General features: G+C 62.1%; 105 protein-coding genes, 1 other RNA gene and 5 pseudogenes (1 of these 111 only partly in view). 54 read left to right on the top strand and 57 right to left on the bottom strand.

The window, feature by feature from the left end; genetic code table 11:
• Positions 1–237: 237 nt before the first annotated feature.
• Together LRS53_RS06005 and LRS53_RS06000 are read right to left on the bottom strand one after the other, a co-directional pair.
• Positions 238–1002, bottom strand: a complete 765-nt coding sequence (locus LRS53_RS06005; protein ID WP_231355290.1) for an SDR family NAD(P)-dependent oxidoreductase — start codon at positions 1000–1002, stop codon at positions 238–240.
• 432 nt (positions 1003–1434) lie between these two features.
• Positions 1435–2349, bottom strand: coding sequence for a pirin family protein (locus tag LRS53_RS06000; protein ID WP_231355289.1), 915 nt, complete (start codon positions 2347–2349; stop codon positions 1435–1437).
• Positions 2350–2448: 99 nt separating this feature from the next.
• Between LRS53_RS06000 and LRS53_RS05995 the strand changes: the two genes are divergently transcribed.
• From LRS53_RS05995 to LRS53_RS05980, 4 genes are all read left to right on the top strand, one after another.
• Positions 2449–3354, top strand: a complete 906-nt coding sequence (locus tag LRS53_RS05995) for a LysR family transcriptional regulator (RefSeq protein ID WP_231355288.1) — start codon at positions 2449–2451, stop codon at positions 3352–3354.
• Between the two features lie 120 nt (positions 3355–3474).
• Positions 3475–4074: an NAD(P)H:quinone oxidoreductase gene (gene wrbA, locus LRS53_RS05990; protein WP_231355287.1), complete on the top strand. Its 600-nt coding sequence runs from the start codon at positions 3475–3477 to the stop codon at positions 4072–4074.
• 54 nt (positions 4075–4128) lie between these two features.
• Complete coding sequence (locus LRS53_RS05985; RefSeq protein ID WP_231355286.1) at positions 4129–4548, top strand: nuclear transport factor 2 family protein; 420 nt, start codon at positions 4129–4131, stop codon at positions 4546–4548.
• 158 nt (positions 4549–4706) lie between these two features.
• On the top strand, positions 4707–5585 hold the full coding sequence (locus LRS53_RS05980; protein WP_231355411.1) for a helix-turn-helix domain-containing protein: 879 nt from the start codon (positions 4707–4709) through the stop codon (positions 5583–5585).
• Here LRS53_RS05980 and LRS53_RS05975 read toward each other — a convergent pair.
• The 6 genes and pseudogenes from LRS53_RS05975 to LRS53_RS05950 form a co-directional block, all read right to left on the bottom strand.
• Positions 5582–5854 carry a flavin reductase family protein gene (locus LRS53_RS05975; protein WP_231355285.1) on the bottom strand — a complete coding sequence of 91 codons (273 nt, stop codon included), beginning with the start codon at positions 5852–5854 and terminating at the stop codon, positions 5582–5584. The two genes, LRS53_RS05980 and LRS53_RS05975, sit on opposite strands and share 4 nt — an antisense overlap.
• Positions 5855–5867: 13 nt before the next feature.
• Positions 5868–6011 (bottom strand): hypothetical protein, encoded by a 144-nt coding sequence (locus LRS53_RS05970; RefSeq protein WP_231355284.1) that lies wholly within the window; start codon positions 6009–6011, stop codon positions 5868–5870.
• Positions 6012–6152: 141 nt separating this feature from the next.
• Positions 6153–7076, bottom strand: a complete 924-nt coding sequence (locus LRS53_RS05965) for an NADP-dependent oxidoreductase (protein WP_231355283.1) — start codon at positions 7074–7076, stop codon at positions 6153–6155.
• Positions 7077–7101: 25 nt separating this feature from the next.
• Positions 7102–7530, bottom strand: coding sequence for a DoxX family protein (locus LRS53_RS05960; protein WP_231355282.1), 429 nt, complete (start codon positions 7528–7530; stop codon positions 7102–7104).
• A gap of 280 nt (positions 7531–7810) precedes the next feature.
• A pseudogene (locus LRS53_RS05955) lies at positions 7811–7894 on the bottom strand (oxidoreductase); the annotation flags it as partial.
• 168 nt (positions 7895–8062) lie between these two features.
• Entirely contained in the window at positions 8063–8533 is a 471-nt protein-coding gene (locus tag LRS53_RS05950) for an Lrp/AsnC family transcriptional regulator (protein ID WP_231355281.1), read from the bottom strand.
• Between the two features lie 165 nt (positions 8534–8698).
• On the opposite strand from LRS53_RS05950, the gene LRS53_RS05945 reads away from it, so the two are divergent.
• Positions 8699–9706 carry a 1-aminocyclopropane-1-carboxylate deaminase gene (locus LRS53_RS05945; protein ID WP_197480268.1) on the top strand — a complete coding sequence of 336 codons (1008 nt, stop codon included), beginning with the start codon at positions 8699–8701 and terminating at the stop codon, positions 9704–9706.
• A gap of 34 nt (positions 9707–9740) precedes the next feature.
• Entirely contained in the window at positions 9741–10139 is a 399-nt protein-coding gene (locus LRS53_RS05940; protein ID WP_231355280.1) for a hypothetical protein, read from the top strand.
• 9 nt (positions 10140–10148) lie between these two features.
• Here the strand turns inward: LRS53_RS05940 and LRS53_RS05935 are convergent, their stop codons facing one another.
• The 3 genes from LRS53_RS05935 to LRS53_RS05925 all read right to left on the bottom strand — a co-directional run bounded on the left by LRS53_RS05935 (position 10149) and on the right by LRS53_RS05925 (position 12738).
• Positions 10149–11435 carry a HipA domain-containing protein gene (locus LRS53_RS05935; protein WP_231355279.1) on the bottom strand — a complete coding sequence of 429 codons (1287 nt, stop codon included), beginning with the start codon at positions 11433–11435 and terminating at the stop codon, positions 10149–10151.
• Positions 11432–11683, bottom strand: coding sequence for a helix-turn-helix domain-containing protein (locus LRS53_RS05930; RefSeq protein ID WP_231355278.1), 252 nt, complete (start codon positions 11681–11683; stop codon positions 11432–11434). Before LRS53_RS05930 ends, LRS53_RS05935 begins: the two co-directional genes overlap by 4 nt.
• 137 nt (positions 11684–11820) lie before the next feature.
• Positions 11821–12738: a LysR family transcriptional regulator gene (locus LRS53_RS05925; protein ID WP_231355277.1), complete on the bottom strand. Its 918-nt coding sequence runs from the start codon at positions 12736–12738 to the stop codon at positions 11821–11823.
• 119 nt (positions 12739–12857) lie between these two features.
• Here LRS53_RS05925 and LRS53_RS05920 point away from each other — a divergent pair, with 119 nt between their 5' ends.
• The 6 genes from LRS53_RS05920 to mgrA all read left to right on the top strand — a co-directional run bounded on the left by LRS53_RS05920 (position 12858) and on the right by mgrA (position 18907).
• On the top strand, positions 12858–13622 hold the full coding sequence (locus LRS53_RS05920; protein ID WP_231355276.1) for a 5-oxoprolinase subunit PxpA: 765 nt from the start codon (positions 12858–12860) through the stop codon (positions 13620–13622).
• Between the two features lie 93 nt (positions 13623–13715).
• Positions 13716–13967, top strand: coding sequence for an acetyl-CoA carboxylase (locus tag LRS53_RS05915; RefSeq protein WP_231355275.1), 252 nt, complete (start codon positions 13716–13718; stop codon positions 13965–13967).
• Positions 13964–15337 (top strand): acetyl-CoA carboxylase biotin carboxylase subunit, encoded by a 1374-nt coding sequence (locus LRS53_RS05910; RefSeq protein WP_231355274.1) that lies wholly within the window; start codon positions 13964–13966, stop codon positions 15335–15337. Before LRS53_RS05915 ends, LRS53_RS05910 begins: the two co-directional genes overlap by 4 nt.
• Complete coding sequence (locus LRS53_RS05905) at positions 15334–16206, top strand: 5-oxoprolinase subunit B family protein (protein WP_231355273.1); 873 nt, start codon at positions 15334–15336, stop codon at positions 16204–16206. Before LRS53_RS05910 ends, LRS53_RS05905 begins: the two co-directional genes overlap by 4 nt.
• Positions 16203–17177, top strand: a complete 975-nt coding sequence (locus LRS53_RS05900) for a biotin-dependent carboxyltransferase family protein (protein ID WP_231355272.1) — start codon at positions 16203–16205, stop codon at positions 17175–17177. The genes LRS53_RS05905 and LRS53_RS05900 overlap by 4 nt, the downstream gene beginning before the upstream one ends.
• Positions 17178–17869: 692 nt before the next feature.
• Positions 17870–18907, top strand: a complete 1038-nt coding sequence (mgrA, locus tag LRS53_RS05895; protein WP_231355271.1) for an L-glyceraldehyde 3-phosphate reductase — start codon at positions 17870–17872, stop codon at positions 18905–18907.
• 87 nt (positions 18908–18994) lie between these two features.
• Here mgrA and LRS53_RS05890 read toward each other — a convergent pair whose 3' ends face one another.
• Positions 18995–19909: an AraC family transcriptional regulator gene (locus LRS53_RS05890; protein WP_231355270.1), complete on the bottom strand. Its 915-nt coding sequence runs from the start codon at positions 19907–19909 to the stop codon at positions 18995–18997.
• A gap of 248 nt (positions 19910–20157) precedes the next feature.
• Between LRS53_RS05890 and LRS53_RS05885 the strand changes: the two genes are divergently transcribed.
• Together LRS53_RS05885 and LRS53_RS05880 are read left to right on the top strand one after the other, a co-directional pair.
• Positions 20158–21465 carry an ABC transporter substrate-binding protein gene (locus LRS53_RS05885; RefSeq protein ID WP_231355269.1) on the top strand — a complete coding sequence of 436 codons (1308 nt, stop codon included), beginning with the start codon at positions 20158–20160 and terminating at the stop codon, positions 21463–21465.
• A gap of 68 nt (positions 21466–21533) precedes the next feature.
• Positions 21534–22307, top strand: coding sequence for an L-iditol 2-dehydrogenase (locus tag LRS53_RS05880; RefSeq protein WP_184288175.1), 774 nt, complete (start codon positions 21534–21536; stop codon positions 22305–22307).
• An 11-nt stretch (positions 22308–22318) separates the two neighbouring features.
• Here the strand turns inward: LRS53_RS05880 and LRS53_RS05875 are convergent, their stop codons facing one another.
• The 3 genes and pseudogenes from LRS53_RS05875 to LRS53_RS05865 form a co-directional block, all read right to left on the bottom strand.
• Complete coding sequence (locus tag LRS53_RS05875; protein ID WP_231355268.1) at positions 22319–22912, bottom strand: DUF1349 domain-containing protein; 594 nt, start codon at positions 22910–22912, stop codon at positions 22319–22321.
• A gap of 553 nt (positions 22913–23465) precedes the next feature.
• On the bottom strand, positions 23466–24410 hold the full coding sequence (locus tag LRS53_RS05870; RefSeq protein WP_231355267.1) for a DNA replication terminus site-binding protein: 945 nt from the start codon (positions 24408–24410) through the stop codon (positions 23466–23468).
• A 94-nt stretch (positions 24411–24504) separates the two neighbouring features.
• Positions 24505–25344 (bottom strand): annotated as a pseudogene (locus tag LRS53_RS05865) (alkaline phosphatase D family protein); the annotation flags it as partial.
• Positions 25345–25384: 40 nt separating this feature from the next.
• Between LRS53_RS05865 and LRS53_RS05860 the strand changes: the two are divergent.
• The gene (locus tag LRS53_RS05860) at positions 25385–27031 is read left to right on the top strand and encodes a recombinase family protein (protein ID WP_231355266.1); all 1647 of its coding nucleotides are present in this window, start codon (positions 25385–25387) and stop codon (positions 27029–27031) included.
• A gap of 476 nt (positions 27032–27507) precedes the next feature.
• Here LRS53_RS05860 and LRS53_RS05855 read toward each other — a convergent pair whose 3' ends face one another.
• Positions 27508–28056 (bottom strand): recombinase family protein, encoded by a 549-nt coding sequence (locus tag LRS53_RS05855; RefSeq protein WP_231355265.1) that lies wholly within the window; start codon positions 28054–28056, stop codon positions 27508–27510.
• A gap of 247 nt (positions 28057–28303) precedes the next feature.
• Complete coding sequence (locus LRS53_RS05850; RefSeq protein WP_231355264.1) at positions 28304–28639, bottom strand: hypothetical protein; 336 nt, start codon at positions 28637–28639, stop codon at positions 28304–28306.
• Between the two features lie 1051 nt (positions 28640–29690).
• On the opposite strand from LRS53_RS05850, the gene LRS53_RS05845 reads away from it, so the two are divergent.
• The 8 genes from LRS53_RS05845 (at position 29691) to LRS53_RS05810 (ending at position 36267) form a co-directional block, all read left to right on the top strand.
• Entirely contained in the window at positions 29691–29879 is a 189-nt protein-coding gene (locus LRS53_RS05845; RefSeq protein ID WP_231355263.1) for a hypothetical protein, read from the top strand.
• Between the two features lie 2 nt (positions 29880–29881).
• Positions 29882–30064 (top strand): hypothetical protein, encoded by a 183-nt coding sequence (locus LRS53_RS05840; protein WP_231355262.1) that lies wholly within the window; start codon positions 29882–29884, stop codon positions 30062–30064.
• Between the two features lie 245 nt (positions 30065–30309).
• Entirely contained in the window at positions 30310–31416 is a 1107-nt protein-coding gene (locus LRS53_RS05835; protein ID WP_231355261.1) for a hypothetical protein, read from the top strand.
• Between the two features lie 162 nt (positions 31417–31578).
• Entirely contained in the window at positions 31579–32097 is a 519-nt protein-coding gene (locus tag LRS53_RS05830) for a hypothetical protein (RefSeq protein ID WP_231355260.1), read from the top strand.
• A 2-nt stretch (positions 32098–32099) separates the two neighbouring features.
• A complete protein-coding gene (locus LRS53_RS05825) occupies positions 32100–32564 on the top strand; it encodes a hypothetical protein (RefSeq protein WP_231355259.1) in 465 nt (154 codons plus the stop codon).
• 398 nt (positions 32565–32962) lie between these two features.
• Positions 32963–34819, top strand: coding sequence for a tape measure protein (locus tag LRS53_RS05820; protein ID WP_231355258.1), 1857 nt, complete (start codon positions 32963–32965; stop codon positions 34817–34819).
• Positions 34820–35622: 803 nt separating this feature from the next.
• Positions 35623–35970, top strand: a complete 348-nt coding sequence (locus tag LRS53_RS05815; protein ID WP_231355257.1) for a hypothetical protein — start codon at positions 35623–35625, stop codon at positions 35968–35970.
• Between the two features lie 93 nt (positions 35971–36063).
• On the top strand, positions 36064–36267 hold the full coding sequence (locus LRS53_RS05810) for a hypothetical protein (RefSeq protein WP_231355256.1): 204 nt from the start codon (positions 36064–36066) through the stop codon (positions 36265–36267).
• Between the two features lie 32 nt (positions 36268–36299).
• Here LRS53_RS05810 and LRS53_RS05805 read toward each other — a convergent pair whose 3' ends face one another.
• Positions 36300–36506, bottom strand: a complete 207-nt coding sequence (locus LRS53_RS05805; RefSeq protein WP_231355255.1) for a hypothetical protein — start codon at positions 36504–36506, stop codon at positions 36300–36302.
• Positions 36507–36576: 70 nt separating this feature from the next.
• Positions 36577–37332, bottom strand: a pseudogene (locus LRS53_RS05800) (alkaline phosphatase D family protein); the annotation flags it as partial.
• A 204-nt stretch (positions 37333–37536) separates the two neighbouring features.
• Between LRS53_RS05800 and aroA the strand changes: the two are divergent.
• Positions 37537–38805: a 3-phosphoshikimate 1-carboxyvinyltransferase gene (aroA, locus tag LRS53_RS05795; RefSeq protein ID WP_064308704.1), complete on the top strand. Its 1269-nt coding sequence runs from the start codon at positions 37537–37539 to the stop codon at positions 38803–38805.
• Positions 38806–38896: 91 nt separating this feature from the next.
• Positions 38897–41968 (top strand): hybrid sensor histidine kinase/response regulator, encoded by a 3072-nt coding sequence (locus LRS53_RS05790; protein WP_231355254.1) that lies wholly within the window; start codon positions 38897–38899, stop codon positions 41966–41968.
• Here LRS53_RS05790 and LRS53_RS05785 read toward each other — a convergent pair.
• Positions 41931–42845, bottom strand: coding sequence for a helix-turn-helix domain-containing protein (locus LRS53_RS05785; protein WP_231355253.1), 915 nt, complete (start codon positions 42843–42845; stop codon positions 41931–41933). The genes LRS53_RS05790 and LRS53_RS05785 overlap by 38 nt on opposite strands.
• Positions 42846–42959: 114 nt before the next feature.
• Between LRS53_RS05785 and pobA the strand changes: the two genes are divergently transcribed.
• Positions 42960–44144, top strand: coding sequence for a 4-hydroxybenzoate 3-monooxygenase (gene pobA, locus LRS53_RS05780; protein ID WP_231355252.1), 1185 nt, complete (start codon positions 42960–42962; stop codon positions 44142–44144).
• Between the two features lie 78 nt (positions 44145–44222).
• Positions 44223–44999: a TSUP family transporter gene (locus tag LRS53_RS05775; RefSeq protein WP_017640224.1), complete on the top strand. Its 777-nt coding sequence runs from the start codon at positions 44223–44225 to the stop codon at positions 44997–44999.
• Here the strand turns inward: LRS53_RS05775 and nudC are convergent.
• From nudC to LRS53_RS05750, 5 genes are all read right to left on the bottom strand, one after another.
• Positions 44967–45794: an NAD(+) diphosphatase gene (gene nudC, locus LRS53_RS05770; RefSeq protein WP_231355251.1), complete on the bottom strand. Its 828-nt coding sequence runs from the start codon at positions 45792–45794 to the stop codon at positions 44967–44969. The two genes, LRS53_RS05775 and nudC, sit on opposite strands and share 33 nt — an antisense overlap.
• A complete protein-coding gene (locus tag LRS53_RS05765) occupies positions 45791–47491 on the bottom strand; it encodes a ferrous iron transporter B (protein WP_173147487.1) in 1701 nt (566 codons plus the stop codon). Before LRS53_RS05765 ends, nudC begins: the two co-directional genes overlap by 4 nt.
• A 413-nt stretch (positions 47492–47904) precedes the next feature.
• Entirely contained in the window at positions 47905–48639 is a 735-nt protein-coding gene (gene dnaQ, locus LRS53_RS05760; RefSeq protein ID WP_231355250.1) for a DNA polymerase III subunit epsilon, read from the bottom strand.
• Positions 48640–48657: 18 nt separating this feature from the next.
• On the bottom strand, positions 48658–49122 hold the full coding sequence (gene rnhA, locus LRS53_RS05755; RefSeq protein ID WP_017640229.1) for a ribonuclease HI: 465 nt from the start codon (positions 49120–49122) through the stop codon (positions 48658–48660).
• A complete protein-coding gene (locus LRS53_RS05750) occupies positions 49115–49891 on the bottom strand; it encodes a methyltransferase domain-containing protein (protein ID WP_017640230.1) in 777 nt (258 codons plus the stop codon). Before LRS53_RS05750 ends, rnhA begins: the two co-directional genes overlap by 8 nt.
• Before the next feature lie 83 nt (positions 49892–49974).
• Here LRS53_RS05750 and gloB point away from each other — a divergent pair, with 83 nt between their 5' ends.
• From gloB to fabI, 3 genes are all read left to right on the top strand, one after another.
• Positions 49975–50754 (top strand): hydroxyacylglutathione hydrolase, encoded by a 780-nt coding sequence (gene gloB, locus LRS53_RS05745; RefSeq protein WP_231355249.1) that lies wholly within the window; start codon positions 49975–49977, stop codon positions 50752–50754.
• A gap of 145 nt (positions 50755–50899) precedes the next feature.
• Entirely contained in the window at positions 50900–52534 is a 1635-nt protein-coding gene (locus tag LRS53_RS05740; protein WP_231355248.1) for a lytic transglycosylase domain-containing protein, read from the top strand.
• Positions 52535–52727: 193 nt separating this feature from the next.
• Positions 52728–53528 (top strand): enoyl-ACP reductase FabI, encoded by an 801-nt coding sequence (gene fabI / locus LRS53_RS05735; RefSeq protein ID WP_017640233.1) that lies wholly within the window; start codon positions 52728–52730, stop codon positions 53526–53528.
• A 55-nt stretch (positions 53529–53583) separates the two neighbouring features.
• Here the strand turns inward: fabI and LRS53_RS05730 are convergent, their stop codons facing one another.
• The 13 genes and pseudogenes from LRS53_RS05730 to LRS53_RS05670 all read right to left on the bottom strand — a co-directional run bounded on the left by LRS53_RS05730 (position 53584) and on the right by LRS53_RS05670 (position 66557).
• Complete coding sequence (locus LRS53_RS05730) at positions 53584–54447, bottom strand: formate/nitrite transporter family protein (protein ID WP_231355247.1); 864 nt, start codon at positions 54445–54447, stop codon at positions 53584–53586.
• Positions 54447–54692: a hypothetical protein gene (locus tag LRS53_RS05725; RefSeq protein WP_017640235.1), complete on the bottom strand. Its 246-nt coding sequence runs from the start codon at positions 54690–54692 to the stop codon at positions 54447–54449. The genes LRS53_RS05730 and LRS53_RS05725 overlap by 1 nt, the downstream gene beginning before the upstream one ends.
• 95 nt (positions 54693–54787) lie before the next feature.
• Complete coding sequence (locus LRS53_RS05720; RefSeq protein WP_017640236.1) at positions 54788–55171, bottom strand: response regulator; 384 nt, start codon at positions 55169–55171, stop codon at positions 54788–54790.
• A gap of 107 nt (positions 55172–55278) precedes the next feature.
• Positions 55279–55491 (bottom strand): hypothetical protein, encoded by a 213-nt coding sequence (locus LRS53_RS05715; protein ID WP_160922462.1) that lies wholly within the window; start codon positions 55489–55491, stop codon positions 55279–55281.
• A 201-nt stretch (positions 55492–55692) separates the two neighbouring features.
• Positions 55693–57279 carry a methyl-accepting chemotaxis protein gene (locus tag LRS53_RS05710; protein WP_231355246.1) on the bottom strand — a complete coding sequence of 529 codons (1587 nt, stop codon included), beginning with the start codon at positions 57277–57279 and terminating at the stop codon, positions 55693–55695.
• Between the two features lie 232 nt (positions 57280–57511).
• Positions 57512–58816, bottom strand: a complete 1305-nt coding sequence (locus tag LRS53_RS05705) for an OprD family porin (protein WP_442968484.1) — start codon at positions 58814–58816, stop codon at positions 57512–57514.
• A 172-nt stretch (positions 58817–58988) separates the two neighbouring features.
• Entirely contained in the window at positions 58989–60455 is a 1467-nt protein-coding gene (locus LRS53_RS05700) for an ABC transporter ATP-binding protein (protein ID WP_231355244.1), read from the bottom strand.
• Positions 60452–61273, bottom strand: coding sequence for an ABC transporter permease (locus LRS53_RS05695; protein WP_231355243.1), 822 nt, complete (start codon positions 61271–61273; stop codon positions 60452–60454). The genes LRS53_RS05700 and LRS53_RS05695 overlap by 4 nt, the downstream gene beginning before the upstream one ends.
• Entirely contained in the window at positions 61270–62205 is a 936-nt protein-coding gene (locus tag LRS53_RS05690; RefSeq protein ID WP_231355242.1) for an ABC transporter permease, read from the bottom strand. Before LRS53_RS05690 ends, LRS53_RS05695 begins: the two co-directional genes overlap by 4 nt.
• Positions 62202–63743, bottom strand: a complete 1542-nt coding sequence (locus LRS53_RS05685) for an ABC transporter substrate-binding protein (protein ID WP_231355241.1) — start codon at positions 63741–63743, stop codon at positions 62202–62204. Before LRS53_RS05685 ends, LRS53_RS05690 begins: the two co-directional genes overlap by 4 nt.
• Positions 63744–64054: 311 nt before the next feature.
• Positions 64055–64654, bottom strand: a complete 600-nt coding sequence (locus LRS53_RS05680; protein WP_231355240.1) for an EF-hand domain-containing protein — start codon at positions 64652–64654, stop codon at positions 64055–64057.
• A gap of 101 nt (positions 64655–64755) precedes the next feature.
• Positions 64756–65814, bottom strand: coding sequence for a sensor histidine kinase (locus LRS53_RS05675; protein ID WP_231355239.1), 1059 nt, complete (start codon positions 65812–65814; stop codon positions 64756–64758).
• A 2-nt stretch (positions 65815–65816) separates the two neighbouring features.
• Positions 65817–66557: pseudogene (locus tag LRS53_RS05670) on the bottom strand (response regulator).
• A gap of 610 nt (positions 66558–67167) precedes the next feature.
• Between LRS53_RS05670 and LRS53_RS05665 the strand changes: the two are divergent.
• The 3 genes from LRS53_RS05665 to LRS53_RS05655 all read left to right on the top strand — a co-directional run bounded on the left by LRS53_RS05665 (position 67168) and on the right by LRS53_RS05655 (position 71348).
• The gene (locus LRS53_RS05665) at positions 67168–68151 is read left to right on the top strand and encodes a DUF1852 domain-containing protein (RefSeq protein WP_231355238.1); all 984 of its coding nucleotides are present in this window, start codon (positions 67168–67170) and stop codon (positions 68149–68151) included.
• 23 nt (positions 68152–68174) lie between these two features.
• Positions 68175–69203 (top strand): methionine synthase, encoded by a 1029-nt coding sequence (locus tag LRS53_RS05660; protein WP_231355237.1) that lies wholly within the window; start codon positions 68175–68177, stop codon positions 69201–69203.
• Positions 69204–70484: 1281 nt separating this feature from the next.
• Positions 70485–71348 (top strand): hypothetical protein, encoded by an 864-nt coding sequence (locus tag LRS53_RS05655; RefSeq protein WP_231355236.1) that lies wholly within the window; start codon positions 70485–70487, stop codon positions 71346–71348.
• Between the two features lie 14 nt (positions 71349–71362).
• On the opposite strand, the pseudogene LRS53_RS05650 reads toward LRS53_RS05655, so the two are convergent.
• Positions 71363–71995: pseudogene (locus LRS53_RS05650) on the bottom strand (phage portal protein); the annotation flags it as partial.
• A gap of 93 nt (positions 71996–72088) precedes the next feature.
• Here LRS53_RS05650 and LRS53_RS05645 point away from each other — a divergent pair.
• The 5 genes from LRS53_RS05645 (at position 72089) to tal (ending at position 75509) form a co-directional block, all read left to right on the top strand.
• Entirely contained in the window at positions 72089–72481 is a 393-nt protein-coding gene (locus LRS53_RS05645; RefSeq protein WP_331275295.1) for a phage virion morphogenesis protein, read from the top strand.
• 74 nt (positions 72482–72555) lie between these two features.
• Positions 72556–72852, top strand: coding sequence for a cupin domain-containing protein (locus tag LRS53_RS05640; RefSeq protein ID WP_160922476.1), 297 nt, complete (start codon positions 72556–72558; stop codon positions 72850–72852).
• A gap of 75 nt (positions 72853–72927) precedes the next feature.
• Entirely contained in the window at positions 72928–73095 is a 168-nt protein-coding gene (locus LRS53_RS23705; protein ID WP_331275291.1) for a hypothetical protein, read from the top strand.
• Between the two features lie 429 nt (positions 73096–73524).
• Positions 73525–74535, top strand: a complete 1011-nt coding sequence (dusA, locus tag LRS53_RS05630) for a tRNA dihydrouridine(20/20a) synthase DusA (protein ID WP_231355235.1) — start codon at positions 73525–73527, stop codon at positions 74533–74535.
• A gap of 47 nt (positions 74536–74582) precedes the next feature.
• Positions 74583–75509, top strand: coding sequence for a transaldolase (tal, locus tag LRS53_RS05625; RefSeq protein ID WP_064308684.1), 927 nt, complete (start codon positions 74583–74585; stop codon positions 75507–75509).
• 12 nt (positions 75510–75521) lie between these two features.
• Here tal and rssC read toward each other — a convergent pair whose 3' ends face one another.
• The gene (rssC, locus tag LRS53_RS05620; protein ID WP_007158388.1) at positions 75522–76004 is read right to left on the bottom strand and encodes an anti-sigma factor antagonist RssC; all 483 of its coding nucleotides are present in this window, start codon (positions 76002–76004) and stop codon (positions 75522–75524) included.
• On the bottom strand, positions 76001–77185 hold the full coding sequence (rssB, locus tag LRS53_RS05615) for a two-component system response regulator RssB (protein WP_064308683.1): 1185 nt from the start codon (positions 77183–77185) through the stop codon (positions 76001–76003). Before rssB ends, rssC begins: the two co-directional genes overlap by 4 nt.
• Before the next feature lie 204 nt (positions 77186–77389).
• Here rssB and LRS53_RS05610 point away from each other — a divergent pair, with 204 nt between their 5' ends.
• Entirely contained in the window at positions 77390–77689 is a 300-nt protein-coding gene (locus LRS53_RS05610; RefSeq protein ID WP_093251151.1) for a PilZ domain-containing protein, read from the top strand.
• Between the two features lie 57 nt (positions 77690–77746).
• Here the strand turns inward: LRS53_RS05610 and LRS53_RS05605 are convergent, their stop codons facing one another.
• The gene (locus LRS53_RS05605; protein ID WP_157225825.1) at positions 77747–78373 is read right to left on the bottom strand and encodes an MlaA family lipoprotein; all 627 of its coding nucleotides are present in this window, start codon (positions 78371–78373) and stop codon (positions 77747–77749) included.
• 218 nt (positions 78374–78591) lie between these two features.
• Between LRS53_RS05605 and LRS53_RS05600 the strand changes: the two genes are divergently transcribed.
• Positions 78592–78855 carry a DUF4404 family protein gene (locus LRS53_RS05600; protein ID WP_017640583.1) on the top strand — a complete coding sequence of 88 codons (264 nt, stop codon included), beginning with the start codon at positions 78592–78594 and terminating at the stop codon, positions 78853–78855.
• On the opposite strand, the gene queF is transcribed toward LRS53_RS05600, so the two are convergent.
• Genes queF through LRS53_RS05585 form a run of 3 tightly spaced genes read right to left on the bottom strand, consistent with a single transcriptional unit; the run spans position 78856 to position 81405 of the window.
• Positions 78856–79683 carry an NADPH-dependent 7-cyano-7-deazaguanine reductase QueF gene (queF, locus tag LRS53_RS05595; RefSeq protein WP_231355234.1) on the bottom strand — a complete coding sequence of 276 codons (828 nt, stop codon included), beginning with the start codon at positions 79681–79683 and terminating at the stop codon, positions 78856–78858.
• A gap of 13 nt (positions 79684–79696) precedes the next feature.
• A complete protein-coding gene (locus LRS53_RS05590; protein WP_064308680.1) occupies positions 79697–80476 on the bottom strand; it encodes an ABC transporter permease in 780 nt (259 codons plus the stop codon).
• Positions 80473–81405: an ABC transporter ATP-binding protein gene (locus LRS53_RS05585; RefSeq protein WP_231355233.1), complete on the bottom strand. Its 933-nt coding sequence runs from the start codon at positions 81403–81405 to the stop codon at positions 80473–80475. The genes LRS53_RS05590 and LRS53_RS05585 overlap by 4 nt, the downstream gene beginning before the upstream one ends.
• 142 nt (positions 81406–81547) lie before the next feature.
• Here LRS53_RS05585 and LRS53_RS05580 point away from each other — a divergent pair, with 142 nt between their 5' ends.
• On the top strand, positions 81548–81958 hold the full coding sequence (locus LRS53_RS05580) for a PA2817 family protein (protein ID WP_017640579.1): 411 nt from the start codon (positions 81548–81550) through the stop codon (positions 81956–81958).
• A gap of 61 nt (positions 81959–82019) precedes the next feature.
• On the opposite strand, the gene nfuA is transcribed toward LRS53_RS05580, so the two are convergent.
• The 3 genes from nfuA to LRS53_RS05565 form a co-directional block, all read right to left on the bottom strand.
• Positions 82020–82604, bottom strand: coding sequence for a Fe-S biogenesis protein NfuA (nfuA, locus tag LRS53_RS05575; RefSeq protein WP_007158397.1), 585 nt, complete (start codon positions 82602–82604; stop codon positions 82020–82022).
• 81 nt (positions 82605–82685) lie between these two features.
• The gene (locus LRS53_RS05570) at positions 82686–83651 is read right to left on the bottom strand and encodes a sensor domain-containing diguanylate cyclase (protein ID WP_231355232.1); all 966 of its coding nucleotides are present in this window, start codon (positions 83649–83651) and stop codon (positions 82686–82688) included.
• Between the two features lie 2 nt (positions 83652–83653).
• A complete protein-coding gene (locus LRS53_RS05565; protein ID WP_231355231.1) occupies positions 83654–84616 on the bottom strand; it encodes a response regulator in 963 nt (320 codons plus the stop codon).
• 266 nt (positions 84617–84882) lie between these two features.
• On the opposite strand from LRS53_RS05565, the gene metH reads away from it, so the two are divergent.
• Positions 84883–88599: a methionine synthase gene (metH, locus tag LRS53_RS05560; protein WP_231355230.1), complete on the top strand. Its 3717-nt coding sequence runs from the start codon at positions 84883–84885 to the stop codon at positions 88597–88599.
• A 93-nt stretch (positions 88600–88692) separates the two neighbouring features.
• Entirely contained in the window at positions 88693–89820 is a 1128-nt protein-coding gene (locus tag LRS53_RS05555; protein WP_231355229.1) for a PQQ-dependent sugar dehydrogenase, read from the top strand.
• A gap of 35 nt (positions 89821–89855) precedes the next feature.
• On the opposite strand, the gene LRS53_RS05550 is transcribed toward LRS53_RS05555, so the two are convergent.
• On the bottom strand, positions 89856–90158 hold the full coding sequence (locus LRS53_RS05550; protein ID WP_017640573.1) for a DUF1883 domain-containing protein: 303 nt from the start codon (positions 90156–90158) through the stop codon (positions 89856–89858).
• Positions 90159–90243: 85 nt separating this feature from the next.
• Here LRS53_RS05550 and LRS53_RS05545 point away from each other — a divergent pair, with 85 nt between their 5' ends.
• From LRS53_RS05545 to LRS53_RS05500, 10 genes are all read left to right on the top strand, one after another.
• Entirely contained in the window at positions 90244–91272 is a 1029-nt protein-coding gene (locus tag LRS53_RS05545) for an RNA methyltransferase (protein ID WP_231355228.1), read from the top strand.
• A gap of 101 nt (positions 91273–91373) precedes the next feature.
• Positions 91374–91778, top strand: coding sequence for a hypothetical protein (locus LRS53_RS05540; RefSeq protein WP_059314926.1), 405 nt, complete (start codon positions 91374–91376; stop codon positions 91776–91778).
• 51 nt (positions 91779–91829) lie between these two features.
• Entirely contained in the window at positions 91830–92852 is a 1023-nt protein-coding gene (locus LRS53_RS05535) for a YncE family protein (protein WP_231355227.1), read from the top strand.
• 150 nt (positions 92853–93002) lie between these two features.
• Positions 93003–93857, top strand: a complete 855-nt coding sequence (gene efeU, locus LRS53_RS05530; protein ID WP_231355226.1) for an iron uptake transporter permease EfeU — start codon at positions 93003–93005, stop codon at positions 93855–93857.
• A 41-nt stretch (positions 93858–93898) separates the two neighbouring features.
• The gene (efeO, locus tag LRS53_RS05525; RefSeq protein ID WP_231355410.1) at positions 93899–95053 is read left to right on the top strand and encodes an iron uptake system protein EfeO; all 1155 of its coding nucleotides are present in this window, start codon (positions 93899–93901) and stop codon (positions 95051–95053) included.
• Complete coding sequence (gene efeB / locus LRS53_RS05520; RefSeq protein ID WP_231355225.1) at positions 95050–96342, top strand: iron uptake transporter deferrochelatase/peroxidase subunit; 1293 nt, start codon at positions 95050–95052, stop codon at positions 96340–96342. Before efeO (LRS53_RS05525) ends, efeB begins: the two co-directional genes overlap by 4 nt.
• Before the next feature lie 21 nt (positions 96343–96363).
• Positions 96364–97179 (top strand): iron uptake system protein EfeO, encoded by an 816-nt coding sequence (gene efeO, locus LRS53_RS05515; protein ID WP_231355224.1) that lies wholly within the window; start codon positions 96364–96366, stop codon positions 97177–97179.
• Positions 97180–97240: 61 nt separating this feature from the next.
• Positions 97241–97316, top strand: a non-coding RNA gene (locus tag LRS53_RS05510) — sX9 sRNA.
• Positions 97317–97519: 203 nt separating this feature from the next.
• Entirely contained in the window at positions 97520–99178 is a 1659-nt protein-coding gene (locus tag LRS53_RS05505) for a nitrite/sulfite reductase (protein ID WP_017640565.1), read from the top strand.
• Complete coding sequence (locus LRS53_RS05500; RefSeq protein WP_231355223.1) at positions 99162–99662, top strand: DUF934 domain-containing protein; 501 nt, start codon at positions 99162–99164, stop codon at positions 99660–99662. Before LRS53_RS05505 ends, LRS53_RS05500 begins: the two co-directional genes overlap by 17 nt.
• A gap of 58 nt (positions 99663–99720) precedes the next feature.
• On the opposite strand, the gene LRS53_RS05495 is transcribed toward LRS53_RS05500, so the two are convergent.
• Positions 99721–100713, bottom strand: coding sequence for a YhdH/YhfP family quinone oxidoreductase (locus tag LRS53_RS05495; RefSeq protein WP_231355222.1), 993 nt, complete (start codon positions 100711–100713; stop codon positions 99721–99723).
• A 50-nt stretch (positions 100714–100763) separates the two neighbouring features.
• Entirely contained in the window at positions 100764–101789 is a 1026-nt protein-coding gene (sohB, locus tag LRS53_RS05490; RefSeq protein WP_184287960.1) for a protease SohB, read from the bottom strand.
• A 259-nt stretch (positions 101790–102048) separates the two neighbouring features.
• Between sohB and LRS53_RS05485 the strand changes: the two genes are divergently transcribed.
• On the top strand, positions 102049–102360 hold the full coding sequence (locus LRS53_RS05485; protein ID WP_058765123.1) for an SCP2 sterol-binding domain-containing protein: 312 nt from the start codon (positions 102049–102051) through the stop codon (positions 102358–102360).
• A gap of 49 nt (positions 102361–102409) precedes the next feature.
• On the opposite strand, the gene LRS53_RS05480 is transcribed toward LRS53_RS05485, so the two are convergent.
• The 6 genes from LRS53_RS05480 to LRS53_RS05455 all read right to left on the bottom strand — a co-directional run.
• Positions 102410–103891: an efflux transporter outer membrane subunit gene (locus tag LRS53_RS05480; RefSeq protein ID WP_231355221.1), complete on the bottom strand. Its 1482-nt coding sequence runs from the start codon at positions 103889–103891 to the stop codon at positions 102410–102412.
• On the bottom strand, positions 103888–106998 hold the full coding sequence (locus LRS53_RS05475) for an efflux RND transporter permease subunit (RefSeq protein ID WP_231355220.1): 3111 nt from the start codon (positions 106996–106998) through the stop codon (positions 103888–103890). Before LRS53_RS05475 ends, LRS53_RS05480 begins: the two co-directional genes overlap by 4 nt.
• Position 106999: 1 nt before the next feature.
• Positions 107000–110131 carry a multidrug efflux RND transporter permease subunit gene (locus LRS53_RS05470; RefSeq protein WP_231355219.1) on the bottom strand — a complete coding sequence of 1044 codons (3132 nt, stop codon included), beginning with the start codon at positions 110129–110131 and terminating at the stop codon, positions 107000–107002.
• A gap of 9 nt (positions 110132–110140) precedes the next feature.
• Complete coding sequence (locus tag LRS53_RS05465; protein WP_231355218.1) at positions 110141–111376, bottom strand: MdtA/MuxA family multidrug efflux RND transporter periplasmic adaptor subunit; 1236 nt, start codon at positions 111374–111376, stop codon at positions 110141–110143.
• 159 nt (positions 111377–111535) lie between these two features.
• Positions 111536–112036 (bottom strand): thiol peroxidase, encoded by a 501-nt coding sequence (gene tpx, locus LRS53_RS05460; RefSeq protein ID WP_231355217.1) that lies wholly within the window; start codon positions 112034–112036, stop codon positions 111536–111538.
• A 79-nt stretch (positions 112037–112115) separates the two neighbouring features.
• Positions 112116–112472: the 3' portion of a translocation/assembly module TamB domain-containing protein gene (locus LRS53_RS05455; RefSeq protein WP_231355216.1), read on the bottom strand. It continues 3336 nt past the right edge of the window; only the last 357 of its 3693 coding nucleotides appear in the window; its start codon lies off the right edge, out of view; its stop codon occupies positions 112116–112118.

Below are 112472 nucleotides of genomic sequence, written 5' to 3'. Positions count from 1 at the left end.
TCGACAAGCGACCCCAAGCTGCCGCCTGCGAACACCCTGCATATTTTAGGGTACGGATGGCCTGCCTTGGCCGTTTGGTGTCATCCGTTTCGTGAGTCCAGATTAGAAAAAGATGCCGATTGGCAGTTATGCCGAACGTGCCGAGGGTTTGCCTGATCCTGTCTGGCATTTCCTACGTTCGTGTACCCCCGCCATAACCTATGCTGCCAGCCGAGAACTAACGCTTTTGCACATCGATCACCCTGCGGTAACGGTCATCCCACCGTCTGCCATGACCACCGAGCCGACCATGAAGCTCGCGCGTTCCGAGGCTAGAAACGCGACGATTTCGGCAATTTCTTCGGGCTGTGCGGCCCGGCCGATCGGTGCGGCCTCGCCATGTTGGGCCAGAAAGCCAGGGCCATCATCCACGACGTCATTGAGGATGTTGGTGACCACATCACCCACGCCGACGGCATTCACGCGAATCCCATGCTCAATGGCTTCGAGCGCCAGGGTGCGGGTTAGCTGAGCCAGCGCGCCCTTCGATGCCGTGTATGCCGCGATGGTTGGAAACGCGAAGTAAGAGGCGTAAGACGCGATGTTGATTATGGCGCCAGACTTGTTTGGCATCATTGCCTTTACCGCCTCGCGGCAGTGTAGGAATGCCGCTGTGGCATTGACCGCCTGGATACGCTCCCAATCCTGACGTGTCATGTCCACGACCAGCTTGTTGATGATGATCCCAGCGTTATTGACCAAGATGTCGAGTCGACCGAACTTCTCAACGGCCAGCCCGACAGCACGTTCAGCTGCACCGTCTTCGCTGATATCAGCTACTAGCGGTACCAGGCCTGGCCGAGCCAGCTCTTCTACTGCGGGGTTGAGATCCTCGGCAATGACCTTGGCACCGCGTGCAAGCAGCAATAACGCAATGGCTTTACCGATTCCACTGGCAGCGCCGGTGACCAACGCAACCTTGCCTTTAACTTCTTGCGGGACAGTGTTTTGGATATCAGTCATGGTGTTTCCTCCAGAGTCGGAGCCAGCGAAACATTCGCCGGCTTGCACCCTGCGGGGTGCCGTCGTTGATGACGGCTCTACTGTCTCGCAGACGGAAGGGCAGGACTCTCGGGCGTTTGTCTTGACTGTCGGGGTTTTGCGCCAAGCTGATTCAACGCAACTGCTACGAGACTCACTGCCGGTGGTGTGTTCGATATAGGCATCTCGCCGTCAAGCTCAATTGCCGAGATGATTTCCGAGCTTCGGCTAAGGCAACTTTTACACTCCAGCGCCCGAGCGACGCCGCCTGCAGACTCATCAGCAAAGCCAAGCAGTGACATGCCATTGGTGAGTAATGCCGCAACGGCGATAGCGTAGAAACGATACGAATTGATCATGATGGGAGCTCTAGAAGCTAAACCTGCAAACGCTGCATCTGCTATCGAACCAGGATCACTTGAAGCGCCAGCGCGCTCCGGAATCGGGCAACGGTATGTAGTCGTCATCGCCCGGCACATCCGCAAACCGGCGCGCACGCCAATCGTTAGCCGCTTGCAGAATGCGGTCCTGCCGACTGGAAACGAAGTTCCAATAGATATGGCGGGGGCCGTCCAGCGGCTCCCCACCAAGCAGCATCAGGCGAGCGCCGCCCAGTGCGCGGATAACAACATCGCTGCCGGGCCGCAGGACGACCAATTGATCCGCGCCGAAACGCCCAGCTTGACCCACCACCTCGACCTCCCCGCTAACCACATAAAGCGCACGCTCGATGTGCTCGGCCGAGAGGTGATAGCGGGAACCACCGTCCAGTTGCAGATCGGCATAGAACAGGTCGGAGAAAGTCCGAGTCGATGCACGCTGGCCTTCGAGAGAGCCCGCCAGCAGCTTAAGCGTTACGCCCTCGCCCTCGACGGTCGGGAGCGCAGGTGCGGTCAGGTGCTGGAAGCCTGGCTCGGTTTCTTCATGTGCCTGGGGCAACGCTACCCACGCCTGCAACCCCATGAGCGTGCCGCCGCTGGCTCGCACCGGATCACTGGAGCGCTCGGAATGGACGATACCGCGACCGGCAATCATCAGGTTGAGCTCGCCCGCTTGCAGCTGTTGGGTATGACCGGCACTGTCGCGGTGCAGCATTTCACCCTCGAGCAGGTAGCTGATGGTGGCCAAGCCAATGTGTGGATGCGGGCGAGCATCGACGCCCTCGCCTGCACCAAATACGACAGGTCCGAAGCTATCAAGAAACACGAAGGGGCCGACCATGCGCCGCTGCGCCGAAGGCAGCGCACGGCGTACGTCGAATCCGCCGATATCACGCACGTTGGGCAGGATGATCTGTTCGATCGGAGCGTTTGCGGCTTGGAGGGTCATGATGAGTCTCGCTTAGCAGATTTGATGAGCGGACTGTAGACCCACCTGCTTTTCAGCAATAGCTAGGTAATATGCATCGAAACGTTCGAGGAATTAGAAATGATCTCAGACCCCGGCACCCCTACGCTCGACCAGCTGCGTGTATTCCTCACCGTTGTGGAGGTTGGCAGTTTCGCTGGGGCTGCACGCAAGCTGCATCGCGCTACCTCCGTGGTGAGCTATTCGATCGCCAATCTGGAGATGCAACTGGGTGTCAGCTTGTTCGACCGAAAGACCACACGCAAACCACAACTGACCGATGCGGGCCGCACCGTGCTGGCCGAGGCCAGGACGATCTACAACGGTATCGACGGCCTGCGAGCCAAGATTCGCGGGCTGCTTCATGGCTTAGAAGCCGAGGTGCATCTGGTGCTCGACGTCATGTTACCGAGCGAGCGAATCGTCGATGCACTCAAGACATTCCGAGAGGAGTTTCCTACCGTGTCGCTGCATCTCCATATGGAGGCACTCGGCGCGGTGACACAGCGCGTGCTCAACGGTAGCGCCACCTTGGGCGTCAGCGGCCCGCTGACAACGAGCATTGATGGCGTTGAGCGCATTGGCATCGGTAAGGTTGCTTTGATCCCGGTGGCTGCACCGACCCATCCACTGGCCACCGACGGCCCTCACCTGCCCGGCGCTGGCCGCGAACATGTTCAATTGGTATTGAGCGACCGCTCAGCGCTGACGGCGGACCAAGAGTTCGCTGTTGTCGGCACACGAACCTGGCGATTGGCGGATCTGGGCGCCAAGCACATGCTGCTTCGCGAGGGCATCGGTTGGGGCAACATGCCAGAACCAATGGTGCGCGATGACATGGCCGTCAACCGGCTGGTACCGCTAAAGCTACCCGACTGCCCTGGCGGCGACTATCAGTTCGACGTCATTTACCGCACCGATACGCCGCCTGGGCCGGCAGCGAAGTGGCTAATCGAGCGATTTCGCGAGCAGGCACACGCTTATTAACTTTCTAAAAAATCGAACGTAACGGTCGAAATTAGGCGGCTATTTCCGAACGATCCTCCATGAGAAAGTGCTCTACATCGCGGCGGCACATCGTCAGCCACTACGTTGAGGAGACATCACATGGCAAAGGTTCTGGTTTTGTACTATTCCTCCTACGGTCACCTGGAACCGATGGCCCACGCCGTGGCCGAAGGCGCGCGTGCCGCCGGCGCACAGGTGGACGTCAAGCGTGTGCCGGAAACGGTGCCCGAAGAAATTGCCCGTAACGCCTACTTCAAACTCGACCAGTCCGCACCGGTGGCAACCGTCGCCGAGCTCGAACATTACGACGCGATCATCGTCGGCACCGGTACCCGCTTCGGACGGATCAGCAGCCAGTTGGCTGCATTCCTCGATCAGGCCGGTGGTCTGTGGGCCCGTGGTGCGTTGAATGGCAAGGTCGGAGGTGCCTTTACCTCGTCCGCCACTCAGCACGGCGGCCAAGAGACCACCCTGTTCTCCATCATCACCAACCTGATGCACTTCGGCATGACCATCGTCGGCTTGCCCTATAGCCACCAGGGCCAGATGGGCGTAGCCGAAGTGGTCGGTGGCGCACCTTACGGCGCTACCACCATCACTGGCGGCGACGGTTCACGCCAGCCCAGCGAAACGGAACTGGCCGGCGCGCGTCATCAGGGTGAACTGATCGCCCGAACCGCCACCAAGCTATTCGGCTGATCTGCAAGAGGCTCGCACATTGCGGGCGCCTAACCCTATATAGGAGCGCACACCATGGCGACCGCCTCAGAACTGCTGCAACTGCATTTCGATACCTTCGTTAATGATCCCGAGCGTTGGAAGACGCTGATCGCTGACGACCTGGTCTGGGAACTGCCTTTCGCGCCAACGCTAGGACATCCAGCCCGCCTAGTCGGACGCGATGCGGTGTTAGCGCATGTGGGTTGGTTCGTAGGAGCAGTTGAAAATTTTCGTTTCTTCGATTTGAAGATCTATCCTGGCGCCAATCCGTCCGAGGCCAGCGCAGAGATAAAGGCCAAAGGCCTGATCAAAACGACCGGCCGCGTCTACCAACAGGACTACGTGCTGTTTGTGCGAGTCGAAAATGACAATCTCGCTTTCATCCGCGAGTACTTCGACCCAGTTCGTGCGGCCATTGCGCTAGACGCGCCAATCCCAGCATTGGCAGGCTGAGCCACGTAGTTGCATAGGGCCGCGGACACGCTACCCTATCGAACGCCGCCCTCGATTGAGGGCATCGTCGTTGGTTGACCTTTGTGAATCCACTCGAAGCCACCCATTCCAACGCACAGGCTGAGCGTCTTTCACCTGAGCGCGTTCCAGCGGAATCGATGCTGCATTACATGCCCAGCGATCACATCGCGCTGCCGCAGCGGCCCGGCCTGCAAGACGTAGTGGTGCAGTTCTTCAGGCACCACAGTATCACTGAGCCCGTCCTAGTCCCCGCGGTTGCCGAACCGCTGTTGGTTATAGTGCTGGCAGGATCAGCCATCGTCGAAGAACGAACGTTGGGCGGAGAATGGGAATCGGCCCTCGTGCACGTCGGTGATTTTTATCTCACCAACACCGCAGAGCCCTATGAGATGCGCTGGCAAACCCAAGGCTGCGACAGCTTCGAGGTCTTGCACTTGTATCTCGCCTACACGCTGGTCGAACAGGCAGCCCACGATCTGCTGGGCTCCTCTGCAGCATCAGTTATCTTTCGCGACGTTTCTGGTGCGCGCGACGAGCTGGTGCAGATGCTGGCAGAGCATTTGCGCCTGGAACTGGTGGACCGGCACGAGCCTAGCCCTCTTTTCGTCCGCAGCCTCGCCCAAGCGCTGACAATCCATCTCGTACGTACCTACCGCGACGCGAACGCGACGACAAAACCTGGCAACGCCCTCCAAGCCTACAAACTGCGCCGCGTCATAGATCTGATGAATCAGCACTTGGCCGAGGTTTTCTCCCTCGACGTCCTTGCTGAAGCAGTGCAATTGAGCGAGTACCACTTCAGTCGCCTGTTCAAGCGGGCCACCGGCTTGTCGCCTTCTCAGTACTTCATTCGCCTGCGCATTGCGCGGGCGCGACAGCTGTTGCTCGATACCGACCGCAGCGTGATCGACATCGGGTTGGAGGTTGGCTACTCCAGCCCCAGCCACTTTTCCCAAGTCTTCCGTCGCGAGGTGGGCGTGACGCCTAGTGCGTACCGCGATCCAGCACAGCGTTAGAGGTTTTGCGGTTTGAACCGATCGTTAAAATCAAGTACAGGCCCGGCGACTCGGAACTCCCCGTGTCCGCGGTAGTGCAGCGTTTCCGGCTCAATCATGTTCGATGCAACATGTCCCTTCACGATTTCCCAGATGAACAGACCGTACTCGTCTATCTGCCTGTCATCAGCCAGCTGGCATTCGAAATTGGCATAGCATTCACCGATCAGCGGAGCCCGTACGTGTACGGCTGGCACGGCAGCTAACCCGAATGCCTTGAACTTATCCAACTCTGAACCCGAGCTATTGCCAATACTGACTCATGTGCCAGCCCATCGTCATGATGTTTGTCTCGCCTTTCCAGGCAGAGCTCACCAGTACGATAGGGCCAGTTTCAAGATGACGGCGGGCTTCATGCACGGGGAAAGCGGTTTTACGGTAGTCCATAAGTGCGACTCCTATTTTCGTTGGATGCACTCAGATTGAACTGCTCAAGTCGGCGGTGCTGTCGGGCCCTTGTGCGGACTGTCTGGAAATTGCGCACAAAGAAAAGCCGGGCTACGCCCGGCTTTATGTTGGGTCAAACAATCATCGACTCGCATCGAGCACCAGCTTGCCGCGAATGTGCCGTCCCCAGCTCTTGCGCAACGCACCTTCAGCCTGGGACAGGGGCAACACCTCCACATCAATCATCAGGTCGCCACCTTCGAACAAGGTAGCGATCTGGGCTAGCTGAGCGCCGTCGGAGCGCGTCGCGAAATGCTTGCCCGTCGCATCGACCTCCGCCGCCCGCGCTGCATCGGGAGGGCTCACTGGTGAAACCAGAACCCCGCCTGCCTTCAAGACATCCCAAGAACGCGATTGAGTGTCCCCGCCTACCAGATCCAGCACTACATCGACTTCATCGATCACGGCTTCGAAGCGGTTTTGGGTGTAGTCGATGACCTGATCGGCACCCAGCGATTTCAGATAATCGTGGTTGCGCGCCGATGCCGTGGCAAACACCGTCGCGCCGACGACTTTAGCCATCTGTACGGCCATGCTGCCAACGCCGCCAGCTGCCCCGTGGATCAGTATCGTCTGTCCAGCCTTGATCTGCGCATGCTCATGCAACGCCTGCCAGGCTGTGAGAGCCGCTGCGGGGACGCCGCTCGCTTCCAGGGGGGACAACCGACCAGGGCGGTGCGCCAGTCGGTCGGCACTGGCGATAACCTGCGTGGCATAGCCGCCAACGATCCCGATAAAGCCAAATACTTCGTCACCTATTGCAAAACTGTCGACGCCCTCGCCTACCGCGGCGACCCTTCCAGCCACCTCTACGCCTGGCGTGTAGGGCAACTCCAGCGGAATGAAGGCCTGCATGGCCCCAGACAGAATTTTCCAGTCGATCGGATTTACCCCGCTTCCAGCCACATCGATCAAGACTTCGCCCTTCTTCGGTGCAAGGGCCGGGCGCTCTTGTAGAGTGAGCCCTTCGGCCTGACCGTATTGCGCTACGCGAATCGCTTTCATGACTTTTTCCTTAGATATCCAGAGATCAGGCGCGACGCGCGTCAAGGCTGAACCGACCAGCGCCAAACGCCACAACCTGCAACAACCCACCTGCCATGGCGATGTTCTTGAAGAAGTGGATGAACTGGTTCTGGTCACCCAGTTGGTTATGGAAGGCAAGCGCCGTGGCCACGCTGAAGACGGCTAAAGCAGCGGCAACGAGACGAGTGCGGTAGCCCAAAATCAGTGCAATGCCACCAAGCAGCTCAACAAGCACGGCTATCAAAAAAGCAACGGTTGGAAATGGCAGGCCAACCGACTCGATATAGCTGATCATTCCGGCCGGTGCGCCAACCTTCGATATCCCCGAGAGGATGAATATGGCGCTGAGCGCCACACGCCCGGCGAGCGAGGCCGAAGCAGATAGAGAAACAGAGCTGGCAGTGGCGTTAGAGAGAGCAATGGACTGAGTCATAGTGAGTTCCTCTGTATGGGCCACCACCCTTGGTGAGCCGCAGTGAGGACATCATGCCTCCAGATCGCTTTACCAAATAGCTGGCTAATATAGAACGAAACATTCGACAAAATCGAACGTCTTTTGGAGTTAGAGTAATCGCAGCACCATCAGCGGGCCGTTGCGGCACTAAGCCTGCCTTCGCTGCACCTCACTATCTTTCGCGTGCGCTCAACTCATGATCAGCCACCTTAGCCGGATTGCTCATGTTGTCCGCAGTAAGCCAGCTTCGGCTGTACGTTTATAAGGGGCTGGCAGTGGATCGAACGATCAATTCGCTCACATCCACCTTTGCTGGCTGCTCCATCGCATAAGCCACGGTCCGCTCTTTGCCGTTAGCTGCCCTACGGAAACGGCAGCCATGGACCGATTTCTGTCATTGGCTGATTTCGGTTTAGGTATTTCCAAAATGTCGCAACAATTTCGGAAACCGACGGCTCTCCTGAACGCGCGCCGCTCGGCACCCGTCCCTGCCTAGGCGCCACCCGCCGAATCAGATAGGCAACAACCCCTCGGTCTTGACTTCGTTCAGCACGAAAAAGGTGCGCACCTGGCGCACGCCGGGCAGGGCGATCAGTCGTTCGCTGTGCAGGCGATTGAAGGCCGCGATGTCCTTGACCCTGAGCTTGATGAAGTAGTCCACGTCGCCGGCCACCAGGTAGCACTCCAACACCGGGGGCAGGGCGCGGGCGGCCGCTTCGAAGGCCTGGAAGGATTCCGGGGTCGATCGGTCCAGCACCACCCCCACCAGTACCGCGGTTTCCCGCTGCACGGCCTTGGGGTCCACATGGGCCCTGACGCTGGTGATGACGCCGCTGTCGAACAGCTTGCGTGTGTGATTCCAGCAGGCGCTGGGGCTCAGGGACACCTGGCGGGCCAGCTCGGCATTGCTCAGGCGGCCGTCCTGTTGCAGGGCTCTCAGGATCTTACGTTCGACCGGAGTGAGTTCCGCGCTTTCGCTCATCGAAAGATTCTCCTTTGGAAGAGGATTCTGGCTGAAGGGTCTTGTTGTTCAAACACCTCATCCAGAAGGAAAGCAGCTTTTGTGCCGGTCATTCGAAAGCACCTTTTCTAAAGCTTTGCCTAGCATGGAAGGCGTTCTCTCATCACTGGAGTCGCTGCTATGTCCCTGGACCTCGAAAAGCGTTTTTCCCGCGTCAAGCTCGGTTATTTCCCGTCGCCCCTGCACAAGCTGGAGCGCATGTCGAAGGACCTCGGTATCGAACTCTGGGCCAAGCGTGACGACGTTTCCTCCGGTCTCGCCTATGGCGGCAACAAGGTGCGCAAGCTGGAATGGCTGGCCGCCGATGCCCTGGCGCAGGGCTGCGACACCCTGGTCTCCATCGGCAACATCCAGTCCAACCACACGCGCCAGGTGGCCGCCGTCGCCGCGGTGCTGGGCATGAAGTGCCGGCTGGTCCAGGAGGAGTGGACCAAGTGGGAAGACCCGGTCTACGACAAGGTCGGCAACATCCTGCTGTCGCGGCTGATGGGTGCCCAGACGCTGCTGGAAGGTGAGGGCTATTCCACCGCGGTGAAGGCGACCTGGGAGCGCGCGCTGGACGAGGTACGGCGTGAAGGCGGCAAGCCCTACGCCATTCCCGCCGGCGCCTCGGACCATCCCCTAGGTGGCCTCGGCTATGCCCATTTTGCCGATGAACTGGCGGCGCAAGAGCGCGACCAGGGCCTCTTCTTCGATACCGTGGTCACGGCCACCTGTACCGGTTCTACCCAGGGCGGCATGGTGGTGGGCTTTCGCGCCCAGGAGCGGGAACGCCGCCTGATCGGCATCGACACGGCGGCGGACGCCGAGATGACCCGCGCCGCGGTGACCAAGATCGCGCGCAACACCGCCGAGATGATCGGCCTGAAGCAGGAGATCCGCGACGAGGACGTCATCATCGAGCCACGGTTCTGCGGACCGGACTACGGCCTGCCGGATGGCCCCACCGTCGAGGCCATCCGCTACACCGCGCAGATGGAAGGGATGCTCACCGACCCGGTCTACGAGGGCAAATCCATGGCCGGGCTGATCGCCATGGCGCGCAGTGGCGAGATCGCCAAGGGCAGCCGGGTGCTCTATGTTCACCTCGGGGGCGCCCCGGCGCTCAACGCCTACCACAACGCCTTCGCCTGAGCCCAGGCCACGACCGGTCACGAGGAGGCCCCACATGACGAGCCAACCCTGGATAGCGGTAGACGACCTCCGACCGGCCGTGGCGCTGGTCATCCTGCATGGCGGTCTCGACCCCACGGTAACGGGGGAATTGCGCAGCGGCTTGCCCGGCTGCAGCGATCTCCCGGTGTTGCAGCTGGAGGACGTCGGCGGGCTGCACGAGGAGTGGCTCACCCAGGGTCCGCAGAGCCGGATCGTACGGCTGTTGTCCCTGCTGGGCGGTGACTGCCTGCTGCTGGCGGTCGAGCCGGAAGGCTTTAACGAGCTGGAGTGGCTGGGATCGGTCGCCGGTCAGCGCCTGCAACAGTTCACGAGCGGCACGCCCACGGGTGAGCTGATCGCTCGCCTGCAACAGCTCAGACGCGAGCGGCTGCTGGCGGTGTTGCCACTTTGAGCGTAGCCGTCAGGCCAGCCGCTCGACCTGTTCGGCGATCAGCGCCCTGATCGCGCGCAGACAGCGCAACTCGCCGGCGAAGACCGCCCGCAGCTCCGGTCGCGCGCCGGCCAGGGCCTGGTTTTCTCGCTCGGTCTGTTCCAGCAGCTGCTGAGCCTGGGAGGGCAGGCGCTGGCGCAGGCGTTGCAACTGGGCAGCAGCCGGCGAGCGCTTGATACCCAGCGCTTCGGCTGCATCCAGCAATCGCTCGCGGTCGATGGCCGCCAGCCGGTTTTCACCGAGGATCGGCCAGGCGAGGGTGGTTGCGTCCGGCCAGCGCTGCTGGTCGAAGGCGCGGCTCTCGTATACCGCCGTGCAGAGCAGGTCATAGCAGGGTGCGAGGGCCAGCCCCCGCGGTGAGACCAGAAAGCCCAGGTTCTTTAGATGAGCATCGGTATTGCCCACCAGCACGTTGAACGCCAGCCAGTTGAACAGCCGCGTCCGGGTCACGGCGGGCGCCTCGCACAGCCGGGCCAGCTCGGCCAGCCGCTCGACGCTGCCCGCCTGGTACTTGAAATGACGGTCCAGCCCCAGCACCTGGCAGGCGTCGATGCCATGGCGCCGTTGCCAGCCGTCCGGGGTGCGGACGCGGTCGAAGCGCTCGATCAGATAGACCGGCTCGGGCACGTAGCGGCGCTCGACGGCGGGAACCATCAGCCCGGCCAGACCCGCCAGGCGCATGGTGAACCACTCGTTGATCACCGAATGGGCGAAGGCCTCGTGGGGATGGTCCGGCTTGAGGATATGGGTGGAGGGCAGGGCGCCCACGGGTTCCTGCAGCCCCTGCTCATCGAGGATCACCGCCAGCTTGTGCTGGGCGCCGGCCAGCGACATGCGCTTGTGTGCCTCGTGAGTCAGCGGCAGCTGCGGCATGGCCTTGATCCGCCGGGAGAGGTCGGCGTCGCTCAGGGGCCGGCGATCTCCCGGCGGCAGGCGCTGACCTTCGGTGAGCAGGGTCAGGGAGCCGGCGGATTCGGCGCCGTACCAGCTCAGCAGGGCGAAGGCATCGGCGGCATCCAGGCGCGCATCCTGGGCGAGCAGTTGCCGCTGACCTTCTTCGGGCAGCAGGTTGTCGAAGTACCACTGCACCGGTCGCTGCGAACTGCCATCGATCAGCGTCGCTCGCTGCAAGGGCAATTGCGGACAGAGCCCGAAGGCCTGCCAACCCGGCTCGTACTGGAACGACCAGATACCGTTCTCGTCAGCCAGCCGACCCACCAACTGGTCGTCGATCCAGGCCAGGAGTTCACGCCTCATGGTGTCCGAGTATCCGGCTGGACTTCCACTTCAGGGGGCAAATCCACGATCAGGCGCACGCCCAGGCCTTCCAGTACCTGGAACAACTTGCCCCATTGGACGGTTTCGCCACCGCGCTCGACCTTGCCGAGAAAGTTTTCACTGACGCCGAGACTGCCGGCGGCATCGTCCTGGCGCAGGGCCTGGGCCTTGCGGGCCTGACGGACGAGGGCACCAAGGTCGGCGGCATTCTTGAGTAGCACCTGCATGATTTATCCTCACGAGCGTGAGGATCAGGCTAACGCCAAAGGGATGGCCGATACAATCCTCAAGATCGTGAGGATTTTAGCTATCCAAGCTGTTATTCAGATCGAATCCTTTCGATCGTGAGGATTTATATCTACAGTCACCGTCGCGCGCCCAGCTGCTGGGGCGCCAGAAAAGCGCTGTGGAAGTAGCTGCGAAAGGCCTGCATGGCCGGCGTCAGTGGATGCTCCCTGTGCCAGGCCAGCCCCACGCTCATGGGGGTGATGGGCTCCACCAGGGTGCGCGTTTCCAGGCGCTTGCCCTCCAAGGACCAGGGCCGATAGACCAGATCGGAAAGGATGGCCACGCCGCTGCCGTTGGCCACCATGCTGCGTACGGCCTCCACCGAGCTGGTGCGCACGCGCACCTGGGGTTCAAGGCCCGACTGGCGCCAATAGCGCATGGCGCTCTGTTCGGCCTCGTCGACGGTGAGCAGTACGTAGGGCTCGCGGGCGACATCGGCCAGGCTGACGTTGGGTTGATCGCGCAAGGGATGGCCACTGGGCAGCCAGAGGCGGCGCTCGGAATTGAAGAGCGTTTCGGAGACGATGTCCTCGTGGGTCAGGTTGGCGGTCAGCACCACCGCCATGTCTATGCGCTTGTCCAGCAGCGCTTCCTCGATGGCCTGGCGCTCCTGCTCGTGCACCGCCACCGTCACCTCTGGATAGAGCTGTGCCAGGCGTTGCAGGTGGTGGGGGAGGAAATAGCCGATCACCGTGTAGCTGGCGGCAATGCGCAGCTCGCCGCTGGCGCGGTGGTCGGGCAGGGCGCTGCTCAGGGCGTCGTCGACCCCGCGCAGGATGCCGTAGGCATGGTTGAGGAAATGCCGACCGGCGTCGGTCAAGGCCATCCCCTGGGCCGAACGGACGAACAGGCTGGCACCCAGCAGGCCCTCCAGTTCCTGGATGGCGCTGGTCACCGCCGACTGGGAGATGTTCAGGTGGATGGCGGCCTGGGAGATCTGACCCAGTTCGGCGGTCGCGGCAAAGTAGCGCAGTTGACGCAGGGTTAGGGCCATGGGGATCGTCCTGAGGTATCGATTTTTCCGAACGCTGAACCTTGGATAATAAATCTTCCCAAGGGGGGCAGGGCAGTCATAAGGTCGAGGACAACGCACCGCTGCCAGGGAATACCGCAATGATCGAGGTGGACTTCAATTCCGACATGGGCGAGGGCCTGGGCGCCTGGACCCTGGGTGACGGCGTGGACGACCAGCTGCTCGACCTGGTCAGCTCGGCCAATATCGCCACTGGCTTCCATGCGGGCGATCCCAGCCTCATGCAGCGCACCGTGCTGCAGGCCAAGGCGCGCAATGTCGCCATCGGCGCCCATCCGGGCTATCGCGATCTGGTGGGCTTCGGGCGCCGCCCGCTGCAGATGCCCGCCGAAGAACTGGTGGCCGATATCGTCTACCAGCTCGGCGCCTTGCGTGAATTCGCCCGCTTGCACGGCTTGCGCCTGCAACACCTCAAGCCCCATGGCGCGCTGTTCATGCACCTGGCACGGGACGAGGCGGCGGCCCGCCTGCTGGTGGAGACCCTGCAGCGGCTCGAACCCGAGCTGCTGCTCTATTGCCTGCCCAACTCCGCCACCTGGCGCATCGGTCGCGAGCTGGGTCAGCCCCTGGTACGCGAGTTCTATGCCGACCGGGACTACGACGCCAGCGGCTCCATCGTGCTGGTCCGGCGTGTGGGCGCCCTGGATCCCCAGGCGGTGGCCGAGCGAGTGCTAAGAGCCTGCCAACAGGGGCGGGTCGCCACGGTGGAGGGAGGCGAGGTCGAGGTGACCTTCGAATCCATCTGCCTGCACAGCGATACCCCCGGTGCGCTGGGCCTGGCGCAGGCCATTCGCCAGCGCCTGGACGCCGCCGGCATCGCCGTGCGCGCACCCCGCGCCGACTAGTTCCGCGTTCGATACTGGCGCCCGAGACGCCGGATCCTCCATCTATTAGCTACGCCTGCCTTTCCGACAACATCGCCTAGAAGAGGAATCGTCATGGCCGAACATTCGGTGCTCTCGCCCTTGCCCGGAACGTTCTATCGCAAACCCACGCCTGATGCGGCGCCCTATGTGGATGTCGGGGAAACCGTCACCGCCGGTACCGTGATCGGCTTGGTCGAGGTGATGAAGCAATTCTCGGAGATCCACGCCGAGGTCGCCGGGACCCTGACGGCCTTCGTGGTCGAAGACGGCGATCCGGTCGAGCCGGGTCAGTTGCTGGCCACCCTGAGCGGAGCCGACTCGTGAGCACGACAGGGGGCGGCATCCGCCGTCTGCTGGTCGCCAATCGTGGTGAAATCGCTGTCCGTATTCTGCGCGCCGCTAAGGCCTTGAACATCGAGACGGTGCTGGCCTGCAGCGAGGCGGACCAGGATTCCCTGGCGGCGCGGCAGACCGATGCCGTGGTGGTGATCGGCCCGGCGCGGGCGGATCGCAGCTACCTCAACATCGACGCACTGCTCAAGGCCCTGGGTGACAGCGGCGCCGATGCGGTCCATCCCGGCTATGGCTTCCTGGCCGAGAGCGCGGCCTTCGCCGATGCAGTGGAGGAGGCCGGTGCCATCTTCGTCGGCCCCTCGGGTGACATCATTCGCCGCATGGGCGACAAGGCCGAGGCGCGGCGTACCGCCCTGGCGGCCGGCGTGCCGGTGGTGCCTGGCTCCGCCGGCGAACCGGCCGATATAGAAGCGGCCATAGCGGCAGCCGAGACGGTGGGCTATCCGCTGCTGATCAAGGCGTCGGCGGGCGGAGGAGGCCGGGGCATCCGCCTGGCCCGCGATGCCGCCGAACTGGCGCGGGAATTTCCCCTCGCTCAACGTGAAGCCCAGGCCGCCTTTGGCAACGGTGCCCTCTATCTGGAGCGCTTCATCGAGCACGCTCGCCATATAGAGGTACAGATCCTGGGTGATGGCCAGCGCGTGGTGCATCTGTTCGAACGCGAATGTTCGTTGCAGCGTCGCCGTCAGAAGCTCTTGGAAGAAGCACCATCACCGGTGCTGAGCACTGCTCAGCGCGAGACCCTCTGCGCCAGCGCGGTCCGTCTGGCCGAAAGTCTCGGCTATCGCGGCGCGGGCACCCTGGAATACCTGTTCGACGAAGCCCGGGGCGAGTTCTTCTTCATCGAGATGAATACCCGCATCCAGGTCGAGCATCCGGTCAGCGAGATGGTCACCGGCATCGACCTGGTCCAGGCCATGCTGTGCATCGCCGGTGGCGAACCCCTGCGGCTGCGCCAGGAAGACATCCATCTGCTGGGCGCGGCCATCGAGCTGAGGCTCAACGCCGAGGACCCGGCGTGCAATTTCTTCCCCAGTCCCGGAACGGTCGAGCAGCTCGCCTGGCCGCGTGGCGCGGGCATCCGCGTCGACAGTCATCTCTATGCGGGCTATCGGGTGCCGCCTTACTACGACTCGCTGCTGGCCAAGCTCATCGCCCATGGCGCCGACCGCACCGAGGCGCTGGCCCGTGCGCGTCAGGCGCTGGACGAGTTGCGCCTTACCGGCATGGCCACCACCGCATCCCTGCATCGACGGCTGCTGGACGAACCCTGGGTGATCGAAGCCCGCTTCGACACCGGTACCCTGGAACACTGGCTGGCCGAGGAGATCCCCGCATGACGACCGCGATCCGTTATAGCTTCGGCGGCGACGAACACCTGTTCGTCGAATTGTCCGAGAGCATGTCCCTGGAGGCCTTTTTCCGCGGCCTGGCCATGACCCGCGCGGTGCAGGCGTTGCAATTGCCCGGCATCCACGACATCTGCCTGGCCAATGCCTCCTTCCAGATCCGTTTCGATCCCGACGTGCTGCCGCCCGACCGGCTCCTGGCAGCCGTCCAGGGCGTGGAAGACCAGGCGGTGGCCGAGCGTCAACTGGCCACACGGATGATCGAAATCCCGGTGCTCTACAACGATCCCTGGACCCACGAGACGCTGATGCGCTTTCGCGATCGCCACCAGGATCCGTCCGCCACCGATCTGGAATACGCTGCGCGCATCAACGGCCTGGCCGACGTCGAAGCCTTTATCGCCGCCCACAGCGGCGCGCCCTGGTTCGTGTCCATGGTGGGCTTCGTGGCCGGACTGCCGTTCATGTTCCAGATGGTGGAGCCGGAGCGGCAGCTGCAGGTGCCGAAGTACCTGCGGCCCCGCACCGACACGCCTAAACAGACCCTGGGTCACGGCGGCTGCTTCGGCTGCATCTATTCGGTCCGCGGCGCCGGTGGCTACCAGATGTTCGGGGTGACGCCAGCACCCATCTACGATCCGGCGCAGCGCCTCGACTATCTGCAGGAGCACATGGTGTTCTTCCGGCCCGGTGACATCGTCCGCTTCCGCGCCATCGACCGGGTCGAATACGATCGCATGCTGGCCGAGGTAGAGGAGGGTAGCTTCACCCTGAACATACGCCCTGTGGACTTTTCCCTGGACGCCTTTCTCGACCATCCCCGTGGCTATCCGCGCACCCTGATGGAGGAGCCGGCATGATCAAGGTACTCAAACCCGGCCTGGCCACCGCGATCCAGGACCTCGGTCGCGAAGGCTACTATCACCTGGGCATTCCGCCGTCCGGCGCCATGGACAGCTATGCCTTGCGCGCGGCCAATCTGCTGGTGGGCAATGCACCCGGAGCCGCCGCGCTGGAATGCACCTTGCTCGGGCCGGAGCTGCAGTTCGCCGAAGACGCCCTGGTCGCCCTGAGCGGCGCGCGCATGACGCCACGCCTGGACGGCGCCGAGATGCCGCTGGACCAGGCCTTTGTCGTGCGGGCCGGCCAGGTGCTCAAGTTCGATTACCTCAAGGCCGGTGCCCGCGGCTATCTGGCGGTGGCCGGAGGCTTCGATGTGCCCGAGGTGCTGGGCAGTCGTTCGACCTATACGCTGGGTGGCCTCGGTGGCTTCCAGGGTCGACGTCTTGCCGCGGGAGACGAATTGCCGATCGGAACGCCAGCGGCAGCTGCCAAGCCTGGAATTCGGTTATCGAGCGATCTGGTACCGGCCTGCGGCGGCGAAGTGACCTTGCGTGTCGTACCCGGGCTCTATCATCACCGCCTGACCGCGGACGCGGCCGAAGCCTTTTTCGCCGATACCTGGACAGTAGGCTCCGAAGCCGACCGTATCGGTTATCGCTTCAAGGGCGGCCGACCGCTGGCATTCACGCCGCGCGAACAACCCTTTGGTGCCGGCTCGGATCCATCCAATATCGTCGACAGCTGTTATCCCATCGGCTCGATCCAGGTACCGGCGGGCCTCGAACCCATCGTCTTGCACCGAGACGCGGTGTCGGGAGGCGGTTACGCCATGATCGGCACGGTCATCAGCAGTGACCTGGATCTGATCGGCCAACTGCAGCCGAATCAGAAAGCGCGGTTCGTCGTCGTAACGCTGGAAGATGCATTAGCGGCACGCCGGATCTACCAGGAACGCTTGCAGCGCCTGCAGCAGGCCTTGGCTGGATGACTGGCGACAATCAGCCAGAACGTTCAACGGTGAGCTGATAGATCCTGAAGGCGCGGCCGGTAACAGGCGCGTCTTCAGGATCGTCGCTGAACGACCTTTAGCAGAAACGCTGAGCAGCGATGCGTGCGGGTGACACTGGATGCCGGCGAGAAATTGTTCTGCAGCTGTGTAGAGGTCCAGCGGTGCAAGCCAAAGACGGTTTTGTTCGCGCAGCGAAGATTCGTCACAAGCAGCAATTGCTGCAATTGAAAACAAGCTGGTCGACGATGCCAGGGTAGGGAAGTCGAAGCCGAGCCTGGTCTGGCAGTAAGGGAGAAAGGCAGTGGGCTAATTGGATGGCAGAGGGCAATGACCAGCTCCCGTCCATATCAAATTTAACATAATATACATTATGCGAAGTTATGGTTATGGAGCGCTGCATCGAGTGCCTGCCTTTTCACGTTGGCTGCTTTCTTCCATTTCCTGCGATCTAGTCATTTTGCCTGACATTACGGCTTCAAGGATTCAGATCGCCGCTTACCGTACACCTGCACCGCAAATTCCGCAGCGCCCGTTTGTACAAGACGCCGTCGACAGCTTTAATCGGATGGCGTCCTTTCCCGGAGCTCTTTCTGGTTGTCGCGCCTCTGCCTGTGTCACCACGCGCGAATGTCCTGGGTTTCCAAAAAGTATTTCATCCCGAGGAGTTTTGCATGGCTTATCAAGCCGCTTCCGATCGTTATGACCGTATTCCTTACCGCCGCGTGGGTCGCAGCGGTCTCGTGCTGCCGGCGCTGTCGCTGGGCCTGTGGCACAACTTCGGCGACACCACGCCGCTGGATCGTCAACGCGCCTTGCTGCGCACTGCCTTCGATCTGGGCATCAATCACTTCGACCTGGCCAACAACTACGGGCCGCCCTATGGCAGCGCCGAGATCAATTTCGGTCGGCTGCTGCGCGAAGACTTCGCGGCCTACCGCGACGAACTCATCATCTCCAGCAAGGCCGGCTGGGACATGTGGCCCGGACCCTATGGCCAAGGTGGCGGCTCGCGCAAATACGTCCTGGCCAGCCTGGATCAGAGCCTCAAGCGTCTTGGTCTGGATTACGTCGACATCTTCTATTCGCACCGTTTCGACGAGCACACGCCGCTGGAAGAAACCGCCAGTGCCCTGGCCACGGCGGTCCAGCAAGGCAAGTCACTCTATATCGGCATCAGCTCCTATTCGGGCACCAAGACCCGGGAAATGGCCAAGTTGCTGGCCGACTGGAAGATCCCGCTGCTGATCCACCAGCCGGCCTACAACCTGCTCAATCGTTGGATCGAAAAGGATCTGCTGGATGCGACCGAGGACATCGGCAGTGGCGTGATCGCCTTTACGCCGCTGGCCCAGGGGTTGCTGACCGACAAGTACCTCAATGGCGTTCCGGCCGAGGCCCGGGTCAATCAGCCCGGTGGCCAGTCGCTGCAGCAAGGCCATCTGTCCGACGAGAACCTGGCCCGAGTACGCGCTCTGGATGCCATCGCCAAGCGCCGCGGCCAGAGCCTGGCGCAGCTGGCCCTGGCCTGGACCCTGCGCGATCCGCGCATCACCAGCGCCCTGATCGGCGCCAGTCGACCCGAGCAGATCGTGGAAAACGTGGCAGCCCTGGACAACCTGACCTTTACCGCCGAGGAACTGGCCGAGATCGATACCCATGCGGTCGAAGGCGACATCAATCTCTGGGCCAAGCCGTCCAGCGCGGAATAAAGCCCCGTTTGGCGTAGCTGGCGCTCCAGCGTTAGCTACGCCTACCTTTATAGGATCCTCCCAGGGCATAACCGCCCTCACCCGCCCTCACCCAGGCGGCTGCTGACGCCGCGTCCCGATCTGCTCCTGGCGATACTGGCTGGGCGTCTGTCCGGTCTCGTTGCGAAAATGCCGGTTGAAATTGGACAGATTGGAATAGCCCACCTCGAAGCAGATGGTCGCTATGGACAGCTCCGCCTGCCGCAGCAGACGACAGGCCCGCTGGAGGCGTAGCTTGCGCGCCAATTCGATGAAGCCGTGGCCGGTAACCTTCTTGAAGAAGCGGGAAAAGCCGGCCTCGCTCATGCCGACGCGTCTGGCGATCACCGGCAGCCGGATATCTTCGGTGAGCTCGCTCAGCAGATAGTCGAAGGCCTGGTGCACCCGGGCGGCGCTACGGGCGTCCAGCGCCGGCGCATAACAGGCACTGGCCAGGACGATTCTTTCGCTTTCCGGCGCCCGAGACAGCAGGCCCAGTAAAGCGAACAGCTTGAGCAGGCGCTCGGCGCCCTGGGCCTGGCCCATCGCTTCGATCAATTCAGCCGCCTGCCGGGCCGTGTCGGCCCTGAACTCCAGGCCGCGCCTGGCCTGTTCCAGCAAAGGTAGATAGTCGCCCAGCTCGGGAGCCACGGTGCTCAGCGAGCGCAACAGCTCGCCATTGAACTGGATGACCACATCGCGCCCGGCGAGCACCTCGCCGGGTGGCAGATCGCCGATCCAGTCGTGCGGCAGGTCCGGCCCGATCATGGCCACGTGGCCAGCCGCGAACGGCCCGACATAGTCACCGGCCAGTAGCCGTCCGCTACCCTGGCGGATCAGATGGATCTCGTACTCGGGATGGTGATTCCAACGCGCCAAGGCATAGGGATAGTCGTGCTCGTACCAGCGAAAGCTCTGGTCGGGCGCGGCAAGGATCACTTCCAGCTCTGCCGGCCGCGCCTCGAGGAAGGCGGTCGCCTTCATGATGTACCTCTACTTGTTCTTGTAGGCCCACACCGGCCGGCCTGGCTATCGATGCTTTTTTGACCTGGTTGCGCTCGGCGATCAAGGTCAAAAATGTATCGGCAACTGGTCAATGCCAGGTTAGCCAGCGGCTTGGCCCTGCTGTTGTAATCCTCTCCAGCTGCTCTGTCGAGATCAGATTCATATCGGCGGCCAGCCATTCATAACAACAACAAGCTGCCCGCCGTGGCAGTCACGGAGAGAAGAAGATGAAGCGCCCTATCGCGTTGCTGCTGTTGGCCGGTCTCGGACTGACCGGTGTTGCCCAGGCCGTCGAATCGGTCACCGTTGCCACCGTCAACAACAGCGACATGGTGCGCATGCAGCGTCTGTCCCAGGTCTTCGAAAAACAGCACCCCAACATCAAGCTCAACTGGGTGGTGCTCGAAGAAAACGTGCTGCGGCAGCGGCTGACCACCGACATCACCACCGGCGGCGGCCAGTTCGACGTGCTGACCATCGGCACCTACGAAACACCGCTGTGGGGCGCCAAGAACTGGCTGGAGCCGCTCGACAACCTGCCTGCCAGCTATGACGTCGAAGACATCTTCCCGGCGGTCCGCCAGGGGCTGTCGGTCAACAACCATCTCTATGCCCTGCCGTTCTACGGCGAAAGCACCGTTACCTACTACCGCAAGGACCTGTTCAAGGCTGCCGGCCTGCAGATGCCCGACCAGCCGACCTGGACGCAACTCGCCGACTTTGCCAGCAAGCTCAACCGGCCGGACAAGGACCAGTACGGACTCTGCCTGAGAGGCAAGGCCGGCTGGGGGGAAAACGTCGCGTTGCTCAGCCTGATGGGCAACGCCTTCGGCGCGCGCTGGTTCGACGAACAATGGCAGCCCGAACTGACCAGTCCCGAGTGGACGGCCGCCGCCAAGTTCTACGTCGACAATATGAAGAAGTATGGCCCGCCCGGGGCCTCCAGCAACGGCTTCAACGAGAACCTGGCTCTGTTCAACAGCGGCAAATGTGCGCTCTGGGTGGATGCCAGCGTCGCCGGCTCCTTCACCACCGACAAGAGCCAGAGCAAGGTGGCCGACCAGGTCGGCTTCGCCGCTTCGCCTCATGAGGTCACCGACAAGGGCTCGTCTTGGCTGTATGGCTGGTCGCTGGCGATTCCGGCGAGTGCCAAGCACAAGGAGGCTGCCAAGACCTTCATCACCTGGGCGACTTCCAAGGAATACATCCAGCTGGTGGCCGATCAGGACGGCATCGCCAACGTACCACCGGGCACGCGCCAGTCCACCTACAGCCCGGCCTACCTGAGCGCGGCGCCCTTCGCCAAGATCACCTTGGAGATGATGCAGCATGCCGACCCGGCTCATCCCTCGGCCAAGCCGGTGCCCTATGTCGGCATCCAGTATGTGACCATTCCCGAGTTCCAGGCCATCGGCACCTCGGTCGGCAAGCTGTTCTCCGCCGCCCTCACCGGCCAGATGAGCGTCGAGCAGGCCCTCAACGCGGCCCAGACCTCGACGACCCGGGAAATGAAACGCGCGGGCTATCTCAAGTAACGATCCTTTACCCAAGACCTGACCGCGCGCTGCACCGCGCGGTCAGTCTCTCGATTGGAGCCAAGACCATGAACAGACTGGAAGGAAAAAGCGCCCTGATCACCGGCGCCGCCCGCGGTATCGGCAGGGCTTTCGCCCAGGCCTACCTCAAGGAAGGCGCGACGGTGGCCATCGCCGACATCAATATCGAACGAGCACGCGAGACCGCCGAGGAGCTGGGCGAGCGCGCCTATGCCCTGGCCATGGACGTCACCGACCAGGCGTCCATCGACACGGCCATCACCCAGGTGATCGCCACCGCCGGCAAGCTCGACATCCTGGTCAACAATGCCGCCCTGTTCGACCTGGCACCCATCGTCGAGATCTCCCGGGAAAGTTATGACCGGCTGTTCGCCATCAACGTGGCCGGCCCCCTGTTCACCCTGCAGGCCGCCGCGCGACAGATGATCGCCCAGGGGCATGGGGGCAAGATCATCAATATGGCCAGCCAGGCCGGGCGCCGCGGCGAAGCCTTGGTTGCCGTCTATTGCGCGACCAAGGCCGCGGTCATCAGCCTGACCCAGTCGGCCGGCCTCGACCTCATCAAGCACCGCATCAACGTCAATGCCATCGCCCCCGGCGTGGTCGACGGTGAGCATTGGGAGGGTGTGGACGCCCTTTTCGCCCATTACGAGCAACGGCCGCTGGGCGAGAAGAAGCGCCTGGTCGGTGAAGCCGTACCCTACGGTCGCATGGGAACCGCCGAGGATCTGGTCGGCATGGCGCTGTTCCTGGCGTCCAGCGACAGCGATTTCGTGGTCGCCCAGACCTACAACGTCGACGGCGGCAACTGGATGAGCTGAGCGCCGTACGGTCAACTCAGGTCGTGCAAATCCTTGACGATCGCCGGCCCGATCTGGAGGTCGGCAAAGCTGACCTCCAGGCCTTCGCGCTGCGGCGAGCAGCAATAGGGGCCAACCCGCAGGTCCGCACCCTCTTCGCTGGCGAATCGACACAGCCGCAACAGCGGCCAACTCAGGCCATCCAGGGAATACTGCAGGCGCAGCACCTCGCCATGCAGCGTCATGCGCAGCCAGAAGCCGCGGACGGCATCGGGCATCGGCCCCAGGGCCCAGTCGGAATGCCCCAAGGTGAGGACACTGCCCAGATGGGCGATACCATCGTTGATCTCGAGCCCCGTCTTGCACCAGCGCGCGCTACCCTGCCGCACCATCAGGCCAGCCTGATCGTACAGCTCGGTGAAGGTCCCGGTGATCCGTACCTGCACGGTGAAATCCGCACCGGCCGCATAACCGCGGAAATGCCCGCTGTCACGCTCGAAGCCGTATTGGGTCTTCTGCCAAAAGTCGGTTCCGCTATCGGTACTGATGTGCAGCAGGCCATCCGTATCGGACCAGCGCGTCGGTTCGTTCAGCCACTGGGCAGGCAAGGTCTTCGCAAGGCTCATGGACAGGTATCCGCGGCTGATGGGCTGCGCACACGATAGATCAAGGACGCAGGATGCGCCAAAGCCAGACGGTAAATCGTGCTGCGAGGATTGCGAACAAAAAGCTGAGCGCTGAGCCAGGTGCCATTCCCTGCCCTCTAGCCGCGTTCTTGCAGACATGAAAAAAGGGAGCCCTAAGGCTCCCCTGTTCAAGTACGTCTGCTGCCCTCTTGTTCTTGTTGTCGGACGTCAACGTCATCGATCTTTGGTACGCCCCACCAAGGAGGTGGGAAGTGAACAGATTACTTTGGTCGCTCTGGCGAGTTCCAAAATGATCGGTTCGCGAGCCTTGGCCGTCTTGTTCTTATTGTGGGCGGTTAGCGGCGCATCTTGTTGTTCTTGTGCCAGTAATAAAGCACTCGCCGTGCCAACATTTATAAGCCATTGAAATTGCTAGTTTTAATGGATTCGGGCTCGGCGTTCGCGCAGTTGTTGCGGAGGATTTCGTTACCTTTTCACTCGGCGGCGAAGGATCTGGTTACGACATTCATCTCCTCGGTAACGCCACTGACCCTCAACGACTGTAGGTCGAGCGCTTGAGGGTCGCCTCGTTGTTGCGCTGGGCGGCGGGACGTTCCGGATTGTCGGTGGGCAGGTATAGCAGCCGCGTGGCCAGGACCTCGCGACGCGGCTTGATGTCGGGTCGCAACGCGCTGCGCTGGGTGCGGTCGAAATCGCGCAGGTCGACGACCTGCATGCCGTCCTCGGCCGGTACCACGAAGACCGGCAGGTTCGCGTGGATCATGGCGTCGTAGCGGCTTTCCTCACCGAACCAGAGCATCGCCCGTGGATGCGGGGCGATCTTCTTGTGCCGGACCAGGATGTCGTCATCCGCCATGCGATTGAGCGCCTGGTGCTCCTGCCATTCCGGGGTGCGATCCAGGGCGATTCGCTCGCGGTCGGCGCGCGCCATAGCCAGGGTTTTCAGTTGTTCCCGTACCTTGGACACCTTTACCCGCTCTCCTCCGGCGGTATGACCGGCCCAGGTGAAGGTCAGCTGGCGGACCGGATCGGGAAAGCCGTGCACCTTGCGGATCAGCTGCTTGGTATTGAAGGCCCCTCCCAGCGCCTTGCGCATGATGCGCGGTCGCGCCTCGGGCGCCAGTTCCAGCTCCAGACGCGTCTGCTCGATGGCGGCACTGAAGGCCGCCTTGCAACTATTGATGGCCAGGATCTCCTCCATCAACGGCTCGGCCAGCGCGATATAGCCTGGCAAGCGACTGACGGTGCCTGGTGCCTGCCCTGGCTGCAGGTGGAAAGCCAGCAAGGCGTCGCGGGTGAGCTCCACCGCGGCGCTGCCCTCGAAAGCCTCTGCGGCGATGTGATCCGGCACTCGCTGCTGCGCCAACAAAGGCAGCCGCCAGACCCGGGCAGCCACCACCTTGCCTGGCCAGCGCTCGTTGAAGGTCGCGATGCTTAGCTTGAGGTCTTCGAACGCGCTCTTAATGTCTTCGTGCATGGCCAACTCCAACCTGATAACGACCAGATTGTAGCATTTACAAGAACTTGGGCCTCTTCTTGATAGATGTGCAGAGGGTTATCATGAAACTCTTCTACGCTATAGGGGTGGTATTACTATTCAGGGGATGCAGTTTCTGGGTAAATTGCGAACGACCATCCTGATCCCTGAGGGTGACCTGCAATTCCGCGGTCGTGCCGTCGATCTCGACCTCGCCGAAGAACTGAAAGCCACTAAGGGGTGACGTATCGGCCTGGGGGGGCGCCTTGTGGAACACCACCTCGGGGCCGAAGGTGGCATCCAGCGGGTTGGGACCGAAGCTGCCGGCGTTCAGCGGCCCCGCCACAAATTCCCAGAAGGGTTCGAAATCCTGGAAGGCCGCCCTGTCCGGGTGATAGTGGTGCGCGGCGCAGTAATGCACGTCTGCGGTAAGCCAGACGGTATTGCGAATCCCCTGCCGCGCGATGAAGCGTAACAGGTCGGCCGTTTCCAGCTCGCGCCCCTTGGGGGCTCCGGGATCGCCATTGGCGATGGCCTCCCAGCGCGCCTGGCCCTGCGCATCCTTGCCGTCCGGGACCTGCAGCCCGATGGGCATATCGGCCGCGATGACCTTCCAGGTCGCCCTGGACGCCTGCAGCTTCTTCTTCAGCCAGTCGAGTTGCTCCTGACCGAGGAAGGCACCCTGACCGCCCTCCTCGTCACCCAGGTTGCTGTCATTGCCGGCACGATAGCTGCGCATGTCCAGCACGAAGACATCCAGCAAGGGGCCGTAGGCGATGCGGCGGTAGATGCGCCCTGCCCCGTCGGCCGAGACGCCGCGCATGGGTGCGTACTCCAGAAAGGCCTGGCGCGCCCTACCACTCAGGACAGTGATGTCCTTGACCTGGTAGCGCTCGTCCAGCGTCTTGCTCGGCGACCAGTTGTTGGTAATGTCCTGTAGGATTACACCCCTACCCTCTACTCTCGTGATTCCCATGGCCCAAGCCTTCAGCTACGTCAGATTCTCCAATGCCCAACAGGCTCAAGGGAACAGCTACCAGCGGCAGACAGACAAGGCCCAGCGCTACGCCCAAGCTCACGGCCTCACCCTCGCCACAGCAGCAGAACATCAGTTCTTCGATCAAGGGAAATCCGCCTACAAGGCTAAGCATCTTGACGATGAAGGTCAGCTAAGACGATTCCTGTCTTTGGTGGAGGATGGAAGCATTCCCAGTGGTTCATTCCTGCTGATCGAGTCTCTTGACCGTCTCAGTCGTGAAAAGGTACGGGATGCCTTGCCAAGATTCCTCGATCTGCTCCAACGTGGGATCAAGATTGTAACGCTCTCAGATAACAGAGTTTATGATCAGGATTACAATGATATTGATTTGATTGTTTCCATTATATCAATGTCCAGGGCTCACGAAGAATCAGCAATGAAGTCCCAGCGTCTTAAGGCGGTATGGGATTCTAAACACAAGGCTGCTATATCCTCCAAGAAACCAATAGGTGGCAATTGCCCAGCTTGGTTGGAATACAAGGATGGTGAGTATAAGATAATTGAAGAGAAAGCTGAGATAGTAAGAAGGATTTATTCTCTTTGCATCCAAGGGTACGGATACACCAACATCATCAAGCTTCTGAATCAGGAGGGCATTCCTCTCCTCGATGATAGTAACAGAAACAAAGCTGGTGCTTGGGGAGTGAGTGGAATATGGAGAATCCTGAGCAACAAGGCAGTGATAGGAACGTTCATCTTCAAGGGTGATGAAATCCCTAACTACTTTCCGACCGTAATTGATGAGGGGACATTCTACGATGCCAGAGCGGCTATCGAGCAACGTAAGCGTTCAGGCTCAAGCAACCCAGGCAAGGGGATGAACGTGTGGCAGAGGATCGCCTACTGCGCCTCCTGCAAGGCTCCAATGCACTACGTCAAGAAGCGAGAGAATAACGAGTACCTTCGTTGCAGTGCGTATGCCAAGGGCAACTGTACCCAACAGCCAATCTCTACAAAATCAACAGAAGTGGTGTTCAAGGAACTACTCCCTAAGCTTGATTCCCTTTCCCTGGTACAAACCAACACCAATGCCCTCACGAAAGAACTAACGATTAACCGTGGTAAGCAAGGAGAGATTAAAGCCCGTATAGAGGCTATACAAGCGCAGATGATGGACATCAGCACTACCCTACCCCCTACAGTGTTGAAGATGCTCACAACGCTTGATACGGAGCTACAGACCTATGCTCAAAGGGAGAGTGAGATAGTAAATAGTCTGTCAATGGAAAAGCTGATTGATAAGGACGAATTCTTCAAACGTCTTGATTTAGTTTCCTTTGCAGGTAGATCAAAGGCTAACAGTCTTCTCAAGAGCCTAAACATAAAAGTGTTTATGTCTCGAAATAAGATGTTTGTAGTGTACGACGTAGTGAGAGATGAGATTCCTATCCTCTCGGTCTTTGAACACAAAGGAGAGATTGTATGGTGGGATAAGACAGAAGAGATAAAACTGATCGCTGAGGGGCAAGGTGATGGTAGTGCTGAGTCCTTGGTAAGAACCTTGATGAAGGTGTCGAGCTTTGATGAGGAAAAAGTGGTTGAGCTGCTAATAAATTACCTGGAGGAAATTAGAGAGAAATGAGATTTAACTGTTACATTATAACACTTATGTTGCCTCACTAATCACTGCCTAGGCAGCAATCATGCGCCTCTCAGAGATTCAAAGGGTACATTTCCGGTCCTCCCCCTCCACTTCTCTCTATTGGCTAAGCATTGGTAGCTCGATTTCTGCAACAGGATTACGAATATCAATTTCATTTATAGATAATTTATATAATATCTACAATGCTGATAGATAATATTAACTTCAACATTCCTGAGCTTGTGGTAGTATTGCACTCAAGCTACAGGGGCTGATGCTGCCCGAGACAATCACCCTTCCTGCTCCGCTATTACCTATCGTAGAGAAACCCAGGCAACGGCAAATGCCGCCCAGGGGCGGATTACCTTCAGTGCTAAAGGAACGCAGGTAGCCTCAGATTGTTGGTTCTGGTTTAGGTGGTGTACATGTCATCCCTACCCTCTTGATCGGATAGGGACATTCTACAACATTTAATATCATATGCAAGCTCTTTTAACACTTGCAGGTGAAATATTGAAGTGACTGGCAGTGACTGCGATAGAGGCGTTGTTCTCCTTCCTCCACGTCTTCACGGCCTGAGAGTCGATAGTAGTCGGCCGACCCATCACCTTGCCTTCTGATCGTACACGCTCGATACCTGCCATCTGGCGAGCTTTGATGTTGGAACGTTCCAGTTCTGCGACTGCCGCAAGCATGGTGAGCATTGCCTTCCCCATGGGAGTAGAGAGGTCGAACCCTTCCCTCTTGCTGATGATGGCAACACTCTTAGCTGTCAGAGCTTCTACAGTGGTCAGTACATCAATCGTGTCACGTCCCAGGCGATCTACAGCGCTCACTACAAGCGTGTCCCCTTCCCTGAGGTATTGGTACATGGAAAGGAAGCCAGGACGCTCCAAGGCCTTCACAGCCCCGCTAACACCCTCATCCGAATACCACTTATCAACCTTGTAGCTGTCGAGCGCGTGGCGCTGGCTGTCTACAGACTGCTCACCAGTGCTGACCCTAACGTACCCAATCGTTGCCATGACTGCCTCCTATAGCTCAAATGTCATGGATCAATTGTACATCAGGATCAAATGTCATTCAACACTTTTGAGCCAAGGTTTAAGTGAAGGATTGCAGATGGCTCACAGAGTGTACCTTTTGAGCCAACCTGAAGGACATTGCACCTATACTGTTCAATTTTTAAAGTCAATAGAAGCAAGGCTTATGCCAGTACCATTGATATTTGAGATTAAGCTAGATGCGATCAATTCTCAAAAGCACATAGGCTTAATGGTCTTCCGAGTTCTCCATAAATTGAGTCAATTCCCCTTCCAGGAACTTCACCCGATCTTCAAGCCAGCGGATGTACAGGTCTTTCTCATTGTCAGGTAGGAGCTGGCTGCGGAACTGCTCTCTAAGGCTCCCAGCACGCTCTACACGCTGCGATTGGGGGGTAGGCGCTACGTCGGTACTGATGCCCTCCACCTCGTCTATAAAGCGCTTCAGGGTGACGTATGAGACGCCATTGGCTTTGGCAAAGACAGTCAGGGGTGGATTGCCTTCCATTCTGTACTTAGCTACCAGGGCTTGCCGTTCTTCATCACTGTAACGTTTGATTCTCATGGTAAGTATATTTCTCCAATGTGTGACTTTGAGCTTTCTGAAAAGCGTCCTACTGAAATTCCAGGGAGTTTAGTGGTGTCTGGTGCCTTGGTATGCAAGGTAAGATATTTCCATTTGTAACATACTAAAAGCTTCACCACATGCCATTCGTCGGAATATAGAGTGTTGGTATGCAGGTGTTATTGGTGTCTAAGGTGCATGGTTATTGGATTCTTAGTTAAATCTCAGTTTAGTGGTATGTAGAAAGTTGTTGACAGATTTAAGTTTATCATGCTAAACTGTTATTAGGAACTGGGGAATTTTATAGCGATTTTTGAAAGCAAGCTATGTAATATTTATGTTGACATATAGCAACTTTCATGGCAACATTAACTTATCGGATGGAAGATATATTTATATTCAAGTCTGTCTCATATATATAATAAAATGTCCGATATGTAGATGCAGTAATAGCACCTCGTTGATATAATGGTAAATACAAGCACGAATACACACGATTAATTTCGTGTTTTGTCGTTTCCGCTATTCCGGCTTGGATGTTGCCCTTGTAAACATCTCGTGGTGAGGCTCTGCCCTCCCCGCTCGCTTGCTTCTACGATGTTCTCTGACTTGTCCTCGCCTTTAACCGGGTTCTTCAGCAAGCTCATCCAGCGGAATGAAGTAAAGAGTCGTGTGAGCGGCTGACTACGTTGCCAAACATCAGCGGAAGTCAGCACCTATTTACTCCAGCACTCTCCTCCTGTGCACCTCGGCAGTTAGTGAAATCTTCCTACTGCCTTTTTTATTTCCACCCCGTCGTGCTTACTTCAGGCGATGGGGTTTCTATGGTCTTCATTTAAGTATTTAGAAAATAAGAGGCTTTTACCAATGGCTCAGAAAGTTATTAAACAGTGTTTACAGTGCGGTAAAGATTACACCAGTCTTAGCGCTAAAGCTTGGTGCTGCGGTGATCCTAATTGTTACAAGCGCTGGCATTCAAAAAGACAGAAGCTGCACCTATCCATCCAAGAATATAAAGTTATCTGCTTACAAAAACAAAAGGAGTCATCAAATGCGAATGCTGCCTAAGACAAACAAAGAACATAAACAGGAAATGAAAGCTGCCCTTACGAAAGGCCATATTGATTTTATCCTCTCTGTGGCTGCTGAACGCAAGCTGAGTTTTTCAGCGGCTTTGAATTGGATTGTTGATCAAGAAATGAATCGTGAGTTGTACCAACTACTAAACAGGAGTGCTTAAGAATGCAAAATGAAAAGATGACTTTCTCTGACGATATGAAGGCTAAGGGTTTTCGTCGCTCTGCCATCTGGATGAAACATAATGATTGGCGAGACCTGGAGAATCTTATGGAAGAGATGGGTTACAAGCATGCTGGTTCTCTGATCGCAAAATTGATTGCTGAGAAGCTACAAAAGCAGCACTAAACAATAACAAGCCACAAGGCAGGTAGAAAATGGTATTACGAGTTTACAAATGCGAGGAGTGCTTTAACGACTTCACTACTCATCGACACGGCCAGCGGTTCTGCAACTCAACTTGCAAATCAACGTTTACCAAGCGTGAGAATAAAAGAAATCGTCAGAAAGCTACAATCCAACGACGTAAAGAAAAGCTGCCTCATAGTGGGTTTGGCAACTACCTGTTAAGAGAGGTTCGCAGGGCTGGTACGGTGCAAATCCTATCAGGGCTGACGAGTGCTAAGGATATTGAAGACCTTCAGCGTCTGCGCTCAAGCTGCACCCTGGCTAACGGGTTCGACAATGGCAAGATTCGCAAGGACTATGAACTATCGCATATCGCTCCTGTGTCGTCAAAAGCTTCAATGGGCCTTCTGTGTGCAAAGAATCTGGTGATCACCACTCGGTCTTACAACAGGAAACGGGGTAAATCCTACAGCGGTGGCGGTGCCTTCATTCTTCGTTCTGACCTACTCACCAAGTGGCAAGTCAACGAGAAGCATAGTGATGCCCAGGTGTACACGAAGATTGAGAAGTTCTTAGGTGCTGTACTGGATGACTATCTGGCTCTTCACGCTCCAAGCTACACGGTCCGCAATCAGCTAATCACTCGTATAGCAAAGAAAGAGATTGAGAGCCGAAAGCTCACGGACAAGAAAGAGATTGAACGTCAGACAGCCGCCATCAAAAACATTCTTCAGTTCTTTACTACGGAAGAGTTGGAAGACAAAGCGGGTAGACTTGACGTTGTAGTCTTTGGAATGACTAAGGATGGTTGGTCAGAGCTAACAGTGGCACTCAAGGAAGCTCATCGGTTTGCTGAATATGGCAAGGTTGTTAACCCTACCCTGCTAATGTATGGAGACTATCTGGATTTACGGAAGGCAAACAGCAATCCCTGCTGCTATTTCTTGCAGGTGATTGGTAGCCGTGGTCGGTACGGTACTGTTTTGGATGAGCTAAGCATTGAGGACCACGTATCCGAGCAGCTTACCAAAGAACTACACTGCGAGCAGATCAATTGGATTTACGACGGTCGCCCGCTTAGTGACTGCTTTATTGTACCAGAGCAGACCGTTAGGGAAGTCGAAGTGACACATCGGCTTGAGGAGTATCTGGTTGGTAAGTATGGTCTGCCCAATGCTATCTACAAGGTAATGTCACCAGAGCAGCAGCTGATTGAACACCGGATTCTGGAGCAACAGAAAGCCAAAGAAGAACAGGTAGCTCAGGATTGGTATGAGGAAAATGGAGATATTGACCCTCCGCTGTACCTTCAGGACGCCTTGATACGTATGGGGCTCTGGCTTCCATTCTAAGACGGCCCGCTTATATTAAATATAGTTCACTATATCGTTCTATCCCGCGTCATATCTACGTTTCAACCCTAACTAAAACCCTAATTCAGTCTAAAAGACTAAATGGTCTGAGGGCACCTTACGCCCTCAATAACCTAAAATTAAATATGGAGTTAAAATTAAATGACCTATACCACTAACGATCAGTTTGCAGCCACCTTCAAATACACTGTGAAAACTGACAGCTACAAATTCAATGACAAAGAGCTTTCCAGCATCACTGAGCAGGCTTACGTCCTTTATGCCCAACCCGGTCTTAACTTTGATAAGACTCTCATTTCTGCTGGCAACTTTGAAAATGCAATGGTTGCCATTATTGAGATGAGCAGGCAGGGCTATACGCCTGCTGAGGGACGCCGCCCACTTCATAGCGGTCCTAACTACGCTTTCTATATGCTCAAGCCTCATAGCCTACAGAACGAGGACAAGGAGGCCATTAAGAGGCTCGTGATGGATAACTATCTCTCTGCTGTCGAACACAACGAGAAGGCTTATAAGGCAAAACTCAAGCAAGACCTAATCAACGCTGAACGTCAGAAGGAAGCTGAGAAGGCTGCTAAGGCACAAGCAGATAAAGAGGCCAAGCTACAGGCGCAAGCTGAGAAGCAGTTTGAAGAACTACTAAAAGAAGAAGGTATTTAATAATGCTAAAGTCCGAGCTATTCCCAGAAGAAACCACTATCACTCCCGCCAATGCTCCTAAACGTATCCGAGGGTCTTCACTAAAAGATAAAATTCTCTCGCAAAAGCCTAAAGAGCATTTAGTTAAATTAACTAATCCAACTCAAGGCTTGGAGCTTAAATCCAATCCAGAGACTCTTGCCAAAACTAAGAAGCTGATGGAGCAAGCCGGGATGCTCAAGAAGGCAAAGGAATATTCAGCTCCTATTGATGCCTTCCTTGTATCGGCTGACGGTCGTATTACCACTACTAAAATTAGTATGGATACTGCTCCTATCCTTAAATCTTACGGAGTTGTTGTAGTGCCCGCCTGTGGCATCAGTATGTTGAGCTACAAGCTTAGCCAGCAATTTAATGGTAAAGATGTTTCTCTTGCTCAGATGCTGAAATGTTCTGAATTCAAAGATCAGTATAACAAGCTCAAGTAAAATATTGACAATGCCAAGGAAGGCGTTTCCACAAGGATAAAAACAATAATGTGGTATCAATGGCTTGTTCTTTCAATTCCCGATAACACTGACCTATCCGCTCTCCTCGATAACACCTTCTCACACTACGTCGTAGATGATTGGGGGTATGACGGGTTGGTGCACGGTAGCAAGACAATTTCAATCCAAGCTATTCAAGACACGAAGGAACCGAGACTGGATGACTTTCAAAAGTCGTTCACTTGGTATCGGTGGTTGTGGGTTAACTGCGCTGTTCGAGTAGGGAGCAGTTATAGCGGTAGTAACTCAAGTTTGGAATCTTTCAATAAATTAAAAGCAATTCACGGCTTCCGGTATGCCAGAGGCCGTACAGTTTCTAATCTAATAGGATAAAAATAATGGACCACAAGGTAGCGAGCTTTTTTGCGGAGATGGGCCTAAAGCTGAACAGGAGCCAATTCAAGGCTGCTGAAGATCAGCTAAACCGTCTCCGAGCACTGATGCAAAAAATTAAGTCAGATTTTGATAAAAGCTTTCAGGTTTCACCAAAGATCAAGTTTAACTCATTAGCCTTTCAACGAGACATTCAGAAGAGTCTAAACCAGATCAGCCGACTTACTGAATTCAAGATGAGTCGCTTCAAGATTGACGATGTTCAACTCAATCGAAGTCTTCAATCTGCTATTAGCCGTGCTCAGTACAGTGCTAACAGTATCAAGCTGAAGGCGGTAATAGATCGTTCAAGCGTTAGCCAGTCTGCAAGGGCTGTAGCGCGTCAGGCAGCAACAGGTGAGGCCGGTGGCGGCACTGGTGGTGTTGCGGGCCTTGTAGGGGCTTCCAGAGCCGGTGTAGCGGGTGTCGCAGGTTACGTCGGCTACGAAGCTGTCCAGGGCCTCCAGAATCAGATGGATGAGATTCAACGGCGTGTAGGTACCTTCCAGATGCAGCGCTTGCAATTGGGCGCAGCGGTGGGTGGTGAGGCTGAACGTCGTTGGAACAACGTTGTAGCTCTACGGCAAATCAGTGATTACACGGGCACCAAGGCAGAGGATCAGGTAGCGGGCTACACGAAGTTTGAGAAGCAGGCGCAACAATCGGGAATGAACGCACGTCAGGCCATCGGCCTGTACAAGAACATGGCGGTGTCCACTCGTGGCAACGGGGGTGATCAGCAGTCAGTCGAAAGACAAGCTTACGCACTGCAACAGGTGTTAGGCCTGGGCTACCTCCGAGGGGAAGAGCTTAACCAACAACTCGCAGATTCGAATCCCGCAATCAAGAAGTACATCCAGCAGGCTTACCTCCAGCGGGTAGGCTTCAAAGGTAACTCCTCCGAGGGCACCGCCAAGTTTATGTCTGATCTGGGCAAGCGCTTGGTGCTGGTGCAGGACGTACTCAAGGGTTATGACCTCTCCGCCCGCAATGCTGCCCCTCGTGTTGAGGAGCTTGCGAACAGTATTGAAGGTGCTGCTGCTCGCTTGGATAACGTCAAATGGATGGAAAATCTTGAGCGGTCTGAAGGGCCTCTCAGTGATGCCATCCGAGACAGGATTGAGGCTGAGAAGAACCTGTACAACGCAACCATTCCGCTTCAGGAGCAGTTCATTAAGCTGGTAGAAATCCCGTTCGTTCAGAAGATGACGGAATTCACCAACTCTCTGACTGGCCTTGCAGATTGGTACAACAAGTATCAGAAGCTACCGGAAGATAAGAAAACCGACGCTGCTATTGATGCTGGAGAGAATGTAGCGTGGTGGGCTGGTAAGCGTCTTGCTAAGAACAACCTGATTGGTACTGCTGTTGATAATAACTGGCTTGGTATGGGTGATGGCGCCGATTGGCTGAAACGCTTTGTTCTTGGACCAGAGCAAGGAGAAGCGGGACGCCGTATTGTCCCAGACTTTAAGCCCTATCAGGTCCCCAAGCTAAATTACCAAATGCCGTTCTCTGACTTCCAGATGCCTTCAGCACTGCCAATGGCGTCGGCTCCTCAATTCGGTGTCAATCCAGTGGTTAACACTCCTGATGCCCAGCAAATGATGCAGCAGATGACTCAGAGCTACAGCAGCACCGACAGTCGTACTTACGATAATCGGATTACCTTTGAGCCAGGAGCATTCCAAATTGATGCTACATCGATGGATGTTAACCAGCTTGGTAGTGAGCTTGAAAGTCGAATGATGGACGCCGCTCGCAGAGTTCAAGATAACACTCTATCTGATGCTCGAATCCAGTATCCAAGCGTAGGCCGTTAAGCGTTCACCAATACCTATTACCACAACAATCATATAGGCCCTCTCTTCGAGGGCTTTTTCATTTCTGAGATATAAAACAATGAACTACTTTATTCTTCATCGAGGGTCAAACCTCGTTGCCGGTATCTTATCGGCTTCAGTTCCACCAGCACGCAGTAGTGAGTATAAATTTATCGCTGCATCAGACAAGACTCTAAGCGTTTACCTAAAGTGGATACAGAAACACAAAGATGTTTGCCCAGACTTCGGAGAGTTGATTGCAAAGTCAAACCATCTGAAAGACAAGCTAAACCCTCAAGGTCATACCTTACTCCCTACGATCCCGCGTGAGGTAAAGGAAGTTACCACCACCAGTCGTGAGGCTGTTATCTGTAGCTGGCTCACCCTTCATCCCACTGCCACAGAGCACGATCTACACGAGCAATTTGGATGTGGTGTGGTGGTTGCCAGGGCTTACCTAAGCAAGTGGCTATAACGCCTCACAATGCGGTTTCCAGCCTCTAAAAAGGTGCAGGTAATACCTATGTACAGGGTAGCACTTTTTGCACCTCTACAGCCCTTATAAACACTGTATTTAAATCATCAAATTAACGTTATCCGAGGTATCAAATGCGCGTATTCGCAAACTATCAATTCAAAGGTCATCGTTCCAGTATCGAACTGCCTATCAAGCTTGTTCAACTCTTCAATGAGAAGTATCCCAATCAGAGTATTGGTCCATTCATCAGCAAACTACTGAAGGATGAGAAATGTAATCGTGTCGGCTCATCCTTGGTTGTTACTCGTCTTGTGGAGGCTCTGCTATGAATATGGATAAATTCAACCGCCTACTTGCCGTTCCGCAACTGATTCTTGCTGGTCTTGTATGCGTACAGCTTTATCAGAATCAAAGCCTACGCAGCGACATTCTTCAGCAGCTTGAAACGTTTCAGATGAAGACAGAACGCAGCCTGTTCAGCATTCAAAGCCAGCTTGAAAGTAAATTCAACCAGCTTCGCCAGGAGCAGGATACCAATCAGACAAATAACGAACGTGCGTTTCGTATCTTGAACGAGCGTGTTAAGAACTTGGAGTCAAAGCCTGTGGTCATCTTCAACGGCCAGCAGGGCTTCCGTACTCAGCAACAATCACAACAGAACACCAATCAATAGCACGACCCACTTATATAAATAATATAACAGTATCATGCTCTAACGTAGATATACCAAGGCTTCCAGCCAATAATCATATAGGAAAACAATAAAATGTTAGATGAATTAAAAGCTAATCTCGGTAATGTAATGCGTGCTTACCAGGACGAAGGCAAACAGATTCCAGATGACCTCTGGTATCAAGGCTGCCTAATCTTCAAGATGGAAGAATTCGTAAAAGCAGGGGATGAAGAGGGATTCTTGTTCCTAATGAATGAGCTTTGTGGAGGGGATATAGTTACAACGTTCACTGCTTGAAGAAAAGGGAGGCTCATCACCTCCCTTTTCAACTATAGGAGCTGCTTTAGAAAGCTAACTGTTGTTTTCTTACCAGCTGCATCGGCTTGCCTTAGACACTCATTGATGGTCTTGTCAAAGCTTGTAGCGTCAAATCCTGGCTGCTGCTTTAGGGCGAGAACAGCGATTATCACACCCTCTCCCAACTCGCCGATGACGCCGCCGATGCCCTCTCCAATTGCCTTTGCGTATTGGTCCATCGTTCAACCTCCTGTTGTGGAGCTATGAGCGTAGGTCTGGTCAGTGGATAGTGCAAAGGGGTGTACCCTTCCAAGACTCTGTGGTCTCGTGGTCGTCCCACTGCCATACCTGGGGCACCTCGGCATTGAATCTCTTCAGGTGAGTGTCCATCAGGTTGTAGCGATAGTTGCCGCGGAATTCGTCCAGGGTTTCCGCGACCTTGCTCTTGGCCTCGGTGGTGAGGTTGCGCCAGATGCGTCCCTCTTCCACCGTCAATTGCGCCGGAACGGGGCCGTCCGCATAGATGGTGTCGCCGCTGTGCAGAAAGAAATCCGGACGCCGCTCGCGCATGGCGTTGTAGATGCGCATGCCGCCGATGTCGGGGTTGATGCCAAAGCCCTGGCCAACGGTGTCACCACCCCAGACGAAGCGGATGTCGCCGCGCTGGCTGGGAGCCGAGCGCAGGTGGCCGATGATGGGCTCGCTGAGCGCACCGCTGTCCAGGTCCTCGAAGCGCACCCGGTAGAAGATATGTTGATCGGCGGGAAGCCCTGCCAGATCGATACGGGCGGTGTAGTCCTGGGCGGCCGTGGTGATCGGCCCCGCCGCTTTGCGTAGCGTGCGAAAGCTTTCCTGGGTATCCCACTCCACCAGTAGCCGCGCCGGGCGATCCGTACGACTCCAGATCAGTGCCCGGCCCTCGGTGACATCACCCGCCTGGACACCATCGGGTATGCCCGGGCGCCCTGCCGGTGCGGCCCAGGTCCGCTGGCCCAGGGCCGGTAACAGCAGCGTGGCTCCCAGGCCTTGCAGAACACGACGACGATCGGGACGAATAAGGGACATGGTGGCGGCCTCTGGCGGAAAACCGTTAGCACTACCCCGCCTTGATGACTTGTTCGTGACATAAGAGGTATCAGGCAAGCCGGATCAGCCCTATAGGGGTGGTATTAATAAATGGACACTTTGGTCTGGGAGGCCTGAAATGGCATCATGGCGGCCTTGTTACGATCCGCCGTTTCGGCCGTTGCGAAGTTGCTTGGAGCCCTCATGTCCGCCAGACCCTACATCACCGTCACCCCGCCCAACGTCGCGCTGCATGGTCGGATCGCCCCACCCGGCTCCAAGTCCATCACCAACCGCGCCTTGCTGCTGGCGGCACTGGCCAAGGGCACCAGTCGCCTGACCGGCGCGCTCAAGAGCGACGACACCCGCCACATGTCCGAGGCCCTGCGGCAGATGGGTGTCACCGTGGACGAGCCCGATGCCACCACCTTCGTGGTGACCAGCTCTGGACGCCTGCAGCAACCGGCCGCGCCGCTGTTTCTCGGCAATGCCGGCACTGCGGTGCGCTTTCTGACTGCCGCGGTCGCCACCGTCGATGGCGCCGTCACCCTCACCGGCGATGCCTATATGCAGAAGCGGCCTATCGGTCCCCTGCTGGAAACCCTGAGCGCCAACGGCATCCAGGTCGAGGCTCCTAGCGGCTGCCCGCCCGTGACCGTCATGGGTCAGGGACGTCTCACCGCTCGCCGCTTCGAGGTGGATGCCGGGCTTTCCAGCCAATACGTTTCGGCGCTGCTGATGCTGGCAGCGCTGGGCAGCGAACCGGTGGATGTCGCCTTGCGCGGCAGCGACATCGGTGCCCGCGGTTATGTGGACCTGACCGTCGAGGCGATGCGCGCCTTCGGTGCCCAGGTCGAGCAACTGGACGCCGCCACCTGGCGGGTGGCCCCGACCGGCTATGTCGCCCGCGATTACTTCATCGAGCCGGACGCTTCCGCCGCCACCTATCTCTGGGCGGCCCAGGCCCTGACCGGGGGCGCCATCGACCTGGGTGTGGCCGATGACGCCTTTACCCAGCCCGATGCCAAGGCCCATGACCATATCGCCGCCTTCCCCCGGCTGCCGGCGGTCATCGACGGTTCGCAGATGCAGGACGCCATCCCTACCCTCGCGGTCCTGGCCGCCTTCAACGAGACGCCCGTGCGCTTCGTAGGCCTGGCCAACCTGCGGGTCAAGGAATGCGACCGGGTCGCGGCGTTGCACGATGGCCTGAACGCCATTCGTGCCGGGCTCGCCAGCGTCGAGGGCGATGACCTGCTGGTGGCGGCGGATCCCGCCCTGGCCGGCACCCGGACCGATGCCGTGATCGAGACCCATGCCGACCACCGGATCGCCATGTGCTTCGCCCTCGCAGGCCTGAAAATAGCCGGTATCCGCATCCTGGACCCCGAATGCGTCGGCAAGACCTATCCTGAGTACTGGAATGCCCTGCGTAGTTTGAACGTCCAGTTGAGCGAGGGTATCGAAGCCTAGGCTTTGTCTGAAAAGTGCCTGCGCTCGGCGACTTTTCAGCAAGCCCCAGGAAACGCTCGCCACACGCCCGCTCGCTGAATGGAATCCCCGCATGCCGATCTCTCTGCTCGAACAGCAGGCGCTCCTGCAGTTGACCTCCCATGCCCTGGTCATCACCGACCGCCAGGGCTGCATCGAGCGCTGGAATCGGGGGGCCGAACTGCTTTGTGGCTGGTCAGCCGGCGAAGCCCAGGGTCAGCGCTTCATCGAGCTGCTGACGGCGGGCCGCGATGCCGCCTTCCTGACCACCACTCAGCACCAGGCCCTGGCTGACGAGCATGGCCAGGGCGCGGGTTGGATCGCGGTTCACGGCGGCACGCCGCGCTGGGTGGAAATCGCCACCACGGCGCTGAAGGACGCCGAAGACACGCTCGGCTTCGTGCACGTCCTGCAGGATCGCACCGAACAACTGGTGGGCGAAGAGCGGGTGCGGCTGGCCCAGGAGGTCGGCCGGGTCGGCACCTTCGAACTGTTGCCGGGGGAAGCCCGGCTGCTGGTGTCCTCGGGCTTTTGCCAGCTCTGGGGCCTCCCGGTTCGACGTAGCTATTCCCTCGACGAACTGGTCCGGCAACTGCATCCCGGCGATGTCGCCAGCCTGCGGACCCTCACCGCGACGCCGGGCGACGACGCTCTGGACTATCTCGAATACCGCATCCGCCGCGCCGATACCGGCGAAGAACGCTGGCTCGGTCGGCGCGGCCAGTTGATGGCCAGCCACGGCAGTGATCGCTACCTGGGCGTGTGCTATGACATCACCGAACGCAAGCTCAACGAAGCTGCCATCACCGAGCGTGATATCTGGCTGCAGGAGCTGTACCACGGCATGCGTGAGGGCTTCTACATGGCCCAGGCGATCCGCGATGCCAGTGGCCGAATGGAGGATTTCCGCTTCCTGGAGGTCAATCCGGTCTTTGCCACCCTGACGGGCATTCCCTTGGATCAGGTCCTGGGGCGGACCCTGCGTACCTCCCTGCCGCAACTGGAAGCCGATCTGCTGCCCGCCTACATCGACTTCATGAATGGCGATGCGGAGTTCATCCAGTTCGACATCCTGCTGCACCTGCAGCATGAACACTGGTACGAGGTGCGCGCCCACAAGCTGCCAGGCGATCGCTTCGCGGTGCTGTTCATCGACATCAGCGGCCATCGCCGCCAGGCCCAGGAGCTAGCCCGCAACGAGGCGCAGCTACGCGCCATCATCAACTCCATCGACCAGATGGTCTGGGCCACGCGACCCGACGGCCACCACTTCTATTTCAACGATCGCTGGTACGAGTTCACCGGGGTGCCGGAAGGCTCCACGGAGGGCGAAGGCTGGGCGAACGTCTTTCATCCCGACGACCAGGAACGTACCTGGAAGGTCTGGCATCACAGCCTCAGCACCGGCGAGCCCTACCATATCGAATACCGCCTGCGGCACCGCTCGGGGCGCTATCGCTGGGTGCTCGGCCGCGCCCAGCCGGTGCGCGACGCCAAGGGGCGCATCGAACAATGGTTCGGCACCTGCACCGACATCCAAAGCATCGTCGATGCGCGGGAGGTCCTCACCCGTTCGCGCCAGGAGCTGGAACAGCAGATTGAGCTGCGCACCCGCGAACGTGATCGGATGTGGCGCATCAGCCATGACCTGATGGTGATCTGCCGGGCGGATGGCGAGGTGAAGACCGTGAACAGCGCCGCCGCCCGCCTGCTGGGACGGCGGGAGACCGATCTGGCCAGCGTCCAGCTCACCGAACTGATCCATCCCGACGATCAGCGCCAGGTCTTCGATACCCTGCGCTGCCTGGGCCGCCAGCAGGGCTCGGCGGGCCTCAGGGCGCGGGTGCGTGCCCGCGATGGCAGCTATCGCATCCTCGACTGGACGGCCAGCGCCGAGGACGATCTCATCTACGCCGTGGGGCGTGACGTCACCGAGCAGCAGGAGCTGCAGGAGCAACTGCGCCAGGCGCAGAAGATGGAGGCGGTGGGCCAGCTCACCGGCGGCATCGCGCACGATTTCAACAATCTGCTCACTGGCATCATGGGCAGTCTCGACATGCTGCAGCGGCAGCAGAAAGCCGGGCGCCAGGACAAGTTCGACCAGTATCTGCATTCGGCGCTGACCTCCGCCCAACGCGCGGCTGCCCTCACCCAGCGCCTGCTGGCCTTTTCCCGGCGCCAGGCACTCGATCTGCAGCCCATACATGTCAACGACTGCGTGCGTTCCATGGAGGAGCTGCTGCTGCGCAGTCTGCGCGGTGACATCGTGCTGGAGCTCGATCTGGATGGGGGCCTTTGGCAGGCATTGACCGATGGGCACCAGCTGGAAAACGCCCTGCTCAACCTGGTCATCAATGCCCGCGATGCCCTGCCCCATGGCGGCAACATCCGCATCGAAACCCACAATGTCTATCTGACCGACAGCGGCAACGGCCTGGATGCCGTGAGCGCGGGCGACTACGTGGCCCTGCTGGTGGCGGACAACGGCACCGGGATGCCGCCCGAGGTCATGGCGCGGGCCTTCGACCCCTTTTTCACCACCAAGCCCATCGGCCAGGGCACCGGTCTCGGGCTGTCGATGATCTATGGCTATGCCAAGCAGTCCAAGGGTCATGTCCGCCTCGACTCCCTGCCCGGCCAGGGCACTACCGTGGGCCTCTATCTGCCCCGCTACCTGGGTGCCGATGTCGAGCCACCCCGGCTGGCCGCTCCCACGGTCACGGCCCAGGGCGCGGGCAAGACGGTACTCGTGGTGGAAGACGAGCCCGTGGTCCGGCAGATGGTGGTGGACCTGCTCAGGGAGCTGGGCTACGCGACCCTGCAGGCCGAAGACGCCCGCGGCGCCCTGCCGCTGCTGGAAAGCGGGCGCCCCATCGACCTGCTGCTGTCCGATGTCGGCTTGCCAGGCATGAATGGCCGCCAGTTGGCCGAGATCGCGCGGCAGCGCCGCCCAGGCCTCAAGGTGCTGTTCGCCACCGGCTACGCCGAGGGGGCGCACCTGGAAGGCTATCTCGACCCCGGCATGACCCTGATCACCAAGCCCTTCAATCTCGACGCCCTGGCCGCACGTGTCGGCGAAACTCTGGCGGCAGCCGATAGCCTGGCCGTCAGCGCTGCGGCTGACCCGCGAGACGCCGATAGTTGAGCGGACTCTGGCCGGTGCCACGGCGGAAGAACCGGGCGAAGTAGGCCGGATCGGCAAAGCCCAGGGCGTCGGCGATCTCGCCTACCGATGCCTGGGTGTAGGTCAGGGTGCGGCGCGCCTCCAGCAGCAGGCGCTGGTGCACGATGGCCAGCGCCGAGGCGCCGGCCAGCTGCCGGCAGAGGCCGTTCAGGTGCACTCCCGAGATCCCGAGCGCCGCCGCGTAGCGCCCCAGGCTCCAGTGCTCGCGATAGTGCTGCTCCACCAGGGCCAGAAAGCGTCCCAGGTGCTGTTCGACGCGCCGCGGCAGGGCCGCGCCCGGTTCGGGCCGATGCTGCCGCAGCAGCCAGATCGCCAGGCTGTCGAGCAGGGCTTCGAGCATGACCTCGCGACCAGGCTTGTGGCCCTCGTATTCGGCGACGAGCTGACCGATCAACTGATCGATCCAGGTGGCATCCGGGCCGCTCAGGTCCAGGCACCCGGCGGCCAGGAACAGTCCCTGCCCGGCTCTCTGGCAGCGCTGCTTCAGGCGCTCCACCTGCGGCACCGGCAGGGTGACCACGAAGCCCTCCACCGAGGGTTCGAATTCGAAGGCATGCACGCATAGCACCGGCAGCACCACCAGCAGCGGTCCGCGCCTTTCGCCCTGCCAGTCTTCCAGTTGCAGACGCACCCCGCCCTGGCGCACATAGAGCAGTTGCGCGAGATCCGCATGGCGATGGGTTTCGATATGCCAGGCATGCAGCCGACTGCGGCTCTCGATGGTTTCGCAGTGCAGCAGGTCCGGCGCCGGCCAGGCCTGGGCCTCGCCATACAGCTTGAAGATGGGTGGCAAGGCAGTGGTCATCGACAGTCCCTGGGCGATAGCCGCACGAATCATTGAAAAGTACCAGAAAGTATCGGAAAGGTCGCTGTCAATACCGGCGAAAACCGTCCAAAAATACCGGAGCCCCATAACAAAACGGCGATCACGCCAGACAAGAGGACAGACTCCATGCGCACCCAAGTCGTCATCATCGGCGCGGGCCCCTCCGGGCTGCTGCTGGGCCAGCTGCTCACCCGCTCGGGTATCGACAATGTCATCGTCGAGCGCCAGAGCGCCGACCACGTACTCAGTCGGATCCGTGCCGGCGTGCTCGAACAGGGCACGGTCGATCTGCTGCGCCAGGCCGGCGTCGCCGAGCGGCTGGAACAGGAAGGCCAGGTGCATGAAGGCGTGGAGTTCGCCATCCACGGCCAGCGCGAGCGCCTGGATCTGAACGATCTGCTGGGCGGACGCTGCGTCACCGTCTATGGCCAGACCGAGGTGACCCGCGATCTGATGGCCGCCCGCCAGGCCAGCGGCGCCCCTACCTTCTACCAGGCCAGCGAGGTCCAGCCCCACGAACTCAAGGGCGAGCGCCCCCATGTCACCTGCCAGGTCGCCGGTGAAACCCTGCGCATCGATTGCGACTACATCGCTGGCTGCGACGGTTTCCACGGTGTCTCGCGCCGCAGCATCCCCGACGGCGTACTCACCGAATACGAGCGGGTCTACCCTTTTGGCTGGCTGGGTCTGCTGAGCGATACGCCGCCCGCCGCCGATGAACTCATCTACGTCAATCACCCGCGTGGCTTCGCCCTGTGCAGCATGAGATCGGCGACCCGCAGCCGCTACTACCTGCAGGTGGAAGCCGGGGATTCGGTGGAGAACTGGTCGGACGAGCGCTTCTGGGAAGAGCTCAAGGCGCGCCTGCCGGCCGAGACGGCGGCCCAGCTGGTGACCGGCCCCTCGCTGGAAAAGAGCATCGCCCCGCTGCGCAGCTATGTGGTCGAACCCATGCAGTACGGCCGGCTGTTCCTGGTCGGCGATGCCGCCCATATCGTCCCGCCCACCGGTGCCAAGGGGCTCAACCTGGCCCTGGGCGACGTGCGCAATCTGCACCTGCTGCTGGAACGCGCCTATCGCAGCGGCAATGCCAGCTGCCTCGAACGCTACTCGGCGCTCTGCCTGAAGCGGATCTGGGCGGCAGTGCGCTTCTCCTGGTGGATGACCACCGCCCTGCACCGCTTTCCAGATACCGATGCCTTCACCCAGCGGGTGCAGGACGCCGAACTCCAGGCACTGCTCGATTCCAGAGCGGGTCGCACGACCCTTGCGGAAAACTACGTCGGATTGCCCTTCCCCGCACTGGATTGATCGGGATCGCCCGCAGGTGGTGACGGCTGCGCGTCTGATGCATGATGGCGCCCCCGTTCCACCTGGCGCCCTACCCCCATGCTCGAATTCGCCCTGGACCCCATGACCCTGACGCTGCTGGCGGGGGTCGCCTTCCTGGCCGGCTACATCGACGCCATCGCCGGCGGCGGTGGCCTGCTCACGGTGCCCGCCCTGCTGATGGCCGGCGTGCCGCCCCACCTGGCGATCGGCACCAACAAGCTCAGCTCCACCTTTGGCAGCGCCACCGCTGCCTATACCTTCTACCGCCGCAAGCTGTTCCATCCCCGCCAGTGGCGGCATGCCCTGGTGGCTACCGCCATCGGCGCGGGGATCGGCGCCCTGGTTGCCCACCATCTCTCCGCGGACTTCCTCAACCAGCTGCTGCCGGTGGTGGTGTTCAGCTGCGCCCTCTATCTGTTGTTCGGCGGCACGCCCAAGGCACCGGTGCTCAGCGATGCGCCCGTGCCGCAACGGCGCCAATGGCCCCAGGGCCTGACGCTGGGCGCCTACGACGGCCTGTTCGGACCAGGCACGGGCGCCTTCTGGACGGTCAGCAGCCTGCTGCTCTACCCCCTGGACCTGCTCAAGGCCAGTGGCGTGGCCCGGACCATGAATTTCGTCAGCAATGGGGTCGCCCTGGTGATGTTCATCGCCCTGGGGCAGGTGCTGTGGGTGCTGGGCCTGACCATGGGTCTGTCGCTGACCCTGGGGGCCTACCTGGGCGCGCGCAGCGCCATCGCCGGCGGTGCCAAGTTCATCCGCCCGGTGTTCATCTGCGTCGTGCTGGCGCTGACCGTCAAGCTAATCTGGCAGCACTGGTTCAGCGCCGCCTAGCCGCTCGACCCGATAGCGATCGATCAGAAAGCGCGAGATGGAAAAGGCCGGCGGCAGCGTCGGCAACTCGCGCAGGTGGAACCAGCGGGCATCTTCGATTTCATCCGGTTGGCACCGGATGTCGCCGCCCAGGTAATCGACGTGATAACCCAGCATCAGGGAATGCGGATAGGGCCAGTTCTGGCTGCCCTGGTAGCGCAGGTTGGTGACCGAGACGCCCACCTCTTCCATGATCTCCCGGTGTACGCAGGCCTCCGCCGACTCGCCCGGTTCGACGAAGCCGGCCAGAGTGCTGAAGACCCCGGGCGCGAAGCGGGGCGACCGCGCCAGTAGCACCTCATCACCGCGCGTGATCAGGGCGATCATGCTCGGCGACAGCCGTGGATACTGGGTGAGCTGGCAATTCGGACATTTGAGGCCGCGCTGGCCATCAAGGGCGAAGGTACGGGTACCGCACTGCCCGCAAAAGCGATGCTGCCGCGCCCAGGTGCCGATCTGATTGGCGTAGCCCAGCAACTTGAACAGCGCATGGGGCGACTGCAGCATCAGCGGCCGCAGCGGCTGCCAGACGCAGCCTTCGACGTCCGCCGGCGTATCCACTTCGAGCAGGGTGACCGGCTGGGCCTGCCACTGACCCAGACCATGGTGCTCACCTGCGAACCCCTGGACGCGCGGATCGTCCGGGGCGAAGAGCACCTCCGCCCCCGCGGTCAGAAACGCCTGACCGCTATGCACGACCAGCCAACCGCTGGCGGGTTGGGCGGTCTGGAACCAGCCAGGTTGCCAGAGACTCATGCCGCGGCCGAGGTCCAGCCCAGGGCGCGAATGCTTTGCGCCGCGATATCGAGGATTTCCGGGGTGCCGTCCTGACCCTCGGTGCCACCGCTTTCGACAAAGAACTCGATGCTGCTGAGAGCGTCCGCCAGCACCTCGAGGGTCGCCGGCTCGCAGGCCTGACCACCTTCGATCAGGCAGCGCTGGATATAGCCGGTGCAGGCACGGACCAGTTCAGCGGCACGGGGATTGCCCAGGAAGAACAGCGCACCGCGGACGGTATCCAGCAGCGCCGGCACGGTGGCCAGGTGCAGGGTATCGCCCCGCGAATCGAGAAAGGCGCCAATGGCGCGCTTGGCATCGGTCAGGCCCTTATAGGCTTCCCGGTGCAGTAGCGCCTGGGCCTCGCCCAACTGGTAGTTGGCGACACTGAGCTGGACGCCTTCGGCTTCCAGCGGCACGTCGATCAGCGAGCCTTGCCCTTCGGGCTGGCCCAGCAGACTTTCCACCAGCAACAGGGCATCGGCCAGCGGTGCGAGATCTTCGAGCACGAGTGGCTTGTCGCGTAATTGAGAGATGTTCGGCAGGCACTGCTGCAGCACCTGACCGGCATTCTCCTGGCCGACCATTTCCAGGGTCTTGCCCAACAGGCCAACCTGGACATACAGCCGGGAGAAATTATCGGAGCGCGGCAGGCGATGCTGCTCGGCGCCCGTGCGCAGCTCGGCCTCGATGAGGTCGATCAGATCCTTGACCGTTTCCACCTCTTCGCGGATGGCGGCCGACAGCGAATGCATCACGGCATGGCCCGGACCGGCGAGACGCTTCTTTCCGGCTTCGAGCTGAGCATCGGTGAATCCGAGGCGCTCGAAGCCGTAGGCGTTCATGACCTCCTGCGGATGGGCGCCCTCGACACCAGCCAACGCCAGGAGATAGAGGAGTTCCTTGAGAGTGCTACGCGCCGGCTCGTGCAGGTCGTTACCCAGCATCTGACGCAATTCGCGATCGACCCGGGCGAACAGCTGCTTGCGTTCACGCGTGGCGGTCAGGCGACCCTGGGCGAAGCCTTCGACCGTGGCCGCGGCAACCCACGGCAGGTAGCCGCCGACATGATCGTGCAGCAACGCGGCGGAGCGCTCGAGCGCTCTCGCCATCAGTCTGAGGCTGGCCGCACCGTTGACGTCACGCAGAAAGCCCAGCAGGCCGATCTGGTAGGTTTGACGCATTCGGCGCGCTTGGGCCTGACGCTCGCGCAGGCCCAAGCGCGTGGTCGCGCTGATCAGGGGGCGTTGGTCGAGACGGACGCTGAAGAAGTAGCTTTCCGGAAGTTCTGGCTCGCCGCCAGCCAGGCGCAGGGCATTGATCGCCGGCAGCAACAGTTCGGGCATCTCGTCCTGGCCGCTGCGCAGCTGTTCGAGATAGCGGCGCAGCACATGCAACCCACGACAGATCGCCATCAGGTGCTCGTCGTGTTCAGGACCGGCACCCGCAGGGATATCGTTGGCGATCTGCAGGGTCTGGTGGGCGAGCAACTGGGCGCCTGCCAGTTCGATCAGCGTCAGGGCGCCGCGAATCTGGCCAAGACTCTCGACCGCACGCTGCAACAGGCTGCTGCAGTGCCGCTCGACGATGAAGCGTTCAAGATGGGATTCAGCTTCCTCGATGGTCGCGAACAGCTGTTCGCGGACCAAGCTCAAAGCTCTTGCTCCGGTCACCATGGTGCCTTACGCCTCCTGCGCCATTACAACCTCGCCAACGCCATTTTAAAACGGGAAGAAAGGCTTGCTATTCCAACTGGAGCCTAGGTACCTGCGTCTTCCTGACCGGGCCACCCTATTCATTCCAGGCGGACGGGGATCTGACCTCTCGCCACGCCAGGGAACCTTGCTCTGGAACGCTAGACCTGTAAATCCACAAAAGCGAAGCGATAATTCCGAATCGTCATACGAGTTCGCGGGAGAAATAAAGTTCCGCGCAATTCGAAATTCGAGGCTTCATGCGGGCTCAAATGACCAGCCTGCAGCATCTGAGTTGAACGATAGCTGAAAATTGTGAGGTCTTTCAGCTTATTCAGACGAACGCGGACGCCCGGTCATGGGCCAACCGGGCGTGTGGCGAGAGGCGGAGGTGGCTATTCGGCGGCCGTGCCGGCCAGCCAGAGCGGGGTCCGGCCACAGCTCTTTTCGATGGCCACCATGCGCGCCGCATGGGCATCGAGATCCGCAGGGGTGGCGCTGATCACTCGGGTCCGCTGACGATCGGTCGGCAGTCGCTTGACCGGCATGACGTAATTGCCGTCGCCGTTGCCTTCCTGGCCGTGGGCCGCCAGCGACAGGCTGGTCTGGCCACCGGTCATGGCCAGGTAGACGTCCGCGAGGATCTCGGCGTCCAGCAAGGCGCCGTGCAACTCACGGTTGGAGTTGTCTACGCCGTAGCGCTTGCAGAGCGCATCCAGGCTGTTGCGCTGACCGGGGTGCCGACCGCGCGCCATGACCAGGGTGTCGAGCACCGAGCAGTGCTGGGTGATGTCGGCGCGCTCGGGATGGACACCCAGCCGGGCGAACTCCATGTTGATGAAGCCCACGTCGAAGGGCGCGTTGTGGATGACCAGTTCGGCGCCTTCGATGAATTCGAAGAAGCTGTCGGCGATTTCGGCGAAGCGCGGCTTGTCGGCGACATATTCATCGGTGATGCCGTGGACCGCGATGGCACCTTCGTCGATCTGCCGATCTGGATTGAGATAGACATGGAAATGCCGCCCGGTCAGTCGCCGGCCGATGACCTCGACCCCACCGATCTCGATGATCCGATGGCCATCGGTCACCGGCATGCCGGTGGTTTCGGTATCCAGAACTACATATCTCATCGCTAACCTCTTGGCTGGTTACGCCTTGGCGGCCTGCTTGGCCTGCCGGACTTCATCGACACCGCGGTTGGCCAACTGGTCGGCCCGCTCGTTCTCGGGATGGCCGGTATGGCCACGCACCCAGCGCCATTCCACCTGATGGCGCTGCACCTGCTCATCCAGGGCCTGCCATAGCTCGGCATTCTTCACCGGCTGCTTGGCGGCGGTCTGCCAGCCGCGCTTCTTCCAGTTTACCAGCCATTGGGTGATGCCCTTCATCACGTACTCGGAGTCGGTGGTCAGGCGGATCTGGCAAGGACGCTTGAGCGCCGCCAGGGCCTGGATGGCCGCCATCAGCTCCATGCGATTGTTGGTGGTGTTGGCTTCGCCGCCCCAGAGCTCGCGCTCCGCACCCTTGAATTTCAGCAGGGCACCCCAGCCACCGGGGCCGGGATTGCCCTTGCAGGCGCCGTCGGTAAAGACCTCGACGATGTCGTCACTCATTGGATTCACTCGATTCGCGGCGGCTGATCTTGGCCACCGGCATGGGCACCAGCTTGCCACGCGGTTCCTTGCGCGCCTGGGGCACCGGACGCAGGCCGAACATCAGCTTGCGCGCCGAGAGCAGATAGAAACCCGCACCCGCTGCCTGTTCGCAGTTGGGTTCGGCTTCGCCCTGCTCCATCCAGGCCAGCCGCTGTTGCCACTTGGGGGATGAAAGCGGCGGACGATAACACCCGAAGCGCCGTTTCTCCAGCGCGAAGCCCAGCACCGACAGCCAGTCGCCGACCCGACTGGGGCCGAAACAGCGGGCCTTGCGCAGCGCATCCCGGGCCAGGTAATGACGCACACCCCAAAGGCTCCAGGGGTTGATGCCCACTACGACCAGATGGCCACCGGGCCGGACGCTCAACGCCGCTTCGCGCAACAGCCGGTGGGGCGCCAGGGAGAAATCCAGGCCATGCTGCAGCAGGACCACGTCGGCCGCATGCTCACTCAGCGGCCAGGCGCCTTCCTCACAGACGATGTCGACATCGCCCAGCGGCGGCCCGATGCGCACCGCGTGCCTGAGCTGACCGCAATTGGCCGGTGCCGTGGGGTGCGGACCGTAATGGACGAGATAGCTGCCGAAATGGCGCTTGAGTTCTTCATCGATCAGCACCCGCTCCTGCTCCAGCAGCAACTGGCCCAGGGGGCCTGCCAGCCATTCCCTTGCCGAAGTCATCAACTTCAGCCAACGCGGATCGACCTGGGCGGAGAATTCATCGTGCATCGTCTGGTCCTCTCATACTGAAGCCTATGCCCTACCACCCACTGCTACCCTAGCGGCCTGCAGTCCGACCCGAGAGCTCATCCATGTTCGACATTCTTCCGCTGCCCGCCTTCAACGATAACTACATCTGGCTGATCAAGGACGCGGCGACAAGACAGGCGGTCGTGGTCGATCCCGGCGATGCCGCGCCCGTACTCGCCTGGCTCGACGCGAATCCCGACTGGCGCCTGACCGACATCCTGATCACCCATCATCATAACGACCATACCGGAGGCATCGCCGCGCTCAAGCAGCGCAGCGGCGCCCGGGTGAGCGCGCCGGCCGACGAGCGCATCGCCGCGGTCGACGTGCCCCTGGCGGACGGCCAGCGGCTGGAAGTCCTGGGGATCGCGTTCGAGGTGCTGCGCGTACCCGGCCATACCGCCGGCCACATCGCCTTTTATGTGGCTGGCGAACGACCCCTGCTGTTCAGCGGCGATACCCTGTTCTCGGCGGGCTGTGGTCGGCTCTTCGAAGGCACGCCCAGCCAGATGCTGGCCTCCCTGCAGCGCCTGGCCAGCCTGCCGGACGCCACCGAAATCTATTGCGGCCATGAATACACCCTGAGCAACCTGCGCTTCGCCCAGGCCGTGGAACCGGAGAATGTCACGGTCCAACAGGCCCTGGCCGAGACCCAGCGGTTGCGGGAGGCCCAGCGGCCTACCCTGCCCTCCACCCTGGGGCGCGAGCGCCGCATCAATCCCTTTCTGCGCACAGCCGAAAACGGCGTGCGCCAACGCCTGCAGGAGGAGCGCGGAGTGGCTGCGGAGGCGTTGGAGGATACCTATTTCGCCGCCCTGAGAGGCTGGAAGGACACGTTCTGACACCTATTGCCCAGGCCCCGTCACCACGCCGGAACGCGCAGTTTTCGGTCGTCGTACAGGTCACAGGCCAAGGGGTTGTTCCTTGACCCCCCGGGATGCGGTTCCTAGAATCGCCCATCCTCCAGCTCCCGGAAAGCCCAGACCAATGCCGCCAGCGACGCCGAAAACCCGCGAACTAGACGTGCTGGCCACCTCTTTCAAAGTCTCGGCGCTTTGCCTCGCGGTCTTTCTCGCCGGCTGTCAAAGCAACTCGCAGCCAGAGAATCGCGCCTATCAGGCCGATCTGCACATGACGCAAAGCAAGATGCAGCGTCCCCCGGAATGGCTGCGCAAGGCGCCGACCGCAGCGGCTACCAGCGGCGACATCTGGGACCGGGTGCGCGACGGCTATCAGCTCCAGGGCGCAGGCGACAACGGTACCAATCCGCGCATCGATCGCCAGCGCCTCTGGTATGCGAGCCATGAAGCCGCCCTCGCCCAATCCTGCAGCCGCGGCGCGCCCTACCTGCACTACATCGTCGAGCGCCTCGAAGAGCGCAACATGCCGCTGGAACTGGCCCTGCTACCGGTGGTGGAAAGCTCCTTCAATCCTAATGCCCTCTCGCGCAGTGCGGCCTCCGGTCTATGGCAGTTCATTCCCACCACCGGCAAGTATTTCAATCTGCGCCAGACCCGCTTCTATGACGGTCGCCGCGACATCACCGCCTCGACCAATGCCGCCCTGGACTACCTGAGCAAGCTGCATGACATGTTCGGCGGCGACTGGCTGCTGGCCCTGGCCGCCTACAATGCTGGCGAAGGCACGGTCGGTCGCGCCATCGAACGCAACCAGTCACTGGGTCTGCCGACCGACTACTGGAACCTGTCCTCCCTGCCGCCGGAGACCCAGGACTACGTACCCAAGCTGCTCGCCGTTTCCCAGATCGTGCGCAATCCGGACGCCTACGGCCTGGCCCTGGAGTCCATCCCGAACGAGCCCTACTTCGAAGTGGTGGACATCAAGCAGCACCTGGACCTGGCCCGGGTCGCGGAGCTGGCGGACCTGGACGCCAACGAACTCTATCGCCTGAATCCCGCCTACACCCAGCGCGTGACCATGGACGGCCCCAAGCACCTGCTGGTGCCGGCGGAAAAGGCCCAGCGCCTGGTCGCGACCCTGCCCGACATCGCCCCCGAGGCCGTGGTGCAGTGGCAGGAATACCGGGTTCGCCGCGGCGATACCCTGCGCAGCGTCGCCAAGCGCAATCGCGTGAGCGTCGAGCAACTCGTCGCCCTCAACAAGCTCAGTGGCAGCAGCCGCTTGGCCGCTGGCCGGGAATTGCTGATCCCACGGCGCGAGACCGGCAAGACCACCACGCCCCTGGAAACCATCGCCGTGGCCGAAGAGCCCGTGGTACGGACCTACAAGGTGCGCACCGGCGACAGCCTCTGGTCCATCGCCCGGGCCAACGAGGTGGAGCTGGCTGATCTCAAGCGCTGGAACGATCTCGGCAAACGCGGCCTCAAGGTCGGTGAGACCCTGAAGCTGCACGGTACCGGCAGCGGCACCGCCACGGCCGTGGCGATGCCGGCCTCCTATACCGTCAAGGCCACCCAGGCAGCTGTCAAGACGACCAAGAACGCCAAGGCCGCGCCCACCTACTACCGGGTCAAGGCGGGCGATTCGCTCTACCAGATCGCCAAGCGCTACAACATCGGCGTGCAGGCGCTGCAGGACTGGAATCCACGCGTGGCCTCCGCCCTGACCCCCGGCCAGACCCTGACGCTGTTCCTCAACTGAGGCGCGACCGCTCACCGCAGCGGTCAACCAGCGCTTTTGTCCCGGGTATCGACCTGCTACCTTACCGCCCCACCCGTGCCTGACCCCTAGCGGAGCCAGGCCAGATCTCGCTCTGACCTGCGCAGAGCCATGCCCAACCCGGACCTCAGCCCTTGGCGGCTGCCCGGGATTCAACACAGAAGAGGAAAAAACCATGGGATTTCTCGCCGGTAAGCGCGTTCTCATCGTCGGCGTCGCCAGCAAGCTGTCCATCGCCTCCGGCATCGCCGCCGCCATGCACCGCGAAGGCGCCGAGCTGGCCTTCACCTACCAGAACGAGAAGCTCAAGGGTCGCGTCGAAGAGTTCGCCGCGGGCTGGGGTTCTAATCCCGAGCTGTGCTTTCCCTGCGATGTTGCCGATGACGCCCAGATCGAAGCCGTGTTCACCGAGCTGGCGAAGAAGTGGGACGGTCTGGACTGCATCGTTCACTCGGTCGGCTTCGCCCCCGGTGACCAGCTGGACGGCGACTTCACTGCGGTGACCACCCGTGACGGCTTCAAGATCGCCCATGACATCAGCGCCTACAGCTTCGTCGCCCTGGCCAAGGCCGGTCGCGAGATGATGCGTGGCCGCAACGGCAGCCTGCTGACCCTGTCCTACCTGGGCGCCGAGCGCACCATGCCCAACTACAACGTCATGGGCATGGCCAAGGCCAGTCTGGAGGCCGGTGTCCGCTACCTGGCCGGCAGCCTCGGCCCGGAAGGCACCCGCGTCAACGCCGTGTCCGCCGGTCCGATCCGCACCCTGGCCGCCTCGGGCATCAAGAGCTTCCGCAAGATGCTGGCCGCCAACGAGCGTCAGACGCCCCTGCGTCGCAACGTGACCATCGACGAGGTCGGTAACGCCGGGGCCTTCCTCTGCTCCGACCTGGCGTCGGGCATCAGCGGCGAGATCCTCTATGTCGACGGTGGCTTCAACACCACCGCCATGGGCCAGCTCAACGACGACGAATAATCGAAGCAGCTGTCTGAAATCGCGAAGGGCCGGCAATATGCCGGCCCTTTTGCGTTCAGGTGTCGCTGCGCACCTGGGCATGGCTGATCAGCGCGAAGATCAGGCTGCCGCCGACGATGTTGCCGGCCAGGGTCGGCCCGGCAAAGGTCAGCAGGAAATCGCTCCAGCTCGCCTCTCCCGCAAAGACCAGATAGGCCACCTCGACGCTACCCACCACAATGTGGGTGAAGTCACCCAGGGCCATCAGGTAGGTGATGAGCACGATGATCCAGATCCTGGCGTTCTCTGCTGCTGGCAGCATCCAGACCATGGTAGCGATCATCCAGCCCGACACTATGCCCTTGGCAAACATCGCCGAAGCATCGTTCTCCATGACGTGGGTACCGATCTGGAGAAATTTCGCATCGGTCTTGGCGTCGAACAGCGGCAGGTGCAGGACCACATAGGCCACCAGAATGGTCCCGATCAGGTTGCCCACCAGCACGATGCTCCACAGCCTGGCCAGGCGGCCAAAGTTGTGCAGCGTTGGCTCGCTCATCACCGGCAGGACCGCCGTCAGGGTGTTTTCGGTGAACAGCTGTTGACGAGCCAGGATCACCGCCAGAAAGCCAGCCGAATAGCCAAAGCTAGCGATGACCTTGCTATAGCCACCCTCGGGCAGGTTGGCATTGAGCAATCCCATCGCCATCAACGACAGGCCCATGGTCAGGCCGGCGGCCAGTGCCGACCAGAACAACGCCGCGATCGTCCGCTCCAGTTCGTGATCACCCTGGGTGCGGATGATCTCGTGCAGAACCACCGCGCGAGGCAGTTGACTCTCGCCGACATCCTCCTCCTCTTCACGGCTCAGCTCCGGATCTTCCGGGGTGGATTCCTGGCTCTGTCGCGGTTCTTCGTCCCGCTCCTGGTCTCTCTTCATCAGACGGCCTGCTCGTCCCAGAGGAGTTCATCGTCGTCGCCGATCTCCGTCACGCGATTGAGCGCGGCATCGGCGGCCTCCTCCGCTTCGGAGGCGAGATCGAAATGACGCTCCGTCGCGACCTTGTGAAAGGTCGGATGGGCATCTTCGCGCCGTGCCTTGACGGCGATGACCGCTTCAAAACCCTGTTCAGCCGGAACGGCGGACGAGATCGCTTCGTGATGAGTGAAATGCTTGATGGCCATGGACGCCGTTGTCTCCCAACCTGAGGCGACCGAACTGGTCGCACCTGATCAATAGACTGTCCTGGCGGAAAAACGATCTATGGGAAAGTAGCGGATCAGGCGCCGAGCAGCTTCTGCACCTGCAGGTGGAGACGCTCGAGGGAGAAGGGCTTGGTCAGCAAGGGGACCTTACCCAGCAACGGCGAACCGGTATCGATGATTTCGGCGGGATAACCACTGATGAACAGGACCTTGAGGTCGGGACGCAACTTGAGGGCGGGCTCGGCGATCATCACGCCGGAGACGTCATCGGGCAGGCGAAAGTCGGTGATCAGCAGATCGAGACGCGGCCGACCGGCCAGGATACGAAAGGCTTCGAGCGACGAGGGAGCCTGTAGGACGGTGTAACCCAGCTCGGCAAGATAATCCGCCAGAATCATCAAAATCTGCGGCTCATCCTCGACGACCAGGACAACCTTGCTCTGTTCCGCACTCACCATCTAACCCCTGTACCCACGCGCTCGGCCCCGTTGGACAGAGGAGGCCGGTAAAGTTCCATTCTAGACAGAGGTTAGGGGCCGCCAGACGCACCAGCGGCCCTAGACCCTTACTGCTGCTTCTTCTGACCTTGCTCATTGAGCGTGGTCTTGCCGGCACCTGTCGCAGCACCTGCGCCTTCACCGGTCTTCTGGCCAGCCGGGGTGCCCATACCGGCACTGTTGGCCTTCGGCGGATTGCCTGCACCTTCGGTGGCGAATGCAGCGCCACTGGCAGCGATCAGACCAGCAAACATCAAAGCAGAGATTTTCTTCGCGTTCATGGTAGGACTCCGGGTTGTTTGGACACTGTTTAGGCAGGCCAAGCGCCGATTCGTTCTCTACCTGATAACAGAGGCGATGTAACCGAATACTAAAGGTTGTCCCTCAGGCATTCCAGCGGCAAGCCGCGCTGCCGGAGCTCGTGCACCGGTACTGGCGAACAGGCTTCGGCCCTCATTAGTCGAGCTATTACAGCGAAGAACCTACCGCTGGATGCAGCAAGCCCTTCCCGCCTCCCGCGGCGGGAAGAAACCGCACCCTGCCTCGACGGCGAATTCGCGAACCACGCGATTCAGGCCGGTAGCGAGCTTGGATACCTCGGCGCTGGCGCTGGCAGTCTGGGTGGCACCGGTCGCGCTTTGGGTCGCCAGATCCCGGATGCTGGTGATGTTGCGATCGATTTCCCGGGCCACCTGTGCCTGCTCTTCGGCGGCGGTGGCGATGACCGCATTGTGGTCGTTGATCTGGGAGATGGACTCGGCGATCTGCTCCAGGGATACATTGGCCAGTTGGGCGACCGACGTGGATTCCCCGGCCAGTTGCTGACTCTCGGCCATGGCCTTGACGGCCAATGACGAATCGCTCTGGATGGCGCCGATCATCTGTTCGATCTCACGGGTCGACTGCTGGGTACGATGGGCCAGCGCCCGGACCTCGTCGGCGACCACGGCGAAGCCGCGTCCCTGTTCGCCCGCCCGGGCCGCCTCGATGGCCGCATTCAGTGCCAGCAGGTTGGTCTGTTCGGCGATGGCGCGAATGACTTCGACCACGGCGTTGATGTCCTGGGCACGGGACGACAGCGCCTGGATCTGCTCACTGGTACTGGCCACGTTCTGGGCCAGCGCCTCGATCGACTGGACCGTGCGGGTGACCTTGTCCAGGCCTTCGCTGGTCAGGGTCTGGGTGTGCAGCGAGGTGCTGGCCGCATCGGCGGCATTCCGTGCGACCTCCTCCACCGCCGAACTCATCTCGGTCACGGCGCTGGCCGCCTGGTTGACCTCGTCGTTCTGCCGTACATAACCCCGGCTGGCTTCGTCGATCACGGCGGTCATCTCTTCTGCCGCGGAGGACAACTGGGTCGAGCTGTCGGCGATATGGGAAACGGTGTCGCGCAGATTGCCCTGCATCTGGGCCAGGGCCTGCAGCATGCCGGCCGCCTCGTCACGACCGACCACGGTGATCCGCTCGGTCAGATCCTTGCGGGCGATCCGTTGGGCGATGCGCAGGGCTTCGCCAACCGGTCGCGTGATGCTGCGGATCAGCAGGGCGGCCAGCACTACGGTGGCCAGAACGGTCAGGGCGATGAGGCCATAAACCCAGTACAGGCCCGTGGTGAAGGTGGCCTTTGCCGCGATTCCGGCGGCCTTGGCGCCGCGCTCGTTGAAGGCACTCAGCTCGGCGATGTGCTTTTCCAGCGCATTGGTGAGCGGGCGTATCGACGTATTGATCAGGACGATGGCACCTTCGTTGTCACCTGTGCGCAGTTTCTGCTCGAAGGCTTCCAGCAAGGTCCGGTAGCCTTCCGCCCCCTTGACCACGGCCGCGTACAACTGGCGGTCTTCGTCGCTGGCCAGGGTCGCCTCGTACTCTTTCACCGCCGCGAAGAAGGCATCGCGATAGCCGGGAAAGGCCGCGACGGTCTGGGCGCGCAGCTGCGGATCCGGCGTGGTGGTGCCCCTCAGACTTTCCAGACGCAAACGCAGCAGCCCGCCACCCATCTTCGCCGCCAACTGGTTACCTGGCAGCCAGCTGGTTTCCACGTCCTGCTCCGCCTCGTAGAGCTTGCCCATCTGTACCACGGCGACGCGTCGAGCCGAAGACAATCAGGACGATCACGGAAAAGAACAGGACGGCGCGGGGGCGACGTTCAGACTGCACAGACTCATGATTTGGGCATCCCTAATAAAGTGACTATTAGAGCTATCGGCGCAACAGAGTCCTCTTAAGCAGGCGCGACGGGCGGCAGCGAACCGGCTGCCAGCGGTCGGTTCGTCGCCCCTCGCGGTAACGATTGCGCAGGCGCTAGAGCAGGCGCAGCGGATAGTCGACGATCACCCGCAGCTGATCGACCGAACCGCCGGTGGACAGCGAGCCACGGTGCCAGGCCTGGCGCACCCGGATGGACAGACCCTTGGCCGAGCCGGATTGCACGACATAGCGCCCTTCCAGATTCAGCTCCCGCTCCCGGTCGTCGGCGCCGTACAGCCCGCGATAGGCGCTGGTTGCGGGCAGGTTGCTGCCATCGATGTCACTGCCCTTGATGTAGCGGGTCATGAGGCTGAGACCGGGCACGCCGAGGGTCTTGAAGTTGAGGTCGTAGCGTGCTTGCCAAGAGCGCTCGCCGGGTGCGTTGAAGTCGGAGAACATCGAGGCATTGCCGAGGAACAGCCCGCCGCCGGTGCGCCTGTTGTCGCCCATGCCGATGTAGTCGAAGGGCGTATCCCCATCGATCCGCTGCCAGCCCAGGGTAAAGGTCTGCGGACCGACGCTGTAGGCTGCGGCGAAGCTGTAGGCCGTGTTGTCGATGGGACCGGCGTTGGCGGCACCGGTATCGAGGGTCCGGTACAGGTTGGCATCGAAGGTCAGCGACTGGCTCGCCGACAATGGCTGCACCAGGTTGAAGTTGCCGTAGTACTGATTCCAGATGTCGTCCAGCTGGGCCGCGTAGAGCGACAGGCTGACACCCTTGGCCAGGGCGTACTTGCCCCCGGCGAAGTCGACGTGATCCGCGCGGCGCCGGGCATAACCGGCCCAGAGATCACCGTCCCGGTTGGTGCTGACCTGATCGGTACCCGAGGTGAAATGTCCGGCTTCCAGCGTCAGGCCGGAGATGTCCGTGCTGAGGATGCTCCAGCCGGTGGCACTCTGGGGCAGCAGGCGGCTGGTGCTGATGGCGAAGACCGGTGCCGTGGGCAGTTGCTGACCGTAGCGCACCACCGTCTGTCCCAAACGCAGCTTGGCCGCCGCGCCGGCGCGGGAATACTCGTCCGCCGGTTGGTTGCCGGCATGGACGGGTAGATTGCCGGTTCCTCGGCGCCCGGGACCGCCATCGAGCTTCAGGCCCAGGTAGCCGAACGCGTCGACGCCCAACCCGACCGTGCCCTGGGTGAAGCCGGACTGGTAGTCGAGCAGAAAGCCCTCGGTCCAATCCTTCTGATCGGCCCGGCCGTTGCGGCGATCGCTGCCGAAATAATAGTTGCGCAGGGTCAGGGTGAGCTTGCTGTCGTCCAGGAAGCCGTCGGCCCTGGCCCCCTCGCCCGTCACCAGCCCCATACAGCCGCCCAATACGCCCAGTGCCAGCGGCGCGGCCAGGCGCCTGCCGTGCAACCAGCGACTGGCTCGGGGTAATCCTTTCTGATAGCGCAAGCGTTCCATGAAGTCCTCTGCGGAGTGTGGGTGATCTAGTTGTTGGAAAGACGCGCGCACGAAGGCAGTGGCATCCCACCACGGCCTTGGCGACGTCTGTTGGCAGGCCCGCACCCCCGTGCGGGCCCTGATCTCAGGTCAGGGATTCAGCCAGGCGGCTGCCCTGCTCCCGTGCCGGCGCTTGATCCTGCAGGGGTCTGGTGTGGGTGCCCAGGTGGATGCGCCGATCGGCGACGGCATCCACCAGGTCCTCGTCATGGCTGACCAGAAGGATGGCGGTTCCGGACTCCTCAGCCGTCTCGACCAGCAGCTCGATCATCTCCTGCTGGGTGATGAGATCCAGCCGCGAGCTGGGTTCGTCGGCAAAGATCAGCGCTGGATCGAGCAAGAGCACGCGCAGCAGGGAAAAACGCTGCAATTCGCCGCCAGAGATGTTGCCGGGCAAGCGATCCAGCAGGCGCTCATCGAGCCGCAGACGCTGCATCAGCCGGCCAATCCGCGCCGCCTCCAGGCGATGCAACCGCACCAGATCCGCCAGCAATTGGCGCAGGGTCACCGAGGGCGCGAAAGCGGCCACCGGGTCCTGGTGCAGCTTCTGGAAAGCGCAGCGACTCAGACCAGGCTGGCGCCGAATCGCCCCGCTACTGGGCGCGGCCAAGCCGAGCAGGATGTCGCCCAGGGTCGACTTGCCGCAGCCAGACGGCCCGGTCACGCCGAGGATCTCGCCGGGCCGAACGGTAAAGGACAGCTCTTCGAACAGCTGCTTGCCGCCGCGCTGGGCGGACAGGCCTTCCACCGCGACCACGGCGTCATCGGCGAGCGGTCGCGCGGCACGTTTCGACCATTGCGCGGGATCGGCAGCCAGCAACTGCCGGGTATAGGCATGCTGCGGCTGGCCCAGTACCTGCTCAGCCGTGCCCGATTCGATCACCCGCCCCTTGAGCATGATCATCACCTCGCCACCCAGCCGGCGCGCGACTTCCAGGTCGTGGGTGATGATGAGCAGGCTGCCGCCCTCGGCCAGCATGGCCTTGAGCAGGTCGATCACCTCGTCGATGCGATCGCGATCCAGGCCCTTGGTGGGCTCGTCGGCGATGAGTACCGGCGAGCCACCGGCATGGGTGGCGGCAAAGGCCAGGCGCTGGGCCATGCCCCCGGACAGCTGGAAGGGATACTTGCGCTCGGCGCCGGCCAGACCCAGGCGCGCCAGATCCGCGCTGGCCTTGGCGCGGGCTTCGGCACGGCTGAGGCCAACCACCTGGGTATAGGTCTCGGTGACCTGGGACAGGGCCTTCATGGTCGGGTCCAGGCTCAGCCAGGGTTCCTGGGGCAGCACCGCCAGCCCCCTGCCCCAATGCTCGCGGCGACCGGCCTGGCGGCCCTCTTCGCTGAAGCCGTCCGCCAGGCCGATCTGCCCGTGGGCCTGCAGTCCTGCCGGCAGGTTACCGACCACCCCCTGGGCGAACAGACTCTTGCCCGAGCCGGTCTCGCCGATGATGGACAACACCTGACCCGGCGCCAGGCGGATGGACAGTGGTTCCACCAACTGAGCCTCGGCGGTACGGATCTCCAGCGCCGTGGTAGTGAGCAAGGCGGTCATGGCTTGCGTCCTCCGGTGATGAGCAGCAGCGACAGCACGGTCAGAAAGATCGCGAGGATCGGCAGGGCGATGACCAGCGGCGCTTCGGCGTAATAAGGCAGCAATTCGGTGATCATCAGCCCCAGCTCGGCGGTGGGCGGCCGTACGCCGATGCTGACGAAGCCCAGGGCGGCGATAGCCATGATGGTCGAGGCGGCGCCAAAGGCAGCGATGGTCAGGAGAACCGGTGCCAGTTGCGGCCAGAGATGACGGCGCACGATGTAGACCGGCCCGAAGCCCAGCAGCTGGCTGGCGGCTACCGCCGGCGAAGCCAGTACGGTGCGCGACAGCGCGCGGGTCATGCGGAAGTACTCCACCCACAGCACCAGGGCCACGGCGCTATAGAGGGCGACGAAGGAACCGGGAAACACCGCGACGATCAGCAGGACCAGCAGCAGGCCTGGCAGGGCCAGGAACAATTCGGCCAGTCCGCCCAGCAGCTTGTCGACCAGCCCGCCCTTCCAGGCGGCCAGGATGCCCAGCAGCACGCCCGGGATGGCGGCGGTGCAGACGCTGATGAAGGCCAGCCCCAGCGAAAAGCGGATGGCCACCGACAGCCGCGCCAGCATGTCGCGACCCAGGTGATCGGTGCCCAGGGGATAGGCGCTGCTGGGCGCCGCGAGGATCGCCATATAGTCCTGACGGGCGATGTCGCCCTGCCAGAGCAGCGGGATGAGCACGGCGAAGGCGATCAAGGCGGCCAGCAGAGCAAGGCCCAGTCCGCGCGCGGAAGACTTCACTGGAGGCGCAGCCAGGGCAGCGGTAGCGTCGAGATTCATGCGTTTCTCCCGCGCGGGTCGATCAGGTGATTAGCGAGATCGACCAGGGTATTGAGGATGACGAACAGCAGTCCCATCGCCAGGGCGGTGCCCTGCACCATGGGCACGTCGCGCTGAACGATGGCGTGGACCAGGCCGTGACCGATGCCCGGCCAGGCGAACAGCGTCTCCACCACCACCACGCCTTCGATGAGATACACCAGCTGCACGCCCAGGTAGGTCACCACCGGCACGCCGATATTGCGCAGGCCGTGGCGCAGGAAGACCCCGGCGCCTCTCAGGCCCTTGAGGCGGCCGAAGCTGTAATAGGCGGAGGCCGCGACCTCCACGGTGGCATCCCGGGCGACCCGGGACGACACGGCCGCCAGCCCCAGGGCCAGGGTCAGCGTGGGCAGCACGCTGTGCCAGAAGGTGCCGTGCCCGGCCGCCGGGAACAGCTGCCAGGAGATGGCGAACAACAGTACGAAGATCACGCCCAGGACGAATTGCGGCAGCGCGCGGATCGCGGTGGTCAGCAGCAGCAGGCCGCGGTCCAGCAGGCTGCCCGGACGCAGACCGGCCACCACGCCCAGCGGCGGCCCCAGCAGCAGCGACAGGCAGACGGCGCCAATGGCCAGGCGGATGGAGCTGCCCATTTCGTGGGCGACGACATCCATCACCGGCTTGCCGGAGACCAGCGAATGGCCGAGATCCAGGGTCAGCAGATCGCCGATCCAGGTGAAGAAGCGCCACAGCAGCGGCTGATCCAGATTGAGCTCGGCCCGCACGGCCTCGGCCGCCGCGGTATCCACCAGGTCGTAACCGTAACGTCCGGCGGCGATGCGGTAGGCGGCGTCGCCCGGCAGCAGGTTCATGAACAGGAAGGTGAGCCCCCCGACCAGCAGGGCGACCAGGCCCGCCTGCAGCAGGCGAAAGGCGAGCAGCCGGGTCATTGGCTCCACCGCATCTTGCTCAGGCCAAAGGTGCGCTCGAAGGGATCGATGGCGGCGCCTTGGACGGCATTGGACACGGCCATGGTCTGGCGATACCAGGCCACCGGGATCACCGGCAGGTCCTTTTGCACCTGGGCCATGGCGGCGTAGCGCTGACGCTGTTGCTCGGCCGGATCATCGCTGGCCAGCAGCGCGGCCAAGGCCTGGTCGAAGGCCGGATTCTGCCACCCCAGCGGGCCCCATTCGGCGCCGCCGTGGCTGAAGTCATTGAGCAGGGTGACCAGGGGATCGGGCACCAGTGCGAAGTTGCGGCCATAGAGGGCCAGCTGCAGCGAGCCGTCGTTGTGGGCGGCGGGGATGGCGCTGGAGTTCTGCACCGCGACTTCCACGTCCACGCCCACTTCGCGCAACTGCGCCTGCAGGGCGGTAGCGATCAGCGGCAACTCGGGACGATCCGAATAGGTCAGCAGCTTCAGCCTGAGCGGCTTGCCGTCCTTCTGCAGGATGCCATCGGCTCCCGCAGCCCAGCCCTGGCCGGCCAGCAGCTTGCGCGACGCCGCCGGATCATAGGCGAGCGGCGCCAGCTCGGGGTCATGCCAGGCGGGCACGTTCTTGGCGAACAGCTGGGTCGCACCGGTACCCGGGGCGCGCAACACGGCGGCGGCGACGCCCTCACGCTGGATGGCCAGACTGAGCGCCTGCCGCACCTCGACCGGCGCGGTGGCGCCAGCGCCGGAGTTGGGGGTCAGCAACACCACCCGCGGAACCGGCTCGATCAGTACCTTGAGATTGCTGGAGCGCTTGAGTCGCGCGATGCTGGGCGGATCGAGCTGGAACACCAGTTCGGCATCGCCGCTTTCAGCCATCAGGGTGCGGGTCTCGCCGCGGCCGGCGGCCAGGTAGGTGGTCTTGGCGATCTCCGGCTGGGTGCCCCAGTAGCCGGCGAAGCGCTCGGCGGCCAGACGCTGGGGCGGCTCCAGCAGGGTCAGCTGGTACGGCCCCGTGCCGATGATCTTCTGCACCTTGCCGTCGGCATCATAGGCGGCGGGCGCCAGGATATTGGTGGAGGAATGCGCCAACAGGGCCAGCAAGGGCTTGAAGGGTTTCGCCAGGCGGATCACCACCTCGTTGCCCTCGGCAGTGACCGATTCCATGCCTGCCTGCTTGAGTACTCCGGGCTTGCCGCGTGCCGCATTGAGCGCAGCGGCCGCGGCTTCCGCCGTGAGGTCGCTGCCGTCATGGAATTTCACCCCCTGGCGAATGGCGAGCCGCCAGGTCAGGCCATCTGCCGATTCCGCCCAGCGCTCTGCCAGTCCAGCGATTGGCTTGCCCTGGCCATCGGCTTCGAGCAAGGTCTCGGCGATCTGCATGCGTTGGAAGACGAAGCCGGAAATCGACGGGTCCAGACCACCGATCTCGAAGGGGCCAACCACATCGAAGACGCGTTCCTGAGCGCTGGAAAGGGTCGGCACGAACGCGACCAGGGTGGCCAAGGCCGAAGCGGTCAGGGCCGTGCGGAGGGGGCGGGATGAAAGCATGACAGTCCTTAGCAAAGCGAAAACGCCGATACCCGCTGCTGACACCTAGGTATCGGCCAAGCCAATGAAGGCGCACGTTATATCATAACGTTTCCGCGAGAATCCAAAGCCAACCCGTGATGGCAACATCTTGAAACAGCTAAGGAATTAGCCAGGGATGCAGCCAGCTGGCAGCGCCCAGGGGCCTGGTGCCGAAGGGTAAGGGGTTCACCACTCACGGGGAGCGGCGCGGAGAAAGGAGTCGCGTAAAGCCTGAGTGTGTGCAGACTGGACGGCCCCTGGCCGCCCTGCCCTGCGCTACCGACCGGTGTTCAGGCAGCGACGTTCAAGGTGCTGCCCGTGGCGCTGCTGGTGCCGTTGCCGCCAATGCTCTGGTACTGGCGCAATACCGCCTGAACCCGTTGCGCATAGGGGCTCGACGCCGTCCTAGTGCTAGCCTCGGCCTCAGTGTCCCCTTGCCCGCTCGTACCCTGGGGCGGCGGTGGAGGCATGGGCGGGCGCGCTGAACCGCCCAGCCCCGCGACGTTGGAATCGCTGGATTCCTCCGTGCCCCTCTGCCCCTGGGGAGCGCCAGGTGCACCCGGCGGCGGTGCGAAGGCCGAGTCAAATTCGCTCTCGCCGACACTGCCATCGCCATCCTGGTCCAGCATGCCGAGCAACTTGTCGACGTCGATATCTCCGCTTTCGTCGGTAGCCGTCTGGGTATCGCTCGCCGCACTGGCGGCGGTGGTGAGTTCGCTCTTGCTGATGGCGCCGTCGCCATCGCTGTCGAGCTTGCTGAACAGCTTCTTCAATGGGTTGCCGTCTTCACCCCCGCTGACGCTGTTGCCGGACATTGTCGTGGCTGTGCCTTTGATCGTGCTGGCACTGCTGTAGTAGCTGGAGTAGCCACTGCCTATTCCGCTGATCATGGATATCTCTCCTGGGAAATGCGGACATCGGTGTTCCGCACCTACCAGTATCCGCCGCCTGGACGTCGGCCATTTGGCCACTTTGTATGCCCGGCGATACATCAGGGGCGCGGCAGCACCACCTGGCAGGTCAGTCCGCCACCGGGGGTTTCGCCAAGCGTCAGCTCACCCCCCATGTGCGTCGCGGCTTCCCGGGCGATGGCCAGCCCCAGCCCGGTCCCTCCGGAGGATCTGTTGCGCGAGCACTCCAGGCGATAGAAGGGTTCGAACACCGCCTCACGATACTGGGCCGGTATCCCAGGGCCGTGATCGAGGATGGAGATGATCAGCCGCCCCGGCTGTTCACTCAGCTGGATCTCCGCCTGGCCGGCGTAGCGCAGGGCGTTCTGCAGCAGATTGCCGAGACAGGAGCGCAACGCCATGGGCGCCACCTTCAGCGGCTGGCAACCTCCCTGGACCGCGACCAGGGCGCCCTCCTCGGCTGCGTCTTCGGCCATGGCCTCGACCAGCGCCTGGACGTCACAAAGGATGGGACGCTCCTGGCGGTGCTGTTCGCGCAGATACCTCAGGGTGCCGTCGAGCAGCTCGATCATGTCGTCCACGTCCTGGCTGACCCGGGCATGCAGGCGCGGATCGTCGATGTCCTCGATGCGCAGCTTCACCCGCGCCAGGGGCGTGCGCAGATCATGGGAGATGGCCGTGAGCATGCGCCCACGCTGCTGGAGCTGTTCGAGCAGGTGCTGGTGCATGCGATTGAGCGCCCGCGCGGCTTCCCGGGTCTCCCAGGGGCCGGTGACCGGAATGGGCGAACCATCGAGGTTGTGGCTCAGGTGCTCGGCGGTCGCGGTCAACTGGCGCAGCGGCCGGGTCAGCAGCCGCGCCCCGAGCCAGGCCGCGATCACCAGCGAGCCCAGCTGGAAGATCAAGGGGCCGCCGAGGAACCACTCGATGCGCTGCCACACGCCGGGCTCCCGATGGGGGAAAGGCCCATGCGGCGGTGGCCGATCGAAGGCGGCCTCGCCTTCCATGGGCGGTGGAGGTGGCGGCGGGCGCTCGCCGAGGCCATGGCGAAACCAGAAGAAGGCCAGCAGATGGCCCAGCAGGATGGCCAGCAGAAAGACCCCGAACAGCCGAGCGAACAAGGTATCCAGGCGGCGCATGCCTAGTGCCCTATCTGCCTGGCATCGAACAGATAGCCCTCGCCGCGCACGGTCTTGATCAACTGCGGCGCCCGGGGATCGTCGCCCAGCTTGCTGCGCAGCCGCGACACCTGCAGATCGATGCTGCGATCGAAGGCCTCGATCGCCCGTCCCCGGGTGGCATCGAGCAACTGCTCACGGCTCAGCACCTGGCGCGGCTGCTCGATGAAGACCCAAAGCAGCCGCACCTCGGCATTGGACAGGGGCACCATCACCCCGGCGGGCGAATGCAACTGGTGCAGGACACCATCCAGTTTCCAGCCATCGAAGCTGACACTGGTCCGCGGCGCCTTGCGTTGGGTCACCCGCCCCTCCTGGGTCCGCCGCAGCACCGACTAGATCCGTGCCACCAGCTCCCGCGGTTCGAAGGGTTTGGCCATATAGTCGTCGGCGCCCAGCTCCAGGCCGATGATGCGGTCCGCCGGTTCGCACTGGGCGGTCAACATCAGGATGGGAATGCCACTGTCACGCCGCAGCGAACGACAGAGGGAAAGCCCATCCTCCCCCGGCAGCATCAGATCCAGCACCACCAGGTCGAAGGCCTCCTCCGCCAGTGCCCGACGCATTTCTAGGCCGTCACCCACGCCCCGGGCACTGATGCTGAAGCGCGCCAGATAACCGCAAATCAACTCGCGGATCGACGGATCGTCATCCACCAGCAGGATGCGCGAGGTCCAGCGCGGGGATTCGGATGACAGCGACATCGGGGCTACCTGAACAGTCGGACGATCTGGATGCGCATGCTAGCCGTTCGCCCGGCGGGGCAGCTACGGATTGGCATGTAGGCTTGTGTAAAGGTGGTCAAGGGATGGATACCTGAGGTTTGCCGGAGCGCCTATGACCAAAGGCGCCCAGCGTTGGAACGCATCTGCGGCGGGTCCTTTCCCTACGCCAAGGCCTCCCCTTCGGCTTTAACCAGGCGCAGCGGATCCTGGTAGCCGCCTGAATTTGGAGACCAAGCTGGCCTAGGGCTCGGTCACCGCATAACGCAGGCGACCAGAGCGAGCCGCGGCGGCTATGACACCGGAATAGAGCCAAGGCGAAGCGGATGGTGGAGCGGGAGTGGCAGCAGCCGGCCGAGAAAACGTCGGCCTAGTGAGGGTGTCTGCCGAAGCGCTCCACAGCGCGATCCGGCCCTGCGCCTAATCATGAGTCCCGCTAAAGTTTTTTTGAAATCAATTCATTATCTATAGCGTCACCGCTGAAATAGACTGAGTGCTCATATTAGTCAGTCCAGTTCCGGCAATGAATCATGACGACAATGCCGGCAACCGGATGCTCTTTGCCTGAAGTTTGAGAAGGAGCGATTTGGCGATGAGCCATAATTTCGATTATCTAATTAAAAAGACACCGTTCGACGAGCGCTACCGCCCCTCGAAAAACACCCGCATCACCACTAATTTCGCCAACCTGGCGAGAGGCGACAATCGCCAGGAGAACCTGAGAAACACCTTGAAGATGATGAATAATCGCTTCAACTCCCTGGCTGACTGGGACAATCCGCAAGGGGACAGATACAGCATCGAACTCGACATCATTTCCGTCGCAGTGAGGCTCGACCGCACAGGTGGCGAAGCCACTATCCCCTTGATCGAAATCCTGAAGACCAACATCCTGGACAGGCACGCCGAAGAGCGCATAGAGGGCGTAGCCGGAAACAACTTCTCGTCCTATGTGCGTGATTACGATTTCAGCATCCTGCTCTCCGAGCACAACAGGGACAGAGAAGGCTTCAGTACCCCAGAAAATTTTGGCGAACTACATGGAAAATTATTCAAAGACTTCGTAGGCTCAAGCGCCTACAAGGCCAACTTCAGCAAACCGCCAATCGTCTGCCTCAGCGTCTCCACCAGCCGGTTGTATCAGCGCACGGAAAATCAACACCCAGTGCTCGGCCTCGAGTATCGGCAAGACGAATACTCATTGACCGATGAGTATTTTGCAAAAATGGGACTGAAGGTGCGCTACTTCATGCCACCCAATAGCGTTGCGCCTCTCGCCTTTTATTTTTCAGGTGACCTGCTGAACGACTATACGCACCTGGAACTCATTAGCGTAATTAGCACTATGGATACCTTTCAAAAGATCTATCGGCCTGAGATCTACAACGCAAATTCGGTCGCGGGCCACCTGTATCGCCCTAGCCTGAGGCATCAGGATTACTCGCTGACCCGAATCCTATACGACCGGGAAGAGCGCAGCCAACTGGCGATAGAGCAAGGAAAATTCACTGAAGAGCATTTCATCAGACCCTATCGATTCCTGCTTGAGCAGTGGTCTGCCACCTCTTCCTTTTAAATATTTGCACAAGGCCTGTATCAATGAATAAGCTGCTACCCACCTCCACCGCGGGAAGCCTACCCAAGCCCTCTTGGCTTGCCCAACCAGAAACGCTCTGGTCACCCTGGAAGTTGGAAGGCGAAGAATTTCTCGAAGGCAAACAGGACGCGCTACGCCTGTCATTATTTGAACAGCAGCAGGCTGGCATCGACATCGTCAGCGATGGTGAGCAAACCCGCCAGCATTTCGTCACTACCTTTATCGAAAACCTGAGCGGTGTCGATTTCGCCAAGCGCGAAGTCGTCAGAATCCGTAATCGCTATGACGCCAGCGTACCTACGGTAGTGGGAGCCGTCGAACGCCGGAAGCCGGTATTCATCGAAGACGCCAAATACCTCCGTCAGCAAACGACACAGCCGATCAAATGGGCGCTACCGGGCCCGATGACCATGATCGATACCCTCTACGACGATCACTACAAGAGTCGGGAAAAACTGGCCTGGGAGTTCGCCGGCATCCTGAACCAGGAAGCCAGGGAGCTGGAAGCGGCGGGCGTCGACATCATCCAGTTCGATGAACCGGCGTTCAATGTCTTCTTCGATGAAGTCAACGACTGGGGAGTCGCCGCCTTGGAGCGCGCGATCGAAGGACTCAGGTGCGAGACGGCGGTGCACATCTGCTACGGCTACGGTATCAAGGCCAATACCGACTGGAAGCAGACCCTGGGCTCGGAGTGGCGGCAATACGAAGAAGCCTTTCCCAAGCTGCAGAAATCCAAGATCGACATCGTCTCCCTTGAATGCCATAACTCGCGCGTTCCCCTGGAGCTGATCGAACTCATCCGCGGCAAGAAAGTGATGGTGGGCGCCATTGACGTGGCGACCAACGCCGTCGAAACGCCCGAGGAAGTCGCGCAAACCCTGCGGAACGCGCTGCAATTCGTTGCTGCAGACAAACTCTATCCGTGCACCAATTGTGGCATGGCGCCGCTGTCGCGAAGAGTGGCTAGGGGAAAGTTGAGCGCCTTGAGCGCTGGCGCAGAGATCGTGCGGAGGGAACTGCACGGCTAGGGACAGGCTGGTTTCGCCAGCCTGAACGAATCAGCGTGGCGGCATAGCAACTCGAGCCGGCAAAAACGCCTGATGCTTCTATCAGGCGTTTTTGCGTTTTCTTCAGCTCTAATCTCGGCACTGCTCCTCAACGGTATTCCAAGGAGGCAATACAGAAAGTCCAACGCCACAAAGAACAGCATGCTGGCGGTACCTCGTTGATCTGGCGGTCAGCTTCCGTTCGGATGCCTAGCTTTCCTGATAGACTCGATCGTTATCCCTCACTATGTGGAATGTGCTGTATAGCCGGTGCCCCGTACTATCGGTGGCCTGACGTTATCATCTCCATTCCAACTTGTTACCTGACCTTTTGCGATTGCTACGCTGTAGTAGCCCGGCTGCGAAAATCGGCTGAAATGTAGCAAAACGAGCCTAGAACAGACGTACCCAGATGTTTGCCGAAACCGCCTTAAACCCAGCAACCACGCGCCCTAAGCCGTCCCGCCGCTTTTCCGTGGCGCCCATGATCGATCGGGCCGACCGAACCTGAAACGCCCGTCTGGCGCGGCCTCTAGAGCCCTCCGCTTCGTTTCGTAGCAAATTTGTAGCACTGATCTCTTCCAGCCCCTCCTTTTCGCCCTCCTCCACGCGCCTTTCCAGCCTGTTCGTCAACGCCTTGGCCAGCGCCTGAGCGTCAGCCTGTGAGCGTCTGTGAACGTGCGAGAGCATAAGCGTGAGCGACGGACTATTATCGCGCTAATTGGGCACTAGCCCCGTTTTATGTTCAGGGCTGGGGATGGCGTAATCTGCGTTACCGCCTTTTTGGATGGCCTGCGAGCCCTCTCAGTATGCGGCTTCCAGCGATTGGTCTTACTGTTCCAGCTGCGTAATACCACCGTTCTCCAGTAACAAACCCTACTGTTACGATTAAAAAAATAAACCTATATTTATCAGTCACTTAGAAAACGGTCACAGAGACGGGGACAGCGCCGGAACAGTAGGCTGAAAGACGGGAAAGTCAGACCTGGCGCGGGTTGTAGCAAGTGGGGCTGACTCGGGGACAGTCGTAACGGTCCCCCAGCCCTCTATCGAAAATGAGGGTCGGGGGACTCATGAGAAAAGGCCGGGTGGTGCAGGGATTCGCAGGGATTTTCCGCCTACCATAGCCCCACTCCGCCCCAGTAGCGGTGCAGGCTGGAGCCAGGTGCAGTGCTGCAGAAAAAGCGACCCATTTAGCCCGCAGGCGTGGCGGGGGACGACAGCGCGCGCTCAGTACGTCGGACCGTCCATCCCAAAGCAAAGTTGCAGCTTACCCAGGCCTGCTCCTTACTTCCCGGCCAGTTGTCGATTAAGGCCAGCCGGCGCCACACCACCAAAAACCCTTCAGAAACGGAAGCGATGGTCGAAATAACGTTTGCCCTAACGGATGAGGCCTGGAAATTGACTTTTAAGACTTTAAAACACGTGCACGTTTGCGATGAGGACGAAGCCCTCAGAGCACTTTTGGAGAGCTGGATCAAGGTAGTGAAGCGCTACTGCGACTTTCACGAGACGGATAACTGCTGGTGGTACAACGAGAGGGCGAGCTTGAGCACGTTGGCTGGTGCAGCGTGGGCTATCAAAGGAGGCATCGCACTGGAGGAATTCAGCACCGCAAAAAGGGCGGAGGCGTTTGAGGCGGGCGTCGAAGGCGGAGGATTGCGCAACGGGCGATGCGATCTATACATCGGCTGCCCCTCCCCAGCGGGACCCAAGACCTATGCATTTGAAGCCAAGCAGTGCCGCCAGCCTACCGCAGAAGGAAGGAATCCAGTCCTTTATCTTCATCGCGCCATGAATAGCGCGTGGGAAGACTCCGGACACCTTGTAAAGGGTGAAGGCGAAACCCGTTATGCAGCAACATTTGTGCTGCCTACGCTAAACCTTACTGAGATCTGCCCGGAAGGCACCGACTCGGGAATATGCGCGGTAAAGGTGCGTGAGCGAATCGAGCATTGGATAGAGCGGACCGGAGATTTTTGCAGCCCACGGAACAAGGAAACGTCTTACGCGTATATCTTTCCAGACCTCGGTGATGCCAGATTTTCCCATCGAAAGCGCTTGTTCCCTGGTGTTGTGTTGGTTCTTGAGAAACGTCTGAAAGCATATAAACGGTCGAGGGCTTAGCCGTACACGACCGCTTAGTAAGGCCGAAAACGGATCAATTCCTCCCCAACCATTCGTTAACCTGAGCGAGCCGCACCTGCAGTGGCTCCAGCTCGTTGATGGCATAGACCTCCGCTGCCTCCTTGATCGAACCAAAGCCCCCAGCGTTCTGCGGCACGACCCATCAGCTGCGACGGAATCCGCAGCCCCGCGAGCATGTCATCCCGCGTGATGCCCTTGATGGCATCGAATTCGTCCTTCGCTGCCACCTCGCTAACCGGGATTAGCAGGATGCCATCTTTCTTGCCGTTGGGCGCGTAGACGAAGAGGTTGCGGAAGTTGCCCGGCCCCTTGGCCGAGTGCAGCGCGGTGCGCAGGGAGTCAATGTCCTCCTCCTTTTGCGCGGCGTCGGTCATGTAGAAGATGAAGCCCGCGTGGCTGCCGTTGTTGTAGTACTTGCGGCGGAACAGCGTGGCCGACTCGTTGAGGAGCGCCGACTGCATGGCGGCGAGCCACCCGGGCATGCCGTAGATCTCCTGGTTGATGTCGGCCTCGCGCAGGTGGCAGATGGTGCCCGGGGCGAACTCGTGTTCGTCCTGCCAGCCCGTGACCTGGAAGAAGCGGCCGTCCTTCCCTCGCCTCATGCATTTGGCCAGCGGCGGCGGCAGGATGATCCGCCGGCGATGCGCGGGCCCTGGAAATGCCACATTCGGGCCTCAGCCGTGGCTGATCTCGAGGCACTGGAGACCTAGCTCTCGCCGCTGCTACAGAAGCTCGACGGTCGCGGCCGGGTCCAACTGGCCTGCAAGGCCGCCCAGCAGCTGCGCCGCAGCCAGCAGCAGCGGAAATGCAACCAGGTGAACCCGAACGGCTCGCCGTTCGGGGCACGCAAGCCGCGAGATCTGCGTGGCAAGAAGGACCGCATCAAGCGGCGGATGTTCGAGAAGCTCAAGATGGCCCGGTACCTCAAGGCCAAGGGCTCGCCGCAGCAGGCGGTGATCGGCTTCGTCAGCCGCGTCTCCCGCATCGCCCGCGTTCACCAGTACGGCCTGAAAGACCGCGCCGAGCGCGGAGCTCCGAGGTCCGCTACGCCCGACGCAAATTGCTCGGCTTGTCTGATCAAGATTTGCACACTTTGCGAGATCTACTCCTAGATCAACTCGATATTTAGACCAGTGCTTCGACTCTCGGATAATCCAGCTCCCGTTCCATCGAAGGAGAGAGATTCATGCCGCTGCTAAAACCTTCAGAGATAGCTAATGCAGCATCGCAACCCTGGCAATCAGTGATCTTTGCAGCTGTCGGAGATGCTCGAGTAAAAGTACTTCGTATGGATGGCACTTCTGCGCCTGAAGAGGTGCACGATTACAACGAGCTACTGATCGTTTTGGAAGGCCTACTTGTACTCGAAATATCAGGCGAGCGCGTAGAGGTACACGCTGGCGAAGTTTACCTGGCGACTGCAGGCGAGCGTCATTCTGTTCTAGCAGGCAGCCGTGGGACGTTGCTCATCGTGGATAAATAGCCTTTAGCATTTGTAGCTGGCACCGCTACAACTCGCTCTAGCTCCACCTCGCGCGCGGCCGCCATCCTCCGCGGCATGACCGATATCGCCGCCCTCTCCCGCCTCATCGAGAACCTGATCCGCCCTGGCACCATCGCCGTGGTCGACCATGGCAGTCTCCTAGACACGCGCCATGCCCGGGTTCGGGTTCAGAGCGGCGAACTGCTGACTGGCTGGTTGCCCTGGCCCACCGTAGGCAAGTAGGTCCTGGTCGTCAGCCCCGGCGGCCAAACTGCACAGGGCATCGCCATCGGCGGCCTGTTCAGCGCCCTCATCCCCAAAAACGGCGATCGCGCCGGCCTGCACCGCCGCAACTACCCGGACAGCGCCGTCGTCGAAGTCATGCTGCTAAAAATTTGAGGTTCTTATCGCATTAGTCGCTTCAGCTGTTCGCCACAGAAGCTTGGACGGACGCTGCCCGCTCAGAAACCTGGGATTCTTGATAGACTGTTTGCCTTTCGCGGCGCAGCCTGATCCGGGCATAAACATTCACGCCCTAGCGCTTTCTCGCCGTGCCATCCTTCCCGTCTGCTGCCGAGTGCCACACGTTTTTTTCCAAGTGCTTGAAATCAGCACCGAGCCAGGAAAAGCACGCTGAGCCCCAGCTGCACGTGCTACAAACGAAGTCTCCGAATGCTAGCTGAAACCGCTTCAAACCCAGCAACCACGCGCCCTGAGCCGTCCCGCCGCTTTTCCGTGGCGCCCATGATGGACTGGACGGATCGTCACTGCCGTTACTTTCATCGCGTGCTGTCCCAGCATGCCCTGCTCTATACCGAGATGGTCACCACCGGTGCCCTGCTGCATGGCGATGCCCAACGGTTCTTGCGGCATGACGAGACCGAGCATCCCCTGGCGCTGCAGCTGGGCGGCAGCGTGCCGGCCGAGCTAGCCGCCGCGGCGCGGCTGGGTGAGCAGGCGGGGTATGACGAGATCAACCTGAACGTCGGTTGCCCCAGCGACCGGGTGCAGAACAACATGATCGGCGCCTGCCTGATGGCCTATCCCGAGCGGGTGGCTGACAGCGTCAAGGCAATGCGCGATGCCGTGGCCATCCCGGTGACGGTCAAGCACCGCATCGGCATCTCCGGGCGCGACAGCTACGAGGCCCTACGGGACTTCGTCGGCCAGGTCGCCGAGGCCGGTTGCCGGAGCTTTACCGTGCATGCGCGCATCGCCATCCTCGAAGGGCTGTCGCCCAAGCAGAATCGCGAGATCCCGCCGCTGCGCTACGACGTCGCCGCGCAGCTGGTGCAGGACTTCCCGGATCTCGAATTCATCTTGAATGGCGGCATCAAGACCCTGGACACCTGTCGCGAGCAGCTGGAGGTCTTCGATGGGGTGATGCTGGGTCGCGAGGCCTATCAGAATCCCTATCTGCTGGCCGAGGTGGATGCGGCGCTTTACGGCTGCGACCGTCCGCCACTGACTCGCCATGAAGTCATGCTGCGGCTGCGGCCCTATGTCGAGGCACATCTGCAACAGGGTGGTCTCATCCACCACGTCACCCGCCATGTTCTGGGCCTGGCGCAGGGATTTCCCGGCGCGCGGCGCTTCCGGCAACTGCTGTCCACCGATCTGCATCGCAGCCCTGAACCGCTGCGCCTGTATGACGAAGCCACTGAACTTCTCAGGGGCCACTGAGTCACGTCTCCACGATGTTCATTCGTTAACCGAAGGAAAGACCTGCCATGAGCAAGCTGGAACAACTCAAGCAATACACCACGGTCGTCGCCGATACCGGCGATCTGGACGCCATCGCCCGTCTCAAGCCCTACGACGCCACCACCAATCCCTCGCTGCTGCTCAAGGCCGCTGCCCTGCCCCGCTACGAAGAACACCTGCAAGCCGCCTTCAGTGGCGCCGGCGGTGACATCGGCCTGGCCTGCGATCGCTTCGCCGTCGCCGTCGGTGGTGAGATCCTCAAGCTGATCCCTGGCCGCATCTCCACCGAGGTAGACGCGCGCCTGTCCTTCGACACCGGCGCCACCCTGGATCGCGCCCATCGCCTGATCGAGCTGTATGAGAAGGCCGGTATCGGCAAGGACCGCGTGCTGATCAAGATCGCCTCCACCTGGGAAGGCATCCGCGCCGCCGAGCAATTGGAAAAGGAAGGTATCCAGACCAACCTGACTCTGCTGTTCTCCTTCGCCCAGGCCGCGGCCTGCGCCGACGCCGGTGTGTTCCTGATCTCGCCCTTCGTCGGGCGCATCTACGACTGGTACAAGAAGGCCGAAGGCCGTGACTACGAAGGCGCCGAAGACCCGGGCGTGAAGTCCGTGACCCGTATCTACCAGTACTACAAGGCCAATGGCTACGAGACCGTGGTGATGGGTGCCAGCTTCCGCAACCTGAACCAGATCGAGCAGCTGGCCGGCTGCGACCGCCTGACCATCAGCCCCGAACTGCTGCAGCAGCTGTCGGAAGCCCAGGGCGACCTGCCGCGCGTACTGACCGCCGACAGCACCGGTGGCGAACCCAAGCAGCAGCTGAACGAGGCTGCCTTCCGCTGGGCGCACAACGAAGACGCCATGGCCACCGAGAAGCTGGCCGAAGGCATTCGCCAGTTCGCGCGGGATCAGGAAAAGTTGGAAGTGCTGCTGCCCGGCAAGCGCTAAGCCGGAGCGTGGTCAGTGCCTTTCGAGGGCACTGACCAGATCGCGAAAGGCATTGCGATTGGATTCATTGAGGCCCATCAACACCCGATGGGCTTCAAGCACGCGACTGCGCACCTCGGCTTCGGACTGATCCTGCGGCGGCAGGTCGGTCAGGCAATCCGGGCAAGGCAGTACGGTCTCGACGATGTTGAACACCTGGTCGAAACCCATGGAATCCAGCAGGCGCAGGATGTCCGGGTTGTTGGTGGTCAGCATGGGCAGCAGCCCGATGCGCTGCCGCGACAGGATCGACAGCTTGGCCAAGAGGCCCAGGGTGGTGCTGTCGATGCTCTGCGTCTCGGTTAGGTCGATGACGATGGACGAGAAATTCAACGACGAGAAGATGTGTTCGATGGTCGCGTCCAGTGCCGAGCAGAGGGTCAGACGCACCTCGCCGGTAAACTTCAAGACGAAGGTGCCATCCTGCTCGGCAAATTGGATTTTTCCGGTGCTCATGCCAGGTTCCTGCTCAACACCAGCAAAGCGATATCGTCGGGCATCTCGGTAACGGATGCCAGATCCAGGGCTTCGCTCAGGCCTGCCAGTGTACCGCCGGCGCGGCGGACGTAATCGGGCAAGCTGTGTTCTTTCTCTTTCAAATTGTCTCCCGGCAGCAGGTCGAAGATGCCATCCGAAAAGAGGGTCAGGCTGAAACGCTCGGGCAGATCCATCTGGTGGTCATTGTAGGTCGCCTCCTGGAACAGGCCGACCGGCAGGCCCTTGCCTACCAGGAAGCGGGTTTCTTCCGGGGTATGCAGGACCGGCAAAGGCAGATGACCACCGATGCTGTACGCCAGGGTACCTGTGGTTTCGTCGATGACGCCACCCAGCATGGTCACGTGCTTGCCCAATTTGCAATCCAGTAGACCCCTGTTGATGTGACCGAGCACATCCGAGGGCTTGAATTCGGGCAGTGTGCCGTTGCGCTTGGACTCATAGAGCAGCCGCGTGGTCATGAATTTGAGCAGCACGGTCACGAAGGCCGACGAGGCGCCATGGCCGGAGACGTCGGCCAGGTAGAAGGCGACGCGGTGCTCGTCGATGCGAAAGTAGTCGACGAAATCGCCAGACAGGTACAGCGAGGGGATGATCTCGTGGGCGAAATGCAGCCCCTCGGTTTCCCAGGGCGTCACCGGCAACATGTTCATCTGCACGTGGCGCCCGGCGTTCTGGTCTTCCTGCAGGAGGCTCAGGCTGGCCTGCAGCTCGCGATTGGTGTTTTCCAGCTTTACCCGGTAGCGATCGTTTTCCAGGCGCAGGCGGGCGCGATCCAGCGCGCGATTGACCGAGTGCTCCAGCACCATCAAGTCTTCGAGCGGCTTGATCAGGTAATCGGCAGCGCCCAGGCGCAGGGCTTCCACGACGTCGCTCATGACGCCGGCGCCGGACAGCACCAGCACGGGCGTATCGATGGACAGCTCGCTGATGCGGCGCAGCAGCGTCAGCCCGTCGACCTGCGGCATGCGCAGGTCGCAGATGATGAGGTCAGGCTGTTCGCGCTCGAATATTTCCAGGCCCTGCTGGCCATTGCTGGCCTGCAGGACATTGAAGCCACTGTCTTCGAGATAGTCGGCGAGACTGAGGCGAACCACCTCGTCATCGTCAATGATCAGGAGCGTGGCAGGCGAATTAGACATAGAGGATCCAGGCATGCACCCGAACGGCAAACCGGCGGACACTATCCGACACGGGCCACGGTGATTACGACACGGCGGAGACACTACTCCCATCCACCGGGGCGTTCAAGCTTGCCAACCGGATGGAAATTCTTTACAGGGTGCCATTATGGAGTTTATACCTCCAGCAACCCGCCATCCATCCTCCCAAGCAGTAGGATTGCCATGAGTACCATTGACCGTTCTTACAGTGAAAAGCGCGACTTCATTCGCATGCACGTCGACTCCAAGGCCATACTGAAGGTCGGCGATGCCTCCTTCGAGGCGCGCTGCGTCGATCTGTCCAGCACCGGTTTCCAGATCGAGGCCGCCACCAGCCTGCAGGTCGGCGACAAGGTGACCGTGCTCATCCCCTCCAGCCATGCCGAACTTCCCGGCCTGGAAGCGGACGCCGAGGTCCTGCGCGTCCAGGCCACTGATTCGGGCAAGCAGCTGCTCGGCCTGTCCGTGCTGGAAATGCGCTAACTACTGCGGCCAATAAAAAAGGCAGCCCCTGGGCTGCCTTTTTTATTGGGGCCGGGACTAGAAGTCGTCGACCACCTGACCATCCTTGACCTTGAATTCGCGGGTCTGCAAGTAGGCGTTGCGAATGAACACGTACTTGTCCCCGGTGATCAAGCGCTCGGCCTGCAGGAGACCTGCCCGGGTATCGACGGTGCTGAGGGCGAAGGCGCTGTTGCGCACGGCGACGTCGTCCACATAGGGATAGGCGCTGGTGTAGCTGTCCGGGATGCGACCGAGGCCGTCACGCACGCTGCTGGGGCCGAAGAACGGCAGGACCAGGTAGGGACCGCTGGTGGCGCCCCACTTGCCCAGGGTCTGGCCGAAATCTTCGTCGTTGCGCTGCAGGCCGGCCTTGGTGGCCACGTCGACCAGGCCGAGGCCGCCCATCGTGGTATTCATCAACAGGCGCGCGGTGTCGACCCCGGCGTGCTCGATCTTGCCTTGCAACAGGTTGTTGGCCAGGTTGCGCACGTCACCCAGGTTGTTGAAGAAGTTGCTCACGCCGGTCTGCACGAAGCCAGGCGTGAAGCGCTGATAGCCCTGGGCGACCGGCTTGAGGGCATAGGTATCCAGGGTATCGTTGAACACGAAGATCTTGCGGTTGAAGCCTTCCCAGGGATCGGGATTCTCGGCTTCGGCCGCCATGGCCTGACCGGCAAAGGTCAGGGCCGTTGCAAGGAGCGCTCCCCAGACCCTGGAACCACGTCGCTCGACCATCATCGCTTCTCTCCTCGTTGCACTCAGACGCCTGAAAGGCGCCGATTATAGTCATAGCTTTGCCACTTTGGCTTAGGGCCAGGCGCTATCCCTCGATCTTTGACCCGCCGTTGCGGTCAAAGAATCCGAACACAGGAGAAACGCCCATGACCACCTCTCATCTGCAGGAACAACTCGACCACCTCCGCCACCAGTTGGACCAGGATCCGCCCGCCTCGCCCGAGGATCGGGAAGAACTGGAACTGCTGATCCGGGATATCGAATTCCAGCTGGCCAACGAAGATGCCACCCGGGATGGCAGCCTGGTCGAAGGCGTCAATCTGGCCGTGGAGCGTTTCGAGGTCAGCCACCCGACCATGGCCGGCACGCTCCGCTCGATCATGAACAGCCTGAGCAGCATGGGCATCTGATCACTGCCGGGCGTAACGCTCCGCGGCGGGCTGGATGGCGTCACTGCTTCGGTAGGGATTGATATCCAGTCCGCCACGCCGCACATAGCGGGCGAACACGGTCAGCTTCGCCGGCTTGAGCAGCCGCCACAAATCCAGATAGATGCGCTCGACGCACTGCTCGTGAAAATCCGCATGCTGGCGGAAGGCGACCAGGTAGCGCAGCAGGCTGGCCGGTTCCAGGGCCAGGCCCTCATCGTACTCGACCACCACGGTGCCCCAGTCCGGCTGACCGGTGACCGGGCAGTTCGACTTGAGCAGGTGGCTGTAAAACCTCTGACTATCCCGTGCCTCACTCACGCTCAACAGTTCAACCTGCGGGTGGGCGTAGCGATCCAGGCTGATATCCAGATCGTCGACGCACTGGCCAGCGGGGCGTTGCACACCCCGTGCCGTCCAGTCATCCAAGGATACCAGGCTGACACCGACGGTACCGCCCGCTGCGGCGCTCAGGTCCTTGACCAGCACGGCTTCGAGTTCGGCCATGCTGGCGAACACCGACTGGTTCAGGGAGTTGAGGTACAGCTTGAAGGACTTGGACTCGATGATGTTCGGCGAATCGGCCGGGATGGCGAATTCGGCTATGGCCACCACCGGCTTGCCGGAAGGCAGCAACCAGGACAGCTCGTAGCAGGTCCAGACATCCACCCCGCGAAACGGCAGATCCTGCCCGTCCAGGCCTAGTTCCGCCCACTTGGGCGCGCGCGGGATCGGATAGAGCAGCGTCGGCGCATATTCGCTGACGTACTCGGTGCTTTTGCCCAAGGGCGATTGTTCTACGCTATGCATGACGCTCAGACACTCAATGACGCATGCCGCGCCCGCTCACGAGCAGACGGATGCTGACCAGATAAAGCACGACCACGGCGAACAGCATGAAGGCGATCGCCACCCCAATGCGGATGTCGGACACCCCGAGGATGCCGTAGCGGAAGGCGTTGACCATGTGCAGGATCGGATTGACCAGGGACACCTTCTGCCAGAAGGCCGGCAGCAGGTCTATGGAATAGAAGACCCCGCCCAGGTAGGTCAGGGGCGTCAGCACGAAGGTCGGCACGATGGAGATGTCGTCGAAGTTGCGCGCGTAGACGGCGTTGATGAAGCCGCCCAGGGCAAAGATCGCCGCGGTGAGAATGATCACCAACAGCATGATGCCCAGGTGGTGCACCTGCATGTGGGTGAAGAACAGCGATAGCAGGCTGACGATGGCGGCCACGGCCAGGCCGCGCAGGATGCCGCCCATGGCATAGCCGATGAGGATCACGTGCGGCGACACCGGCGAGACCAGCAGCTCTTCCACGGAGCGCTGGAACTTGCTGCTGAAGAAGCTGGAGACCACGTTGCTGTAGGCATTGGTGATCACCGACATCATGATCAGGCCCGGCACGATGTACTGCATGTAGGTGAAGCCACCCATGCCACCGATACGATTGCCGATCAGGTTCCCGAAGATCACGAAGTACAGAACCATGGTGATCGCCGGGGGCAGCAGCGTCTGTGCCCAGATACGGGTGAAGCGGCGCACTTCGCGATGGACGATGGTCCGCAGCGCCACCATGTTGGCTTGGAATTCGGTACTCATCGGGCGACCTTGGCTAGATTCTTTTCCACCAGGGAGACGAACAGCTCCTCCAGGCGATTGGCTTTGTTTCTCAGGCTCTGGACCTGAATGCCGGCAGCGTCCAGCTGACGGAACAGGGCATTGACCCCGCTGGCCTTGTCGATCTGCACCTCGAAGGAGTGATCGCCCAACAGCTTGGCCGGATAGCCGTCCAGCTGCGGCGCCGCCGTCAGCGGCTGGACCACATCGACGATGAAGGTCTCGACGTTGAGCTTCTGCAGGAGCTTGCGCATGCTGGTGTGCTCGACCAGCTCGCCATGGTCGATGATGGCGATGTTGCGGCAGAGATGCTCGGCCTCTTCGAGGTAGTGGGTGGTGAGGATGATGCTGGTTCCCTGCCTGTTCAGTTCGGTGAGGAAGCTCCACATGGAGCGCCGCAGCTCGATGTCGACCCCGGCGGTGGGTTCGTCGAGGATCAGCAGGCGCGGTTTGTGGATCAGGGCGCGAGCGATCATCAGGCGACGCTTCATGCCGCCAGAGAGCATGCGCGAAGGCGTATCGCGTTTGTCCCACAGCCCGAGCTGGGTGAGGTACTCCTCGGCGTGCTCACCGGCGATGCGTGCGGGAATACCGTAGTAGCCCGCCTGGGTGACGACGATGTCGAAGGCCTTCTCGAACTGGTTGAAGTTGAACTCCTGGGGCACCACGCCCAGGCAGCGCTTGAGGCCCGCGGGATCCTTGTCCAGGTCGTTGCCGAACACGGATACCTCGCCGCCGGACTTGTTGACCAGGGTCGAGAGAATGCCGATGGTGGTCGACTTGCCCGCCCCGTTCGGACCGAGCAGCGCGAAGAAATCACCTTCGACCACATCGAGGTCGATCCCCTTGAGGGCGGTGAAGCCGTTGTTGTAGGTCTTGGTCAGACCACGAATGGAGAGAGCTAGACTCATGTGCCTCCCGGCAAGAACTGATTCGCAAAGAAAAGTGCTACTTCCTATAACCCCGGCGGCGGGCAAAGGTTCGATCCTAGTCGAACCAGACAACGTCGGACAGTGCCCCTATACTGCGCAGCCGCTTTTTTAGGAGACACCCATGGCCACTTCCTATCTCGCCCACCACGTCGCCCTCCTCGCCCAGCTGCGTGCGGTTCTGGCCGATGTCGGCGCGGCCGAGCAGGTGCCCTCGGAGAACCACGCGCTGTTCCTCGACCGCTTCGACGAGCTGGTCGCCGGCCTGCCCCAGGCGCCCGAGGAATACGCCTATCTAGGGCAGGACCTGCTCAGCCAGATCTTCAGCCGCTATCCGCAGATCGCCCATCGGGTGCCGCGCGACCTGCTGTGGTTCTTTGGCGGCGACTGCCTGCACTTCATGCCGGACGAGGAGCTGGCGCTCTATCAGCGGCTGGACGAGCGTCGTCATGAGGCGGAATCCCGCGGCGAAGTCTTCGACTGGGCGCAGGAGCAGCGCCTGATGGCCCTGCCGGAAGACGCAGCGCGTCACTGAAACGTCGAAGGGCTATCGATCGGTTCGATAGCCCTTCGCGACCGCCAGGACGCCAGGCTACCTAGTAGTAGGCGTTTTCGCGGTTGGTGTGGTCGGTGACGTCGCGCACGGCGGTGAGCTCGGGGATCCGCTCCAGCAGGGTGCGCTCGACGCCATCCTTGAGGGTCAGATCGACCTGACCACAGCCCTGGCAACCGCCACCGAAGCGCAGCACGGCCACGTTGTCGTCGACGATATCGACCAGGCTGACCATGCCACCGTGGCTGGCGAGCCCCGGATTGATCTCGGTCTGCAGGTAGTAGTCGACACGCTCGTTGAGCGGGCTGTCCTCGTTGACCATGGGCACCTTGGCGTTGGGCGCCTTGATGGTCAGCTGGCCGCCCATGCGGTCGGTGGCGTAGTCCACCAGGGCGTCTTCCAGGAAGGGCTGGCTGATGGCGTCGATATAGGCGGTAAAGCTCTTCAGACCGATGGGCTGGTCATCGGGCTTCTCTTCGCCGGGCTTGCAGTAGGCGATGCAGGTCTCGGCGTACTGGGTGCCGGGCTGGGTAATGAAGATGCGGATACCGATCCCAGGGGTGTTCTGCTTTTCCAACAGATCAGCCAGGTAATCCTGAGCCGCGTCGGTAATGGTGATGGCGCTCATGGTAACTCCTCAACAGGTACCACAAGTTTACGCCACCCCACCCCTCGACGAAAGCCCTAGTGAAACAGTCGGATAATCGTCTCAATCCAGCCGCTGAACGAAGCTGCTCACCCGATTGCGCCCGGCATGCTTGGACTCATAGAGCGCTTTGTCCGCCTGCTGGATCATCTGCTCGTGATTGCCCAATGGCACGGACAAGTCCGTGATGCCGATGCTGATGGTGAAGGCGACGGGCGTGCCCAGCACGTCGAGACGCATGGCCTCCACAGCCTCGCGCAGGCGTTCGGCGAGCAGCCGGGCGCCCTCCACGCCCGTATCGAGCAGCACCACCCCGAATTCCTCGCCACCGTAGCGTCCGGCGATGTCGGCGTTGCGCACATGGGTCTTGATCACCCCGGCCAGCGCCTTGATCGCCTGATCACCGACGGCGTGGCCATGGGTGTCGTTGATGTGTTTGAAGTGATCGATGTCGAGCATCATCAGCGCCAGGCGGCCGCCATAGCGCTGGTGCCGGGCGAATTCCTCGGTGAGGCGTTCCTCCCAGTAGCCACGGTTGGCCAGCCCGGTCAGGCGGTCGGTGCGTGACAGCTCCTGCAGCTTGTCGTTGGACAGCTCCAGTTGCCGCTTGTTGATGGCGACATCGGTGACGTCGTAGATCACCACGCAGATATGGGCGATAGCCCCGGTGGAATCGCGCAACGGCAGCAGCGTCACGTTCTGGTACATGAAGGCTTCCACGCCGGTGATCGGCTGGTAGCTCTTGAAGTGCACCAGGTAGGGCCGCTGTTCCCAGATGGAGAAAGCCCGGGTGCCGAGCAGGACCACGCTTTCAGCCTTGGCGCGAAACCAGGCCTCGTCGATTTCGGCGAAGACCGCGAACAGCGATTGCTGGCTGACCTCGCTGAGAATCCGACCTGAATGGTTTTCCATGAAGCTATTCCAGACCTCGATGCGGTAGTCGAGGTCCAGCACCACGACACCGACGTCGATGTTCTGCACGATGTCCAGCAGCCAGTGGAGTTCGTTGATATCGATCTGTGCGGCCATGCTCAATTCATCAGGTAGCCGATCTTGTGAGTGATGCGCTTCACCGAGTCCTCGGTGAACAGCAGCAGCAGATCGAAGTGGACGTTATGGCCTTCCAGGCTGTAGCTGAGCTCGACGGCCAGGGTTTTCTTCCAGCGCGTCTTGTTGATGACGATGAGTTCGTCGATGGACGCGTGATGGCCGAGGATGGTGGGATGCCCTTGGGAGAAGCGGATGTCGAACTGCTCGGCGATGCCGGCCAGGCAGGCGCCGATGATGATGCTCGACAGATCCAGCAGCATCTCGATGTCGCCGGACTCGCCCGCCCCGCGCCAGCGCACCAGGCGCGCCATGTCATCGAACTCGGAGTCGTGGAAGATCAGCAACGCCTCGCCGGCGATACCCTCACCGATGTAGCCCTGGCAAACTGCACTGAGCCGATCCTCGCGCTGCGCATCCACCAGCGTCATGTGCAGCTCGCTGACTTCCAGGATGTTGACATTGGGAATGGGCAACTGAACGAAGACATCCAGCGCCTTGGCCAGCAGGGCCCCGGCGCGACCCATGGAGACGTTGACCACCTCGCGGAAGGCATCGCGGAAACTGACTTCCAGCTCTGGACGCGCGATGGGTTCCGCCGGAGTCGTCGGGCTTGGGCTATAGATACCGTGGCGCTGGAGCACCGTGGCCAGTTCGGTGGGATCGGCCGGCTTGCGGATGAAGTCCAGAGCGCCCAGTTCGCGCACCCGTGCCACCGCCTGTTCCTGGACATCGCCGGAGACGACGATCACCTTGACCGCCAGACCCTCGTTGCGAATTGCCGCCAGGGTGCCGTAGCCATCCAGGATCGGCATGGTCAGGTCCAGCAGCATCACCTGGCCCAGCCCCTGACGCAGCGCCGTGAGGGCTTCCTCGCCATTGGTGGCCTGGGTGATGGATACCCCCAAACCTTCGGGCAGGGAGCGAACCAGCTGCTTGCGCGCCATGTTCGAGTCGTCGCATATCACCAGAGGAATCACGGCCACCTTCCATGACACTGTTTTGACGCACAGTAAACGTCGGTCATCTGTCAGTAAAGCAGCACTTCGGGCGCTTGTCCGCCGTCCGCTCTAGATCGCTAAGCATCCATGGCATGAAAGACTCGCCGACCCTGCATGAGCATCGCTCATCATCAACGGTCGTCCATGCCAGGCCAGGCGCTGGCTTTTGCTATGCTGCCACCCTTTGTCCAGCGTCTCTTCATCTTTGTGGAATGCCCATGACCGATCGTAGCTCTCGCCTCGCCGCCCTCCGCCACGCCCTTGCGCAGCGCATCCTCATCCTCGACGGCGGCATGGGCACCATGATCCAGAGCTATCGGCTGGAGGAAGCGGACTACCGCGGCAGGCGTTTCGCCGACTGGCCGAGTGACGTCAAGGGCAACAACGATCTCCTGCTGCTGACCCAGCCGAAGATCATCGCCGAGATCGAAAAGGCCTACCTGGATGCCGGCGCCGATATCCTGGAAACCAACACCTTCAATGCCACTCGCGTCTCCCAGGCCGACTACGGCATGGAAGAAATCACCTATGAGCTGAACCTGGCCGGTGCCCGGGTCGCTCGCGAAGTGGCCGACGCCAAGACCCTGGAGACCCCGGATCGCCCGCGCTTCGTCGCCGGGGTGCTCGGCCCGACCAGCCGGACCTGCTCCATCTCTCCGGACGTCAACAACCCCGGCTATCGCAACGTCACCTTCGACGAGCTGGTGGAAAACTACACCGAGGCCACCCGCGGCCTGATCGAGGGCGGCGCCGACCTTATCCTGATCGAGACCATCTTCGACACCCTCAATGCCAAGGCGGCGATCTTCGCCGTCCAAGGCGTGTTCGAAGAGGTCGGCATCGAATTGCCGATCATGATCTCCGGCACCATCACCGACGCTTCCGGCCGCACCCTCTCCGGCCAGACCACCGAGGCCTTCTGGAACTCGGTACGCCACGCCCAGCCGATTTCCGTCGGCCTCAACTGCGCCCTGGGCGCCAAGGAACTGCGGCCCTACGTCGAGGAATTGGCGACCAAGGCCGATACCTTCGTCTCCGCCCACCCCAACGCCGGCCTGCCCAACGCCTTTGGGGAGTACGACGAAAGCCCCGAGCAGATGGCGGCGGTGGTGGAGGAGTTCGCCGCCAGCGGCCTGCTCAACATCGTCGGCGGCTGCTGCGGCACCACCCCGGCGCATATCCAGGCCATCGCCGAGGCCGTCGCCAGGCATGCCCCGCGCCAGCTGCCGGAGATTCCCAAGGCCTGCCGCCTCTCCGGCCTGGAACCCTTCACCATCAGCCGCGAGTCCCTGTTCGTCAACGTCGGTGAGCGCACCAACATCACCGGCTCGGCCAAGTTCGCCCGGCTGATCCGCGAAGAGAACTATGCCGAGGCCCTGGAAGTGGCCCAGCAGCAGGTAGAAGCCGGCGCCCAGGTCATCGACATCAACATGGACGAAGGCATGCTGGACTCGCAGGCGGCCATGGTCACCTTCCTCAACCTGATCGCCTCAGAGCCGGACATCTCCCGGGTGCCGATCATGATCGACTCCTCCAAGTGGGAGGTGATCGAGGCCGGTCTCAAGTGCATCCAGGGCAAGGGCATCGTCAACTCCATCTCCATGAAGGAAGGCGTCGAAGCCTTCATCCATCACGCCAAGCTGTGTAAGCGCTATGGCGCGGCGGTGGTGGTCATGGCCTTCGACGAAGACGGGCAGGCCGACACCGAGGCGCGCAAGAACGAGATCTGCGCGCGCTCCTACGACATCCTGGTCAACCAGGTCGGCTTTCCGCCGGAAGACATCATCTTCGACCCCAACATCTTCGCCGTGGCGACGGGGATCGAGGAGCACAACAACTACGCGGTCGACTTCATCAACGCTTGTGCCTATATCCGCGACAACCTGCCCTACGCCCTGACTTCCGGCGGCGTGTCCAACGTCTCCTTCTCCTTCCGCGGCAACAACCCGGTACGCGAGGCCATCCACTCGGTCTTTCTCTACCACGCCATCCAGAACGGCCTGACCATGGGCATCGTCAACGCCGGTCAGCTGGAGATCTACGACGAGATCCCGGCCGCCCTGCGCGAGCGGGTCGAGGACGTGGTGCTCAACCGCACCCCGGCCGGCACCGACGCCCTGCTGGCCATCGCCGACGACTACAAGGGCGGCGGCGCGGTCAAGGAAGCCGAGACCGAGGAATGGCGCGGCCTGCCGGTGGACAAGCGACTGGAGCATGCCCTGGTCAAGGGCATCACCACCTATATCGTCGAGGACACCGAGGAGTGCCGCCAGCAATGCGCGCGGCCCATCGAGGTCATCGAAGGTCCGCTGATGAGCGGCATGAACGTGGTCGGCGACCTGTTCGGCTCGGGCAAGATGTTCCTGCCCCAGGTGGTCAAGTCCGCCCGGGTGATGAAACAGGCGGTGGCCCACCTGATTCCCTTCATCGAGGCGGAGAAAGGCGACAAGCCCGAGGCCAAGGGCAAGATCCTCATGGCCACGGTCAAGGGCGACGTCCACGACATTGGCAAGAACATCGTCGGCGTGGTGCTGGGTTGCAACGGCTACGACATCGTCGACCTGGGCGTCATGGTCCCGGCGGAAAAGATCCTGCAGACCGCCATCGCCGAGAAGTGCGACATCATCGGTCTGTCGGGCCTGATCACCCCCTCGCTGGACGAGATGGTCCACGTCGCCAAGGAGATGCAGCGCCAGGGCTTCACCCTGCCCCTGATGATCGGCGGCGCCACCACCTCCAAGGCCCATACCGCGGTCAAGATCGAGCCGCAGTACCGGAACGATGCCGTGGTCTATGTCACCGACGCCTCGCGCGCCGTGGGTGTGGCCACCCAGTTGCTCTCCAAGGAACTCAAGGCCGGCTTCGTCGAGCGCACCCGCGCCGACTACGTCGAGGTGCGCGAGCGCACCGCCAATCGCAGCGCCCGCACCGAACGCCTGTCCTACGCCAAGGCCGTCGCCAACAAGCCGGCCTTCAACTGGCTCGGCTACCAGGCGCCCAAGCCCAGCTTCACCGGCACCCGGGTGTTGGAAGACATCGACCTGGCGGTGCTGGCCGAGTACATCGACTGGACCCCCTTCTTCATCTCCTGGGACCTGGCCGGCAAGTACCCGCGCATCCTCACCGACGAGGTGGTGGGTGAAGCCGCCACCTCGTTGTTCCACGACGCCCAGGCCATGCTCAGCAAGCTGATCGACGAGAAACTGATCAAGGCCCGCGCCGTGTACGGCTTCTGGCCGGCCAACCAGGTCCGTGACGATGACCTGGAAGTCTATGGCGAGGACGGCCAGCCGCTGGCCATCCTGCACCACCTGCGCCAGCAGACCATCAAGCCCGAGGGCAAGCCCAACCTGTCCCTGGCCGACTTCGTCGCGCCCAAGGAAACGGGCGTGACCGACTACATGGGTGGCTTCATCGTCACCGCCGGCATCGGCGCCGAGGAACTGGCCAAGGACTACGAGCGCAAGGGCGACGACTACAACTCGATCATGGTCAAGGCCCTCGCCGACCGCCTCGCCGAGGCCTGCGCCGAATGGTTGCACGAGCAGGTGCGCAAGGAGCACTGGGGCTATGCCGCGGACGAGACCCTAGACAACGAGGCGCTGATCCGCGAGCAGTACAAGGGCATCCGCCCTGCCCCCGGCTATCCGGCCTGCCCCGATCACACCGAGAAGGCCACCCTCTTCAAGCTGCTGGACCCCGAGGCCAGCTTCAACGAGGCCGGTCGCAGCGGGGTCTTCCTCACCGAGCACTACGCCATGTTCCCGGCAGCAGCGGTCAGCGGCTGGTACTTCGCCCATCCCGAGGCCCAGTACTTCGCCGTGGGCAAGATCGACAAGGATCAGGTCGGCAGCTACACCGAGCGCAAGGGCCAGGAGCTGGCGGTGACGGAGCGGTGGTTGGCGCCGAATTTGGGGTACGACAACTAGGCTAGCAGACGCCTCAGGTAACAAAAACATGCCCCTTTTCGCGGGCGTCCCTACTAGGGTGTAGGGACTTCCATCGACGAGGACCGCGTGCCCATGAGAGGCCTTACCCTAGCCACCGGCAGTCTTCTGCTTGGCCTTGCCACCCTGAACGCCACCGCCGCGCCCCAGGCGCTGAGCAAGGATCAGTGGCCCTTCACCGCCACGCCTCGTGCCACCCTGGACGCGCCCTGGGCCATCGCCTTCCTGCCCAACGGTACGGCGCTGATCACCGAGAAAGGTGGCGCGCTCAAGCATATGAACGTGCAGACCGGCAAGGCCCAGGACATCAGTGGCGTGCCAAAGGTTGTCGCTGCCGGCCAGGGCGGCTTGGGCGATGTCATCCTGCATCCGCAGTACGCCAGCAATCGGCTGATCTATCTGAGCTATGCCGAAGCGGGTGAAGGTGGCACCCAGGGTGCGGCAGTTGCCCGGGCCAAGTTGAAGCTGAATGCCGACGGCAGTGGTTCGCTCAGCGAGCTACAGGTGATCTGGCGCCAGACGCCCAAAGTCACTGGCAACGGCCACTATGGCCACCAGATGAGATTCGGGCCGGACGGCAAGCTGTGGATCACCTCGGGCGAGCGGCAGAAATTTACGCCTGCCCAAGATATGAATAGCAATCTTGGAAAGATCGTTCGTATCAATGAAGACGGACGGGTGCCTCTAGATAATCCCTTTGCCAAGGATCGTGGCGTAGCGGCCCAAGTCTGGTCGCTGGGCCACCGCAATCCGCTGGGCATCGCCTTCGACGCCCAGGGCCGCCTATGGGAGCAGGAAATGGGTCCTCAGGGCGGTGACGAGCTGAACCTGATCCAGCGTGGCGGCAACTACGGCTATCCCGAGGTCTCCAATGGCGACCACTATGGCGGCAAGCCGATTCCCGATCACTCCACACGCCCGGAATTCATCCCGCCCAAGATCACCTGGACGCCGGTGATCTCCCCCGCCGGCTTGATGATCTACGCAGGAGACCGCTTCCCGGCCTGGAAGGGCAATGCCTTCATCGGCGGGTTGTCGTCCAAGGCGCTGGTACGGATCGAACTCAAGGGCGAAGAGGCGCGCGAAGTCGAGCGCTATGCCATGGGCACGCGCATCCGTGACGTCGAGGAAGGTCCCAACGGCAGTCTCTGGGTCTTGGAAGACGGTGCCAACGCCCGGCTGCTGGAGCTCCAGCCGAAATAGCCGCCAGGGTCACCCAGGGACGGGTGACCGCTGTCTTAACGCAGCTCGGAGGGCGAGCGGCGGACGATCTTGATCGAGTGCTTGATCTCGGGCTTGCGGGTCACGCTGATCGGCCGCTTAGTCACGGTGTCCAGGGTGATGTTCCAGAAGCCGGTGCTGGGTACGGTGATGCGCGCCGGAAAGGTGTCGAAGGCGCCGCCATGGTAGGTGTGACGGCCACCGTTCTTGAAGCTGCGAAAATTGGCATCGTTCATCAGGCGGATGTTACACACCCCCGAACTCTGGATGACGACCAGGTCGCCCTCGTTGAGATGCTCGCGCTGGTGGATGAACTTCATGACGGGTCCTCGTCTTGCAAAGGACTAGGATAGCATCCCTGCCCTGTCCTATTATCGCCGCCCGCCCCCGACCTACCCTTTTCCCATGCGTATTTCCGATGTCGTCCAGTTGCTCGCCGAGGCCGGCGCCAAGCCCAAGCACAGCGCTAGAATCCTGCGCGCCTGGTGCCAGGGCCTGCCCCTGGATACCGGCACCCGCCGCCAGCAGGCGGAGAATTTCCTGCCGCTGGAGGTGCGCCATGCCATCCCCGCACTGACCGAGCGCCTGGAGGGCCTGGCCCGGGTGACCTCGGAGCATCCGGGTGCCGACGGTTCGGCGCGGATGCTGGTGACCCTGGGCGATGGCCAGGCGGTGGAAAGCGTGCTGCTGCCGCGTGATGGACTCTGCGTGTCGTCCCAGGTCGGCTGCGCGGTGGGCTGCGTCTTCTGCATGACCGGCAAGAGCGGCCTGCTGCGCCAGGTGGGCAGCGCCGAGATCGTCGCCCAGGTCGCCCTGGCGCGACGGATCAGGGCGGTGAAGAAGGTCGTCTTCATGGGCATGGGCGAGCCTGCGCACAACCTGGACAACGTGCTGGAAGCCATCGACCTGCTGGGCACCGCCGGCGGTATCGGCCATCGCAACCTGGTGTTTTCCACTGTCGGCGATCCACGGGTATTCGAGCGACTGCCCCAGCAGGCGGTCAGGCCGGCACTGGCGCTGTCGCTGCACAGTACCAATGCCGAGCGCCGGGCCCGCCTGCTGCCCAAGGCGCCCCGCTACGAACCGGGCGAGCTGATCGAACAGGGTGAAGCCTATGCCCGGCTGATCGGCTATCCGATCCAGTACCAGTGGACGCTCCTCGCCGGCATCAACGACAGTCAGGAAGAGATGGACGAACTGCTGCGCCTGATGAAGGGCAAATATGGCGTGCTCAATCTGATCCCCTACAACAGCCTGGAAGTGGACGACTACCAGCGCCCCGACGGCGAGCGCATCGTGCAGATCGTGCGCTACCTGCACAGCCGCGGCCTGCTGACCAAGGTGCGCAACTCCGCGGGCCAGGATGTCGATGGCGGCTGTGGCCAGTTGCGCGCCCGGGCAGAGGTGCTGCGCCCCGTACGCGTCAGCGCCTGACCGATCGTCCCGCGCCTGGCCCCGCCTATCAGATGCGGTGGAACGCCAGACCTGGCGCCCCCTCAGAGTGCACTCGCACCATTCAGAGGGAAGCTTTTTCCATGCAGGATCGCATCAAACGTCACGACCCCTTCATCGCCGGTCTGAAGGAACGCCTGCCCGAAGAGCTGCGCGAATCCTTTACCGAGGAGCAGCTGGAAGCCCTCAAGCTGGCCTTCGGCACCCGCAGCTGGGGCAAGCACAGCGTCGATCTGCGCGGCACCGTCAAATTCTGGCACCGCCGTTACTACTTCGTCTTCCTCGCCGGTCGCAACTACCGTCAACTGTCCCGCCTGGAGCAGGAATTGTCCCTGCTGGGCAAGGCCACGGTGCTGGCGGCGATTCTGCTGGCCTGCGGCCTGGTGGGTCTGGTGCTGCTCTATCTGCTCAAGTCGGCGCTGGGCATCGATATCTTTCCCGACTACTCCTTCGGAGTTTGGACCTGGTTCAAGGGTCTATTCGAGTAGCACGGATTCGCTGGACCCCGGCAGGGAGGCTTGCCCCTCGGGAGACCTCCTATGCCCCACCTGAATCGCCGCCGGACCCTCGGCCTGCTGGCTGCCAGTGCCGCCCTGCCCCTGCTGGGCGGCTATCCACTCAACGCCGTTGCGGCAGATGACGAATACCTCGCCCTGGTCGAGAAGGAAGCCCCCGGCGTCGGCTTCTATCGCCTGGCCGATGGCAAGCGCATCGGCAGCCTGGAATTGCCCGAGCAGCCCCATGAGATCGTCGCCGACCGTCAGGGTCGCTATGCCTATGTCGGCCAGTATGGCGTCAAGAGCTGGCAGGCGCCCGGCGAAGGCGGTCACCAGGTCAGCGTGATCGATCTCGCCGAGCGCCGGCTGGTAAGGTCCATCGACCTGTCGCCCTACCACCGCCTGCACGGCATGCGGCTGGACGACCAGGGCCGCCTCTATGTGCTCAGCGAGACCGATTCGCTGCTCATTCGCTTCGACCAGCCCGCCACCGCCGAAGCCCCCAGTCAGATCGTCCCGGTCGGCGGCACGCGCAGCCACTACTTCGTGCTGACCCGCGATGGGCGGCGTGCCTATGTCGCCGATACCCTGAGCGGCCTGGTTATCCTGGTGGATGCGCACAATCCCGCCGTCCTGCCGGTGAAGAAGTATCTTGGTCAGGCGCCAGAAGGCTGCTGCCTGAGTCCGGACGAGCGGACGTTCTATGTGCTGGACCGGTTCGCCGGCATCCTCCATGCGCTGGATGCCCGCGACCTCGCGCCGCTCCGCCAGGTCAAGCTGCGCGGCGAGGCGGTGCGCGTGGCCGCCTTGCCGGATGGCCGCCTGCTGGTGTCCAACCTGGCGGACAAGAGTCTTTCGCTGCTGCGGCCCGATACCCTCGCGGAAGTCGCCTATCTGCCCATGGGCAGCGCCGTGCCCGGACTCAACCTCGATCCCCGCGGCGAGCGCCTGTTCGCCGCCCTGGAGGACAACCAGCTGGCGGTGGTCGATCTGCGCAACTGGCGGGAGATCCGCCGCTTCGCCACCGGCAAGGCCCCGGACACTGCCGTAGTCTTCCAGGGCTGACGCTCGCCTGCACCCCGATCCGCTGCAAACCAGTCGGCGGATCCACAAGGCAAGAGAATCATCCGCATTTAACAATCTGAATCATTGTGATACAAATCACCGACCTCCGGGCGCCTTCGCGCCCCTTCGCTTATGTCGGTGATAGCTTTCATGCTCGTTCCCTTTTTGATCATGCTCCGCGAAGGCATCGAAGCGGCGCTCATCGTTGGCATCATCGCCAGCTACCTGCAACGCACCGGTCGCGGTCACTGGATGCCCGCGGTCTGGATCGGCGTGATGCTGGCCGCCGCGCTGTCGCTGTTCGTCGGCGCCGGCCTGCAACTGGCCAGCGCCGAATTTCCGCAGCGTCAGCAGGAACTGTTCGAAGCGGTGGTAGGCCTGGCGGCCACGGCCATCCTCACCTCCATGGTGTTCTGGATGCGCAAGGCGGCGCGTTCGATCAAGACCGAGTTGCACGACTCCCTGGAAAACGCCCTGTCCGCCTCGCGCAACCAGGTCTATGCCCTGATCGGTATGGTCTTCCTGGCGGTCGCCCGCGAGGGCCTGGAAACCGTGTTCTTCCTGCTCGCGATCTTCCAGCAGAGCGCCGGCCCCGGTGCGCCCCTGGGCGCCCTGCTGGGCCTGATCATCGCCATCGCGGTGGGCTATGGCCTCTATACCGGCGGCGTACGACTGAACCTGGGCAAATTCTTCCGCTTCACCGGTCTATTCATCCTCTTCGTGGCGGCCGGCCTGTTCACCAATTCGATCAAGGCTCTGCATGAAGCCGGGCTGTGGAATGCGCTGCAACAGGTGGTCTTCGACTGGAGCCACGTGCTGCCCGCCGACGGCCCGGTCGGCACGGTCCTGGCCGGTATGTTCGGTTACCAGGACACCCCCACGGTCAGCACCCTTGGCGCCAATCTGCTGTTCCTGGCGGTCACCCTGCCGCTGTTCTTTCGCACCCCAGCGCCGCCCCAGCGTCCTGCCGTAACCACCCCAGCCTCGCTGGAGCGCCCGTCTTGAACAACACCAACTCCCATTCGCCAAAGCCAGGCTCCACGGCCATGCGCCTGGCCGTGATCGGCTCCGCGACCTTGCTGGTCGTGGCGGCCGCCGCCTTCTACTACGCCTCGCGCTCGGCCGGTCAGCGCCATGCCGAGGTGGGTGACGGTGAGGTCAGAGTCGAGATTCTGGCCAATCGCTGCGAGCCCAATGCCCTGGAGGTGCCTGCCGGGCCGGCGCGTTTCCGTATCGTCAACCGCTCGGACCGTGCGGTGGAGTGGGAAATCCTCGATGGCGTCCTGGTGGTCGAGGAGCGCGAGAACATCGCCCCCGGTCTCAGCCAGGTCATCAACGCCACCCTGGCCCCCGGCGACTACGCCATTACCTGCGGCCTGCTGAGCAATCCGCGCGGCATCCTGAAGGTGTTGCCCACGGCCGCCTCGGAAGCCGCCAGCAAGGCCGGCCCGACCCTGACCCAGTTCGTCGGTCCGCTGTCGGAGTACCGCGTCTACCTGAATCAGCAGAGCCGCCTGCTGCTGCAGGGCATCGCCACCCTGCAACAGGCGCTGGCCGCGGGCGACCTGGAGCAGGCCCGCGCCGCCTATGCCGCTGCCCGCCTGCCTTACCAGCGCCTGGCGGCGACCGCCCAGCGCTTCGCCGAGGTGGACAATCGCCTCAATGCCCGAGCCGACTACTACGAACAGCGCGAACAGGATCCGGCCTTCGGTGGCTTCCATCGCCTCGAACAAGGGCTATTCGCGGGCAACAGCACCCAAGGGCTGGGGCCGGTCGCCGACCGCCTGCAGCAGGACGCCGCCGCGCTGCGCGACGCCTTGCTCGGTCAGTCGCTGCCACCGGAGCAACTCAGCGGCAACGCCGCGCGCCTGCTGCACAACCTGGCCAGCACCCGGATCTCGGGCGAGGAAGAGCGCTATAGCCAGCTGGTCCTGCCTGGATTCGCCGCCAATCTGGAAGGCACGCGCAAGGTGATCGAGTTGCTGCGCCCGCTGCTCGCCAAGGGTCATCCCGAGTTGCAGCAACGCCTGGATACCCAGGCCGACGCCTTTGCCGCGGCCATGGGCGATGTCCACCGCCCCTACTCTTCCCTGTCCCCTGACGATCGCCAGCGCATCGCCGCCGCGGCCCAGGCGCTGGCCAATTCCCTCGACCAGGTCGCCCCGGCCCTGGGCCTTGCCGCCACCAAGACCACGCCATGAAGAAGTCCGCTCCCGATCAGCCCAATATCGAACGTCGCCGCCTGCTGGGTGGCCTCGGCGCCGCCAGCGTGGCCCTGGCCGGTGCCGGGCTCTGCCCGATGCAGGCCCGGGCGGCCAGCACCGCCGAGGTGACCCGTGCCCCCGGCAGCGCCAATACCCATCAGCGCCAGGCGTTCCTTGGCCTGCACCAGAGCGGCATCGTCACCCCACGGCCGGCGGCCGGAATGATCGTGGCCTTCGATGTGCTGGCCAGCGATCGCGAGGACCTGGAACGCCTGCTGCGCACCCTCGACGAACGCATCCGCTTTCTCATGCAGGGTGGCCCGGTGCCGGAGGTGGATCCCAAGCTGCCGCCACTGGATTCCGGCATCCTCGGTCCGGTCGTGACGCCGGACAACCTGACCATCACCGTTTCCGTCGGCGAGTCCCTGTTCGATGACCGCTTCGGCCTGGCCGCGGTCAAGCCAAAGCAGTTGCAACGCATGACCGGCTTTCCCAACGACGCCCTGGAAGCGGACTGCTGCCACGGCGATCTCTGCCTGCAGTTCTGTGCCAATACCCCGGACACCAATATTCACGCCCTGCGCGACATCGTGAAGAACCTGCCGGACCTGCTGGCGATCCGCTGGAAGCAGGAAGGCAGCGTGCCGGTGCAGGATCTGCCGCCCGGCCAGCCCGCCGAGAGCGCGCGCAACTTCCTCGGCTTTCGCGACGGCTCGGCCAACCCCGACTCGACCGACCAGCAGGCGATGGACAGGATCGTCTGGGTCCAGCCCGGCAGCGGCGAACCGGCCTGGGCGGCCCAGGGCAGCTACCAGGCGGTGCGCATCATCCGCAATTTCGTCGAGCGCTGGGATCGTACCCCGCTGCAGGAGCAGGAAGCCATCTTCGGTCGGCGCAAGGCCAGTGGCGCGCCCATGGCCGGAGGTCACGAGACCGACGTGCCGGATTACGCCAGCGACCCCAAGGGCAAGGTCACGCCGCTAGATGCCCATATCCGCCTGGCCAATCCCCGCACCCCGGAGAGCCAGCGCAACCTGATCCTGCGCCGCCCCTTCAACTACTCCAACGGCGTGCGCAAGAACGGCCAACTCGACATGGGCCTGCTGTTCATCGCCTACCAGGCCGACCTGGAACAGGGCTTCATCGCCGTGCAGAAGCGGCTGGATGGCGAGCCCCTGGAGGAATACATCAAGCCCATCGGCGGCGGCTACTTCTTCGTCCTGCCAGGCATCACCGATCCAAAGGACTACCTCGGCCGCAGCCTGCTGGCCGCCGCACCGCTTTAAACCCTCGACAGGAGAAGTCGAATGAAACGCTCGTCACTCGCCGTTGCCCTCGGACTGGCTCTGGCCATGCCGGCCTTTGCCGCCAACTCGCCGCTGGACCTGGTCGGCCCCATCTCCGACTACAAGATCTATGTCACCGACAACCTGGCCAAGCTCACCGAGCAGACCCAGGCCTTCACCGCAGCGGTCAAACGCGGCGACCTGGCTACCGCGCGCAAGCTCTATGCGCCGACGCGGGTCTCCTACGAGCAGGTCGAGCCCATCGCCGAACTCTTCAGCGACCTGGACGCCGCCATCGACTCCCGTGAAGACGACCATGAACAGGGCGTCAAATCCGAGGACTTCACCGGCTTCCACCGTCTGGAACACGCCCTCTTCACCCAGAACACCACCGAGGGCCAGGGGCCCATCGCCGACAAGCTGCTGGAGGACGTCAAGGACCTGCAGAGCCGTGTCGACGGCCTGACCTTCCCGCCGGAAAAGGTCGTGGGTGGCGCCGCGGCGCTGATGGAGGAAGTGGCGGCGACCAAGGTGTCGGGCGAGGAAGAACGCTACAGCCATACCGATCTGTACGATTTCCAGGCCAACGTCGACGGCGCCAAGAAGATCGTCGACCTGTTCCGCCCGCAGATCGAGAAGCAAGACAAGGCCTTCGTCGCCAAGGTCGATAAGAACTTCGCCACGGTCGACAAGATCCTGGCCAAGTACAAGACCAAGGATGGCGGCTTCGAGACCTACGACAAGGTCAGCGAGCGTGATCGCAAGGCCCTGGTCGGTCCGGTCAATACCCTGGCCGAGGACCTCTCCACCCTGCGCGGCAAGCTGGGCCTGAACTAACCGCGGCTGCTAAAACTACTGCGCGTCCGCCAGACGGGCGCGTGCAGTGCTCGGAATCCTCATGTACCGCTCGTACACTCCGGTTCCTGCGCGCCGCGCGCACCCGCCTGACAGCCGCTCGCTACGTTTTATCAACCACGGTATTCATAAGTGGTATCCGGCGCCGCCCACCCGCTTTCCGCTTATCGCCGGAATAGATTTATATATAAAGAAACATCGCTTTTAAGCATATAGACCTGCTGCTATCGTGCACGGCCTAGAAAAGTCGCCAGCGCGCCCCTTGGGTGCCCAAGACTTCGATCACGCGCAGCCGTGCGCGCCGCCTGACAGCAGGATGACCATGTACGTTTACGATCAGTACGATCAGCGGATCGTCGAAGAACGTGTCGCCCAGTTTCGCGACCAGACCCGCCGCTTCCTGGCCGGAGAGCTGGGTGGCGAAGAATACCGCCCACTGCGCCTGCAGAACGGTCTCTACATCCAGCGCTATGCGCCCATGCTGCGCGTCGCCGTGCCCTATGGCCTGCTGAATACCAAACAGGTCCGCAAGCTGGCGCAGATCGCCCGCGACTACGACAAGGGCTACGCCCACATCAGTACCCGGCAGAACTTCCAGTTCAACTGGCCGGAGCTGGAAGACGTGCCCGAGATCCTCGCGGAGCTGGCCACCGTGCAGATGCATGCCATCCAGACCAGCGGCAACTGCATCCGCAACACCACCACCGACCAGTTCGCCGGTGTCGCCCATGACGAACTGATCGATCCGCGCCCCTGGTGCGAGATCATCCGCCAGTGGTCGACCTTCCACCCGGAATTCGCCTTCCTGCCGCGCAAGTTCAAGATCGCCGTCAACGGCGCCGCCCTGGATCGTGCCGCCATCGAGGTGCACGACATCGGCCTGGAAGCGGTGCGCAACGAGGCCGGCGAGCTGGGCTTCCGCGTGCTGGTCGGCGGCGGCCAGGGCCGTACCCCCCACACCGGTGAATTCATCCGCGAATTCCTGCCCTGGCAGCACCTGCTCAGCTACCTGGAAGCCACCCTGCGGGTCTACAACCGCTACGGTCGCCGCGACAACAAGTTCAAGGCGCGCATCAAGATCCTGGTCAAGGCCCTGGGCGCCGACGCCTTCGCCGAAAAGGTCGAGGCCGAATGGGCCCATCTCAAGGACGGCCCCATTACCCTGACCGACGCCGAGGTCGCGCGGGTCTCCGCCTTCTTCGTCGATCCGGCCTATGCCGAGCTGCAGGACCAGGACGAAGCCCTCGCCCGCCTGGACGCCGAGCAGCCCGGTTTCGCCCGCTGGCGTCAGCGCAACACCTTCCGCCACAAGCGTCCGGGCTATGTCGCCGTGACCCTGTCGCTCAAGCCCACCGGCGTGGCCCCGGGCGACGTCACCGATCGCCAGCTGGACGCCATGGCCGACTTGGCCGATCGCTACAGCTTCGGCGAGCTGCGCACCTCCCACCAGCAGAACGTCATCTTCGCCGACGTCCGCCAGGATCAGCTGCTGGAGCTCTGGCACGAGTTGCGCGAGCACGGCTTCGCCACCCCCAACATCGGCCTGCTGACCGACATCATCTGCTGCCCGGGCGGTGATTTCTGCTCCCTGGCTAACGCCAAGTCGATCCCCATCGCCGAAGCCATCCAGCGCCGTTTCGACGACCTGGACTACCTGTTCGACATCGGCGAGCTGGATCTCAACATCTCCGGCTGCATGAACGCCTGTGGTCACCACCACGTCGGCCACATCGGCATCCTGGGCGTGGACAAGAAGGGCGAGGAGTTCTACCAGGTATCCCTCGGCGGCGACGCCGGTCGTGACGCCACCCTGGCCAAGATCCTCGGCCCCTCCTTCGCTCAGGACCAGATGCCCGAGGTGATCGGCAAGCTGATCAACGTCTACGTCGAGCAACGCACCGAAGACGAGCGCTTCATCGACACCTACCGCCGTATCGGTATCGACCCCTTCAAGGAGCGCGTCTATGCAAAGAATCATTAAGGGCGACCAGCTGGTCACCGACAACTGGCACCTGCTGCCCAAGGACGTCGCCTTCGCAGACGTCCCCAACAGCGACGACGTGATCATTCCGGCCGCGCTGTGGCTGGAACACGGCCATGCCCTCACCTGCCGCGATGGCCGCATGGGCATCTGGCTGGACAGCGACGAAGAGCCCGAGAGCATCGCCGCCGATCTCGAGCATTTCGCCCTGATCGCCATCAACTTCCCGGCCTTCGTCGACGGGCGCGGCTATTCCTATGCGCGCCTGCTGCGCGAACGCTTCGGCTGGACCGGCGAGCTGCGCGCCATCGGCGACGTCCTGCAGGACCAGCTGTTCTTTCTCAAGCGCTGTGGCTTCGACGCCTACGTGGTCCGTGCCGACCGCGATCCGGAAGCGGCGCTGGCCGGTCTGCGCGACTTCAGCGTGACCTACCAGAGCGCGGTGGATCAACCAGAGCCGCTGTTCCGTCGTCGCCAGGCCTGACCGCCCTGGAGGCAAAAAGAAACCCGCCGCGGCGGGTTTCTTTTTGCTTGGCCTTCGCTCAACCGAGATCGACGACCACGCGACCCACCATCTTGCCGGCAAGAATCTGGCTGATGGTATCGGGCAGCTCTTCGAGGCCGACCTCGCGGGTCAGGCTGTCCAGGTCATCCAGCTTCCACTGCACCGAGAGCTTGTCCCAGAGGGCGGCCTTGGCCATCAGCGGCAACTCGACGGAATCCACACCCAGCAGATTCACCCCGCGCAGGATGAAGGGAAAGACCCCGGCCTCGAAGGTGGTGCCGGCGGTCATGCCGCAGCAGGCCACGCTGCCGCCGTACTCCAGCGACTTGATGACATTGAAGAGGATGTCGCCGCCGACGGTATCCACCGCGCCGGCCCACTGCTGGTCCAGCAGCGGCTTGCCGACGCCATCGGCCAGGGTCGCACGGTCGAGGATCTGCCGAGCGCCCAGACGATGCAGCCACTCCGCGCGCTCCAGCTTGGCGGTAGAGGCCGCCACGTGATAGCCGAGTCGCGCCAAGAGCTTGACCGCCAGACTGCCGACGCCACCGCTGGCACCCGTCACCAGCACAGTGCCGGCCTCCGGGGTCAGGCCCATCTGCTCAAGCTTCTCGACGCACAGCGCCGCGGTGAGACCCGCGGTGCCCAGCACCATAGCCTCGCGCAGGCCGAGGTTGTCCGGACGGCGGATCACCCAGGCGGCTGGTACCCGGATGTACTGACCGAAGCCGCCGGGGGTGCTCATGCCCAGGTCATAGCCCGTGACCAGGACCTCATCGCCCACGGCGAATTCGCCAGCGCTGGATTGCTCCACCACGCCCGCCGCGTCGATGCCCGGGGTATGGGGATAGCGTCGGGTCACGCCGCGGTTGCCGATGGCCGACAGGGCGTCCTTGTAGTTGAGCGAGGAATAGCGCACCCGGATCAGCACCTCGCCCGCAGGCAGGTCGTCCAGGCTGCGCGTCACCACCTCTTGCCGAAAAGCACCATGGGCCCCTTCGGTCACCCAGAGCGCCTGAAAATTGCTCATCGCAGAACCTCCGTTGGAGTCTTGTTATGGGGCCGCCAGTCCTATGGACCTCAGCGCCAGCGGGTCGACTCGCCCAGGCGTTCCCACCAGGTGCTCACCAGGCGATCGACACCGAGGCTGGCCGCCATGCCCAGACGTTCGGGCAACGACTTCTTCTCGACGAAGCGTAGCGAGAAGACTTCGACCACCTGGGCCCGTTCGGCCAGGTATTCGTCGCTGGTGCGCAGCTCGTCCACCAGCTGCTTGCCCAGGGCGGCCTGGCCCAGCCAGACCTCGCCGGTGGCGACCTCGTCGATGTTGAGTTGCGGGCGGTAGTGGGCGACGAAGTTCTTGAACAGGACGTGGGTGGTGTCCAGGTCGTGCTGGAATTTTTCCTTGCCCTTCTCGTCGTTCTCGCCGAACACGGTGACGGTACGCTTGTACTCACCCGCGGTGAAGACCTCGAAATCCACGTCATGCTTTTTCAGCAGGCGATGGACATTGGGCAGCTGGGCGACCACGCCGATGGAACCGAGGATGGCGAAGGGCGCGCAGAGAATGCGGTCGCCGATGCAGGCCATCATGTAGCCGCCGCTGGCGGCCACCTTGTCGACGCAAATGGTCAGAGGGATCCCGGCCTGGCGGATACGCGCCAGTTGCGAGGCGGCCAGGCCATAGCTGTGGACCAGGCCACCGCCACTTTCCAGCCGCACCACCACCTCGTCCTTGGGCGTCGCCAGGGTCAGCACCGCGGTGATCTCGTTGCGCAGGTGTTCGTTGGCTGTGGCCTTGAGGTCGCCGTGGAAATCGAGGACATAGACCCGCGACTTGCCGGACTCGCTCTTGCGCTTGCTCTTCTCGGCCTTGGTCTCGCGCTTGCGCAGGGCCTTGAAGGCCTCCTTGCCCAGCACGCTTTGCTGCAATCTCAGCCGCAGATCGCGATAGAAGTCATTGAGCTTCTGCACCTGCAGTTGCCCTGCCGAGCTGCGCCGGTTGCGGCCGCGGACGGCGGCGGTGAACAACAGCACGGCGATGATGGCGACCACCACGGTGACGGTTTTGGCCAGGAAACTGGCATAGTCGGCAAGAAACTCCACGGACTCTCCTAGGATGGCGGCAGCAGTGCCCTGCCCAGCATACCGAGTCGTCCGAGCGATAGAAACTCGGCGATCCCTGGTCGGTCTTCCTGCATGGGCTACTTCTCGGCTGCGATCAGGCCGTGCGCAAGCCCCAGCCTTTCAAACAAGCGTATGAATAGCCGTTGACAGGCCTTCTGCCGCCCCCTACCCTCGGTCGAGTACCCTGCCCCTCCCGCTGGAGTGGGCCTCATCGAAAAAGACCACAAGGACCCTCGCCATGAGCGCAGCCGATGCCATCGCCACCCTGAAGAGCAAGTTCGACCCCTCCGCCGCGGCCGGCCTGGATCTCACCTATCAATTCGACGTCGAGGGCGGTGACAACTACTACGTGGTCATCAAGGACGGCACCTGCGACGTCCAGCAGGGCGACGCTGCCGATCCGGATTGCACCCTGATCATGGACCAGGCCACCCTGGCCGGTATCGTCAGCGGCGAGACCGACGGCATGCAGGCCTTCATGTCGGGCAAGCTGCGCGTCGAAGGCAACATGATGCTGAGCATGAAGCTGGGCGAACTCTTCCCCAACTAAGCGCTAGTCGCGAAAGCCGGGCAATCGCCCGGCTTTTTTGTGCCTGGGCTCAGGGCCGCCGCGGCGGCGCGGGCGGCGTGACATTGCCATCCCAGCCACCGCCGAGCGCGGCGATCAGCTGGACGCTGGTGCTGAGGCGACTGCCCAGCAGGGTCAGGTTGGTGCGTTCGTTGCTCAGGGCGGTGGTCTGCAGGGTGACGACGTCGAGATAGCCGATCAACCCGGCCTGGTACTGATTCTCTGCCAGTTGCAGGGCGCGGCGCGCGGCGTCAAGGGCCTCCTGGCGTACGCCGGCTTCGTCATCGTAGGTGCGCAACTGCACCAGGTAGTCTTCCACCTCGCGGAAGCCATCGAGCACGGTCTGGCGATAGCCGGCGACGCTGGCGTCGTAGCTGGCTTCGGCCGACTCCACCTGGGCCCGGCGCAGGCCAGCATCGAACAGCGACAGGGCGAAGGACGGCCCGATCGACCAGAAGCGATTCGGGGTGCTGACCAGGCTGCCCCACTGGCTGGCGCTGTAGCCGCCGCTGGCGCTCAGGGTCAGGTCGGGGTAGTAGGCCGCTTCGGCAACCCCGATGGCGGCATTGGCGGCCATGACCTGGCGCTCGGCCTGGGCGATGTCCGGGCGCCGTTCCAGCAGCGTCGAGGGCACGGCGCTCGGCAGCGGCGGCAACTCGGGAATCGTCTTGACCGCAGCCAGCTGGAAATTGGCCGGGATTTCGCCGACCAGCACCGCGACGGCGTTCTCCAGCTGGGCGCGCTGATACCTGAGATCGATGGCGTCGGCCTGGGTGCTCTTGAGCTGGGTAGTGGCCTGGGCGACATCGGCCGGGGTGACGATACCGGCGCGGTACTGGTTCTGGGTCAGCCGCAGGGAGCGTTCGTAGGCGGCCACGGTGGCGTCGAGCAGCCGCTGCTGGGCATCCAGCACCCGCAGCTGCAGGTAGTTGGTCGCCAGTTGCGTCTGCAGACTCAGGCGGGTGGCGGCCAGCTCGGCGGCGCTGGCCTGGGCGGTGGCCCGATCCGACTCCACCTGGCGGCGGACGCGGCCCCAGAGATCCAGCTCCCAGCTCACCCCCAGACTGGCGTCATAGGCGTTGCTGATGGTACTGGTGCCGCTGCTGCTGAAGGTGCTGCTGGTGCCACTGGAGTTGCGGATGACGGTGTTGCTGCCCGAACCGCCGCCGCGCCCGGAACGGGTGGCGCCCAGGCTGCTGGACAGGGTCGGGAACAGCGAAGCCCGCGCCTGGCTGACCAGGGCCAGCGACTGCCGATAGGTGGCCTCGGCCTGGGCCAGACTCTGGTTGCGCTGGTTGAGCTGCACCATCAGCCGATCCAGGGTCGGATCGTCATAGCGCCGCCACCAGTCGCCGCGGATCTCCAGGTCCTTGGGCGCGGCGGCCTGCCAGCCTTCGGCGTGGCGATAGGCGAACGGTACCGTGGTGGTCGGTCGCTGGTAATCCGGGCCCAGGGTACAGCCGGCCAGCAGCAGAGCCAGGGTCAGCGTCGGCAGGCGCAGGAATGGGGTCATAGCGGCGTATCCAGGGCAGCGTCGGTACGGATGCCGCGCCAGCGATTGACGCGGCGGCGCAGGCGTTCGAAATAGAGATAGACCACCGGGGTGGTGTAGAGGGTGAGGATCTGGCTCAGCACAAGCCCGCCGACGATCACCAGGCCCAGCGGCTGGCGCATCTCGGCGCCTTCGGTATTGCCGATCAGCAGCGGCACGGCGCCGAAGATGGCGGCCATGGTGGTCATGAGGATGGGCCTCAGGCGCAGCAGGCAGGCTTGACGGATGCCCTCCTCGGGCGTCAGCCCCTGCTGGCGTTCCAGTTGCAGCGCCAGGTCCACCATCATGATGGCGTTCTTCTTCACCACCCCGATCAGCAGGAACAGCCCGAGCATGGAGATCAGGCTGAACTGGCCGCCGGTGAGCTGGATGGCCAGCAAGGCCCCTACCCCCGCCGACGGTAGCGTCGAGAGGATGGTCAGGGGGTGTACGTAGCTCTCGTAGAGCACGCCGAGCACGATGTAGACCAGCACCAGGGCACCGAGGATCATCAGCGGCTGCCCCGAGACGGTGCTGGCAAAGATGTTGGCCGAGCCGCCCAGGCGACCCTGGACATCGCTGGGCAGGCCGATGGCGGCCACCGCGCGCTGCACCGCCCGGGTCGCCTGTTCCAGGCTGACGTCCGGCGCCAGGTCGAAGTTGATGCTCTCCGAGGCGAACTGGCCGTCGTGGGTGACCCGGTCCTCGGCGAGGCTGTTGGTGTAGTAGGCGAAGGCCGACAGCGGCACCTGGGCGCCGCTGCTGGTGATGACCCGCACCTGCTCGAGGACGGTCGGGTCCTGGGCATAGCGCGGATTGATCTCCATCACCACCTTGTACTGGTTGAGCGGCTCGTAGATGGTCGAGATCTGCCGCTGGGCGAAGGAATTGTTGAGCACCGCGGCCACGGTCTCCATGTCCACGCCGAGGCGCTTGGCCTTCTCGCGGTCGATCTGCAGGGTGATCTGCTGGGTGCTGCCCTCGCGGCCATCCACCGCGGTCAGTTCCGGCAGTGCCTTGAGCGCGGCCAGTACCTTGGGCTGCCAGGCCTGCAGCAGCTGGACGTCGCCGGAGAGCAGGTTGTACTCATAGGACGAGGTGCTCTGCTGGCGACCGCCGAATCTGAGGTCCTGGTCGGCCATGAGGAACAGCTGGGCACCCGGCACCTTGGGGGCGTTGGCGCGGATGCGCTCGATGACCTTCTGGGCATCCAGCTGGCGCTCGGCGATGGGCTTGAGGCGGATCAGCATCACCGCATTGTTCACCCCGCTGCCGGAACCGGAGCTGCCGACGAAGCCCGAGGCGCTGGCCACCGCCGGATCGGCCAGCAGCGACTTGCGCAGGATCTCGATCTTCGGCTGCATCACCTGGAACGACAGGGCATTGTCGCCGCGGATGAAACCGATCAGTTGGCCGGTGTCCTGCTGCGGCATGAAGGTCTTGGGGACCACGACATAGAGCACCACGTTGAGCGCTATGGTGGCGATCAGGCTGAGCAGGGTCAGGCGCCGATGGCGCAGGGCCCAGCCGAGGCTGCGGTCGTAACCCACCACCAGCCGGCGATGGGCGCGTTCGCTGAAGCGCTGCAAGCGGCCTTGGGTGGTCGGGTCATGGGGCCTGAGCCAGCGCGCGCAGAGCATGGGCGTCAGGGTCAGGGACACCACCAGGGAGACCAGGATGGCCGCCGCCAGGGTCAGGGAGAATTCACGGAACAGCTTCTCGACGATGCCACCGATGAAGAGGATGGCGACGAAGACGGCCACCAGGGAGACGTTCATCGACAGCAGGGTGAAGCCCACCTCGCGGGTGCCCTGATAGGCGGCTTTGAGCGGCGCCATGCCGTTGTCGATGTGGCGGGCGATGTTCTCCAGCACCACGATGGCATCGTCCACCACCAGGCCCGCCGCGAGGATCAAGGCCATCAGCGACAGGGTATTGAGCGAAAAGCCGAGTAGGTACATGACGGCGAAGGTGCCCACCAGGGAGATCGGCACCGCCAGGGCCGGAATCACCGCGCTGCGCAGTCGGCCGAGGAACAGCCAGACCACGCCGATCACCAGGAAGACGGCGATGATCAGGGTCAGCTCGGCCTCGTGCAGGGTGGCCTTGATCACGCCTGAGCGGTCCATGGCCACTTCCAGGCGGGCACTGGCCGGCACGATGGCTTCCAGCGCTGGCAGGCGCGCCTTGAGCGCGGCGATGGTCTCGATGATGTTGGCGTTGGCCTGGCGATTGACCACCAGCAACACCGCGCTCTGGTCGTTGTAGAAGCCGGCGTTGTAGCGGTCTTCCACCGCGTCGCTGACCTTGGCGACATCGCGCAGGCGCAGTGCCGCACCATCCTGGTAGCGGATGATCAGGGGCGCATAGTCGGCGGCCTTGAACAGCTGGTCGTTGGCCTGGATCTGCCAGTTGTGCTGGTCATTGGCCACCGCGCCCTTGGGCCGACGCTGGTTGGCGCTGTTGATGGCGGTGCGGACATCGTCCAGCGCCAGGCCATAGTGCTCCAGCTGCCGGGGCTCCAGCTCGATGCGGACCGCCGGCAGGGAGCTGCCGCCGATCTGCACCTCGCCGACACCGTTGACCTGGGACAGGCTTTGGGCCAGCACCGTCGACGCCAGGTCGTAGAGCTCGCCCTTGCTCAGGGTCTTGGAGGTCAGGGAGAACACCATGATGGGTGCCTGGGACGGATTGACCTTGCGATAGCGCGGCATCTGGCGCATGCCGCTGGGCAGCAGGTTGCGCGAGGCGTTGATGGCCGCCTGCACCTCGCGGGCGGCGGTATTCACATCCTTGTCCAGGTCGAACTGGATGATGATCTGGGTCGAGCCCTGGCTGCTGCGGCTGGTCATGGAGCTGATACCGGCGATGCTGCCCAGGGAGCGCTCCAGGGGGGTGGCCACGCTGGAAGCCATCACCTGGGGACTGGCGCCGGACAGGGTCGCCGAGACGGTGATGGTCGGGAAATCCATCTGCGGCAGGGGCGCCACCGGCAACAGCCTAAAGGCGATGGCGCCGAGCAGCAGCAAGGCCAGGCTCAGCAGCAGGGTCGCCACCGGCCGGGCGATGAAGGGCGCCGAGAGATTCACCTCAGGCCGTCCTGCGCCGACCCAGGCGCTCGCCCAGGCGGTCGAAGGCCAGGTAGATCACCGGGGTGGTGAACAGCGTCAGCACCTGGCTCACCAGCAGGCCACCCACCATCACCAGGCCCAGCGGCTGGCGCAGTTCGGCGCCAGCGCCGGTGGCCAGCATCAGCGGCACCGCGCCGAACAGCGCGGCCAGGGTGGTCATGAGGATCGGCCGGAATCTCAGCAGCGCCGCCTGGTAGATGGCCTCCTCCGGCGTGAGCCCCTGGTGGCGTTCGGCGTCGAGGGCGAAGTCGATCATCATGATGGCGTTCTTCTTGACGATGCCGATCAGCAGGATGATGCCGATCACCGCGATCAGCCCGAGGTCGTTGCCGGTGAGCAGCAGCGCCAGCAAGGCGCCGATGGCCGCTGAGGGCAGCGTCGAGAGGATGGTCAGCGGATGGATGAAGCTCTCGTAGAGCACCCCCAGCACGATGTACATCACCACCACCGCCGCCAGGATCAGCAACAAGGTGCTGGACAGCGAGGCCTGGAAGGCCGCCGCCGCGCCCTGGTAGTGGGTGTTGATACCCACCGGCAGGCCGATTTCCTGCTTGGCCGCGTCGATGGCGGCCACGGCGGCACCGAGGGAAACGCCGTTCGCCAGGTTGAAGGACAGGGTCACCGCCGGGAACTGGCTGAGATGGTTGATCACCAGACGGGTCGGCCGCTGTTCCATCTTCACCAGGCTGGACAGCCGCACCGGGGCGCGACTGGTGTCCGTGGTGGTTTCGGTCGTGCTGGCCGTACCGGTGCCACTGCTGCCGCTGGAGGTGGTACCACTGCCCGCCTTTACCCAGACCTGGCTGAGGGCATCCGGCCCCAGGCTGTCGGCAGCGGCGCTGGCCAGCACCACCCGGTACTGGTTGGCCTGGGTGTAGATGGTCGAGATCTGCCGCTGACCGAGGGCGTCGTAGAGAGCGTCGGTGATGGCCGAGACCTGCACGCCCAGGCGCGCCGCCGCGTCGCGGTCGATGGTCAGGTACAGCTGCAGCCCCTTGTTCTGCAGGTCGCTGGTGACATCGGTGAGCTCGGGCCGCTGGTGCAGCGCCTCGGTCAGCCGCGGCACCCAGGTGTCGAGCAGATTGGCGTCGGGTGAATCCAGGGTGAGCTGATACTGGGTGCGGCTGACCCGGTCTTCGACGCTGAGGTCCTGCACCGGCTGCATGTAGAGGGTGATGCCCACCACCTCGGCGACCGCGGGCCGCAGCCGGTCGATCACCTCCTGGGCCGTGACGTCGCGCTCGCTCTGCGGCTTGAGGTTGATCTGCATGCGACCGCTGTTGAGGGTGACGTTATCGCCATCGACGCCGATATAGGACGACAGGCTCGCCACCGCCGGGTCCTGCAGCACCACTGCGGCCAGGGCCTGCTGGCGCTCGCTCATGCCACGGAAGGAAATCGACTGGGGCGCCTCGGTGATGCCCTGGATGGAGCCGGTGTCCTGGGCTGGGAAGAAGCCCTTGGGCACCAGCAGGTAGAGCACCGCGGTGAGCACGAAGGTCGCCAGCGCCAGCAGCAGCATCAGCGCCCGATTGGCCAGCGACCAGCGCAGTGCCCGGCCATAGCCACCGATCAGCCGTTCCAGCCACACCAACCGATGCTCCGCGGCCTCCTCGCGCTTGAGCAGGCGGGCGCACATCATCGGCGTGAGGGTAAGGGAGATCACCAGGGAGATAAGAATGGCCACCGCCAGGGTGATGGCGAATTCGCGGAACAGCCGGCCCACCACGTCCTGCATGAACAGCAGCGGGATGAGCACAGCGATCAGCGAAACGGTCAGGGACACCAGGGTGAAGCCGATCTGGCGGGCGCCCTTGAGCGCCGCTTCCATGGGTGTGGCGCCCTCTTCCAGATGCCGGGAGATGTTTTCCAGCATGACGATGGCGTCGTCGACGACGAAGCCGGTGGCGATGGTCAGGGCCATCAGCGACAGGTTGTTCAGCGAGAAGCCGGCCAGATACATGGCGCCAAAGGTGCCGATCAACGACAACGGCACCGTGACCGAGGGGATCAGTGTGGCGCTGAAGCGGCGCAGGAAGACAAAGGTGACCATGACCACCAATCCCACCGCCAGCAGCATCTCGTGCTGGACGTCGGTAACCGCGGCGCGGATGGTCTCGGTACGGTCGCTGAGCACGGCGATGTCGAGACCGGCCGGCAGGCTTTCCTTGAGGCTCGGCAACAGCGCCTGGATGCGGTCGACGGTCTGGATGACGTTGGCCCCGGGCTGGCGCTGGACGTTGACCAGGATGGCGCCGCTACGATTGGCCCAGGCGGCCAGGCGGTCGTTTTCCGCGCCCTGGGCGATGGTGGCGACGTCACCCAGGCGCAGGGCGCCGTTGTCGGCGTAGTTGAGGATCAGGTCGCCATAGGCCTTGGGGTCGCGCAACTGGTCGTTGGCGTCCAGGGTGGCCACCCGAGTGGGGCCGTCGAAGCTGCCCTTGGGCTGGTTGGTGTTTTCGCTGGTGACCAGGCTGCGTACATCGGCCAAGGTCAGGTTGTGAGCCGCGAGCTTGTCCGGATCGACCTGGATACGCACCGCCGGTCGCTGGCCGCCGGCCAGGCTGACCATCCCTACCCCGCTGACCTGGGCCAGCTTCTGCGCCATGCGGGTGTCGACCAGATCGTAGAGCGTGGGCAGCGGCAGGGTCCTGGAGCTGATCGCCAGGGTGACGATGGGGGTATCGGCCGGATTGACCTTGTTGTACACCGGCGGCGCCGGCAGGTCGCTGGGCAGCAGGTTGTTGGCTGCGTTGATCGCCGCCTGGACCTCCTGTTCGGCGACCGACAGGTTCAGTTCCAGGTTGAATCTCAAGGTGATGACCGAGGCGCCACCGGAGCTGGTGGAGGCCATCTGCGACAGGCCCGGCATCTGCCCGAACTGACGCTCCAGCGGCGCAGTGACGGCGCTGGTCATGACATCGGGACTGGCGCCGGGATAGAGGGTGAGCACCCGGATGGTGGGATAGTCCACCTGTGGCAGCGCCGCGACCGGCAGCAACCGATAGGCCAGCAGACCGGCGATGAGCAGCGCCACCATCAACAGGGTGGTGGCGACCGGGCGCAGGATGAAGGGGCGCGAGATATCCATCGCGGCCGATCAGCCCTGGGTCTTGCCGGGCTTGCGTACCGCCGGCTTGGCCGGTTCGCTGGGCGCCGCCGAGGCACCGGTGACCACCTCCACCTCGTTGCCCTCGCGCAGGCGATCGGTGCCTTCGGTCACCACCCGGTCACCGGCAGCCAGGCCTTCGGTGACCACGGTCAGACTGCCGTCATCCGGCCCCAGCTTGAGGCTGCGGACCTGGATCTTGTTGTCGGGCCCCACCACGTAGGCGAAGGTGCCATTGGAGCCGAACTGGATAGCCGCGGAAGGCACCACCAGGGCCTGATCCAGCACCTGTTCGCGCACCCGCACGGTGACGAACTGATTGGGGAACAGCGCCTCGTCGCCATTGGCGAAGCGCGCGCGAAACTTGAGGGTGCCAGTGGCCGTATCGATCTGGTTGTCGAAGCTCTGCAGGGTGCCGTCAGCGACCTTGCGCGAACCACCGCGATCCCAGGCTTCGACCGGCAGGGTCTGGCCGGCGCGGGCGCGCTTGAGCAACTCGCCGAGCTGGCTTTCCGGCAGGGTGAAGACCACCGAGATCGGCTGGGTCTGGGTGATCACGGCGACCACGGTGCTGTCGTTGGCGGACAGCAGGTTGCCCCCATCCAGCTGACGCAGGCCGACACGGCCGGCGATGGGCGCCTTGATCTGGGTGAAAGCCAGATTCAGCTTGGCATCGGCCACCGCCGCCTGGCTGTTCTTGAGGGTACCGCGGTACTGGTTGACCAGGGCCTCCTGGGTATCCAGCGTCTGCCTGGCGATGCTGTCCTCGCGGAACAGCCCCTGGTAGCGCTTGAGGTCCAGCTCGGCGTTGCGCAGCTGCGCCTGATTCTGCTGCAGGGTGCCCTCGGCCTGCTGCAGCGCCACCTCATAGGGGCGTGGGTCTATGGTGGCCAGTAGCTCGCCGGCCTTGACCTTCTGGCCTTCGTCGAAGGCGACGCGGACCAGTTCGCCGGCGACCCGGGTGCGCACGTTCACGGTATTGAGCGCGGTCACCGTACCGATGGACCGGCGTACGATGGGAAAGCTGCGCTGTTCGACCGCCACCACCCGCACCGGGGTCGGGCCGGTCATGCCGAAGGGCGAACGAGCCCCCTTGCCGGCCGCGGCCTCGCTCTTCTGGCCGTGCTGGTGATACCAATACCAGCCACCCGCGGCCACCAGCATCACGAGAACGAGCAGCCAGACCAGTCGGCGACGGGAGGAAGAGCTAGGCGAAGAGTCGGACATCGGAGAATACGTACACGCTAGGGAAGGCGGAAGATAAGCAGTAGCGAGACGGCTAACCAGCCCCTTTACTGCGATTTTACCTAAAGCAAAACGGGCAGACACAAAAGGCGCCTGCCCGTTTCGAAGCGCCCACCGCGTGGCGCGGTGGGTTGCCGGCGATCAGCCGAGGACGGCGAGCGCAGCCGCGTAGTCCGGCTCCTGACCGATCTCGGGCACCAGTTCGCTGTGCAACACCCTGTCCTGTTCGTCCAGTACCACCACGGCACGAGCGGCCAGGCCTTGCAGCGGACCGCTGGCCAGGGCGACGCCATAAGCCTGCAGGAATTCGGCACCGCGCAGGGTCGAGAGGTTTATGACCTTTTCCAGGCCTTCGGCGCCACAGAAGCGCTTCTGGGCGAACGGCAGGTCGGCGGAGATGCACAGCACCAGGGTGTTATCCAGCTTGTCGACTTCGCTGTTGAACTTGCGCACCGAGGTGGCGCAGGTCGGGGTGTCGACGCTGGGGAAGATGTTGAGCACCTTGCGCTTGCCGGCGAGGCTGGCCAGGGTGATGTCCTGCAGATCGCCATTGACCAGGCTGAAGGCCGGGGCCTGTTGGCCAGGCTGCGGCAGGTTGCCCTGCACCTCGACCGGGTTGCCACGCAGATTGACGGTTGCCATGAACAGCTCCTTTCTCATGAGACGGGACAGGGAGTAAACACGTTTTCCGCACCCGATCAAAGCGTTACGCGCCCCTGCTTCAAAAATCGCGGCGATAGAAGAAATCCAGGGAATTGGCCAGACCGCTGGCGATCTCGAGATAGAGCCGGCGGGTGAGCTGGTAGCGCAGGGCGACGGTATTGGCCGAATCGAACACCCCTACCCCATAGCGCACCGACAAGCGATCGGTCAGATTTCCCGAGGCCACCACGCTGGTCTTGTCCCCTGACCCAGCGGTATCCAGCTGGAAGTTCTGGATGCCCAAGCGCTGCGCCAGGGCACCGGCGGTGCCGGAACTGCCGGCCAGGCCCAATGCCAGCGCCGCCTGGCCGAGCACGTTGTTGTCGCCTTCGCTGCCGCTGGACAGCGGCCGCCCCAGCACCAGGTAGGCCAGCGC

The organism is Pseudomonas sp. PLB05 (assembly GCF_021106615.1).
GTDB classification, from domain to species: Bacteria; Pseudomonadota; Gammaproteobacteria; order Pseudomonadales; family Pseudomonadaceae; genus Chryseomonas; species Chryseomonas benzopyrenica.
Note: the sequence above shows the minus strand (reverse complement) of the source record. Positions and strands in the feature narration are given on the sequence as shown.

Excerpts from the sequence above, each read along its gene's own strand:
- LRS53_RS06005 (WP_231355290.1), bottom strand. The coding sequence starts at position 1,002 with ATGACTGATATCCAAAACACTGTCCCGCAAGAAGTTAAAGGCAAGGTT.
- LRS53_RS06000 (WP_231355289.1), bottom strand. The coding sequence starts at position 2,349 with ATGACCCTCCAAGCCGCAAACGCTCCGATCGAACAGATCATCCTGCCC.
- LRS53_RS05995 (WP_231355288.1), top strand. The coding sequence starts at position 2,449 with ATGATCTCAGACCCCGGCACCCCTACGCTCGACCAGCTGCGTGTATTC.
- wrbA (WP_231355287.1), top strand. The coding sequence starts at position 3,475 with ATGGCAAAGGTTCTGGTTTTGTACTATTCCTCCTACGGTCACCTGGAA.
- LRS53_RS05985 (WP_231355286.1), top strand. The coding sequence starts at position 4,129 with ATGGCGACCGCCTCAGAACTGCTGCAACTGCATTTCGATACCTTCGTT.
- LRS53_RS05980 (WP_231355411.1), top strand. The coding sequence starts at position 4,707 with ATGCTGCATTACATGCCCAGCGATCACATCGCGCTGCCGCAGCGGCCC.
- LRS53_RS05970 (WP_231355284.1), bottom strand. The coding sequence starts at position 6,011 with ATGGACTACCGTAAAACCGCTTTCCCCGTGCATGAAGCCCGCCGTCAT.
- LRS53_RS05965 (WP_231355283.1), bottom strand. The coding sequence starts at position 7,076 with ATGAAAGCGATTCGCGTAGCGCAATACGGTCAGGCCGAAGGGCTCACT.
- LRS53_RS05960 (WP_231355282.1), bottom strand. The coding sequence starts at position 7,530 with ATGACTCAGTCCATTGCTCTCTCTAACGCCACTGCCAGCTCTGTTTCT.
- LRS53_RS05950 (WP_231355281.1), bottom strand. The coding sequence starts at position 8,533 with ATGAGCGAAAGCGCGGAACTCACTCCGGTCGAACGTAAGATCCTGAGA.
- LRS53_RS05940 (WP_231355280.1), top strand. The coding sequence starts at position 9,741 with ATGACGAGCCAACCCTGGATAGCGGTAGACGACCTCCGACCGGCCGTG.
- LRS53_RS05935 (WP_231355279.1), bottom strand. The coding sequence starts at position 11,435 with ATGAGGCGTGAACTCCTGGCCTGGATCGACGACCAGTTGGTGGGTCGG.
- LRS53_RS05930 (WP_231355278.1), bottom strand. The coding sequence starts at position 11,683 with ATGCAGGTGCTACTCAAGAATGCCGCCGACCTTGGTGCCCTCGTCCGT.
- LRS53_RS05925 (WP_231355277.1), bottom strand. The coding sequence starts at position 12,738 with ATGGCCCTAACCCTGCGTCAACTGCGCTACTTTGCCGCGACCGCCGAA.
- LRS53_RS05920 (WP_231355276.1), top strand. The coding sequence starts at position 12,858 with ATGATCGAGGTGGACTTCAATTCCGACATGGGCGAGGGCCTGGGCGCC.
- LRS53_RS05915 (WP_231355275.1), top strand. The coding sequence starts at position 13,716 with ATGGCCGAACATTCGGTGCTCTCGCCCTTGCCCGGAACGTTCTATCGC.
- LRS53_RS05905 (WP_231355273.1), top strand. The coding sequence starts at position 15,334 with ATGACGACCGCGATCCGTTATAGCTTCGGCGGCGACGAACACCTGTTC.
- LRS53_RS05900 (WP_231355272.1), top strand. The coding sequence starts at position 16,203 with ATGATCAAGGTACTCAAACCCGGCCTGGCCACCGCGATCCAGGACCTC.
- mgrA (WP_231355271.1), top strand. The coding sequence starts at position 17,870 with ATGGCTTATCAAGCCGCTTCCGATCGTTATGACCGTATTCCTTACCGC.
- LRS53_RS05890 (WP_231355270.1), bottom strand. The coding sequence starts at position 19,909 with ATGAAGGCGACCGCCTTCCTCGAGGCGCGGCCGGCAGAGCTGGAAGTG.
- LRS53_RS05885 (WP_231355269.1), top strand. The coding sequence starts at position 20,158 with ATGAAGCGCCCTATCGCGTTGCTGCTGTTGGCCGGTCTCGGACTGACC.
- LRS53_RS05880 (WP_184288175.1), top strand. The coding sequence starts at position 21,534 with ATGAACAGACTGGAAGGAAAAAGCGCCCTGATCACCGGCGCCGCCCGC.
- LRS53_RS05875 (WP_231355268.1), bottom strand. The coding sequence starts at position 22,912 with ATGAGCCTTGCGAAGACCTTGCCTGCCCAGTGGCTGAACGAACCGACG.
- LRS53_RS05870 (WP_231355267.1), bottom strand. The coding sequence starts at position 24,410 with ATGCACGAAGACATTAAGAGCGCGTTCGAAGACCTCAAGCTAAGCATC.
- LRS53_RS05860 (WP_231355266.1), top strand. The coding sequence starts at position 25,385 with ATGGCCCAAGCCTTCAGCTACGTCAGATTCTCCAATGCCCAACAGGCT.
- LRS53_RS05855 (WP_231355265.1), bottom strand. The coding sequence starts at position 28,056 with ATGGCAACGATTGGGTACGTTAGGGTCAGCACTGGTGAGCAGTCTGTA.
- LRS53_RS05850 (WP_231355264.1), bottom strand. The coding sequence starts at position 28,639 with ATGAGAATCAAACGTTACAGTGATGAAGAACGGCAAGCCCTGGTAGCT.
- LRS53_RS05845 (WP_231355263.1), top strand. The coding sequence starts at position 29,691 with ATGCGAATGCTGCCTAAGACAAACAAAGAACATAAACAGGAAATGAAA.
- LRS53_RS05840 (WP_231355262.1), top strand. The coding sequence starts at position 29,882 with ATGCAAAATGAAAAGATGACTTTCTCTGACGATATGAAGGCTAAGGGT.
- LRS53_RS05830 (WP_231355260.1), top strand. The coding sequence starts at position 31,579 with ATGACCTATACCACTAACGATCAGTTTGCAGCCACCTTCAAATACACT.
- LRS53_RS05825 (WP_231355259.1), top strand. The coding sequence starts at position 32,100 with ATGCTAAAGTCCGAGCTATTCCCAGAAGAAACCACTATCACTCCCGCC.
- LRS53_RS05820 (WP_231355258.1), top strand. The coding sequence starts at position 32,963 with ATGGACCACAAGGTAGCGAGCTTTTTTGCGGAGATGGGCCTAAAGCTG.
- LRS53_RS05815 (WP_231355257.1), top strand. The coding sequence starts at position 35,623 with ATGAATATGGATAAATTCAACCGCCTACTTGCCGTTCCGCAACTGATT.
- LRS53_RS05810 (WP_231355256.1), top strand. The coding sequence starts at position 36,064 with ATGTTAGATGAATTAAAAGCTAATCTCGGTAATGTAATGCGTGCTTAC.
- LRS53_RS05805 (WP_231355255.1), bottom strand. The coding sequence starts at position 36,506 with ATGGACCAATACGCAAAGGCAATTGGAGAGGGCATCGGCGGCGTCATC.
- aroA (WP_064308704.1), top strand. The coding sequence starts at position 37,537 with ATGTCCGCCAGACCCTACATCACCGTCACCCCGCCCAACGTCGCGCTG.
- LRS53_RS05790 (WP_231355254.1), top strand. The coding sequence starts at position 38,897 with ATGCCGATCTCTCTGCTCGAACAGCAGGCGCTCCTGCAGTTGACCTCC.
- LRS53_RS05785 (WP_231355253.1), bottom strand. The coding sequence starts at position 42,845 with ATGATTCGTGCGGCTATCGCCCAGGGACTGTCGATGACCACTGCCTTG.
- pobA (WP_231355252.1), top strand. The coding sequence starts at position 42,960 with ATGCGCACCCAAGTCGTCATCATCGGCGCGGGCCCCTCCGGGCTGCTG.
- LRS53_RS05775 (WP_017640224.1), top strand. The coding sequence starts at position 44,223 with ATGCTCGAATTCGCCCTGGACCCCATGACCCTGACGCTGCTGGCGGGG.
- nudC (WP_231355251.1), bottom strand. The coding sequence starts at position 45,794 with ATGAGTCTCTGGCAACCTGGCTGGTTCCAGACCGCCCAACCCGCCAGC.
- LRS53_RS05765 (WP_173147487.1), bottom strand. The coding sequence starts at position 47,491 with ATGGTGACCGGAGCAAGAGCTTTGAGCTTGGTCCGCGAACAGCTGTTC.
- dnaQ (WP_231355250.1), bottom strand. The coding sequence starts at position 48,639 with ATGAGATATGTAGTTCTGGATACCGAAACCACCGGCATGCCGGTGACC.
- rnhA (WP_017640229.1), bottom strand. The coding sequence starts at position 49,122 with ATGAGTGACGACATCGTCGAGGTCTTTACCGACGGCGCCTGCAAGGGC.
- LRS53_RS05750 (WP_017640230.1), bottom strand. The coding sequence starts at position 49,891 with ATGCACGATGAATTCTCCGCCCAGGTCGATCCGCGTTGGCTGAAGTTG.
- gloB (WP_231355249.1), top strand. The coding sequence starts at position 49,975 with ATGTTCGACATTCTTCCGCTGCCCGCCTTCAACGATAACTACATCTGG.
- LRS53_RS05740 (WP_231355248.1), top strand. The coding sequence starts at position 50,900 with ATGCCGCCAGCGACGCCGAAAACCCGCGAACTAGACGTGCTGGCCACC.
- fabI (WP_017640233.1), top strand. The coding sequence starts at position 52,728 with ATGGGATTTCTCGCCGGTAAGCGCGTTCTCATCGTCGGCGTCGCCAGC.
- LRS53_RS05730 (WP_231355247.1), bottom strand. The coding sequence starts at position 54,447 with ATGAAGAGAGACCAGGAGCGGGACGAAGAACCGCGACAGAGCCAGGAA.
- LRS53_RS05725 (WP_017640235.1), bottom strand. The coding sequence starts at position 54,692 with ATGGCCATCAAGCATTTCACTCATCACGAAGCGATCTCGTCCGCCGTT.
- LRS53_RS05720 (WP_017640236.1), bottom strand. The coding sequence starts at position 55,171 with ATGGTGAGTGCGGAACAGAGCAAGGTTGTCCTGGTCGTCGAGGATGAG.
- LRS53_RS05715 (WP_160922462.1), bottom strand. The coding sequence starts at position 55,491 with ATGAACGCGAAGAAAATCTCTGCTTTGATGTTTGCTGGTCTGATCGCT.
- LRS53_RS05710 (WP_231355246.1), bottom strand. The coding sequence starts at position 57,279 with ATGGGCAAGCTCTACGAGGCGGAGCAGGACGTGGAAACCAGCTGGCTG.
- LRS53_RS05700 (WP_231355244.1), bottom strand. The coding sequence starts at position 60,455 with ATGACCGCCTTGCTCACTACCACGGCGCTGGAGATCCGTACCGCCGAG.
- LRS53_RS05695 (WP_231355243.1), bottom strand. The coding sequence starts at position 61,273 with ATGAATCTCGACGCTACCGCTGCCCTGGCTGCGCCTCCAGTGAAGTCT.
- LRS53_RS05690 (WP_231355242.1), bottom strand. The coding sequence starts at position 62,205 with ATGACCCGGCTGCTCGCCTTTCGCCTGCTGCAGGCGGGCCTGGTCGCC.
- LRS53_RS05685 (WP_231355241.1), bottom strand. The coding sequence starts at position 63,743 with ATGCTTTCATCCCGCCCCCTCCGCACGGCCCTGACCGCTTCGGCCTTG.
- LRS53_RS05680 (WP_231355240.1), bottom strand. The coding sequence starts at position 64,654 with ATGATCAGCGGAATAGGCAGTGGCTACTCCAGCTACTACAGCAGTGCC.
- LRS53_RS05675 (WP_231355239.1), bottom strand. The coding sequence starts at position 65,814 with ATGCGCCGCCTGGATACCTTGTTCGCTCGGCTGTTCGGGGTCTTTCTG.
- LRS53_RS05665 (WP_231355238.1), top strand. The coding sequence starts at position 67,168 with ATGAGCCATAATTTCGATTATCTAATTAAAAAGACACCGTTCGACGAG.
- LRS53_RS05660 (WP_231355237.1), top strand. The coding sequence starts at position 68,175 with ATGAATAAGCTGCTACCCACCTCCACCGCGGGAAGCCTACCCAAGCCC.
- LRS53_RS05640 (WP_160922476.1), top strand. The coding sequence starts at position 72,556 with ATGCCGCTGCTAAAACCTTCAGAGATAGCTAATGCAGCATCGCAACCC.
- LRS53_RS23705 (WP_331275291.1), top strand. The coding sequence starts at position 72,928 with ATGACCGATATCGCCGCCCTCTCCCGCCTCATCGAGAACCTGATCCGC.
- dusA (WP_231355235.1), top strand. The coding sequence starts at position 73,525 with ATGCTAGCTGAAACCGCTTCAAACCCAGCAACCACGCGCCCTGAGCCG.
- tal (WP_064308684.1), top strand. The coding sequence starts at position 74,583 with ATGAGCAAGCTGGAACAACTCAAGCAATACACCACGGTCGTCGCCGAT.
- rssC (WP_007158388.1), bottom strand. The coding sequence starts at position 76,004 with ATGAGCACCGGAAAAATCCAATTTGCCGAGCAGGATGGCACCTTCGTC.
- rssB (WP_064308683.1), bottom strand. The coding sequence starts at position 77,185 with ATGTCTAATTCGCCTGCCACGCTCCTGATCATTGACGATGACGAGGTG.
- LRS53_RS05610 (WP_093251151.1), top strand. The coding sequence starts at position 77,390 with ATGAGTACCATTGACCGTTCTTACAGTGAAAAGCGCGACTTCATTCGC.
- LRS53_RS05605 (WP_157225825.1), bottom strand. The coding sequence starts at position 78,373 with ATGGCGGCCGAAGCCGAGAATCCCGATCCCTGGGAAGGCTTCAACCGC.
- LRS53_RS05600 (WP_017640583.1), top strand. The coding sequence starts at position 78,592 with ATGACCACCTCTCATCTGCAGGAACAACTCGACCACCTCCGCCACCAG.
- queF (WP_231355234.1), bottom strand. The coding sequence starts at position 79,683 with ATGCATAGCGTAGAACAATCGCCCTTGGGCAAAAGCACCGAGTACGTC.
- LRS53_RS05590 (WP_064308680.1), bottom strand. The coding sequence starts at position 80,476 with ATGAGTACCGAATTCCAAGCCAACATGGTGGCGCTGCGGACCATCGTC.
- LRS53_RS05585 (WP_231355233.1), bottom strand. The coding sequence starts at position 81,405 with ATGAGTCTAGCTCTCTCCATTCGTGGTCTGACCAAGACCTACAACAAC.
- LRS53_RS05580 (WP_017640579.1), top strand. The coding sequence starts at position 81,548 with ATGGCCACTTCCTATCTCGCCCACCACGTCGCCCTCCTCGCCCAGCTG.
- nfuA (WP_007158397.1), bottom strand. The coding sequence starts at position 82,604 with ATGAGCGCCATCACCATTACCGACGCGGCTCAGGATTACCTGGCTGAT.
- LRS53_RS05570 (WP_231355232.1), bottom strand. The coding sequence starts at position 83,651 with ATGGCCGCACAGATCGATATCAACGAACTCCACTGGCTGCTGGACATC.
- LRS53_RS05565 (WP_231355231.1), bottom strand. The coding sequence starts at position 84,616 with ATGGCGCGCAAGCAGCTGGTTCGCTCCCTGCCCGAAGGTTTGGGGGTA.
- metH (WP_231355230.1), top strand. The coding sequence starts at position 84,883 with ATGCCCATGACCGATCGTAGCTCTCGCCTCGCCGCCCTCCGCCACGCC.
- LRS53_RS05555 (WP_231355229.1), top strand. The coding sequence starts at position 88,693 with ATGAGAGGCCTTACCCTAGCCACCGGCAGTCTTCTGCTTGGCCTTGCC.
- LRS53_RS05550 (WP_017640573.1), bottom strand. The coding sequence starts at position 90,158 with ATGAAGTTCATCCACCAGCGCGAGCATCTCAACGAGGGCGACCTGGTC.
- LRS53_RS05545 (WP_231355228.1), top strand. The coding sequence starts at position 90,244 with ATGCGTATTTCCGATGTCGTCCAGTTGCTCGCCGAGGCCGGCGCCAAG.
- LRS53_RS05540 (WP_059314926.1), top strand. The coding sequence starts at position 91,374 with ATGCAGGATCGCATCAAACGTCACGACCCCTTCATCGCCGGTCTGAAG.
- LRS53_RS05535 (WP_231355227.1), top strand. The coding sequence starts at position 91,830 with ATGCCCCACCTGAATCGCCGCCGGACCCTCGGCCTGCTGGCTGCCAGT.
- efeU (WP_231355226.1), top strand. The coding sequence starts at position 93,003 with ATGCTCGTTCCCTTTTTGATCATGCTCCGCGAAGGCATCGAAGCGGCG.
- efeO (WP_231355410.1), top strand. The coding sequence starts at position 93,899 with ATGCGCCTGGCCGTGATCGGCTCCGCGACCTTGCTGGTCGTGGCGGCC.
- efeB (WP_231355225.1), top strand. The coding sequence starts at position 95,050 with ATGAAGAAGTCCGCTCCCGATCAGCCCAATATCGAACGTCGCCGCCTG.
- efeO (WP_231355224.1), top strand. The coding sequence starts at position 96,364 with ATGAAACGCTCGTCACTCGCCGTTGCCCTCGGACTGGCTCTGGCCATG.
- LRS53_RS05505 (WP_017640565.1), top strand. The coding sequence starts at position 97,520 with ATGTACGTTTACGATCAGTACGATCAGCGGATCGTCGAAGAACGTGTC.
- LRS53_RS05500 (WP_231355223.1), top strand. The coding sequence starts at position 99,162 with ATGCAAAGAATCATTAAGGGCGACCAGCTGGTCACCGACAACTGGCAC.
- LRS53_RS05495 (WP_231355222.1), bottom strand. The coding sequence starts at position 100,713 with ATGAGCAATTTTCAGGCGCTCTGGGTGACCGAAGGGGCCCATGGTGCT.
- LRS53_RS05485 (WP_058765123.1), top strand. The coding sequence starts at position 102,049 with ATGAGCGCAGCCGATGCCATCGCCACCCTGAAGAGCAAGTTCGACCCC.
- LRS53_RS05480 (WP_231355221.1), bottom strand. The coding sequence starts at position 103,891 with ATGACCCCATTCCTGCGCCTGCCGACGCTGACCCTGGCTCTGCTGCTG.
- LRS53_RS05470 (WP_231355219.1), bottom strand. The coding sequence starts at position 110,131 with ATGGATATCTCGCGCCCCTTCATCCTGCGCCCGGTCGCCACCACCCTG.
- LRS53_RS05465 (WP_231355218.1), bottom strand. The coding sequence starts at position 111,376 with ATGTCCGACTCTTCGCCTAGCTCTTCCTCCCGTCGCCGACTGGTCTGG.
- tpx (WP_231355217.1), bottom strand. The coding sequence starts at position 112,036 with ATGGCAACCGTCAATCTGCGTGGCAACCCGGTCGAGGTGCAGGGCAAC.